This is a genomic window from Thermobacillus sp., assembly GCF_003390775.1.
Classification (GTDB): Bacteria; Bacillota; Bacilli; order Paenibacillales; family Paenibacillaceae; genus Thermobacillus; species Thermobacillus xylanilyticus.
On the sequence record NZ_QEWA01000037.1, the window covers coordinates 1 to 115343 of the forward strand.

Sequence of the window (115343 nt, forward strand, 5' to 3'; positions counted from 1 at the left end):
GATCTTGGCAATTCCAATTATACCAAACAGAGAGGTGTTTTTCATTTCGTCAAGCCTGGAACCAAACGAGCTAAAACCCCATCATCCCAAGGAATTAGCGCCATTTTCTCTCTGCGAAAGTTGAGTTGTTTATTTTTGAACTTTAAGGTGAAATCGATTGTAACAAAGAGATATATATATCTCAATAAATATGTTGCTTTCGACTTCGACATTACACAGAATCTTGTTCTGCTGTAATGATTGTCCTTTTGACCCAAGATACTAGTTAGATTACAGTGATCTAAATCCGGACAAAGCGATAATTCAAAGAGAATGCTTATGTATTGCTGTCCGATACTAGTTCATGTAAGCTGTTTATAGAAGGCTTCATTGAGTGATGCAAAGTTAATCGACTGCTATTTTCATTAACAAATTTTATGCGGGAAGACTTGTTTTGCAAGTGGTGATAAAAGTGTTTTGGATACGATAAATATTATAACTATTAAGTGACAAAATGTCTTGGTCGATTAAGGAAACTTAATAAAATTCACCCAGGATTGGGAGATTGTGAAAATGACTGCATTGGATATTATTATAGTAACTTTTAATTCTGAAAAGTGGATAGAAAATTGTTTGAAAAGCATTGAGAACGTGCGCTTTCCGCTTAAAAACATTTATATTACTTTCATTGACAATAATTCGATTGATAAAACTAGACAAATTATTCAATCATATCCCAATCGCCATTTCTTTGGTGGGTTCCAGACGTTTTTTCTCAAAAGCAATCGGGGATTTGGTTATTCCAACAATTTTGCAGTACAGCGTACAAACCAGCAATATATATTCTTTTTAAATGTGGATACCGAATTAGAGCCCGATTCATTAAGCATACTTATTGAGACGGCAGAACGAAGCAAAGCGGATGGTTTTGCGCTCTGGGAGTGCAGACAATTTCCTTATGAGCATCCCAAAAATTATAATCCTGTAACTTTGGAAGTTTCGTGGGCGAGCGGTGCCGCTTGTATGGTAGATCGTGAAGCCTTTTTAAAAGTTGGGATGTTTGACGAGAGGATTTTCTTGTATGCGGAGGATGTTGATCTGAGTTGGAGATTAAGAGGGCACGGATATAAATTGATGTATGTGCCCAAAAGTATCGTTTATCATTACTCGTACGAGAAAGCCGGAGTAATTAAAAAACATCAGTTTTATAACAGTACTTATAATAACTTAATGCTTCGCTATAAATATGGTACTTTGAGAGACATATTTATCGGATATTTGCTGTTCTGTTGTCTTTTTTTTGTAAAAGTCCCTTTCAAAAAAAACGTATGGATGATTTTCAAAAACCTAATCAGAAGTTTCTACCAAGGTCTGAAATTTAGAAACTTGAACAGAAATTTTGGAAAGCTTGGTTTTAAGCCAACCTTTTATATATGGGATTACGAAATAAATCGTGACGGAGCTTATTACGTTAATGAACTCCCAAGTAAACGTCCCCTTGTATCTATTTTAATACGTACTTGTGGAAGACCTCTTGTTCTATATGAGACATTATTAAGTGTGCGGAACCAAACCTATCCGAATATAGAAGTCGTCATTGTTGAAGACGGGCCAGATGTTTCAAGAAATATGATTGAGAGAGAATTCTCCGATTTAAAAATTTGTTACTATGCTACTGGGGAAAAGAAAGGACGGTGCTTCGCGGGGAATAAGGCAATGGAGTTGGCCAACGGAAAATATTTGAATTTCTTGGACGATGACGACGTGTTGTATGCGGATCATGTAGAGGTTTTGTGTTCTCAATTGGAAAGAAATACAGATAAAAAGGTCGCGTATTCTTATGCATTTGAAACTCCAATTAGAGTACATTCGAGAGATCCGTATAAATATGAATTGTTGTACCATAATGTTCAGCACCGGCAACCGTTCAATCGAGAATTGTTGTTTAACCATAATTATTTGCCCATACAGACTGTCATGTTCTCAAAAGACCTCTTTAATGAACATGGGGGGTTTGATATAAACTTAGAAGTGCTTGAGGATTGGGATCTGTGGCTTCGATATGCACAAAAATACGATTTTCTGCACGTTGAAAAAGTAACTTCAGCTTACAGGATTCCTGCGGATTCGAACGACTTTCATGCTAGACAATTAATGTTTGATAAATACTTAACAGTTGTAAGGGGAAAATATAAGCAGTACAATGCGGTAGAAGCTTCTACGCTAAGAAGTTCCAGCGTGATTATAAATCGATTGCGTGGAATGACGGCAAGAGCCATACTGTTTAAAGTTAAACGGAAATTGGTAAGCCGATTAAGAAAATGGCTCAGCAGCAGGTAATAAACAATTAATATAGGAAAGTGGACTGAAATGAAATTTTTTGTTGAGATATTCCGGTATAGAGAACTGCTACGTGAACTGGTCAAAAGGGACTTGAAGGTTAAATATAGAAGATCTGCTTTGGGGATTCTTTGGAGTGTATTTAACCCATTGCTTTTTATGATGGTAACTACATTTATTTTTTCAGCAATGTTTAAGAATCAAATTGAAAACTTTCCTCTTTATTTTCTTAGCGGTCAAATCATATATGCCTTTTTTGCCGAAGCGACTGGACAGGCTCAGATGGGCCTGATTGAAAACGGAGCATTAATTAAGAAAGTATATATTCCTAAGTATATTTTTCCTATTTCCAAAGCCTGTCTTTCTTTGGTCAATACTCTGTTTTCTTTGGTTGCTGTTGTTCTTATTATCTTATTTATGAGGTTTGAACTTCCACCGACTTCGATTTTATTCTTTATTCCTATTTTGCTTATGTTTATGTTTTCCATTGGTATTGGATTGCTTCTGTCATCACTTACGGTATTTTATCGGGATATTATTCACATTTATAGTGTTGTGTTAAGTGTGCTGACCTTCTTCTCGGCAACGTTTTATCCAATAGAGATTATACCCGAAGAAGTAAGAGGTGTAATAGAATATAATCCTATTTACGTATACATTTCCTATTTTAGAGACTTGGTTTTGAATGGACAAATTCCAGATGCGTACCACAACTTAATTGCAATAAGTTACTGTATGGCGTCTATGGTTATAGGCTACATGGTGTTTAGGAAAAACGAGAATAAAATTCTCCTTTATATTTGAGGTGCAAGGTATGGATGAGCCAATAATACAGTTGAATAATGTCTCCGTTGTTTTTGATTTGCACAAGGAAAGAGTAAGCGGATTGAAGGAGTACTTCATCAAACGGTTAAAACGTGAATTAAAAAGTGAGAAGTTTTATGCACTAAATGGCATTGATTTATCGTTGTCAAAAGGTGATATTTTTGGTATCTTGGGGAACAATGGAGCTGGAAAAAGCACTTTATTGAAGGTAATCGCAGGAATTTTGGCTCCCACTGGGGGAAAGATTGTAACTCGTGGGAATATTGCCCCCTTGATTGAACTGGGAGCGGGTTTTGATATGGAGCTAACTGCTAGGGAGAACATTTATTTGAATGGCGCCATTTTGGGCTATTCACGTAAGTTTATTGACAGCAAATTTGAAGATATTGTTAATTTTGCGGAGATACATGAGTTCCTCGATGTGCCTTTAAAGAATTACTCATCCGGGATGGTTGCGCGTATTGGTTTTAGTATTGCCACCATAACAGAGCCTGATATTCTTATCGTCGACGAGATTTTATCAGTCGGTGACTATAGATTTCAAAAAAAATGCGAAGAAAGAATTAAGTCAATGATGTCAGAAGATACAACAGTAATACTTGTTTCTCATCAAATTGATCAGATTAGAAATATGTGCAATAAAGCCGTACTGCTAGATAAAGGGAAAATTATATATTCAGGTACGGCAGAAGACGTGTGTGATTATTACATTAGCCTCGGCCAAGAAGTGGTTTGAGGCACAATTGTTTATTTTATAGGATGGGAGATGCTTTATGAGAACATGTCTTATTACCGGCGGCGCCGGATTTATTGGTTGTGAAGTGTCGAAATTGCTGGAGAACTCTTTTGATCACATCATCGTTATGGACAATTTGCATCCTCAAGTACATACATCAAACAGTAAGCCTGAGAATCTTTCAAAAAAAGCTAATTTGTACGTTGCTGACGTGACAGATCCGATTGCATGGGATGAAGTGTTAACCAAATGGACCCCTGATACTGTTATCCACTTGGCTGCAGAGACAGGAACAGGTCAGTCACTGACTGAAAGTACTCGCCATTCGAATGTGAATGTGGTAGGTACAACGCAAATGTTGGATGCATTCACAAGACATAAAGTTCTGCCCCGAAAAATACTGTTAACCAGTAGCAGGGCTGTTTATGGTGAAGGCAAGTGGATAAAAAAAGACGGTACGGTATTTTATCCAGGACAAAGAAGCAATGAGCAATTGGCAAAAAGCGAGTGGGACTTTAAAGATGCAACCTTTATTCCAATGAGCAGCGATCAAAATACTCCAAATCCCACCAGTGTTTACGGAGCTACCAAACTTGCTCAGGAACATATTATTTCATGTTGGTGCAAGTCATTTGGTGTTGAGTTCACCATACTACGCTTGCAAAATGTATATGGTCCAGGTCAATCCTTAATTAACCCATATACGGGAATCGTGTCGTTGTTTGTCAGGCTGGCCAAGCAAAAAGAGGCGATTCCTTTGTATGAAGATGGCCTTATGCTTCGAGACTTTGTATTTATATCTGATGTGGCCAATGCGGTTTATGAGGCTACAACAAATGAGAAAACAAATGGAAAAACGCTTGATATTGGCAGTGGCAGAGGGATAACAATTAAAGAGGTTGCAAATATAATTGCTGAACGATACGGGGCGCCGACTCCAACAGTCTGCGGGAAGTATAGAAACGGTGACATAAGGCATGCACAAGCCGACATCACAAAAACTTTGGAAACCATGAATTGGAGACCGCAGGTATCGGTTGAAATGGGGCTGGAGTTGCTGTGTGAGTGGATTGATAAAAAATAAATTGAACATTTGTATGTAAATTTGTAAGTAACTTGAGGGAGAGAACTGGATGCTTTACAGAAAGAGTCTTCAGATTCAATCGGTTCTGTTTAATAATGACCAACAGAGAATCATTAGGTCAATCAACAGCATTGTTAGAGCTGTAGACTTTGCAATCAATAAGGAGCTATTTACTAAAATAACGCTTCGCTATGGGGACGGCTCACCGTCGCCATTATTTTCTGAACAAGAAATTGAAGAGTTAAACAAGTTGCATGGAGAGTATGTCCAAATTCAATATCAATTTTTTGGAAAGAACTTAGGATCAGCCAGAGGACACAACAAGTTGGCAGAGGATTCTGATTCGGATTTTATTATGATTATAAATCCGGATATATTGTTAGCGCCGGATACAATTCTGCAGCTTGCCGAACCCTATATCAAGTCGAATCAGAAAATTGGTATCGTTGAAGCGAGACAATTACCAATAGAACACCCGAAACACTATGATACCAAAACCGGAGAGACAAGTTGGGCATCTACAGCATGCGTGCTTATTCCCAGGCCTGCTTTTGAAAAAGTGGAAGGGTTTGATGCTGACACTTTCTTCTTATATTGCGATGACGTGGACTTTTCTTGGAGACTGCGGTTGGAAGGGTATAAAATTATTTATCAACCGTCAGCTGTGGTTTTTCATGACAAAACGCTGTCAAATGACGCTGCTTGGAAAACTAGCGATGCAGAGAACTATTATTCTGCTGAAGCTGGTTTATTGATGGCGTACAAATGGTCAAGACCCGACATTTTAGAACAAATTATTAATTATTTTGAAAAATCGGACATAAGTTATTATCGAGATGCTTTGAAAGAGTTTAACAGAAGAAAAAAAGAGGGTAGATTGCCCAAACAATTAGATACTGATCATAAGGTAAGCGAATTTACGAACAACAACTACGGGAAAATGAGGTTTTCGCTGTGACAATTCTAAAAGGAAATGAGTACCCATATAAGTTCGAGTATGCGGAAGACAATGTGTATGGCCATGTATTTAGTTTGATTGAAGATTTAGAATTGCCCAAACATGGGGTACATTTGGATATTGGATGTGGTTGGGGAGCTATATCTGATGTCATAGCTGTAAAAAAACAACTGCATTACATCGGAATTGACGCCAATCAAGAAGCGGTTAATCATTTGTTGTCTGAGGGTAAAGAGGCATATTCGTTCCGCCTCACAGATTCCCAAAGCAATCTTGAATTCATCGAGCGAATTTTAAATGGCCGGCCTATCTCTTCCATTTCAATAATCGACACCCTGGAACATGTATTTTATCTGGAAGAAGTCATGGACACAATTTCAAGGCTAAGTTTAAAGTATAATGCCCCAGTAATAATTAGTGTCCCGAACTTTACTCATAATGATGTTGTATTGAAGTTGTTATGCAACAAATTAGATGAAACAGCTACCGGTCTATTGGATAAAACACATGTGAATATTTTTAGTGAAGATAGGCTGGTAGCATTATGCCAAAAATACGGACTTCATCAAATCAAACAAAAGGACGTCAGACGCGAAAAGAGCGACCAGTATTTCCCAAAAGAATTATTGACGTTGGCAGAAAAATCGTCGCTTCGACAGCTATTGTTAAATTTAAGAAAAGAAATGGATGGGAATGGGGAAGTATATCAGTTTGTAAGGATGTTTATTGCCAGCCATCCGGTAAAGCATAAATATCCGGCACCACAAGAACAAAGACCATTTTTGTCAATAATAACTAGGACGGTTGGCGATCGACCAGAGGAATTGAAAGAGGTTCTTCTATGCCTTACGGGGCAGGAGTGTACGGACTTTGAAGTAATTGTTGTAGGGCACAATCTAACAGTAGAGAAACAAATTTCGGTAGAAGGCATAATAAACTCTACTCCCGAGTGGATTCGTTCAAAAATACGTTTAGTTAGAGTGAATGGAGGAAATCGTTCTACTCCATTGAATGTTGGATTTGAACAGGCAAATGGTCAGTACATTACGATTTTGGACGACGATGATATTGTATTCAGCAATTGGGTTAAAGAGTTTAAAGAACTATCGAAAGAACACTACGGAAAAATACTTAGAACCGTCTCGGTAAGGCAAGAATATGATCGGATTAAGACCAAGTATAGCCAAAGTTGTTCTATGGCTGTGTCCGGTTTTAAGCGTGATTATCCGCCGGAATTTGATTATTTTACGATGTTACATCATAATCAAAGTCCTGGACTGTGTCTGGCGTTTCCACGAGCATTATTCCATGATCTAAAACTGAGGTTTGATGAATCGATAAATACTATTGAAGACTGGGACTTCATTCTACGTGGGGCCTTTATTTGTGGAGTGGCCAGCAGTCCAGTTGTTACAAATATCTATAGATGGTGGAGAAAGGGGAGCAACTCACAGACACTTCATAGTGAACAAGAATGGAATGAAAATTATCAATATGTACTAAGAAAAATTGACTCTCGTCATTTGATTCTCCCGCCCGGAAGTGCAAAAAAAATTAACTGGTTGGTAGATGCATATATTAAAAATGCGCATTCCGTTCAATCTCAAAATGTTTCTGGTCAAATCGTAAATGAACAAGGAATACAACCAACGTATGATTCATTGATGCAAAAAAGAGAGGTAGCTCATCAAATACTTGCATCTGATTCGTGGTTTATTTTAAAACCTTTTAAAAAATTGATGCGTATATTTGGTAAGCAAATTAATATTCCTGATGTATTTCGAGCTAATGAGAAAGAGCTCGATGACTTTATAAATAACGTAAAAAGCTCTATTGGATGGAAAATTACTGGGGTTATCAGAAGAATAAGGGAATGAGATGCATGAACTTTAGCAGAGGCTCGATTGCAGAATGCTTTAATGCGAGAGAAAATAACCTCGACCTGTTGCGGCTATTTGCTGCAATCTTGGTTATTTTCTCTCATTCTTTTCCTTTGTCACTTGGATCAAATGCAAGTGAACCTTTTGTTTTATTCACAAAGGGGCAAGAGACTTTTGGTGGATTGGGTGTCAGTATTTTTTTTGTGATCAGCGGCTTTTTAATAACGTATAGTTTTGAAAGAAGTGCTAATGTTTATGCTTATATGAGAAATCGCATTCTGCGGATTTATCCTGCCTTGCTGGTAGTACTTCTTATTTCTGTTTTTGTACTAGGTCCACTGGTGACTTCTCTAAGTGTAAAAGAATATTTAATGCACCCTGCAACGATAAAATACTTGGAATCGTTCATGCTCATTAACATGCAGTATAGTTTGCCTGGTGTATTTGAAAATAATCCTTATCCCAATGCAGTTAACGGTTCTTTGTGGACGCTTTGGTATGAGATGTTTTTTTATATGGTAGTTGCTATACTTGGTTTGACAAGGTTATTAAAGAAGCATATTATTATTCCCTTGTTTCTTGCAGTATTGTTCATTGCAGAAATGATCGATCCCGGCATGGCAATCTATCACTACATTGAATTATTTAAATACTTCAGCGCGGGAATGGTAGTTTATTTATGTAGGGATAAAATAAAGCTGAATCATTTTGCGGCAATTGCAAGTCTTGCTATATTATGTATATTTGCGGGAGCGGGTTTATATAGATTTGCTTTTGCTTTGTTTGGTGCCTACCTTATTTTTCATATTGGCTTTGGAGTGCCGAAACTGTTTAAAACTTTTCAGGAAAAAGGCGATTTTTCGTATGGCATGTATATTTATGCGTTTCCTGTACAACAAACAGTGGCCTATTTGCTTGAGGGAAATATAACACCGATCCAAAACTTTGTATTTGCAACTCCCATAATTTTGGGATTATCAATATTATCGTGGTTTTTAATTGAAAAGAAATGCTTGGCACTTAAAAATAAAGCTGTGTTTAGGTTTGCTGTTGTTTTTTCTTGTTCATTGGGGTTAGGCGGCAAACCGTGCTTGTCGTAGACTGGTTTCGGTCTCAAACGTGCTGGGCGTGCATGCTGCCACAAACATCGATCGGATCAGCGCTTGTCTGGAAAGTTCTTTGTTCTCCTGGAGAAACTTGAACCATGCAAGATAGTTGTCCATGTACTTGCTGGCAACGCCGGCAAACCGGCTAAGCCAACGTTTGTAGAGAGAATGGTAGTTGTTCACATTCTGGATGTGATATACGCCTTTCACTCGTTTGGATTCGGTCGATTTGAAACGATAATGCGCAATGCCTCTCTTCGATGCAAATGTCTTGAATGCTCGCCAAGCGTCAGTACAAAGGATGTTCTGCCTGGTGATCCGAGGTGCAATGTGCTCTTCCAAATGGCGGGTCAAGATCCGACCACGGCACACCGCCTTGCTAAACGTTTGTTTCGTCCGGTCTTGGACGACCAGCACACAGACGAGTTCATCGCTGATGCCGCGTTTGGAAACACCGCCGCGTTTGCGAGGCTTTTCCACTTTACGGGAACCCTTCTCGGAGTAGGCGAAATACGTTTCATCCATCTCCACAATGCCCTCGAAAGGGAGGATGGACTCCATTTTCTTGAGGGCGACCAGCACTTTGTGTCGCCAGTAGAACAACCGCTCATGCCGTACGCCCAGGATCTCGGCGCATTTGCGCAGGGAGTGGCCTTCCAGCATCAGCTCGATGTAGGACACCCACAATTCCTTGTTGCGACTACGGTGCATTGGCGTGCCGGTGAGGTCGTTGAACGTTTTCCCGCATTGCTTGCACAGGTATCGCTGGCGGGTCACCCGTGATCCGCCGTAAGGCGACTGGAAAGTGCCATTCCGGATCGCCTTGTTGTGGCCGCAGTGCGGACAGGTAAAACCGGTTTTGTGCTTCTGTTCGCGGATCTCTTCAATCAAGCGTGAAGCGGCTGACTCTGCCGCATCGAACTCTCTGGAAAGCATCAAATGTACTTTCTTGCGATCGGCCGGGGAAAGGCTCTGCAGAAGACGCGTAATATCTTTGAAGTCCATAGCACACCTCTACGAATAAATGTTCTTATTAACAGTATAGAACATTCGTTCGTATAATGCAATTTTTCAACAATGAACCAAAACACAGCTAAAAATAAAAACCGAATAGTTGTGATGCCTAATAATACTGGACAGTGAAAAGTTCTTGTCGAAAAATCGTCACATAGCAAAATAACCCAATCAAGCGAATCTGTAGTATCCTTAAGGTTCCGACACCAGAAAGGAGATCAGATCGCAAGAGGGGGTTACAAGAGTAGTGTACCCGATTTCGTTACGATCGACCAGTCCATGTTGAAATTGATGAATGAAGTTCTATGTGCATTTCGAGCTTGCTTTTCCCGCGTCGCCGCCTTCGAGTGGTTCGTTGTCATCGTTGTCGGTTTGATGGGACGGATCCGCTGGAGCAGGTGACAAACGAGTCGGCTCGGAAACGGATTCGGTTGACTCTCCGGGCCATCGAAGGCTTCGTCATGTGCAGTGTCATCGCGACAGGCATCGTGCAGCTTCTCGCGCTACGCTTTTCCGGTCGTACGCCTGCGCTGTTCTTCCGCTATCTGCGCACGCCTTCCAGGTCGATCGTGTCGGAGGCGACGGTCGTCGCTTACTTGCGCCAATCGCTTTTTCGCTTGTTTGCTCAAAACCCGCATCTGGCGCTAACCCAAATAATTCGTTCCAAGCAGCAATCGGCCCATCCGGATGCGGATTCGCTTGCTTCTTAAATGTGAAAACTTTTCACTGTCCAGTAATAATACTGTGTGACTAATTAAATTTGGAGGTGTCGATATGAAGGGTATCCTCTTAGCAGGGGGAACCGGTTCACGCTTATATCCTTTGACTAAAGTCACAAACAAACACTTGCTTCCGGTAGGCAAATATCCCATGATCTTTCATGGCATTGCGAAATTGAAAGAAGCGGATATCCACGACATCCTGATCGTTACCGGTAAGGATCACATGGGCGATGTGGTCAATCTCCTGGGCAGCGGTGCAGAATTCGGCCTGTCTTTTACATATAAGGTCCAGGACGAAGCCGGGGGAATTGCGCAGGCGCTCGGATTGGCTGAACACTTTGTAAATGGGGACCAAATGGTCGTTATTCTGGGAGATAACGTATTTGAGGACAGTATTGCCCCATTCGTCAGAAATTTTAGAGAGCAGCGTGTCGGTGCGAAAATTTTGATCCAACAAGTGCATGACCCGCACCGTTACGGTGTGCCCGAATTGTCGGGCGACAAGATTGTGTCCATCGAAGAAAAGCCGAAACATCCGAAGAGCCAATATGCGGTCACCGGCATTTATATGTATGACAGTCGGGTTTTCGATATCATCAAGACGCTGAAACCTTCAGGCCGCGGCGAGCTGGAGATTACGGATGTCAATAATGCATATATCCAATCGAATGAACTCACCTATGATATTCTCCGGGGCTGGTGGACAGACGCGGGTACGCACGCTTCGTTGATGAGAGCGAATGAGCTGGCCAAGGATATCGTATATGGCGAGGAATTCGGAAAGTTGAAATTGTAAATTTGCGGAAGACAGGTGTCAGCATGAAAGTATTTGAAACGATGCTTCCTGGGGCCAAGCTGATCGAACCTGCCGTATTTGGCGATCACCGGGGCTTTTTTATGGAGAGCTACAATGAAGAAGTGTTCCGTCGGCATGGGATTACGCATAAGTTTGTACAAGACAATCATTCCTTGTCGGTTGAGGCCGGGGTATTGCGCGGGCTTCATTATCAGTTGAACCCCAAAGCCCAGACGAAGCTGATTCGGGTGACGGCAGGCGCGATTTACGATGTCATTGTCGATATTCGTCAAGGTTCGCCCACTTACGGGAAGTGGCAGGGATTCATATTGAGCTCGGCGAACAAGCGTCAATTGCTGGTGCCGAAAGGATTTGCCCACGGCTTCTGCACGCTGGTTCCGAACACCGAAGTACAGTACAAGGTGGATGAGTTCTATTCTCCGGAACACGACCGCGGCATTGCATGGAACGATCCGTCGCTCGGCATCGATTGGCCGACTTCCGCGCCGATCTTGTCCGAGAAAGATGGCAAGCATCCCCAGCTTGCAGAGGCTGAGAACAATTTTGTTTATGAAGGGTGAAAACGTCACGTGAAAATACTGGTTACAGGCGGAGCAGGGTTCATTGGCAGCAACTTCATCCTGTACATGGTGCGAAAATACCCTGATTATCAAATCATCAATGTCGATGCGCTGACTTACGCGGGAAATCTGGAAAATTTGCGAAATGTCGAAAACCATCCGAACTACCGGTTTGTCAAGGCGAACATTGCCGACCGCGCCGCCATGGAACCGTTATTCAGGGAAGGCCTCGATGCGGTGCTGAACTTTGCGGCGGAGTCGCACGTGGACCGCAGTATCATGCAGCCGGATTTGTTCGTGCGTACCAATGTGCTCGGCACGCAGACGCTGCTTGATCTGGCCAAGCATTACAATGTCGGCAAGTACGTGCAGATCTCGACAGACGAAGTGTACGGAACGCTTGGCGACACGGGAATGTTTACCGAAGAGACGCCGCTTGCACCGAACAGCCCGTATTCCGCAAGCAAGGCAGGCGCCGATCTGCTCGTCCGGGCGTATCACGAGACGTTCGGTTTGAATGTCAACATTACGCGTTGCTCCAACAACTACGGGCCGTACCAGTTCCCCGAGAAACTCATTCCGCTGATGATCCGCAATGCGCTCGAAGATAAGCCGCTTCCGGTCTACGGGGACGGGCTGAATGTTCGCGATTGGTTGTATGTCGAGGATCATTGCAGCGCTGTGGATTTGGTGCTGCACAAGGGAGTGAGCGGCGAGGTTTATAACGTCGGGGGCAACAACGAACGGACGAACATTGCGGTCGTAAAGACGATTCTGGCTGAACTCGACAAACCGGAATCACTTATCCGGTTTGTGAAAGACCGCCCCGGCCATGACCGGCGCTACGCCATTGATGCAACGAAGATTCGCCGCGAGCTCGGCTGGCAGCCGAAGTATGATTATGAGACCGGCATTCGGGAAACGATCCGCTGGTACCTTGCGAATCAGGATTGGATGAATCAAGTAGTCTCCGGAGCGTACCTCCAATACTACGAGCAGCAGTATCGCGAGCGGAAGGGATAATCATGACCGACACAATGAAAATTCTGGTCACCGGTGCGAACGGCCAATTGGGCCGGGAGCTTGCCTGGTTGCAAGCGCCGCAGAATATGGAAATCATCGGCTTCGGCCGGGGGGAGATGGACATAACCAATCTTGCGCAATGCCGCAGCGTGATTCGGGCGCACAGGCCGGATGCGGTCATTCACTGCGCAGCGTACACGAAGGTCGATCAGGCTGAGTCCGAGCCGGATGAAGCGTATCGTGTCAACGCGTACGGGACGCGGAACACGGCCCTTGCGGCGGAGGAAATCGGCGCAAAGTTCGTCTATGTGAGCACGGACTATGTGTTCGACGGCCGTGCGGACAAACCGTATCGCGAATACGACCGGACGGATCCTCAGACCGTCTATGGACGGTCGAAGCTGGCCGGGGAGCAGCTGGTCCAATCGCTGTCCAGCCGATATTTTATCGTGCGCACGTCCTGGGTGTACGGGAAGTATGGCGCTAATTTCGTTAAGACAATGCTGAAGTTGGCGGAAGATCGGGACAGGCTGAAGGTCGTCCATGACCAGGTCGGTTCGCCAACCTATACACTGGATCTCGCGCGATTCTTGCTGGATCTGGTGAAGACCGACTATTACGGCATCTATCACGCTTCCAATTCCGGCACCTGCTCCTGGTACGAGTTTGCGAAGGCGATTTTCGAGGAAAGGGGATTGAATGTAGAAGTCGAGCCGTGCACGACGGCCGAGTTTCCGCGTCCAGCGCCACGGCCGGCCTATTCGGTGCTGGATCACGGTGCGATTAGGGTTCATGGGCTTGCACCGCTCCGTTCGTGGCGGGAAGCGCTGCGCCACTATCTGCAGAATTGTGAGTGAATCGAGGGGCTTCACACAAGGCTGGCGAGCCGGCCGAGAGAGTATGTATAGTAACATACAGTGCTTGGAACATCGAGGACTGCCTGCACGCCTTGCAAAGGCAGTCCTTTCCGCTTGCTTCCGTCGTAATCGTCGATAATGCGTCAACGGATGACACGCAAGAGGTGTTGTCGCGCTTCGGCAGAAATATTCGGCTCATAGCCAATCAACAGAACAACGGCTTCGCAGGCGGGCAGAACCAGGCGATCGCCGCTTCGGCGCCGTCCGACTATGTGCTCGTGCTGAATCCGGACGTGTCACTTGACCCTGATTATGTTGCCGAAATCGTGGCCGTCATGGAGCGAGACCCGCGTATCGGCAGCGCGACGGGGATGCTCGTCCGGGCCGACCAGCCCGACACGATGGATAGCGCCGGACTGGTGTTGCGCCCGGATCGCAATGCGGCTGATCTGGCGGCCGGAGAACGGGTTGCGGATTGGACAAGCCCGCGCGAGATCTTCGGCGTGTCCGGCGCAGCGGCCATGTATCGCCGGGCCATGATCAAGGACATTTCGGACGGCGGCCAGTTCTTCGACGAAGACTTCTTCGCATACAAAGAAGATGTGGACGTCGCCTGGCGCGCGCGTCATCTCGGTTGGACGGCGGTCTACGTGCCCTCCGCAAGAGCTGTGCATCGAAGGGGCTGGAAGCCGGGCGGACGGCGATCGGTGCCGCTTTTCGTCAGACGTCATTCGTACCAGAACCGCTTTTTTACCTTGATCAAAAATGAACCTTTCGGACCGCATCTCTTCCTTCTTCTTCCGAGGTTGCTGCTCATCGAGGCGGCGAAGCTGGGCTACATCATCCTGTTCGAGCCAGGACTGCTCGCATGCTGGCCGCGCATTATGAAGCTGTTGCCGACCATGCTGGGCAAGCGGCGCCGGCTGTTCCGACGTGCGGTGTCGAAGCGCGGCGATATCTAGTGGAAGATTGTTGGTAGGATTCATTTTTTCTGCTAGAATTGTAGTGAATGATTAAATGGCCTCGGTCATCTGTGGGTGAGTGCGGTGTTAAGGCAGAATCAGCGATTTCTGACGCAAATTTATGTGCTTTTCGATGCGGTCGGCATGATCGTCGCTTTTCTTGCGGCGTACTGGATCAAGTTTGAAAGCGGTTGGCTGCCCGGAACGGAGGCATTGTCATTCAGTTCTTACCTGCTCTGGGGGCTCGTATACGCCATTCTTGCCGTGCTTGTCGGCTATTCCGCCGGACTCTACAAACCGCGGCGGCGGACGAAACTCTCGACGGATGTCTGGAAGCTCGGGCAGGTGCATCTGCTCAGTTTCGTCGGGCTGCTCAGTTTCCTCTATTTCGCGAAAGAGATCCACGTGTCGCGGGAGTTTCTCGGCATCTTCCTGGGACTGAATCTGACAGTACTGTCCGTCTACCGGATCGCAGTCAAGATGACGTTGTTCCGCCTGCGCCGCGCGGGTTACAACAAGAAGTATCTGCTCATTCTCGGCGCGGGATCGGTCGGGCGCAATTTCTACAAGAGCCTGTTGCAATATCCCGAGCTGGGTTATGAAGTTTTCGGCTTTCTCGACGACAATCTGACGGAACATCCCCCGACCGGACTTCCGATGCCGCCGATACACGGCGGACTGGATCGACTGGATGAGTTGCTCCGCAAGCATACCATCGATGAAGTGATCATCGCCCTGCCGCTCGCAGCGCACGAGAAGTTTGCGGAAATCATCGAGACCTGCGACAACGCCGGCGCGAAGACGTTGATTATCCCCGACTACTTCGATCTGCTGCCGGCGCGTCCGTACTTCGACAATTTCGCCGGCATCCCGCTCATCAACGTGCGCGACATTCCGCTGGACGAGCTCGGCAACCGGCTGCTGAAACGTGCTTTCGATATCGTGTTCTCGATCGCGGCCATCATCGTGACGTCGCCGATCATGCTGATTGCCGCCATCGGGATCAAGCTGACGTCGCCGGGTCCCGTCATCTTCAAACAGGAGCGGATGGGGCTGGATCGGCGCACCTTCGTCATGTACAAGTTCCGGACCATGCATGTGTCGGACCAGAATACGGCGGATACGCAATGGACGGTGGAGAACGATCCCCGCCGCACGAAGTTCGGCGCCTTCCTGCGCCGGACGAGCATCGACGAACTGCCGCAGTTTTTCAATGTGCTGAAGGGCGATATGAGCGTTGTCGGCCCGCGTCCCGAGCGGCCGTATTTCGTGGAGCAGTTCAAGGACGAGATCCCGAAATACATGGTGAAGCACCACGTCCGCCCGGGCATCACCGGCTGGGCGCAGACGAACGGGCTGCGCGGCGATACCTCGATCCAGGACCGGATCAACCACGATTTGTATTATCTCGAGAACTGGTCGTTCATGTTTGATCTGAAGATTATCATCTTGACGATCTTGAGGGGATTTGTGAACCGCAATGCCTATTGACACCACGGGTCTGACGGGGAGCAGGCCGGATGTGTCGGTCATCATCCCGACGCTGCAGGCCGGCGAAGAACTGCGCAGGCTGATCGAAAAGCTGCAAAACCAGACGCTTGCGCCGCGCGAGATCCTCGTCATCGACTCGGCTTCGACGGACGGTACGCCTGAGATCGCGTTGGGCTGCGGCGCCAGAGTAATCGGGATCGATCGGAAGGACTTCGACCATGGCGGGACGCGCAATCTGGCCGCGTCATATGCCGTCGGCGAAGTTCTTGTCTTTATGACGCAGGATGCGGTGCCGGCGCATCCGGAGATGCTGGAGCGGCTGGTGGCGCCGCTGGAGGATGAGCGGATCGCTTGCGCCTATGCGCGGCAGGAGCCGCGTCCCGATGCGGGCGTGCTGGAGCGGCTGACACGCGCGCACCTATACCCGGAACAGCCGGACGTGAAATGGAAATCGGATCTTCCGCGGCACGGCATCCGAACGTTTTTCTGTTCGAATGTATGTGCGGCTTATCGGCGGGATGTGTTTGAGCAGCTGGGACGTTTTCCGTCGCCGGTGCTGTTTAATGAAGATTTGTTCTTCGCGGCGCGAAGCATTATGGCGGACTACGGGGTGGCGTATGCGGCCGACGCGCGCGTCGTCCACTCTCACGATTATACGCTCGGTCAACAGTTTCGCCGCTATTTCGACAACGGCGTCTCGATGTGCGGCAACGATTGGGTTTACGCCCACTCGGGCGTAGGCAAATCCGGGAGCGGGATGGTGCTCGCCATCACGCGCGAACTGATCCGAAGTCGGCAGATGCGGTATATCCCGCGGCTGCTCATGGAATCGGCGGCGAAGTTCATCGGTTATCAGCTCGGCAAGCGTCACCGGCTGCTGCCTGGAGCACTTTGCAGAAGGTTCAGCATGCACCGCGGCATTTGGGATCGGTATTACCAGACCCGTTCGGCCGGCGAGACGCTGCAGGGATAGTCTGTCAACCGGAGGTGGGTTGAGGATGCGGAAAGGTCTGATCGCCGCTTTGGTCGTCATCGTGCTGCTGGCGGTCGGCGGTTATGCGGGCGTGCAATACGGCAAAAAATTCATCGCGGAACGCGTCATGAATGAAGTGGTCGAGCAGGTGCTTCAAGACGAGGAAGTGCGCCGGCTGATGGACGATCCGGAAGTGCGCCAGGCGCTGCGCGAAGCCGTGTCTGCGGAAGATCTGGAGCGGCTGCGCAACGAAATCGGGGCAAAGCTTGGAAGCGGCGGTTCTGACAGCGGCTCGGGCAACTCGGCTGGCGATACGGGCGATGGCGCGGGCGGCAAGTCCGGTGCCGGAAGCTCGGCGGCAGGCGGCGGGAATCTGGTCATCACCAGTCTCGAAGAAGCGGAGGCGCTGGTGCTCGAGAAATTTTCGATCGGCGAGATCCGCCGGTTTGCGGCGATGGCCGGTAACGGCCTGACGGCAGAGGAGAAGCAGAAGATTCAAGAGGATGCCATGAGCCGGTTTACGGAGGAAGAGTTGCAGGCGCTCAAGCTGATCGCACTGATGGAAGCGGAGAAGCGGCTTGGGGAGTAGCGTGGGTTGAAGCCTTTTCGGGAACCGGCCGCCGCATCTTTCCCGGCTTGCAACCTGCCCTGCACCCGCCTATACTGTTTCACGAATGCGCGCCGCACGAATCACAGAAAGGTCAGATGCATCATGGCATGGTTTTATGTACTCATCGGCGGGCTGCTGGAGATCGGCTGGGCATACGGCATGAAAGAGTCGGAAGGCTTCACGCGGCCGCTGCCAAGCGCGGTGACCATCTTCCTGCTCATCGTCAGCTTCTATTTCTTCGCGAAATCGATGACGATGCTGGAGACCGGTGTGGCGTACGCCGTCTATACCGGCATCGGGACGGCCGGTACGGCCATCATCGGCATGATGTTCCTGGGCGAGTCGGCCGACCCGATGCGGCTCCTCTTCCTGGCGCTGCTCATCGGCGGTATCATCGGCTTGAAGGTCATCAGCCCGGAAGAACCGCAGAACAAGAAGCAGACGGACGAAGGAGGGGCAGGCTGAAATGGCATGGATCTGGCTGCTGATCTCCGGACTCGGCGAAATCGGCGGCGTTACCTTTATCAAGCTGTCGGACGGCTTCAAACGGTGGAAACCGACCGTCGGCGTGGCCGTTTCAAGCTTCATCAGCTTCTATTTCCTGTCGCTCGCGCTGCGAGAAATTCCGATCGGCACCGCATACGGCATCTGGACAGGCATTGGAGCGGCGGGAAGCGTGCTGCTCGGCATGGTGCTGTTCAAGGAATCGCGGGACATCCGCAAACTGCTGTTCATCGCGATGATCATCGCCGGCGTCGTCGGACTGCGGTTCTTCGGCGCGTAAAGTCCACGCCGGCCTGCATACCCCTGGCACCGCAAAGCCAGGGGTTTATTCATTTTCAGGTGGGATGATTCACCGCTGAACGGATACACTATCTGGAAAAAAGGAAAGGCTGAACCACCATGCGGCGTTCTTTCCTCGCAGCGGCGATACTGGCGGCACTGCTCCTGCCGGCGGTCCCCGCGCCGGCGGAGGACCTTGCGGCCCAGGCGGCCGGGCCCGGCCTGAAGCCGCCCGCACATCCGGCCGAGCCGGAGGCACCGCCCGCTCCCGCGCACACCCCGAGCCGCCCGGATGTGTGCGCCCCCGCTTCGCCGGCGGACCTGAAGCGGCGCGTCCCGTTCACCGTGTTCGCGCCGCGCGCGCTGCCGGCAGGCTGGGTCCCGGCGGTCTGCGCCTACCCGCCGGGCAGCCGGCGCGTGTACGGCCTGCGCATCCAATTCCGCGCGGCCTGGACGGCGCTGCCGCCGGCCGGCATCCTCGGGGACCGGATCGCCGGCATCGCCCAGACGAAGGCGTACCTTGCGCAGCTCACGGACAAGCACGGCGAGCTCGTGCGGCTGCGCGGCCGGACCGCGCGGTTCGAGCCCTGGCCGCCCGGCGCCCGCGACGAAACCGGCCGCGCCTTTCACGGCGGCATCCTGCGCTGGATCGAGCAGGGCACGCTGATCGAAATCGACAGCCGCTTCCTGACGCGGGAGCAGATGATCCGGCTGGCGGAAGAGCTGCGGCCGCTGTCCGGCACATCCGCCGAAAGCGTTCGGCCGCAATTGCCAATTCGCCCCGGCAATTCTATACTGGGGGTGCAGGACAGACACGCCCGGGCCTGACGCGTCTGACCAGGTCCGGGTGCGGCTCGGGGCTCAAGGGAGGCGGACGCGGTTGATACGGATCGGGCTGGCGGGATGGGGCGACCATCCGTCGCTCTATCGGCATGCCCGGCAAGCGGGCGGGAAACTCCAAACCTACAGCGGCTGGTTCGACATCGTCGAAGTCGATGCGTCGTTCTACGCCATCCAGCCGGAGAACGTGACGGCGAAGTGGGCGTCCGAGACGCCGGCCGGCTTCGGCTTCATCGTGAAGGCGTACCAGGGGATGACCGGCCATGCCCGCGGCGGCGTGCTTTACCCGGACACGGCTGCCATGTTCGCCGCATTTCGCGCGTCGCTCGAACCGATGCGCGAAGCGGGCAAGCTGCTCGCCGTCCTGTTCCAGTATCCGCCATGGTTCGACTGCACGCGGGAGCACGTGAACAAGCTGCGCGAAGCCCGGGCGTTGATGGACGGCATCCCGTGCGCGCTCGAGTTCCGCAACCGCACCTGGTTCGAGGCCGGCATGCGGGATAAGACGCTCGCGTTCATGAAGCGGGAAGGCTGGATCCACAGCGTGTGCGACGAACCGCAGGCCGGGGAAGGCTCGATCCCGATCGTTGAAGAAGCAACCGATCCCGGCCTGACCATCGTCCGGTTCCACGGTCGCAACGCGGCCGGCTGGAACGCCGGCGGGCCGGGGTGGCGCGACGTGCGCTACCTGTACCGCTATGCCGAAGCGGAGCTCAAGGAATGGATGCAGCGGTTGAAGCGGCTTGAGGCGCAGTCCGGCACGGTCTGCGTCATCTTCAACAACAACTCCGGCGGCGACGCCGCGGACAACGCGCTGCAGCTCATGCGCTTGCTCGGCCAGCGCCCGCCGCGCGGCAGCTTCGACCGGCCCGAGGAGCCCGAGCAGATGGACTTGTTCGAACTTTAAATTCAAGACAAGGAGTGAGGCTGGCGATGGCCAACGTACGGCATGTGGCCGAAACGACGACGCTGAACAACGGCGTGAAAATGCCGTGGTTCGGGCTGGGCGTCTACAAGACGCAGGAAGGACCGGAAGTGGAACAGGCGGTGGCCGCCGCCCTGGAGGCCGGCTACCGGCTGATCGACACCGCGGCGCTGTACGGGAACGAGAAGGGCGTCGGCAACGCCATCCGGGCCAGCGGCATCCGCCGGGAAGACATTTTCGTCACGACGAAAGTATGGAACAGCGACCAGGGCTACGACGAGACGCTGCGCGCGTTCGAAGCGAGCCTGAGCAGACTCGGCTTCGACTACGTCGACCTGTACCTCGTCCACTGGCCGGTGAAAGGCAAATACAAGGACACCTGGCGCGCCCTCGAGCGGCTGTACAAGGAAGGGTATGCGCGCGCGATCGGCGTCAGCAACTTCCATATCCATCACCTGGAGGATCTGCTGTCCTCGTGCGAAGTGAAGCCGGCCGTGAACCAGGTCGAGTGCCATCCGCTGCTCACGCAGGAGGAGCTGCGCAAATACTGCCGCGATCAGCACATCGCCTTCCAGGCGTGGAGCCCGATCATGAAAGGCCAGCTCGACCTGCCGGTGATCACGGAACTGGCGGCGAAATACGGCAAGACCCCGGCCCAGATCGTGCTGCGCTGGGACCTTCAGAACGACATCCTGACCATTCCGAAATCGGTTCGCCCCGAGCGCATCCGCGAGAACGCGAACATTTTCGATTTCGAGCTGTCTGCCGAAGACATGGCCCGCATTGACGGCCTGAACCGGAACAGCCGGTTCGGCGCGGACCCCGACAATTTCAATTTCTGAGTCGATTTCTGAGCCTCCGGCGCCCTGCGGGAACCGCTGCCTGTTCCGCCGCGCCATGCATCTCCGGCCGCCCGGCGGTGAACACTACGAGCGGACATGAGCGGCTGCCCGTTGACAACCTCGAACTGTAACGAATATAATTACAGTACGAAGCGAGGTGCCCTCATGAACAGCGAGTTCACCATAGCGGTGCACAGTCTCGTCCTGCTGGCGTACCTTCCCGAGCGGATGGCATCCAGCGAGACGATCGCGGAGAACGTCCAGACGAACCCGGCGCGCATCCGCAAAGTGATGAGCGTGCTCAGGAAGAGCGGCTTCGTCGAGACGCGGGAAGGGGTGCGCGGCGGCTACCGGCTGGCGGTCGAACCCGGCGAGGTGACGCTCGGCGACATCTACCGCGCCATGGCGCAAGGGTCGCTCATGCCGGGCTGGTGCTCGGGCGATCCGGAGATGGACTGCATCGTCAGCTCGAACATGCGGACGGTCATGAACGGCATTTTCTGTACGGCGGAGAAGCGGCTGGAGGATTACTTCGACAGCATCACCATCCAGGCCGTGCTCGGTCAGATCCGCGCCTGCCAGGTATGACGGGCTTGTCTCAAGCCCTCGCATACAGCGCGGAGCGCAGCATGCGCTTCGACATCTTGACGAGGAAAGGAGATCAGACGATGGCTATCGAACTGACGAAAGACAACTTCCAGGCGAGCATCGCCGAAGGCGTGACGCTGGTTGATTTCTGGGCGCCCTGGTGCGGCCCTTGCAAAATGCAGCTTCCGATCGTGGAGGAGCTGTCCGCGGAACTCGGCGGCCAGGCGAAGATCGGCAAGATCAACGTCGACAACGAACCGGAGCTCGCATCCCAATTCGGCGTCATGAGCATCCCGACGCTGATCCTGTTCAAGGACGGCCAGCCGGTCGACAAAATGGTCGGCCTGCAGCCGAAGGAAGCGCTGAAGACGAAGATCCTCGCGCACGTGTGATCCCGCGGCGGCCGAACACGAAGCCTGCGCCATCGTCATCTCCAGTGCGGATGACGGTTCGCGCGGGCTTTTTTATCTGGATTTTCGAATGAGAATTTTTTAATAATGGAGGAAAAATAATACTAACCATAGAATTGTTTCCTTCCACAATAATCTGGACGGAGAGATCGTCTCTTTATGGCAACATTTATTCTAAAGTTTCGTCAAAAATCGACCGATTCGATTATTAAAAGTATACAATTCTTTGGCGGAGAAATCGAATACGTATCTCCAGTCCTGCCTATCATTGCATTTCAATCTGACCAACAAACAGTGAGAAGGATTCGGGAACATGTTGCATATGATTATTTATTTAAAGCACCTGACCATGGGTCATTGCTTGAGCACGGATCCTTGACTTCGCATTATACGCCGCTGAATATAGTCCCAAAAGTAGATGCCTCCAGGCTTCGATCAGCCGGACTTACCGGTTGGGGTGTTGTTGTTGCCATATTAGATTCAGGAATCTCTGAAGAGTGGGTCAGAGAGCGTCATGATTTTACCGGATTCGGCAGTCAGCCTGTAATCGATCATGGGAATAAAGTAGCTAATATAATTAAGCGGTTTGCCAGAGGCAGCAGGTTAATCAGCTGCAAAGTTGGGCAAAATTATCATGATCTGAAACTGACGGATGTTCTGAAGGCGATTGACTTTGCAATAAGCCAGCAAGTGCATGTTGTCAACATGTCTTTGGGGTTTGAAATCGAGAACTGCAGAAGGGGACATGGATGCCCCTTATGTGATGTTGTAAATTACTATACGCATCATAATGGGGTACTCTTTGTAGCAGCCGGTGGCAATGATGGAGAAGAAGGCTCCATAAGGTGTCCTGGACGCTCGTTTGAAGTTATTACGGTTGGTTCCATCAAACAACAGTCTTTGGCGGTTGCCGATTATAGCAGCAAGGGACTACCCGGCTTTAACAAGCCGAATATTTTGACTTCAGGATCTATATACTTTGATGGGAAGTACGATGAGGGAACATCGTACTCGGCACCCTTAATAGCAGGTGTATCCGCGGCACTAATGACAGGGGCTCAAATGTCTGTTGCAAAAGTCAAGCAGCTTCTTTATACTAGTGCGGAACGCATTGAGCGTGTACCGGAACATCACCAGGGATTCGGAGTATTTAGTATTGAGAAGCTAATGGAGGTACTTGAAAATGAAAAGAGTATTGCTGCGAGTGAGGGACAAGAACCAAGTTAGTTTATTGTCTGACTATGGTTCTGTCACTTACGTATCCCCGGTGATCAATTTGGTGGGAATGACGATCGAGGACGATAAACTTTACATGCTTCAGTCCGACCAGAATGTATTGCAAGTTGACATTGTGGAGGATGGAAGCTTTTTGGCGCAAGTATGAAGGAAGTTTCCATGCATAGATTACTTTCAACGCTGGTCAGAACCGCCAGCGTGTTTTTATTATTGCTGAAGTGTTGGGGTGTTTTGATGATGAACTGAAATAGCACGTGAGAGATGACCTGACTTTAAATACCTAAAGCCCTCATGTATAATGGCGAGAGATGATAACGGCCAGGGACAAGGAGTTGCAAGAGCATGGGGCTTAAAGCGGGTATCGTCGGTCTTCCCAACGTCGGGAAATCGACGCTGTTCAACGCCATTACGCAAGCGGGCGCGGAGTCCGCGAACTATCCGTTCTGCACGATCGACCCGAACGTCGGCGTCGTCGAAGTGCCGGACGAGCGGCTCGACAAACTGACCGAACTGGTGAAACCGCAGCGGAAAGTGCCGACCGCCTTCGAATTCGTCGACATCGCCGGCCTCGTCGCCGGCGCGAGCAAGGGCGAAGGGCTCGGCAACAAATTTCTGGCGCACATCCGCGAAGTGGATGCGATCGTGCACGTCGTCCGCTGCTTCCAGGATGAAAATATTACCCACGTCTCCGGCAAGGTCGATCCGCTGAGCGACATTGCGACGATCAACCTGGAGCTGATTCTCGCCGACCTCGAGACGGTGGAGCGGCGCCTCGAGCGCGCCCGGAAGAACACGAAGAGCGGGGAGAAAAAATATATCCAGGAAGTCCAGGTGCTGGAGCGGATCCGCGAGGCGCTCTACAATGACCAGCCGGCGCGCAGCGTGGAGCTGGACGACGACGAAAAGCTGCTCGTCCGCGACCTGCACCTCATCACGAGCAAACCGGTGCTGTACGCGGCGAACGTCAGCGAGTCCGAAGCGGCAAACGCGGACGGCAATCCGCTCGTCCAGGCTGTCCGGGCCTACGCCGAATCGGAAGGCGCCGAAGTCGTGCCGATCAGCGCGAAAGTGGAGGCCGAGATCGCCGAGCTCGACGGCGAAGACAAGGCGCTGTTCCTGGAGGAGCTCGGCATCAAGGAATCCGGACTGGACCGGTTGATCAAGGCGGCCTACAAACTGCTCGGCCTGCAGACGTACTTTACGGCCGGCGAGCAGGAAGTCCGCGCCTGGACGATCCGCAAGGGCACGAAGGCGCCGCAGGCGGCCGGCGTCATCCACTCCGACTTCGAACGCGGCTTCATCCGCGCCGAGGTCGTCTCGTACGAGGACTTCGTGGCGGCCGGCTCGATGAACGCGGTGCGCGAGCGCGGCCAGCTGCGCCTCGAAGGCAAGGACTACGTCGTGCAGGACGGCGACATCATGCACTTCCGCTTCAATGTCTAGGGACGCGCGAACCGGTCATGCGACGAAAGGGCCTTGCGCCCTTTTTTCGTTGAAAGATGGTTGATTCTGCCGCCGCTCTTCGGCGCGGGATGCCGGCACGCAGGGGGCGCGTTTGTGGTATAATGAAAAGTACGGAACTTGGAAGCAGGGGTGTTCATCGATGTTGCTGGACCGTTTGCAGGCGCTGGCGGACCGCTACGAGAAGCTGAGCGAGCTGCTGTGCGATCCCGCGGTCGCGGCCGATCCGAAGCGGCTGCGCGAATATTCGAAGGAACAATCGGATCTGGAAGAAGCCTATCAGGCTTATATCGAATACAAGAAAGTCGTCGCGCAGCTGGATGACGCGAAGGCGATGCTCGGCGAAAAGCTGGACGACGAAATGCGGGACATGGTCAAGCAAGAGATCGAGGAACTGACCGCGCGGCGGGAGGAGCTGGAGAAGCGCATCCGCGTCCTGCTGCTGCCGAAAGACCCGAACGACGACAAGAACGTCATCGTCGAGATCCGCGGCGCGGCCGGCGGCGACGAAGCGGCGCTGTTCGCGGCAGACCTGTACCGGATGTACACCCGTTATGCCGAAAGCCAGGGATGGCGGGTCGAACTGCTGGACGCGAACGTGAGCGACCTCGGCGGCTTCAAGGAAGTCATCTTCATGATCTCCGGCAAAGGCGCTTACAGCAAGCTGAAATACGAGAGCGGCGCGCATCGCGTGCAGCGCATCCCGGTGACCGAGTCGGGCGGACGCATCCATACGTCGACGTCGACGGTGGCGGTGCTTCCGGAAGTCGAAGAGGTCGAAGTCGAAATTCTGGACAAAGACATCCGCGTCGACACCTTCTGTTCCAGCGGCGCCGGCGGCCAGTCCGTCAACACGACGAAATCGGCCGTGCGCGTGACGCACATCCCGACCGGCATCGTCGCGACGTGCCAGGACGGCAAGTCGCAGAACGACAACAAACAGAAGGCTTTGCAGGTGCTGCGCGCGCGCATCTACGAGATGCGGCGGCAGGAGGAAGAGGCGAAGCTTGCGGGCGAGCGGCGGAGCAAGGTCGGCACCGGCGACCGGAGCGAGCGGATCCGGACCTACAACTTCCCGCAGAGCCGCGTCACCGATCACCGGATCGGGCTGACGCTGCATAAGCTCGACGCCGTCATGAACGGCGAGATCGACGAGATCATCGACGCGCTGACGCTGGCGGAGCAGGCCGAGCTGCTCGAGCAGGAGAACGCGGCGATCGTCTGATCTTGAGGCGGCATGGCGTCAAAGACGACAAGAACGGAACGAACGGAAAGGAGGCTGCCGGATGGCGGACAAACGGAGGGAAGCCGCCCGTTTCGAGCCGGCCGAGGGCCTCACGATCGGAGAAGCCTGCCTGCAGGCTTCTTCTTTCTTGGCGGAGAGCGGCGTGTCCGAGCCGCGCGAGAACGCCGAGCGGCTGCTCATGCACGCGCTCGGCCTTGACCGCGCCGCGCTGCTGCGCGATTGGCGCGAGCCGATGCCGGCCGGCCGGCTGGCGGAGTGGGCGGCGATGGTGGGCCGCAAAGCCGCGGGCGAGCCGGTGCAGTACATTACCGGCGAGCAGTGGTTTTACGGCTTGCCGTTCGCCGTATCTCCGGCCGTGCTGATTCCCCGGCCGGAGACCGAGCTGCTCGTCGAAGCCGTGCTGGAGACGGCCGACCGGCTGTGGCCGGACGCCGGCGGCGGCGCGCGTCTTCGCGCCGCCGACATCGGCACCGGCAGCGGCGCCATCGCCGTCGCGCTGGCGGTGCAGCGCCCGCACTGGCGACTCTGCGCGACCGATCTGTCGCCGGACGCGCTCGCCGTCGCGAAGGCGAACGCGGACCGGCACGGCGTGTCGGACCGCATCGCCTTCATCCGCGGCGACCTGCTCGAGCCGTTCGCTGCGGAAGGCGGGGACGACCGTGTACTCGATATCGTGGTGTCCAATCCGCCCTACATCCCGTCGTCCGATCTGCCCGGCCTGCAGCGCGAAGTGCGCGACTACGAGCCGCGGCTCGCCCTGGACGGCGGCGCCGACGGGCTCGATCCGTACCGCCGCATGACGGCCCAGCTGCGGACGCTGCCGTCCGCGCCGCGCATCGTCGCCTTCGAAGTCGGCCTCGGACAGGCCCGCGACGTCGCCGGCCTGCTGGATGCAACCGGTCTCTGGCCCGACATCCGCATCGTCCGCGACTACGCGGGCATCGAGCGCCACGTCATCGCCTCGGCGCCATAAGCTCTTTTCCCTGCCTGTGGCCGCCATATGTCTGTTCCGCCCGCTTTTGCGATATCCCCTTCGCTCAGGCGGGCCGTTTTTCTGATACATGTACATGACATCGGACACCGATCCTTTTGCCCCCTTTGCGCGGTATCCCCTTCGCTCAGGAGGGGATTTTCGTTTGGCCGGAACCATCAACAGCAGGGCGGCGGTCCGCCGTTGAACGAAGGTTCCAGCGTCCATTCGGATCTGGGAATTGAGGCTGCACGACCCATCCGGGGATGGGATATTTTTTCTGCCTGAGTGAAGGGGATACCCAAAAAGTGGGCCAAGAGGATACCAGCGTCCGCGTCAACTTGCCGTTGAACGAGAGTACTCCAGGCGTGAACGTGAACGACGCGCCTGGATGGCGCTGCTGTCCGTTCGGAGCCGGCATTTGATGCTGCATGGGCAGACACCAATCCGGCGGCGCCGTTTTTTTTTTTTTTTTTTTTTTGACCTGAGCGAAGGGGATACCGAAAAAGCGGGCCCAAAAGTACCTCTCCACCCTGGCACAAACGCTCAAGCGCAAGCGCACACCCAGCCGAGTCACGACGTTATCCGCCAGCCACCCGCGAACGATATGCCAACCATGCGCGAATCATTCATGAACCATCCATGAACCATTCATGAACCATCCACGAACCATCCGCGGATTGCGGCTGCGGATCAGGCGCTGGATTTGCCCGGCATCCGTTCGGCTGCCAGCTCACGCATTTTGCGGATCATCCTGTGCACATCGCGGTACGAAGTCCAGTCAGGCTGCGGCGGAACAGGCCGCCCGACGATGGCGCGCCGGTCGGGAGCGCCGCCGGAGCCTGTCACCCGCATCAAAGCTGTCAGCACGTTCGTGCCGGAACGAGCCGTATTGTAACGGTAGACGCCTTCCTGCAAATAGTAATGCAGATGCTTGGCGCCGACCGTGTGGTGGAACATGCGAATATCGTCCTCGATCGACCATCCGACTTTCTTGATGGCCAGCCCGCCCGTCCGCCCCCAATCATCGACGGTCAGATCGACCGAAGCGGACTTGTCGACGTGTTGTCCGATGAAGCGAAGCGCGCCTTCGGGAGTGATTTTTCCTGGATAGGTGTCACCGCCCCAGTCGATCGCGATCCGGACACGTTCCGGTTCGCCAGCCCCGTTCATGGACGCGCCGATGATGTAGGGGTGCTCCGTCGGATGCAGACCGTCCGGCGACGGAATCAGGCGGCGGTTGGCTTTGCCGAGATCCAGACGGACGAGGCCGGTCAGCAGGTCGCCTTCGACAGCGCCGGCCATGGCGTTGCGAAGTTTGTGCAGCATGAGCCAGGCTGTCTTGTAGGTTACGCCGATTCTCCGGCTCAGGTAAACAGCGCTGACACAGTTGTACGCAATGAGGGAGGCGGCGGTGAACCACTTGGACAACGGGGTGCGGCTCCGCTCCATCACCGTGCCGGAAATGACGGAACATTGCTTGCGGCAGACGGCGCACTCGTAGAGCGGCAGCCTGCGGGTGCGGATGACGCTGTATGCGGTTGATTGGCAGCGCGGACAACGGTATCCTTCCGGCCAGCGAATGCGGAACAGCATGTCGGCGCATTGCGCTTCCGACAAATGGAGGAAGGATGGAGCGAAGCGGAAATCTGTCAGTACGCGGGTTTGAAAGAATGATAGAGCGGGCATACTTGGGGATACAGTCGTTCCGGAACGCAAGCCTGGGCGCCGACGGGTGCCGTCAGAGGAGCTTGTGTGAACATGGTGATCCGCAATTATCCGTCCGTATTTCCTTATCGTCCGGTTTATGGCTATGTCGTGCTACTGGTGATGCTGCTGGCGATGTCCTGGGAGAATGCGCAGAACAACGCTGCGATTGTGGAAGGCGCCATTCCGGAGGAATCCATCCGGATCCGGATTCTGGCGAACTCGGATTCCGCTGCGGATCAGGCGGTCAAGCGCCATGTCCGGAACGCCATAGCAGACGAATTGAGCATGTTAACGGCCGGGGCGGATTCAATCGGGGAAGCGCGGGAAGCGATCGCCGGCGCCCTGCCCGAACTGGAGACGCTGGTGAAGCGGGAGCTGGAAATGCGGGGATTCGGCTATCCGGCCACCGTGAAGCTGGGCCCCGTTCCGTTCCCGGCGAAGATTTACGGCAACCGGGTGTACCCCGCGGGGCAATACGAAGCGCTGCTCATCACCCTCGGGGAAGGGAAAGGCGAGAACTGGTGGTGCGTGCTGTTCCCTCCGCTTTGTTTTGCCGATGCGGTGGGCGCCGGCAAGGCGGACAAAGGCGAAGCCGTCAAGAAAGACGCGGCCGAAAGCGGCGGGACGGAAGTGTCGGCGCATGCGGCGCATGATACGCAAGACGGCCCCGCCAAGGCCAAGGCTTCACAGGATGTGGAAGTGAAGTTTGCCGTATGGGAACTGCTGCAGCGGATCCTGGACTTCTTCAAGCGGCTGTTCGGCTGAACGGTTGCCGAGCCTCGGGCGTCTGGTGGTATAATGATTGGCAATGACGAACCGGGCTTGAGGGCCGGACAAGAAAGAGGAAGCAACAGGTGAACAAGGAGACGAAGGTATGGCCCGCTGACGAGCCCGCGATCGCGGAAGCGGCACGGACGCTGCGCGAGGGCGGGATCGTGGCGTTTCCGACGGAGACGGTGTACGGTCTGGGCGCGGATGCGCGCAATCCGCAGGCGGTGCGGCGGGTGTTCGAGGCGAAAGGGCGGCCGTCGGACAACCCGCTCATCGTTCATATCGCCGATCGGGGGCAGCTGGAGGAGCTTGTGCTGCCGTACGGCGAGATTCCGGCCCGGCTGATGGAGGCGTTCTGGCCGGGGCCGCTCACGATCGTGCTGCCGGTCAGGCCGGGCGCGGCGGCGCCGCAGGTGACCGCGGGGCTCGATACGGTCGCGGTGCGGATGCCGGCGCATCCGGTCGCGCTCCGGCTGATCGCCGCCGCCGGCTGTCCGGTCGCGGCGCCGAGCGCCAACCGTTCGGGCAGGCCGAGCCCGACGCTGGCGGCCCACGTCCTGGAAGATCTGGCCGGCCGGATCGACGGGGTCGTCGACGGAGGGCAGGCCGAGGTCGGCCTGGAATCGACGGTCGTCATGGTCGAGGACGATCGCATCCGCGTGCTGCGGCCGGGCGGCGTGACGCGCGAAGCACTCGCGGAAGCGGCGGGCTGCGACGTTGTCGCCGAGGGAGCTGCGAGCGGCGAAGGCGAAGAGTGCGGCGATCAGCCCGGAGGAGAGAGCAACCGGGATGCGGCGCCGCGTTCGCCCGGCATGAAGTACGCGCACTACGCGCCCCGCGGCGAGATGACGCTCGTCATCGGCGACGGCGAAGCGGTGCGCGCCTGGATCGGCCGCGAAGCGGCCGCGGCCCGCGCGGCCGGCTGCCGCACCGGCGTGCTCACGTTCGAGGAGCACGCCGGCTACTACGACGCCGACGCGGTCGTCGTCTGCGGCAGCCTGGCGCGGCCCGAGCAGGCGGCACAGCGCCTGTATGCCGCGCTGCGCGAGTTCGATGCGCGCGGCATCGGCCGGATCTGGGCCGAGGGATGCCCGCCGGAAGGGATCGGGCTCGCGCTGATGAACCGGCTCGCCAAGGCGGCCGGCGGGCGGATCGTCCGGGTGTAACGCCGGACGGACATGAATCCGGACTTGTCCGCATAGGTATACGGGGAGACCCTGTGCGGAAGGAGTCGGATTCATGTCGGTGGACGCTGCGCAGACCGGTCAGCTGCTCACGCTGCTGACCATCGCGTTCGCGCTCGGGCTGGATGCCTTCTCGCTTGGCATCGGCATCGGGCTCAAAGGCATCCGGAAGCTGGATATTCTGAAACTGGGCGCCGTCGTGGCGGCGTTCCACATGCTGATGCCGCTCCTCGGCCTGGCGGCGGGGCAGGCGGTCAGCGGGCTGCTCGGCAGCGTGGCGACGAAGGCCGGCGGGCTGCTGCTTCTCTTGCTCGGCGGCCACATGGTGTACAGCTCGCTGCGCCGCGAGCATACGGTGCAGTTCGATCACCGCTCGCCGCTCGGCATGCTGCTGCTGGCGCTCGGGGTCAGCATCGATTCGTTCTCGGTCGGCGTATCGCTCGGCATGTTCGCGGCGGATCTCGTCATGACGGTGCTGCTGTTCGGTTTTTTCGGCGGCGCGATGTCGATCACGGGGCTGCTTCTCGGACGGAAGGTCGGAATCGGGCTCGGCGAATACGGCGAGACGTGCGGCGGAGCGATTTTGTTCGCGTTCGGGGTCATGTTTTTACTATAATAAACTACCGGGGGCGGTTAGTCGTACAATGAAGGAGGGATGCGGCGTGGTCCATGTCCTGTTCGTCTGCACCGGCAATACGTGCCGCAGCCCGATGGCCGAAGCACTATTCAAGGCCAAGGCGAAGGAACGCGGCGTGCCGGTTGAAGTCCGTTCGGCCGGCGTGGCGGCGGCAGACGGCATCCCGATGTCCGCGCATGCATCGGAAGTGCTTCGCGAGCGGCAGGTGCCGCATGAAGGCAAATCCTGCGCCGTCTCGGCCGAGGCGGTCAAATGGGCGGATCTCATCCTGACGATGACGACCGGCCACAAACGGATGCTGTTGGAACGGTACCCGGAGGCGCTCGAGAAGACGCATACGCTGAAGGAATATGTGGAGGACCGGCCGGAGGTGCTGGCGGAGATCAAGGAGCTTGAGCGGCTGTACATGGAATGGCATCTCCGTCAGGCCATCGGCGAGAAGCTGAGCGACGAGGAACGGGCGCGGCTGCTGGAGCTGGAAGGCAAGGTTCCGGATTTCGATATCGCCGATCCGTTCGGCGGGCCGATCGAGCTGTACCGCCAGGTCGCGGACGAGCTGGACGCCGCGTTGGACAAGCTGGTCAAGAAGCTCGCGGAAGCCGATTGATTTTTCACGAAACTTCCGCTATGATGGACTTGACAAAATCACGGGTCCGATGTGACTGGCGACGTTAAGTGGGGAACCACGGTGGAGCATCGGACGATATCGGCCGGTCGCCTGGGCAAAGAGCATTCGCGCTGAATGGCGCGTCATGCTCTTTTTTGTCTTTTTCACAGAAGCTGAAGGCATAATAAGTTCATCCATGCTAGGGGAGGCGGACTGCAATGAAGATTGCAATTGGCGCGGATCATGCGGGCTTCAGGCTGAAGGACGAGATCGTGCCGCTGCTCAAGGAGCTCGGCCACGAAGTCGAAGATTTCGGCTGCGACTGCAGCCAGTCGGTCGACTATCCGGACTACGCGATTCCGGTCTGCGAGCGGGTCGTGAAGGGCGAAGCCGACCGCGGCATCCTGATCTGCGGGACGGGCATCGGCATGTCGATCGCCGCGAACAAGGTGCCCGGCATCCGCTGCGCGCTCGTGCACGATCTGTTCTCGGCGAAGGCGACGCGGGAGCACAACGACTCGAATGTGCTGGCGATGGGCGAGCGGGTGATCGGTCCCGGTCTCGCGCAGGAGATCGTGCGCGTCTGGCTCGAGACGCCGTTCTCGCAGGGCGAGCGGCACGTGAACCGCGTGAACAAAGTGATGGCGATCGAGCGCCGGCAGGCGTGAGGCGGGAGGTCGGACGCCATGGATGAAGCGCGTCTTCAATCGATTGCGGAGGACACGGAGCGCTGCATCCGCGAACTGGCGGCCGCCGGCGGGCTGAAAGCCGGCCAGCTGCTCGTCATCGGGACGAGCACGAGCGAAGTGATCGGCCGCCGGATCGGTTCGTCCGGCTCGGGCGAAGTGGCGCGGGCGATATTCGCAGGCGTCGAGGCGGTGCGGCGCGACATCGGATTCCATCCGCTGTTTCAGTGCTGCGAGCATTTGAACCGGGCGCTGGTGACGACCCGCGAAGCGGCGGAGCGGTACGGCCTCACGGAAGTGTCGGCCGTGCCGATTCCGGGCGCGGGCGGAGCGATGGCGGCCTTCGCCTACCGGAACCTGCCGGACGCCTGCCTGGTCGAGTCCGTGCAGGCGCACGCCGGCATCGACATCGGCGACACGCTGATCGGGATGCATCTTCGTCCGGTGGCGGTGCCGGTCCGGCCGTCCGTGCGGACGATCGGCGAGGCGCATGTGACGATGGCTTATACGCGGCCGAAGCTGATCGGCGGCGCGCGGGCGGTTTATGTCCTCGAACCGGACGATCAGGCGGAACGGTAAGCGGGAACGCAACGTATCGGGGAAGTCTTTTTATTGAAAATATAGCCGGGAGGCGGACACGAATGGAATATTTGCGCAAGCAGGATCCGGAGCTCGTCAAGGCGCTCGGGCTGGAGCTGCAGCGGCAGCGGGACAACCTTGAGCTGATCGCTTCGGAGAACATCGTCAGCCGCGCGGTGCTCGAAGCGATGGGCACGGTGCTGACGAACAAATACGCGGAAGGCTACCCGGGCAAGCGGTATTACGGCGGCTGCGAATACGTCGATATCGCGGAAGAGATTGCCCGCAATCGCGCGAAGGAGCTGTTCGGCGCGGAACACGCCAACGTGCAGCCGCACTCCGGCGCGCAGGCGAACATGGCCGTCTACCTGGCGGTGCTCAAGCCGGGCGACACGGTGCTCGGCATGAATCTGGCGCACGGCGGCCATCTGACGCACGGCAGCCCGGTGAACGCGTCCGGCCTGCTGTACAACTTCGTCGCTTACGGCGTCAGCGAAGACACGCACACGATCGACTATGAAGAAGTGCGCAAGGCGGCGTTCAAGCATCGCCCGCGGCTGATCGTGGCGGGCGCCAGCGCCTATCCGCGCATCATCGATTTCGAGAAGCTCGGCGAAATCGCGCGCGAAGTCGGCGCGCTGCTCATGGTCGACATGGCGCACATCGCCGGCCTCGTCGCGGCGGGCCTGCATCCGAGCCCGGTGCCGCACGCGCATTTCGTGACGACGACGACGCACAAGACGCTGCGCGGCCCGCGCGGCGGCATGATCCTGTGCCGCAAATCTTGGGCGCAGGCGATCGACAAGGCCGTTTTCCCCGGCACCCAGGGCGGCCCGCTCATGCACATCATCGCGGCGAAGGCGGTCGCGCTCGGCGAAGCGCTGCAGCCGTCGTTCAAGACGTACGCGGAGAACGTCGTGAAGAACGCGAAGACGCTCGCGGAGGCGCTGCAGGCGGAAGGGCTGAGCCTCGTGTCCGGCGGCACGGACAACCATCTGATGCTCGTCGATACGCGCAACCTGAACATCACCGGCAAAGACGCGGAGCATGTGCTCGATTCCGTGAAAATCACGGTGAACAAGAACGCGATCCCGTTCGATCCGACGAGCCCGTTCATCACGAGCGGCATCCGGATCGGCACGCCTGCGGTGACGTCCCGCGGCATGGGCGAGGAAGCGATGAAGACGATCGCGGGCGTGATCGCGATGACGCTGAAGAACCCGAAGGACGAGGCGGTGCTGGACAAGGCGCGCGGCATCGTGAAGGAGCTCACGGAACAGTATCCGCTGTACCCGGATCTCGAATATTGAGCGCTTGGATCGGAAGCGAAGGACGACCGGTCGGGAAAGTTTCCCGGCCGGTTTTTTTTATGCTCGCAAGGCGCGGGCGGTTTGGCAGAGCGCATCTGATACAATAGTCCCAAAAACCGCCCAGACCGCGATGAAAATGGTTGACGAAATTGCATGGAAGTGGTAAATTAGTTTCTTGAAATAGGTTAATAGATCTAGTATATAGATTCATAGATGGGACTAATGGCAGGGGTGGTGATCGGGTCTGCGGGTGCGGTTGGGCGAATTGCTGATTCAGGCCGGACTGATCACCGAGGAACAGCTGCAGGAGGCCCTTCGCGAAGGCAAGGAGCGCAACATGCGGCTCGGCGACGTGCTGATCGCCATGGGCTACATCACCGAGCAGCAGCGGATCGAGGTTCTGGAATTCCAGCTCGGCATTCCGCACGTCCAGCTCTACCGGGAGAACATCGACCCGCGCGCGATCCAGATGGTTCCCCGGATGCTCGCGGAGACGCACAAGGTGCTCCCCTACCGGATCGAAGGCAACAAGCTGATCGTCGCGATGTCCGACCCGCTGGACTATTACGCGATCGAAGAACTGCGCATGGCGACGGGGATGTGGATCGAGCCCGCCATCGTCTCCAGCGAAGAGCTGGATCACGCGATCCGGCGGTACTACGGCCTCCAGGAATCGGTCGACCAGGTGATGCAGGATCTGGCGGTGCGGGAGGCCGGGACCCGGGACGAGGAACCGGAGGAGGAAGAGGATTCCCCGGTCGCGCGGACCGTCAACCAGATCATCCAGCAGGCCGTGCTGATCGGCGCGAGCGACATCCACTTCGACCCGCAGGCGGACGCGCTGCTCATCCGGTACCGGGTGGACGGCGTGATGCGCACGGAGCGGACGCTGCCGCCGAACATGCAGGGCGTCATCGCGGCCCGCATCAAGGTCATGTCCGGGCTGAACGTGGCGGAGCGCCGCCTGCCGCAGGACGGCCGGGTGGAAATGAACATCGCGGGCCGCAAGATCGACATCCGCATTTCCACGCTGCCCACCATCCACGGCGAGAAAATCGTCATGCGGATCCTCGACCTGTCGCAGTCTCTGATGGAACTGGAGCAGCTCGGATTTTCGCCGCACAACCTCGAACTGTTCCGGAAAGGCATCGCCAGCTCTTACGGCATCGTGTTCATCACGGGACCGACGGGCAGCGGCAAGACGACGACGCTCTACTCGGCGCTCGCCCGGCTGAACCGGGAAGACGTCAACATCATGACGATCGAGGACCCCGTCGAATACCGGATGCGGGGGATCAACCAGATCCAGGTCAATCCGCGGACCGAGCTCACGTTCGCCCGCGGGCTGCGGGCGATCCTGCGCCAGGACCCGAACATCGTCATGGTCGGCGAAATCCGCGACGTCGAGACGGCCGAGATCGCGGTGCGCGCGGCGATGACCGGGCATCTCGTGCTCAGCACGCTGCACAGCAACAGCTCGGTGAACGCGATCACCCGCCTGATCGACATGGGCGTGGAGCCGTTCCTCGTCGCTTCCGCGCTCCGGTGCGTCGTCGCCCAGCGGCTCGTGCGCAAGGTGTGCCGCTACTGCGCGGCGGAGCGGGCGCCGTCCGGGCGGGAGGCGGAATTGCTCGCGGCGGCGGGCATCCGGGCCGACAAGCTGCTCATCGGCGCCGGCTGCGCGGAGTGCCTGCGCACCGGCTACCGGGGCAGGCTCGCGATCCACGAAGTGCTGTTCTGCGACGACGGCCTGCGCAATCTGATCCTGCGGAAGCGGGCGGACAACGAATACCGGGACCATGCGTCCCGGCACGGCGGCCTCATCCCGATTCTGCATGACGGCCTGGCGAAAGCGGCGGCCGGACTGACGACGGTAAGCGAAGTGCTGCGGGTCGTCGACGAAGGATAGCGCGGGCCCGCGGGAGGGAGCTCCGGACATGGCGAAATATCGATACCTTGCCGTCGACGCGTCCGGACGTTCGAAGCGCGGTTCCGTCGAGGCGCCGGACAAGCGGTCGGCGGCGGAGAAACTGCGCGGCGACGGGCTCTGGATCATCCGGCTGTCCGAACCGGCGCCCGGCTTCCTTAACCGTTCGATCCCGCTGACGGGCGGGCCGAAGGTGAAGCTGGAGGAGTTCGTCGTCTGCTGCCATCAGCTCGCCACGCTGTACCGCGCCGGCATCAGCCTCGTCGACGCGCTGCAGATCATGGTCTGGCAGACGTCGGGCAAAGATTTCCGCAACGTGCTGCGGCAGATGGTCCGCGACATGCAGATGGGGCTGCAGCTGTCGGAGGCCGCGGCGAAGCATCCGGCCGTCTTTTCGGATGTCTATGTCAGCATGGTGCGGGCGGGCGAGGCGAGCGGCAAGCTGGACGAGATTCTGGTGCGGCTCGCCGCCCAGTACGAGAAGGACCACAACACGCGGACGAAAATGCGCTCGGCGATGATGTACCCGGCGTTCCTGGCCGTCCTGACGGCCGTCGTGTCGGTGGCGCTGGTCACGTTCATCCTGCCCCGATTCGTCGCCTCGTTCCGGGACTCGGGCGCCGAGCTCCCGGGGTTGACCCGGATGCTGCTCGGGCTGAGCGACGCGCTGAAGCACACCTGGTTCCTGCTGCCGCTGCCGGCGATATTGGCGGCGCTGCTGTACAAGCTGGTCCGCGGCCGGCCGAAGGGGCGCTACGCGATCGATTACGCCCTGCTGCGCATCCCGGTGCTGGGGCCGCTCCGGATCAACCAGATCCTTGCCCGCTTCAGCCGCACGTTCGGCACGCTGCACATCGCCGCGGTTCCGATCTTGAACATTCTGTCGATCACCGCGAGCGTGGTCGGCAACGAGGCGATCAGGCGGATCGTGCTGGACGCGCACGAACGGGTGCGGAAGGGCGAGCCGATCGCCGACGCGTTCCGCGAGTCGCCCCTGATCCCGCCGATGGTCGCGCACATGATCGCGATCGGGGAGAAGTCCGGCGCGCTCGACACCGTGCTGGACCGGATCGCCGAGTATTGCGAATCGGTCACCGACCGGACGAGCGACCGTCTGAAATCCCTGTTGGAGCCGCTCATGATTCTGGGGATGGCCGGCATCGTCGGCATCATTGTCATGGCGATGTTCCTTCCGGTCTTCCGGATGATGGACATCACCCGGAACATGGGCTGAGCCCATAGATTATTCCATCTCTATGAATGGAGGAAGTTGGAATGGAAGTGTTGAGCAGGAAACTTCTGCGGTTGCCGCGGAACCAAAAGGGTCTGACGCTTATCGAACTGCTCGCGGTGCTCATCATCCTCGGCATCATTCTGGCGATCGCCGTGCCTTCTGTAACGGGTGTCATCAATCGTTCGAAATTGCAGGCGGATATCGGCAGCCTGAACCTGATCAAGGATGCCGGGCTTCGCTACGCACTTGCCAATGACTTGACCGCGTCAAGCACAACGGTAACCGTGCAACAATTGGTTGCGGACGGTTTTCTCAACGCGGTTCCGCAATCACAGTCGAAAAAGGTCGCGCAATTCGGGTCTGTGGTCATCACGCTCAGCGGCAACACCTACACCGTAAAGGTTTATGTTGAAGATACCGGTACGCCTAACACTGAGATTACGGAGGCTACCTTTAGCTCAACATGACCATCGAACTTTCACTTACCGTATTAACGGCGGCGTTCCTGGGGCTGCTCATCGGCAGCTTCCTGAACGTCGCCGCCATTCGCATTCCGGGGGGCGAGTCGATCGTCGCGCCGCCCTCGCACTGCATGCATTGCGGACACCGGCTGGGCCCGCTCGATCTCGTCCCGGTCGCCAGCTACCTCCTGCTTCGCGGGAGGTGCCGCTATTGCAAGGGCCGTATCTCGCCGGCCTATGCGATCGGGGAGCTGACCGCGGCGGCGGCGTTCGCCGTCACCGCGTGGCGGGTTGGACCGGACGCGGAGCTCGCCGCCGGGCTTCTGCTCGCGTCGGTCCTGATCGCGTCCGCGCACAGCGATCTGCGGACGATGCTGATCCCGGACAAGATCGTCTTCTTCGGCCTCGCGGCCGGGCTTGTTGCGCGGATCTTCTCGCATCCGCTTCCCTGGTGGGACTATCTGCTGGGCGCCTTGCTGGGCGGCGGGCTGATGCTGGCGCTCGCATTCGTCAGCAAGGGCGGCATGGGCGGCGGCGACATCAAGCTCTGGACGTTCGCCGGCCTGATGCTCGGCGTCAAGCTGACGCTGCCGGCCGTGTTCGCGGCCAGCCTGCTCGGCAGCCTGTACGGCGTCTGGCTGATGATGGCCGGCAAATTCCGCCGCAGGATGGAGGTGCCGTTCGGGCCCTTCATCGCCGCCGGCGCGCTCCTGGCCTACTGGTTCGGCGAACAATGGATCGACGGATATCTGAAGCTGTTCACATCCTAGGAATCACGGGCAGGTGCGGCAGATGTGGAACAAGCGCTTCGCCCTGGGGCTGGAGATCACCGATTTTGCCGCGAAGGCGGCGGAAATCACGGTGCGCTCGAAGTCCCGGGCGGCGATCAACCGGCACGCGGCAGAGCGGCTGCCGGACGACAGCATCCGGGAAGGCCGGATCCTGCAGAAGGAAGCGGTGGCCGAAACGCTGCGCAGCCTCATGCGGCGGCTTCAGCCCCGCACGCGCAAGGTGCACATCGCCCTGCCCGGCTCTTCGGTCATGATCCGCTTCCTGAAGCTGCCCGACCTGCCGGATAAGAAATTGCGCAAGGTGATCGAGTTCGAGCTGGAGCACCGCATTCCGCTTCCGTTCGACTCGCCGCAATTTGATTTCGTGAAGCTGGGCTCCCCCGCTCCGGCGGGCGGGGATGCGCTGCGCGACGTCATGCTGGTCGCCGCGCCGCTGGAGACGATCCGCGAGTACGCGGAGGTCGTTGCCCTGGCCGGACTCGCCGTGAAGAGCATCGAGATCCGGCCCCTGTCGCTGCTGCGGCTCATCGAGCGGACGGGACAGGCGGAACCCGGCAAAACGGTGTTGCTCGCGGATGTGGGCGACCGGATGTCCGATCTCGGGATGATCCACAACGGCGAGCTCCGGGTGGCGCGCAGCATCCCGATCGCGTTTCCCGATCCGGAGAGCGGCGATTCCGCCGCCCTGCGGCGCGCCTGCGGCGAGCTGGTCCAGGAGATCGAGCGGCTCCTGATCTTCTTCCGCTACAATCTCCGGTTCCGGGACCGCAGCATCGACCGGATTCTGCTGTCGGGAGAAGTTCCGTATCTCGAGCGGATCATGCTGGAGCTTGCCGGTTCCACGAATCTCAATGCCGAGATCAGCCTGGTCAGCGGCGAGGCGTTCCGGATGCGCACGATCGAGGCGGAGCAGGCGTTCCTGTCGCTGGCCGTGCCGATCGGGCTCGCGCTCAGGGGGATCGGGCCATGAGACCGATCAACCTCCTGCCGCGCGTGCCGCTGTCCCGCCGGCTGCTGAAGCCGGTGATCGCCGCGATCATCATGGTGACGGCGGTTGTCGCCGTCGGCATTTTCCTGTTGTATGACCAGTACCGGGACACCAACCGGATGTACGAGGCGGAGATCGCCCGCCTGGAAACGCAAATGCTGGAGCTGCTCGCATCGGAGCGGCCGCCGCGCTACGCGGACGTGACGGCGTACCGCGAGCTGGTGGAGCGGTTGGAGCGCTCCGGCCGCGATTGGGGGCCGATGTTCGAGCTGGCCGGCGGCCTGCTGCCCCGCGGCTCGTCCATCGCGTCCGTCGCGGCCGACGAGAATGGCAAGGTGACGCTGTCGGTAAGGATGTCGGACTTGGCCGGGATCGCGGCCTATTCCGCGGCGCTGCGGGAGGCCGAGCCGGTCGCGGACGCGGCGGTCGTCAGCATCCGGCTTGAATCGTCCCTGACGGCGGACGGCGCCGCCGTGCGGGCGGTCCCGGTGTATTCGGCCCTCATCGAGCTCCAACTGGCCAATCCGACCGGAACGGAGGGGGCGGGGTCATGACGGGGCGCGACCGCGACAATGGGTTGTCCGTCAAGGCCGCCGTCCGGCACGCGCACATGCCGAAACCCGTGACCGTCATGCTGCTCGCGGCGGCGGCGGCGCTGGTGCTGCTCGGCATGCTGGCCGGCTTCCTCCTGTACCCGGCCTTGAAGGAGCAGCGGGAGCTCGAGCGGCGCTACGCGGAGAAATCTTCGGCGTTGACGGCCGAAATGCAGCGGAAGGCCGCCGAGGTTGTCGATATGGACGAGCTGGCGGCGCTGCTCCGCCGGGTGCCGACACGCCCCGAGCGGGAGGCGTTCATCCTCGCCCTGCGGGAGATCGGCCGGGAGAGCGGCGTGGAGATCATCAGCCTCTCCACCGGCTCCGGAGCCGAAGTCCCGAGTGCCGAGCTTCCGGGCATCATCGGCGAACTGGCGGAGGGCATCGGCGTGACGCAGCAACCGCAGTCGTCCTCTTCCGGGCGTCAAGGCGGCAACGGGGCCTATGAGGAAATCCGCTACGAGCTGGAGATTGCGGGCACGTGGAAACAGGCGGCGGATTTCGTACGCAGGATTGGCGAGCTGGAGCGGCTGGTGACGATTCCGGCGTGGCGCGTCGCGGCGCAGTCGGCCGACGCGTCGTGGGACTCACGGCCGATGGCGGTGACGATCACGCTGGCGCTGTACGCGGGAACCGGTTACGAAGGCAAGTTTTCCGGCGCGGAGGCCGGAATTCAAGGCGGTGATGGCGAGTGAAGGATCAGAGAGGCGCTTCGCTGGTGGAAGTGTTGGGGGCGTCCGTGATTCTGGGGATCGTCGTCGCCGCCTTTCTGGCGTTGTCGCAGCACATGGCGCTGGCCGACCGGACGGCGGATCTGGAGACGCGGGCGCTCCGGCTGGCGGAGGAGAAGCTCAGCTACGCCAGCGATCAACTTCGGAACAACAACGGCTTGCCCGCGAACCAACAGGAGGCGGACGGCTTCTCGGTCGTCTACCAGATCGCGGCGCTGGGAAGCGGGACCGATCCGGTCGCCTACAACGATCAGTCGTTCGGGCCGAAGCATCTGTCGCTGCAGACGATCGTGACGGTATCGGAGAACGGCAAGCCGACGCCCGCGCTGCTGACGGTCACCGTGTCCTGGGGGGATGCGCCGTGACGCGCGATGAACGGGGCACGACCTTGACGGAGCTGCTGGCGGCCATGACGATCACGATGATCGTGCTGGCCGTGGCGTTCTCGGTTTACTACGCGATCCACAACGCGACGACGGGCGGCATGGAGCGCTACATGGACAAGTCCGCGATGAACGGGGCGATGAACCGGCTGGCCGCCGAGCTGGCGGACGCGACGACGGTCTACGTGTCCGCGGCCGGCGACGAGATTCGCATGACCAACGGCAGCGGCGCCCGCGCGATCGTGTTCGACGCGGAGGGCGGGACGCTGACGCTGTACGCGTTCAGCGAGGGCGAATCGCCCGCGGGCAAGCTGGCGAACGTGACCGACGCCGCGATCAGACTGGCGACTCGCCCGGAACTGTACGCGAGACCGCGCGAGCTGCCGGCCGTCGTGGAGGACATCCGGCTGTACAACGCGCAGGGAGTGCCCGTCGCGGGCGCGTCCGTCGGCGGCGGGGCGGTGGTCCGGCTGGCGGTGACCTTCGTGACGAGCGACGGACCCCGCGCGGTCGAGACGGCGGTGAAGCTGTTCCATGCCTCGGCGTGACGCGGGCGGCGGATGTTTTTTCAGCGGAAGGGAAAGGAGGCGGACCGATGACGGGGGGATGGATCTCGCGGGTGAAAAATGAACGGGGCGCTGCGGCTTTCACCTACGTGTTCATGCTCGTGCTCCTGCTGGCCGTCGTCGTGCCGCTCATCCTGACACTGCTTGCGAACTCGGCGCTGGACGTTCTGACCTCCCGCAACGAGAGACTGGCGGAACGTCTCGCGCTGGGCGGGATGGAATCGGTGTTCGCGTATCTCAGGGATTATGCCGAAGACAGCGGCGTCGACCGGGGCGCGTATCTGGAAGACTATCCCGGATTCGTCGAATGGTCGTATGAGACGCCGGAGAACGTGCCGGTCCGCTACAAGGCGGAGATCTCGCCGGAAGCGCAGGGCCGGTACATCGTCACCGTGGAAGTCGAGGCGGGGGCGGGCGCGGCGAAGCGCAAGAAGACGGTCGAGTATCTGTTCGCGCCGACGATGGGGACGGCGGACCCCCATGTGGTGACGGACGATTCCCAGCGGATGGTCGTGCCGGCCGGCAACGGGACGATGTACGTGGGCGGCAGCTACGACGAGCCCAGCATCCTCAACGTCGATCCGACCAATCTGGAACAACTGTCCGAAGCGATCGGCGCCGCCATCGCGTACTATCAGGACAACGCGTATGACGACTACGGCGGCTGGATCGATGCGTATCTTCCGATCGCCGCGCAGGCGGCCTGCACCGGCAACTGCGTGTCGGATCCGGTCTGGGAGAATTGGGCCGCGAACATGCCCGATCCGCCGGTGCTCCGGATTCCGTCCGACAATTATTGGGACGCGGTCGACGTCACGTTCGGCAGCCCGTCGAATCCGGTCGTGCTGATTCTGGAGAACAAGCCGACGTTCAACAACCTGACGATGACGGTGTACGGCACCGTGCTGTTCCCGCAGGGGGTGACCTCGAACGGCTTCAATCTGACCGTCTACGGCAACATCGCCTTCGGCGCGAGCATCTCGCCCACGACCGTGTTCAACGTGACGACGCACAAGCTGAACGGCGAGGGCGGGAATTTCTACGTGCTCGGGGAGTTCACGCCGACCAACGCCCCGAACCTGAACATCGCGGGAGACTTCTACGCGGACTACGTGCGGCTGTCCAACGCGTCCCGGATCAACATCGGCGGCAAAATGATCGTCGAAAGCGAGTTGCGGTTCCAGAACACCATGGTCGAATTCAACATTGGGCAGGACCTGCTCATCGGCTCCCTGTACACCTGCTGCACGAACCGGATTGACACGGGCGGCGACCTGCTGATCGAGGGTAGCATCACCCGGCAGAACCCGCTCGAGTTCCATTCGGGCGGCTACATCGGGGTCGGCGGCAACATCGCGGCGGCGCCCTGGCATCCGATCTACGTGGAGTCGGGAGGCGGCACCACGTCGCTCATCGTGCCGCAAGATCCGGAAGATGAAGACGAAGGCGGCGGAGGAGGCGGCAGTCCGGGAAGCTGGAATCCGGTGCGGGTCGGGTGAACGTTTTTTGGCCGCGGACGGAAGACGATGCCGTTTGCCCGGGAACATGATATAATGGACGGGATCAGCACCCGGACGGTCCAGCATGCGAGCCGCCGGGACGCCGGGAGGAGGCAGCCAATGGGCAAGGTAGTCGTGTGCGATCATCCATTGATCCAGCACAAGCTTACGATTATCCGGGACAAAAACACCATTACGAAAGATTTCCGCGATCTCGTCGGCGAGGTCGCGACACTGATGGCGTACGAGATTACGCGCGACTTGCCGCTGGCAAAGACGACGATTGAGACGCCGGTCGCGAAGATGGAATCCAGCGTGCTGTCCGGCCGGATGATCGGCCTCGTGCCGATCCTGCGCGCCGGGCTCGGCATGGTCGACGGCATTCTGAAACTGATCCCGTCCGCGAAGGTCGGCCATATCGGGCTGCAGCGGGACGAGGAGACGCTGCAGCCGGTGGAATACTATCTCAACCTGCCGACCGACGCGCAGGAGCGGCTGCTCATCGTCATCGACCCGATGCTCGCCACCGGCGGTTCGGCGATCGCGGCGCTGTCCGCGCTGAAGGCGCGGGGGTGCCGGCATCTGAAGCTGATGTGCCTGATCGCGGCGCCCGAAGGGGTGGAGGCGCTTCAGGCGGCGCATCCGGATGTTGACCTGTACGTCGCCGCCGTCGACGAGCGGCTCAATGAGCGCGGCTACATCGTGCCGGGGCTCGGCGACGCCGGCGACCGTCTGTTCGGCACGAAGTGATGGGAGCGTGAATGACAGCTTGGCACGACTGAAAGTGATGACAGTGTTCGGCACGCGGCCGGAAGCCGTGAAGATGGCGCCGCTCGTGCTCGAACTGCAGAAACATGAGGATGAGATCGAGACGATCGTGTGCGTCACCGCGCAGCATCGCGAGATGCTCGACCAGGTGCTTGATTTCTTCGAGATCAAGCCGGATTATGATCTGAATGTGATGAAGGACCGGCAGTCGCTGGCCGAGATCGCGGTGAACGTGATCAACGGGCTCGACCCGGTGCTGAAGGAAGCGCGGCCCGATCTTGTGCTCGTGCACGGCGACACGTCGACGACGTTCCTCGCCAGCTATGCGGCGTTCCTCAACCAGATTCAGGTCGGCCACGTCGAGGCGGGCTTGCGCACCTGGAACAAGATGTCGCCGTACCCCGAAGAGATGAACCGGCAGCTCGCCGGCGTGCTCGCGGACCTGCACTTTGCCCCGACGGAATGGTCGGCCGGCAATCTCCGGCGGGAGAACAAGCCGGAGTCGTCCATCTACATAACGGGCAACACGGTGACGGATGTGTTCCAGTACACGGTCGACCCGACCTTCAGCCACCCGGTGCTCGACTGGGCGAAGGGCCGTCGCCTGATCCTGATGACGGCGCACCGGCGCGAGGCGCTCGGCGAGCCGCACCGGAACATTTTCCGCGCGGTGAAGCGGATCGCGGACGAGTTCCCCGACGTGGCGATCGTCTACGCGGTGCACCTGAACCCGGCAGTGCGCGAGCCCGCGAACGAAATCCTCGGCGGCCACGAGCGCATCCGGCTCATCGACCCGCTCGACGTGTTCGAGTTCCACAACTTCTATCCGCACGCCTACATGATCCTGACCGATTCCGGCGGGCTGCAGGAAGAAGCGCCCTCGTTCGGCGTGCCGGTGCTGGTCCTGCGCGACACGACGGAGCGGCCGGAGGGCATCGAGGCGGGCGTGCTTGAGCTCGTCGGCACGAATGAGGAGCAGGTGTACGCCGCCGCGCGCAAGCTGCTCACCGACAGGGCGGCGTACGAGCGGATGGCGGGCGCGGTGAATCCGTATGGCGACGGCCGCGCGTCCGAACGGATCGCGCAGGCGATCCTGCATCATTTCGGCCGGCGGGACAGCCGCCCGGAACCGTTCGTTCCCGAGCGGACGCCGGAGCGGGCGCGGACCGGCCCGGCGGATTGATCCGGGAGGCGGCGCAGGCAGCGGCGCGGATGCCGCTGCGATCCGGCCGCCCGCAGGATCCGCCTGAGTCTGCTCACCGGACAGGGGGGTTCGACTGGATGATCCTCCACCTGCCGGGCAGGCCTGAAAACCGAACAGAACAACTGTAAGCTGTACGATTGCCAATGCTGGGGATGCTTGAGAAATCAATGATTTCCGTCACACGTTCACGAAATGTTCGATTCTGTCCGAATTGACAAAGCTTCTCGCTCGCGGCTAAAATATATTGGGATTAGCGGGGTACGGAGCATGAACAAGAAGAGCAAGGGCGACAATCCCTGGCGTGCTGCCGCACTTGTGGGCGCAATGGGCGTCAATGTCGCCGTGTGCATGACGGCCGGGTATTGGCTCGGCGCGCGGCTCGGCGGAACGCCCGGCTGGGTCGTTGCCGGCTTGTTGGGCGGACTTCTGGTCGGAATCCTTTCCTGTGTGGCGATGGTGAAGTTCGTACTGGGGGATTCAGATGGATGATATTTTAAAAAGAGCCGTCCGACTGTCGCTGTTCACCATGTCGGCCCTGCTGATGGCCTGGGCTTTGTACCCGGAAGGTCGAACCGTTGCCGCCGGACTGTTGCTTGGCATTTGCGGCAGTCTTGTGAATGCGTTTTTATTACGCAGACGGGTGGAAATGATCGCCCGTTCCGCTCTCGAGGGCGGAAAGCGGACAAGCCTCGGGCTGGCGGGCAGGCTGGCGGTGATTCTGCTGGCGGTCATGGCAAGCTACCGGTTCCCCGAATATTTCTCGCTTCCTGCAACATTGGCGGGTTGTTTTTACGTCCAGATCGCGGTATTTTTCTTTGCGGCTGTACAAAACAGGGATGTCAGGAATGGAAAGGGGTGAGAATTCGACATGCACGTATTTCCTGTCGTACAGGTCGGCGGCTTCAATCTTGACCTGTCGTCCATCCTGGCTATCGTTGTTTCCGGCGTGATCGTCTTCGTTCTGGCAAAACTGGCGACGCGAAATCTGTCGATCCGCAACCCCTCCAAGCTGCAGAACTTCCTGGAATGGGTCGTGGACTTCGTTCACAACACGATTGCCAGCACCATGCCGCTTTCGAAGGTGAAGCAGTTCATCGGACTCGGGATGACGCTCATCATGTTCATCTTCGTCTCCAACCTTCTCGGTCTTCCCTTCGGCATTGTCACGGAACACCACGAGGAATTCAAACTCTTCGGTTCCACGGTTGTCTCGCAGGAGTATATCGATGAGCACGGCGGCCATGCGCAGGTCGCCTGGTGGAAATCGCCGACGGCCGACATCATGGTCAACCTGGGCCTCGCGACCGTTGTGTTCTTCCTGATCCACTACCTGGGATTGAAGATGAACCGGAAACACTATCTGGCGCATTACTTCAAGCCGTTTCCGATTTTCTTCCCGCTCAACCTGATTGAGCAGGTGGCGCGGCCGGTAACGCTGGCTGTTCGTCTATATGCGAACATTTACGCGGGCGAACTGCTCATCGCGACGATTCTGTTGCTCGGAATACCCGGTATTCCGCTCCTCGCCGTATGGCAGGGCTTCAGTATATTTGTAGGCGCCGTGCAGGCGTTCCTGTTCACCATCCTGACGATGGTCTACATCTCTCAGGCCATTGTCCACGAGGAACATTGACCCCCTTTTCAAGTCCGGGGCCGGATCCGGGATTCAACCCGCCGGCCGGGCGGATGCACATAAGAATGCGAAAACAAAGTTCAGAGGAGGAAACTCTACAATGGAATTTCTGGCAGCAGCAATTGCAGTTGGTCTGGGCGCAATCGGCGCAGGTTTCGGTAACGGTATGATCGTCAGCAGAACGGTTGAAGGCATTTCCCGTCAACCGGAAGCTCGCGGCGCTCTCCAGACGACGATGTTCATCGGTGTCGGTATCGTCGAGGTCGTTCCGCTCATCGGCGTCGTTCTCGGATTCCTGATGTTCTTCCAAGCTTAAACTTCAAACCGTATATTTCACGCGGGGCGGGGACGGCGTATGCCTCCACGCCTTCTGTTTGTGTGATGCCGCGGGGGATCTGACCATCCAGGGAAAGGAGCGTTGCAGATGTCGTTCCATTGGGAATCGACAGTCATTGCGATCATCGCATTCGCTTTGCTGTACTGGCTGCTCAACAAATATGCATTCGGGCCGCTGTTCGGCGTAATGGAAAAAAGACGTCAGCTCGTCAACGAAGAGATTGAAGCAGCGGAAGCGAGCCGCCGGGAAGCGGAGCGGCAGCTCGCCGAACAGAAACGGGCGCTCGAGGAAGCGCGGAAGGAAGCGCAGGAAATTATCGAGTCCGCCCGCAGAACCAGCCAGAAACAAGCTGATGAGATTATTCAGGCCGCGCGTGAAGAAGCGAACCGCCTGAAGAATGAAGCGATCCGGGAAATCCAGAACGAGAAGAACAACGCAATTGCCGCATTGCGCCGGCAAGTCAGCGGATTGTCCGTGCAAATTGCATCGAAAATCCTCGAGAAGCAGGTTGACGGGAAGGCTCACGAGCAACTCGTTGATCAATATCTGAGAGAAGTAGGGAAAACGTCATGAGTGCGGATTCGGTCGCAGCGAAGCGCTACGCGAAGGCACTCTATGAAGCCGCGGCGCAGCAGGATCTGGTGTGGGATGTCGAGCAGCAGCTGAAGGCGCTCGTCGACGCGCTGGAACAGACGCCGGAATTCAAGGCGTTCCTGGGCTCTCCGAATATTGAAACTTCGCGCAAGATCTCGGTGCTGGAAGAGGCGCTGGCGGGCAAAACGTCCGACCTGCTCACGAGATTCATTCGTCTTCTGATCGAACGGGGCCGTCAGGCGGATCTCCCCGGCGTTTACCGCGCCTATGCCAGGATTGCCGGCGACGCATCCGGACAAGCCAGGGCGATCGTCTACACGGCGAAACCGCTTGGCGAAGCCGAACTGGCCGCGATCGCGGAGCAATTCGGCAAGGTGACCGGCAAGACGATCCGCGCGGAGCAGGAAGTCGATCCTTCGCTGATCGGAGGCGTCATGGTGCGGATCGGCGACCGTCTGTACGACGGCAGCTTGTCGGGCAAGCTCGCGCGGCTTGAAAAAGCATTGATTTCCTAAGTCTTATGGGACAGGGGTGAACCTTTTGAGTATCAGACCTGACGAGATCAGCACGCTGATCAAGCAGCAGATCGAACAATACAAATCCGATATGGAAGTCGTCGACGTCGGGACGGTTATTCAAGTCGGCGACGGGATTGCGCGCGTGCACGGCCTGGAAAAGGCGATGGCGGGCGAGCTGCTCGAGTTCGCGAACGGCGTCGTGGGCATGGCGCTGAACCTCGAAGAAAACAACGTCGGTGTCGTCATTCTCGGCCCGTACACGGATATTCGCGAAGGCGACCAGGTGAAGCGGACCGGCCGAATCATGGAAGTGCCGGTCGGCGAAGAACTGCTCGGCCGCGTCGTCAACCCGCTCGGCCAGCCGGTCGACGGCAAGGGCCCGATCGAAGCGAAACATTTCCGCCCGGTCGAATCGCCCGCACCGGGGGTCATCCACCGGAAATCGGTCCATGAGCCGATGCAGACGGGCATCAAGGCGATCGACTCGATGATCCCGATCGGCCGCGGCCAGCGGGAGCTCATCATCGGCGACCGCCAGACGGGCAAGACGACGATCGCGATCGACGCCATCATCAACCAGAAGGATACCGGTGTCAAATGTATCTACGTCGCGATCGGCCAGAAGCAGTCGACGGTCGCAAGCGTCGTGGAGACGCTGCGCCGCCACGGCGCGCTGGACTACACCATCGTCGTGACCGCATCGGCTTCCGAGCCGGCGCCGCTGCTCTATCTGGCGCCGTATGCCGGTTGCGCGATGGGCGAGTACTTCATGTACAAGGGCGAGCACGTCCTCGTCATCTACGACGACCTGTCGAAGCAGGCGGCCGCGTACCGCGAGCTGTCGCTGCTGCTCCGCCGCCCGCCGGGCCGCGAGGCTTACCCGGGCGACGTCTTCTACCTGCACTCCCGCCTGCTGGAGCGCGCCGCGAAGCTGAGTGACGAACTCGGCGGCGGTTCGCTGACGGCGCTGCCGTTCATTGAAACGCAGGCTTCGGACGTGTCGGCGTACATTCCGACGAACGTCATCTCGATTACGGACGGTCAGATCTTCCTGGAGTCCGACCTGTTCTTCGCCGGTCAGCGTCCGGCCATCAACGTCGGGATTTCCGTCTCCCGGGTCGGCGGCAACGCGCAGATCAAGGCGATGAAGAAAGTCGCCGGCACGCTGCGTCTCGACCTGGCGGCCTACCGTTCGCTGGCAGCGTTCGCGCAGTTCGGTTCCGACCTCGACAAGGCGACGCAAGCGCAACTGACGCGCGGCGCGCGGACGATGGAAATCCTGAAGCAGGGCGTCAACCAGCCGATGCCGGTCGAGAAGCAGGTCATCTCGATCTTCGCGGCCATCAAGGGCCATCTCGACGATCTGCCGCTCGAAGCGGTCGGCCGTTTCGAACGCGAGCTGCATCTGTACCTCGAATCGAACGCGCCGGAGATCGCCCAGTCGATCCGCGACACGAAGGATCTGACGCCGGAGACGGAGAACGCGCTGAACGAAGCGATCCTCAAGTTCAAGAAAAGCTTTGCCGTCTGACAGACGGATCGGATAATGAATCGGGCTAACGTGCCGGCACGAGTACCCGCTTGAGGGCCGCGGAGCATTCCGGCGGCCTTCCGGACGGGAAAGCGGCGGCGCGTTTAGCGAGCAAAGGCGGGTGAACCAGATGGCCAAGGGCATGCGCGAGCTCAAAGCGAAGATCAAGAGCACGCAGAACACGATGCAGATCACGAAAGCGATGGAGATGGTGGCGGCTTCCCGTCTCCGCCGCGCGCAGGAGGCGGCGGTCGCGGCGCGTCCGTATGCGGACAAGCTGAAGGAGGTCGTCGCCAGCATCGCTGCCGGATCGAGGGATGTCAAGCATCCGATGCTGCAGTCCCGCCCGATCAGGCGGACGGGGTATCTCGTCATCACCTCCGACCGCGGGCTGGCGGGCGGCTACAACGCGAACCTGCTGCGCAACGTGCTGAACACGATCCGCGGTAGGCACAGCTCGCCGGACGAGTACGTGCTGTTCGTCATCGGCCGCAAGGGCCGCGACTTCTTCCGCCGCCGGGGCATGGCGATCGCGAAGGAAGTGACGGGTCTGCCGGATTCGCCGACCTTCGCCGACATCAAGGCGATCGCGCAGGAAGCGGTCAAAGGATTCGAAGAAGAGCTCTATGATGAGCTTTATCTCTGGTACAACCAGTTCATCAACCCCATCACCCAGCGGCCGATCGAGCGCCAGCTGCTGCCGCTCGTGAGCGAGGACGTGAACACGGCAGGGCCTGCCACGGCTTACCAGTACGAGCCGTCGGCCGAAGAAGTGCTGAACACGCTGCTGCCGAAGTATGCGGAAACGCTCATCTACAGCGCCTTGCTGGACGCGAAGGCGAGTGAGTTCGGCGCGCGGATGACCGCCATGGGCAACGCGACGAAGAATGCGCAGAAGATGATCCAGGTTTTGACGCTGAACTACAACCGGGCGCGTCAGGCCGCCATCACGCAGGAAATCTCCGAAATCGTCGGCGGCGCGAACGCGCTGAGCTGAACCAATCCGCGTCTTACGCCGGCTTCATGATGCCGGGTCAGGCGCTTCAGGAGGGAACAATATGAAAAAAGGACGCGTGGTGTCCGTCACCGGTCCGGTCGTCGACATCGAGTTCGAACGCGGACAGCTGCCGGACGTCCTGAACGCGATCAAAATCGAAGCCAAGGGCGAAGGCGGCGGCCCGGACATCAACCTGACGCTGGAAGTCGCCCTTCACCTCGGCGACAACCTGGTCCGCACGATCGCCATGAGCTCGACGGACGGCCTCGTGCGCGGGATGGAAGCCGTCGACCTCGGCGGCCCGATCACGGTTCCGGTCGGCGCGCCGACGCTCGGCCGCGTCTTCAACGTGCTCGGCGAGCCGATTGACGAGGCCGGCGATGTCGTTGCCGACGTCAAACTGCCGATCCACCGTCCGGCGCCGGCGTTCGAACAACTGTCTACGCAGGCGGAAATTCTCGAAACGGGCATCAAGGTCATCGACCTGCTCGCGCCGTACGCCAAGGGCGGCAAGATCGGTCTGTTCGGCGGCGCGGGCGTCGGCAAGACGGTCACGATCCAGGAACTGATCCACAATATCGCACAGGAGCACGGCGGGATTTCCGTCTTTGCGGGCGTCGGCGAACGGACCCGCGAAGGGAACGACCTGTATCATGAAATGAAAGATTCCGGCGTCATCAGCAAGACGGCGATGGTGTTCGGCCAGATGAACGAGCCGCCGGGAGCGCGTCTCCGCGTCGCGCTGACGGGTCTGACGATGGCCGAATATTTCCGCGATGAAGAAGGCCGCGACGTGCTGCTCTTCATCGACAACATCTTCCGCTTCACGCAGGCCGGTTCCGAGGTGTCCGCGCTGCTCGGCCGGATGCCGTCGGCCGTCGGTTACCAGCCGACGCTGGCAACCGAAATGGGTCAGCTGCAAGAGCGGATCACCTCAACGAAGAAAGGTTCGGTTACGTCGATCCAGGCGATCTACGTCCCGGCGGACGACTACACCGACCCGGCTCCGGCGACGACGTTCGCCCACCTCGACGCGACGACGAACCTCGAGCGCCGCATCGCCGAGATGGGCATCTTCCCGGCCGTCGACCCGCTGGCTTCCAGCTCGCGGATTCTGACGCCGGAAGTCGTCGGTCAGGAACACTACGACGTCGCGCAAGGCGTCAAGCGGATTCTGCAGCGCTACAAGGAACTGCAGGACATCATCGCGATCCTCGGCATGGACGAGCTGTCCGAGGAAGACAAGCTGATCGTATCCCGCGCGCGCAAGATCCAGAACTTCCTGTCCCAGCCGTTCCACGTGGCGGAGCCGTTCACGGGCGTGAAGGGGATCTACGTGCCGGTCAAGGAAACGGTCCGCAGCTTCAAGGAGATTCTCGAAGGCAAGCACGACGATCTGCCGGAAGCGGCATTCCGCTACGTCGGCACGATCGAGCAGGCCGTGGAGAGAGCCAAATCGCTTTAATGCGATTGGCGGGAGGGAATCTCGATGAGCACGATGCTGCTTGAAATTGTCACGCCGGAACGCATCGTCTACTCCGAGCAGGTCGACATGGTCGTCGTGCGCGGCGTGGAAGGCGAGCTCGGCATTCTGCCCAACCATATTCCGCTGGTCACGCCGCTCAAGATTGCGCCGGCGAAGATCAAGCAGGGCGGCCGGGAAAAACTGGTCGCGGTCAACGGCGGATTCGTCGAGGTCCGCAAGGACAAGGTCGTCATCCTCGCCGAGAGCGCGGAACTGCCGGAAGACATCGACGTCGAGCGGGCGCTCGCCGCGAAGGCGCGGGCGGAACAGCGGCTTCAGGCCGCGCGGCAGGAAGAGATCGACTTCCGCCGCGCCCAGCTGGCCTTGATGCGCGCCACGAACCGGCTCGAAGTCAAGAATCATCACAATTCATAGACCGCAGTCCTGCCTGCCCGGCAGGCATGGGAAACCTGTCGGCCAGCCTGTCGGCTTCGCCGGCAGGTTTCTTGCTATTCGAAGATTTTGACAAACTCCGGCGAAGGAGGTGCCGTGCGGGCATGCTGCGCCGCTTCATGGCTTACTACCGGCCGCACAAACGGCTGTTTCTGCTTGATTTCAGCTGCGCCGTCATCGCCGCCCTGCTGGAGCTCGCATTCCCGATGGCCGTGCAATGGGTAAGCGACGAACTGCTGCCGACGAAGGACTGGAACGCGATCGCCGTCGCTTGCACCGCGCTGCTGTTCGTCTACCTGTTCGCGATGTTCATGCATTTCATCGTCGGTTACTGGGGCCATATGCTCGGCATCAACATCGAGACGGACATGCGGCAGCAGGCGTTCAACCATCTGCAGCGGCTGTCGTTCCGCTATTTCGACAACACGAAAACGGGCCATCTGATGTCGCGCATCACGAACGATCTGTTCGACATCGGTGAAATGGCGCACCACGGTCCCGAGGACATGTTCATCGCGCTCATGACGTTCGCTGGCGCGTTCGGCATCATGTGGACCGTCGACTGGCAGCTCGCCCTGATCACCTTCGCGGTCGTGCCGATTCTGGTCGTGCTGATCGCCTGGTTCAACGTGAAATTGAACCAGGCGGCCAAGCAGATGTTCGAGAACATCGCCGACGTCAACGCGCGGGTCGAAGACAGCGTATCCGGCATCCGCGTCGTGAAGTCGTTCGGCAACGAGACCTACGAGATCGAGCGGTTCCGGCGCAACAACGCCGGGCTGCGCAGGGCGAAACTGCGCGCGTACCTCGCGATCTCGCTCAGTTCGTCCGGCATGTACATGCTGAACCGGATGATCATGCTGATCGTGCTCGTCGCCGGCGCCTGGTTCGCCTATCAGGGCCGCATCACCTATGGCGAGCTCGTCGCGTTTCTGCTTTACGTGCAGGTGTTCCTGAAGCCCATTGACAAGATCAACGCGCTGATGGAAATGTATCCGAAGGGCATGGCCGGCTTCCGACGGTTCTGCGACTTGATCGACACGGAGCCGGACGTGAAGGACGCGCCTGACGCGATCGACGTGCCGTCGCTGCGCGGCGACATCGAATTCCGGAATGTGACGTTCGGTTATGAACCGCACACGAAGGTGCTGCGGAACGTTTCCTTGAAGATCCGCGCGGGCGAAACCGTCGCGCTGGTCGGCCCTTCCGGAGCCGGGAAATCGACGATCTGCAGCCTCATCCCGCGCTTCTACGATGTGGACGAGGGTGAAATCACGATCGACGGCATTCCGATAAAAAAGATGACGCAGCATTCGCTGCGTTCGAAGATCGGCGTGGTGCAGCAGGATGTCTTCCTGTTCAACGGCACGATCCGCGAGAACATCGCCTACGGCAAATTGGACGCGTCCGAAGCGGAGATCATGGAGGCCGCCCGCCGGGCGCATCTCGGGGACATGATCCGCGAACTGCCGGACGGGCTCGACACCGTCATCGGGGAGCGCGGACTGAAGCTGTCCGGCGGTCAGCGGCAGCGGCTCGCGATCGCGCGGATGTTTCTGAAGAATCCGCCCATACTGATATTGGATGAAGCGACATCGGCGCTCGATACCGAGACGGAACGGATCATTCAGCAGGCATTGGAAGAGCTGGCAGCCAATCGGACGACGATCGTCATCGCCCACCGCCTGGCGACGATCCGCGGAGCGGACCGCATCTTCGTCGTAAACGGCGACGGCATCGCGGAGGAAGGACGGCACGAAGAACTGCTGGCGCAAGGCGGCATTTACGCGCGGCTGCACCGGGCGCAGTTCGGCGAGACGCTCGTCACCTGAACCGCCGCGCGGCCGTGCCCCGTCAACTCGGTCATAGACGGGGCACCCCCCTTTTGCTATAATTGGTAAGGTAAATTCGCGGCCGGGCCATCCGCCAGCCGCCCCATACCGATCCTGCGCACGGAGGCGAACGTATGGAGAAATACGTCAACAGCTACGTGATCGTGGTCATTTTTGTGATACTGGGCATCCTGCTTCCGATCGTTGCGCTCGGGCTGGGCCGCCTGCTCCGCCCGCACAAGCCGACACAGGAGAAGCAGACGACGTATGAAAGCGGGAACGAGCCGGTCGGCGAAGGACAGGCGCGCTACAACATCCGGTATTACCTGTACGCCTTGATGTTCGTCATATTCGATGTCGAAACCGTTTTCTTGTATCCCTGGGCCGTTGCTTATAATCAGCTCGGCCTGTTCGTGTTGATTGAAATGCTGATCTTCACGGCTCTGCTTCTGGTGGGGCTGTTCTATGCCTGGAAGAAGAGGGTGCTGAAATGGGATTCGATCTGGAACAGGTGAGGCCTGAAGAGCACGAAGAGCTGAAGCGCAACGTGCTGGTGACATCGCTGGAACAACTGAAAGGCTGGGCGCGCAGCCACTCGATGTGGCCGCTGACGTTCGGTCTGGCCTGCTGCGCCATCGAGATGATGGGCACGGGCGGGGCGCACTACGACCTTGACCGGTTCGGCGTCTTTTTCCGTCCGTCGCCGCGTCAGGCCGACGTCATGATTGTCGCGGGGACCGTAACGAAGAAAATGGCTCCGCTTCTGCGCCGTCTGTACGAGCAGATGCCGGAACCGAAGTGGGTCATCGCAATGGGATCGTGCGCTACCGCGGGAGGTCCCTATGTCCGTTCGTACTCCGTCGTCAAGGGCGTCGACCAGATCGTACCCGTCGACGTCTACATTCCGGGCTGCCCGCCGAATCCGGCGGCGCTGATCTACGGGATCAACAAGCTTCAGGAGAAAATTCGTTACGAGGCGAAGACCGGGAAGCAGGTGACGAATCGGTGAGCGAAGAGAACAAGCGCGGGGCAGGCCGGCAGGAAGAAACGGCGGCTGCGGAGCAGCAATCGCCGCCCGCTGCGGAGCAGACGGAGCCGGCGGCCGCGGAACAGCGGGAGCCCGCGAATACGCAGGAAGTCTCCGGCACCGAGCCCGCCGGCGCGGGTGCGGAGCATCCGAACCAGCCGCAGCCGGATACGATGCCGGAGAATCCGGATGCATCCGCATCCGGTAAGCCGGCTGAGCCGGCTGCGCCCGCTGATGCGCCGTCCGCCCCTGCGGGCGAAGCCGCGGGAGCCGGGGCGGTGGATCCCGAGCGCGCGGCGAAGATCAAGGCCGCGCAGGAAGCGCGCGCCAAACGCCTGGCGGCGAAAGCCGCTGCCGGCGGTGAAGCGGCGCCCGGAGACGCAGAGCCTGCGGAGCCGAAGCCGCCGTCGCCGAAGCAGCCTTGGCTCGACGAAGCGGTCGAGCTGCTGAAATCCGAAGTGCATCCGGAAGCGGTGGAAGAAGCGGTGATCAACGAGCTGGCGGGCGACATGCCGACGATCACCGTGAAGGCCGAACACTGGCGCGCCGCTGCCGAGCTGCTGAAGAGCCATGGGAAGCTGGGCTGCAACTATCTGCGCAATGTGACCGGCGTCGATTACGAGACGCATATGGAAGTGGTCTACTTCGTCATCAATCTGGAGACGAAGCGCGAATATGCCATCAAGATCCGCACGGATCGCGAGCAGCCGTCCGTTCCGTCGGCGGTGCCGGTATGGCCGTCGGCGGATTGGCCCGAGCGTGAGATCTACGACCTGCTCGGCGTTGATTTTCCCGGCCACCCGGACCTGCGACGCATCATGATGCCGGACGACTGGGTCGGCCATCCGCTGCGCAAAGACTACGTTCCGCTCGATCCGGAGGTGTGACGCGTGATCCGTACCGAAGAACTGCTGCTGAACGTCGGCCCGCAGCACCCGAGCACGCACGGCGTTTTGCGCATCGTCGTGAAGCTGGACGGCGAAGTGATTACGGAAGCAACGCCTGTCATCGGATATCTGCACCGGGGCACGGAGAAACTGGCGGAAAGCCTGAACTACACCCAGATCATCCCGTACACGGACCGGATGGATTACGTGTCCGCCATGACGAACAACTACGTGCTCGTGCACGCCGTCGAGAAAATGATGGGCATCGAGGTGCCGGAACGCGCCGAGTTCCTGCGCCTTATTGTGATGGAATTGCAGCGCGTTGCGAGCCATCTCGTCTGGTGGGGCACCTACCTGCTGGACCTGGGCGCGCTCAGCCCGTTCCTGTTCGCGTTCAAGGAACGCGAGATGATCATCGACCTGTTCAACGAATTGTGCGGCGCGCGGCTGACCTACAACTATATGCGGGTCGGCGGCGTGAAGTGGGACGCGCCTCCCGGCTGGATCGACAAGGTGCGCGACTTCGTGCCGTACATGGAGAAGCAGCTCAAGGAATACGAGCGGCTCGTCAGCGGCAACGAAATTTTCCTCGCACGGGTCAAGGGGATCGGCAAGTACGACGCCGAAACGGCGATCGCCTACGGCCTCTCCGGCGCGAATCTCCGCTGCACCGGCGTGAAATGGGATCTGCGCAAGAACGAGCCCTACTCGTTGTACGACCGGTTTGAGTTCGACGTGCCGGTAGGCACGAACGGCGATTGCTATGACCGGTACATGATCCGGTTCGAGGAGATGCGCCAGTCGCTGCGCATCCTGAAGCAGGCCGTCGAGCAGTTCCCGTCTTCCGGCGAGACGATGGGCAAGGTGCCCCGCGCCATTCGGCCCCCGGCGGGCGAGACGTACGTCCGGATTGAATCGCCGCGCGGCGAGATCGGCTGCCACATCGTCTCGAAGGGCAAGGCCGAGCCGTACCGCCTGAAGTTCCGCCGGCCTTCGTTCATGAATCTGCAGATTCTGCCGAAGCTGCTCGTCGGCGAGACGATGACGAACCTTATCGCGATTCTGGGCGGTGTGGACATCGTCCTCGGGGAGGTCGACTGCTGATGAGCGATTGGGTGGAACAACCGCTTTCCTGGGGGAACGTCCTGATCTACGCCGTGCTGGCGGTCGTCTTCCTCCTGCTCATTCTCGGCTATGTCACCTACGCGATCCTGTTCGAGCGGAAAGTGCTCGGCTGGATGCAGTTCCGGCACGGGCCGAACCGGCTCGGGCCGTGGGGGCTGCTGCAGACGGTGGCGGACGTCCTCAAGCTGCTGGTCAAGGAGGACACGATTCCGCGCAAGGCGGACCGCGCCCTGTTCATTCTCGCGCCGGCGCTCTGTTACGCGCCGTCGTTCGCGGTGCTGGCGGTCATCCCGTACACCCGCGAGCTCTATTTCGCCGATCTGAACGTCGCCATCGTCTACTACGCGGCGCTGTCCGCCATCTCGACGATCGCGATCGTGCTCGGCGGCTGGGCATCGAACAACAAATATTCGCTGCTCGGCGGCATGCGCTCGGCGGCGCAGATGATCAGCTACGAAGTGCCGCTCATCCTCTCGATCGTCGGCACGGTCATGATGACCGGCAGCATGAGCCTGCGGCAGATCGGCGAGGCGCAGGGCGACTGGTTCTGGGAGTGGAATTTTCTTCCCCAGATTATCGGCTTCGGCGTCTTCATCGTCGCCGCGGTATCGGAGCTGAACCGCTCGCCGTTCGACCTGCCGGAGGCGGAATCCGAGCTGGTCGCCGGCTACCACACCGAGTACAGCGGCTTCCGCTTCGCGTTCTTCATGCTGGCGGAATACGTGTACATGTTCGCGATCGCCGGGCTGGCGTCGGTGCTGTTCCTCGGCGGCTGGCATCCGCCGGCGCCGTTCCTTGATTTCGTACCGGGCGTCATCTGGATGATCCTGAAGATGGCCTTCGTCATCTTCTTCCTGTTCTGGCTTCGGGCGACGATGCCGCGCGTGCGCGTCGACCAGCTGATGGGATTTGCCTGGAAGGTGCTGGTGCCGCTGGCGATCCTGAACGTGTTCGTGACGGCGGTCTGTCTCGAGCTTTTCATCAAAGGGTAACGGGGGGTTAGGGCCATGAAAGGTTTGATCCAGGGTCTGGGCGTTACGCTCAAGGCGATGACGACGAAGAAGGTCACCTATGCCTACCCGGACGTGCCGCTCAAGATGCCGGACCGGTTCCGCGGCGTCCAGCATTTCGAGCCGGACAAATGCATCGTCTGCAACCAGTGCGCGCGCATCTGCCCGACAGAGTGCATCACGCTGGTCGGCAAGCCGAATCCGGATCCCGAGAAGAAAGGCAAAGTGATCGATACCTACGACATCAACTTCGAACTGTGCATCCTGTGCGATCTGTGCACCGAAGTGTGTCCGACGGAAGCGATTGTCATGACGAACAATTTCGAACTGGCGGCATACAGCCGCGACGAACTGTTCAAGGATCGCGAGTGGCTGGAAAACAACAACACGAACGTCCGGCAGGACAACAACAACATCGGCGCGCCGCAGAGAGGGGGCGCGAAGTAACCGATGGGCGGGTTCTACATCAACTGGTCCGGCGAACTGGTTGCGTTCTTCGCGTTCGCCGTCATCATGATCGTCGGTGCGGTGCTGATGCTGACGCTGACGAAGGTCGTCCATATGGTGGTGTCGCTGGCGGCGGTCTTCCTCGGGCTCGGCGGCATGTTCGTCGTGCTGGAAGCGGAATTCGTCGCCTTCGTGCAGGTGCTCATCTACGCGGGCGCCGTCACGATTCTCATGATCTTCGGCATCATGATGACGCACCACCAGGCCGTGCAGCATGAGCCGGCAAGGCCGGTGCACGAGATCGTGTCGGCCGTCGCGTCGATCCTGCTGTTCGGCATTCTGTTCTACGCGATCCGTACCACGGAATTCGAGCCTTCGGCTCCGCCGCTGCAGGCCGGGGTCGACAACGCGATGGAGATCGGCAAGCAGCTCTATACGCAGCACGTCATCCCGTTCGAACTGGTGTCGGTTCTCCTGACGGTCGCGTTCATCGGCGCGATCGTGATCGCGAAGAAGGAGGCGGAGTAGACGTGCTGTCATCGTACCTGACCATGGCCGCCATTCTGTTCTGCATCGGACTTTACGGCGCGCTGTCGAAACGCAACGCCGTCATCGTGCTCATGTCGGTGGAGCTGATGCTCAACGCGGTGAACCTGAATCTGGTCGCCTTCTCGAAATACGGCGTCGTGCCGTCGCTCACGGGCCAGATTTTCTCCCTGTTCACCATCTCGGTGGCGGCCGCCGAAGTGGCGGTCGGCGTCGCGATCCTGATCGCCCTGTTCCGCGCGCGCGGCGTGGTGAACGTCGATGAATTCAACGAGATGAGGAGGTAGCGGCTATGGCAACCGTGTACTCGCAATACGCCTGGCTCGTTCCGGTGTTCCCGCTCGCGGCTTTCCTCATCCTGACGGCGTTCGGCCGCGGCATGAAGCAGACCGGCGCCATCGTCGCCGTGCTCGGATCGTTCGGGGCGCTCGCCCTGTCGGCGCTCGTGCTGATCGAGCATCTCGGCGGCGCCGACGAATACAACGACAGTTTCCACTGGATCAAGATCGGCGGCTATGCCCTGACCGCCGGTTTCGACGTGACGAATCTGACGGCGCTCATGCTGGTCGTCGTCTCGCTCGTCGCGTTCCTGGTCAATATTTACTCGATCGGCTACATGAAGGACGATGAGCGCATGACCGTGTTTTTCGGCTACGTGGCGCTGTTCACGTTCTCGATGCTCGGTCTCGTGCTCGCCGACAATCTGCTCACGCTCTACATTTTCTGGGAGCTGGTCGGGGTCTGCTCGTTCCTGCTCATCGGCTTCTGGTACCAGAAGCCGGAAGCGAAGGCCGCGGCGAAGAAAGCGTTCATCGTCACGCGGATCGGCGATGTCGGTCTGCTGATCGCGCTACTGCTCCTGTTCTGGTACATGCCGGATCATAACTTGTCGTTCGCCGCGATTGAGAACGTGTTCGGCCAGACCGGCCTGATCACGGAAGGCATCACGACGCTGATCGCGATTCTGATCTTCGTCGGGGCGGTCGGCAAGTCCGGCCAGTTCCCGCTGCACGTCTGGCTTCCGGACGCGATGGAGGGCCCGACGCCGATCAGCGCCCTGATCCACGCCGCGACGATGGTCGCTGCCGGCGTGTTCCTGGTCGCCCGCACGTTCCCGATCTTCGAAGCGTCGCAGGCGGCGCTGGATACGGTCGCCTGGGTCGGCGCCTTCACCGCGATCTTCGCGGCGTCGATCGCCATCGCCCAGAACGACATCAAGCGGATTCTGGCTTACTCCACCGTCAGCCAGCTCGGCTACATGATGATGGCGATCGGGCTCGGTTCGGTGACGGCCGGCATGTTCCATCTGTTCACGCATGCGTTTTTCAAGGCGCTCCTGTTCCTCGGGGCGGGCAGCGTCATTCATGCAGTTCATACGCAGGATATTCACGAGATGGGCGGCCTCGGCAAGACGATGAAGACGACCGCCTGGACGTTTGCGATCGGCGCGCTGGCGCTCGCCGGCATCCCGCCGCTCTCCGGCTTCTGGTCGAAGGACGCCATTCTGGCGGAAGCGCTCCACGCGAATCCGGCGCTGTTCGTCGTCGGCATCGCGGCCGCGTTTCTGACGGCGCTCTACATGTCCCGCCTGTTCTTCCTCGTCTTCGCGGGCAATCCGAAGGCGGGCGGCGAAGCGCATGAATCGCCGGCTACCATGACGGTGCCGCTGATCGTGCTGGCGGTGCTGGCGGTCATCGCGGGCTTCATCGAAATGCCGTTCAGCGGCACGGGCTGGTTCGGCGAATGGCTGACCGGGCATGCGGCGGAGCATGAAGGTGCGGCGCTCGTCATGCTCGTCTCCACGGCGATCGGCCTTCTGGGCATCTATCTCGGCTGGCTGATCTATGTGAAGGGGGCCATTTCGCGCGATGTCGTCACATCCCGCGCGCCCTGGCTGACCCGTCTGCTCGAGCGGAAATACTACATCGACGAAATTTATCATGCGGTCTTCACGGTCTCGCTGCGCGCGATCGGACGGGCGTGCGACGCCTTCGACCGCCATGTCGTCGGCGGCGCCGTCCGGCTGGCGGGAGGCGCAGCCTTCTGGACAGGCCGCGCGGCAACCCGGATGCAAAGCGGCCAACTGCAGTCCTACGGCTTGTACGTCGTCATCGGGCTGGTCATTCTCGTTGCAGCGATTGCCGGAAGGAGGTTTTGGTAATGGAAAGCTCTTTCCCCTGGCTGACGCTGCTGACGTTCTCGCCGATCATCGGGCTGCTGGTGCTGCTCTTCATACCCGGTACGAACAGCCGCGCGCTCCGCACGGCTGCGATCGTGACGACGCTCGTCCCGCTCGGCCTGTCGCTCTGGCTGTTCGCGTCCTATGACGCGGCGAATCCGAACGCCTTCAGGGAGCAGGTCGACTGGATCACGATCGCGCTCAACCATGAGGCGGTCAATATCGGCTCCAGCGCTTACGTCTTCCAGTACCATCTGGCGGTCGACGGCCTGTCGCTGCCGCTCGTGGCGCTCGCGGCGCTCGTCGCGGTAATGGCCGCGCTGGCGTCGGTCCATATCAAGAAGCGCTGGAAAGCGTTCTATGTCTGGTTCCTGCTGCTCGAGACGGGGATGCTCGGCGTCTTCCTGGCGCGCGACCTGATCCTGTTCTTCCTGTTCTTCGAGCTGACGCTGATCGCGCTGTTCTTCCTGATCGGCATCTGGGGCTCCCTGAACCGGGAAAAAGCGGCGAACACGTTCCTCATCTACAACGGGCTTGGTTCGGCTCTCATGCTGATTGCGTTCGTGCTGCTCATTTCCACCGCGGGCGCATCGCTGAATGCGACGGAGCAGGGAGGCGATCTGGTATACAGCGGCGATTACGCGACGATTGCGGCGAATCTGACATCCGGTGAATCGCTCACGAACCTGCCCGGCGGGTATGACAATCCGTTCGCGCTGAGCGACGGAATGCGGTGGACGATCTTCATCCTGCTGCTTGCGGCCTTCGGCATCAAGCTGCCGGTGCTGCCGCTGCATACGTGGATGCTCCGCGTCCACGCGGAAGCGCCGCCTTCCGTCGTCATGATTCACTCCGGCGTCCTGCTCAAGATGGGCGGATACGGTCTGATCCGATTCGGCATCGGGCTGTTCCCCGAGCTGGCGGAAGATGCGTCGTTCGTGCTGGCGCTGCTCGGCGCCGTGAGCGTGCTGTACGGCGCCGTGCTGGCGTTCGTCCAGCGGGAGTTCCGGCTGGTGCTGGCCTATTCGTCGGTCAGCCACATGGGCATCGTGCTGCTCGGCATCGCGTCGCTGAACGAGATCGGACTGCAGGGCGCGGTGTTCCAGCTCGTCTCGCACGGCCTCATCTCGGCGCTCCTGTTCCTGATCGTGGGCAGCCTGTACGAACGGACCGGCACGACGGAACTGGAAGAGCTCGGCGGCCTCGCCCGCCCGATGCCGTTCATGAGCGGCGTGCTGCTGGCCGCGGGGATGGCGTCGCTCGGACTGCCGGGGCTGTCCGGCTTCATCGGCGAGTTCCTTGCCTTCCTCGGCTTGTTCGAGACGATGAAGTGGGTGACCGCAATCGCCGCGATCGGCGTCATTCTGGCGGCTGTGTACATCCTGCGCAGCGTGCTGAAGATTACGTTCGGCCCGCAGCAGGAGCGCTACGCGGTGCTGAAGGACGCACGGCTCATCGAAGCCGTGCCGATGATCGCGCTGTTCGCCTTCATCGTGCTGCTCGGCGTCTATCCTTCGGTGCTGACGGATACGATGCAGGGAAGTTTCGACAACATCATCGCGCATTTGAACACGAGGATGGGGGGGTAGTCGCATGGTGACAACGGCAACGCAAGCTTTGACCGGACCGGATGTGGCTTACCTCGTCCCCGAGATCATTCTGGTCGGCGCGGCGATTCTGCTGACGCTCCTTGATCTGCTGCTGCCGAATACGGTCCGCCGCGGGTTTCTGAGCTGGCTGACGCTGGCCGCAATGGCCGGCTCCGCCGCCGTCGTTGTCGGGCAGCTGCTGTCGTTCGATCCGTTCGGCGAAGGTGGCGCGGAAGTGATTTCGCTTCTGCGGGACAGCTACCGGATCGACGGGTTCGCGCTCGCGATGAAGCTGATCATCCTGGCCGCTTCCATGCTCATCCTGCTGATGGGCATCCGGACGATCGAGCGGGACGATGCCATTCCGGACAAAGGCGAAACGTTCACGATGATGCTGCCCGCCGTCGCCGGTGCGCTCGTCCTCTGTTCGACGGCGGATCTGATCACGATGTTCGTCGGACTGGAACTGCTCGGCATTTCGACATATGTGCTGATCGGTTTCCGCAAAAAATCGAAGCTGGCGGCTGAGGCGGCGTTCAAATATGTCGTCATCGGCGCTGTCTCGTCGGCGTTCATCCTGTTCGGCATGTCGTACCTGTACGGGGTGACGGGATCGACCAACCTTGGCTGGATTGCCCGGATGCTGGAGCAGGCGGTCACCGATTTCGAAGCGCTCGTCTACGTCGGCCTGTTCTTCCTGGTCGCGGGGTTCGCGGTGAAGATCGCGGCCGCGCCGTTCCACGCCTGGGCGCCCGACGTCTACCAGGGAGCGGCGACGCCGGTCACGGCGTTTCTGGCCGTCGTCTCGAAAGCCGCGGCGTTCATTGCGCTGGTGCGGGTGATCTTCAATACGGCGGTCATCCAGACGCCGTTCATCCTCGGGCCGGCCGTCAGCCCGGTCGGGGAAGACGTGCTGCTCGCGCTGAAAGTGCTGGCGGCCGCCGCCATGATTGTCGGCACGACGGCCGCGCTGCGCCAGAAGAACGTGAAGCGGCTGCTGGCCCTGTCCGGCGTTGCCAACGCGGGCTACCTGCTCGTGCCGCTGGCGATCGGCCTCGGCACGACGTCAACCAACAACCTGGGCGATTTCTCGTTCTACCTGGTCGCCTACATGTTCATGACGATCGGCGCCTTCGCGGTCATGGCGGTTGTCAGCCAGGCGGCCGGGCATGACGAGCTGAAGGGCTACGCCGGCCTGTACTACCGCGCGCCATGGACGGCGGCGGGGATGATCGTGCTGCTCATCTCGCTGGCCGGGCTGCCGGTGACGGGCGGCTTCTTCGGCAAGCTGTTCATTCTGCTGAGCGCGGCGCAGATGAAAGATTACTGGCTGGCTGCGATCATGATCGTGACCAGCGTCATCTCGTATTACTTCTACTTCAGCATCATCCGCCAGATGTTCATGCGGACCGCGGAGACGGAGGCAAAGCTGAGCGTCCCCGTACCGACGGGAATTGCCCTTTGGATCTGCGTCGCGGCGACGCTGGCGCTCGGCTTCATGCCGAACGCGTTCATGGAGATGCTGGAACAAGTCGTGACGCTGTCCCGCGACGTCTGGGTGGCGATGCCGAGATAACCGCTCGCGGGCGGTGCTTTGCAGACGGCCGGTTTGGGAGCGGCTGTCTGAAGAGAAAGTGGTTTGACAGGCTTCGGGTGAGGTCAAAGTCCGGCTGCGTCTTGTCCGGAATGGATGGGACGCGGCCGGATTGTTTTTTGGGTACATTGAAAGCTTTCCGGCAAGTGAGAGTTTTTTAAACGCAATGAAATAGATTATCGATTATAATAGGTTCATAGCGTCGGAACGGAAACGGAACGGATAAGGACAGATCGCAATGCGAATCATGAAAGGGAACGGCTGGAGGACCGGCAACCATAAGGAAGCGGGGGCGCGCACCGACCGGCGTCAGCAGCGGCGCAGCATTGCCGTGCCTGCTGCCATGTTGGCGTGCGTACTGGCCGCGGGATCTCTGCTTGGTGAAATGGGCGGACCGCTTGCAACGATCGGAGCAAGCGCCCCTTCGAACATGCAGTTTTCGGCGGATGCGGCAGATGTATGGACAACCGGGAGCTGGCTCCTGAAATGGCGGGAAGGCGCGGAGACGGATCCCGCCCGGCTGCTGGGCACCGTCGTGCTCTCGCGGCAGCCGGAGACGGGTGTGGACCTCGTCGTGCCGGCAGACGGTGAAGACCGGCAGCGCTGGCTGGACAGGCTGACCGCGCACCCGGATGTGGAATATGTGCATCCGGTCGGCAAGGTCAAGCTGCTCGCCTTCAGCGCGGATAACGGCGGAGAACAGGCAGACATGACGTCCACGGCGTCCACGCCGGCTGTTGCGGCAACAGAGGCGGAAGCGGCGTTGCAATCCTCAGCAAACACCCAGTCTCCTGCGGCGCCGGCAGCCGCGGATCTTCCGGGCAAGCCTGACGATCCGCATCTGGACAGGCAGTCTTATCTGAAACTGATCGGAGCGGACCGCGCCTGGGCGCTGGCGCCGGGCATGGCGACCGATCTGACGATCGCGGTGGTGGACACCGGCGTCGATCTCGATCATCCGGATCTGAAAGACAATCTCGTGCAGGGCATCAATCTGATTGCGCCCGGCAAGCCTCCCGAGGACGACAACGGGCACGGCACCCGGGTCGCCGGTGTGCTGGCGGCCATAGGCAACAACGGCATCGGGACGGCCGGCGTGCTGTGGAAGGCGAAGATCATGCCGGTCAAGGCGCTGGACGAAACCGGATTCGGCGATGAGAAGATGCTCGGCGAAGCGATTGTGAAAGCGGTGGATGCCGGCGCGAAGATCGTCGTCCTGTCGGTCGGGCTTTACCGGTATTCCCCCTACATGCAGGACATCGCCTTGTATGCCGAGAAAAACGACGTTCTGCTCGTCGCGGCCAGCGGCAATGACGGGCTCCAGCACGGCCGCAAGGCTGTTGTCAAATATCCGGCGGCCTACCCGACCGTGATGGCCGTCTCCGGCGCGGCGGCGGACGGCAGCCCGGAACGCCGGGCCAATGCCGGTCCCGAGAACGATATCGCGGCAGCTTGGGAAGTGTACACGACGGCGCTCGGCGGAGGATACCGCAAGGAAGAAGGCACGTCGATGGCTGCGCCGCAGGTTGCGGCTGCCGCGGCGCTCGTCTGGACGAAGGAGCCGCATCTGAAAGCCTGGCAGGTGCGGGAGCGGCTGATGCAGACGGCGCAGGATATCGGGGCACCCGGCCGCGATGATCAGACCGGAGCGGGGCTGCTTCGGGTCGATCTTGCGCTGAAGGCGGCGGCGAACCCGCGGGAGCCGAACAACACACGGCAGGAAGCCGCTGCGCTGCCGGTCGTCAATCAGATCGCGGGGGCTTTGAGCGGCGGATCCGACGTTGACTGGTTCAAGATCGATGCGCCGCATGACGGGTGGATGACGTTTGCTTTTGAAGGCCATCCCGGTGAGAAAAAAGCATATCCCGCCGTATCCGCCGTGCTGCATCGGAAAGACGGAACGTCGGCTTCCGCGGAGTGGCGCGTGGACGCCGGCCAGGTCGAATGGCCGGTGAAGCGCGGCGTTCAATGGCTGGAACTGAAGTTCAAGAACAGCGAGGAGACCGCGGTCTTGCCCTACACGCTGACGACCGGATTCCGGATGGCCGAAGATGAATATGAGCCGAATGACGCGCAGGCATTTGCCCATCAGTTGAAGAACCTGACGGACGGGCAGCTGAAGGTGACCGGAACGTTCCATCAGCAAGGCGACCAGGACTGGTATGCCGTGACGATCGGCCAGACGGGCGATTTGAAGCTGTCGCTGGCGGTCGATACGATGCGCATCGATCCGTCCCTTCTCATCAAGCCTGAGCGCGGTACGGAACAGCGCGTGGACGACTACGGCGAAGGGGCGACGGAGCGGGCGAATATTCCGGTGACCCCTGGCCGATATCTGATCCGGGTGCGCGACGCTTCGTCGGCTTCCGCGCATTCCGCGGCCGGCACTTACACGCTGACGCTGGAACTTGAGCGGAGGCATGAAGATCCGAACGAGCCGAACGACCGGATCTATGCGGCGACACCGCTGGCGCCGGACACGGAGTACCGGGGTGTCTTCGCCGTCCAGGGCGATGAAGACTGGTTCAGGCTGAAGCTGGACAGCCGATCGATCGTGACGGTCACGCTGGACGGGGTGCCGGCGGACCGCCGCGTGCGGATGGAAGTGTACGACAAGCGCCAGCAATTGCTGGAAACCGTTGAAACGGCGCCTGAGACGGCAAGCATTCGCATCGAGCGTGAATATGATGAGGGTAGCCATTACATCAGGCTCACATCCGACCGTCCGTTCGACCGGAGCTTGTACCGGCTGCGGGTCAATGTGGAGCCGCTCGTGGGCGGTTTCCGGGATATTGCCGGGCACTGGGCCGAAGACTCGATCGTCAAGCTGAACGCGCTCGGTCTCGTATCGGGCACGGGCGACCGCCGGTTTGAGCCGGATCGCGGCATCTCCCGCGCGGAAGCGACTGCGCTGCTCGTGCGGGCGCTCGGCGGTTCCGGAACGCCGGCCGCCACGATCGCTTACCGCGATCTGGACGAGAGCCACTGGGCCTATAAAGCGATCCAGCAGGCGACGGCGGCCGGCATCGTAAACGGTTTGCCGGGCGGCAGGTTCGGCCCATCAAATCCGGTATCCCGGGCCGAAGCCGCCGTCATGATCGGCCGCGCGCTCGGACTGGCGCCGCTGAACAGGGCATCGGCGCCGTTCAACGATCTGAGCCCGAACCACTGGGCGGCATCGATGATCAATCGGCTCAAGGAAGAAGGGCTGTTGAGCGGCTACCCCGGCGGATTCGTCAGACCGGATGAACGGATCAGCCGGGCGGAATTCAGCGTCTTTCTGCTGCGCGCGGTGGAGAAGAGGAGATTGAACTGAGATGGAGGATGTCTATTTTTCAATGGGCATAAGAGGGCTGCTGTCCGTGGCCGTCATGCTGTTCAGCGTCTATCTCGCCTGGGTCGTGCTTCAGGAACTCAAGCTCGACGTGTTCCTGAAGCAGCCCAAGGGCAGGCGCGCCGTCATGCTGCGTCTGATGATGGCGGTCGCGATCGGCTATCTGTTCTCCCGGTTCATCCTGGATTACTGGGAATGGTCGACGTCGCTGCGCCTGCTTGTCGAATAAGGAGAACGGATTCCGTCAACAATGGTATTGATTCTACGGTCCGAATTCGGCATTCGGCTGCGAATGATGTAGAATGTCGGGAATTTTCGCCAATTCCTGTATAGATTCGAAATTTTGTGCTTGTCGATCTGTGTAAGGAAATGCTAAGATATTCACGGAATGTTGGACGGATGAAAAAAGTACTAGTTCGGATCGTGATTGGTAGGATCATGTGCGCGGAGGGACCCATATGAGCAAAATCATCGTCCGCGGCGGTCGGCGGCTCTCCGGAACGGTTCGCATCAGCGGCGCCAAAAATGCGGTGCTGCCCATTCTGGCCGCGTCGCTGCTCGCCGAAAAGGGCGTCAGTGTCATTCGAGACGTCCCCCTGCTTGATGATGTCTTGACCATCCGGCAGGTGTTGTCTTCGCTCGGCGCCGGCCTCCGCCAGGACGGCGATACCGTCTTCGTTGATGCTTCATCACTGCAAAGCTTCGAACCACCATATGAACTGGTCCGTAAAATGCGGGCTTCCTTCCTCGTGATGGGACCTCTGCTGACGCGATTCGGACAGGCGCGCATCTCGCTGCCTGGCGGATGCGCCATCGGCACGCGCCCGATTGACCAGCACCTGAAAGGCTTCGAAGCGATGGGCGCTGACATCGCCCTGGGGCAAGGTTACATAGAAGCGCGCACGCACGGACGGCTGAAAGGCGCGAAGATCTACCTCGATGTGCCGAGCGTCGGCGCTACGCAGAACATCATGATGGCCGCCTCCCTTGCGGAAGGGACGACCATCATCGAGAATGCGGCGAGGGAACCGGAAATCGTCGATCTGGCGAATTTCATGAACAGCATGGGCGCCGTCGTGCGAGGCGCGGGTACGAGCATGATCCGCATCGAAGGGGTCGACATGCTGCACGGTGCGGAACATACGGTAATCCCCGATCGGGTGGAAGCCGGCACTTATATGGTTGCCGCCGCCATAACCGGCGGAGATGTAATGATTGAAGGCGCAATTGCCGACCATTTGACCCCGGTGATTTCGAAGCTGGAAGAAATGGGCGTCGATTTCGGGGAATGCGAGAACGGCATCCGCGTGACGGTAAGCCGTCCGCTGCGCGCCGTCGATGTGAAGACCCTCCCGCACCCGGGATTTCCCACCGATATGCAGTCGCAGATCATGGCGCTGCTCATGGTGGCGGAAGGCACGAGCGTCGTGACGGAGACGGTGTTCGAGAACCGGTTCATGCATGTGGAGGAATTCCGCAAGCTTCAGGGACAGATCCGTGTGGAAGGGCGGTCCGCGATCGTAACGGGCGGTGCGAAACTCGTCGGCGCCAAGGTGTGCGCCACCGATCTGCGCGCCGGAGCCGCGCTGATCTGTGCCGCGCTGCGCGCCGAAGGCGAGACCGAGATCACGGGCGTTCATCATATTGACCGCGGATACTTGGGGATTACGGAGAAGCTGGCGGCTCTCGGCGCGGACATTCGCCGGATTGAGGCGGAAGCCGCGCTTGCCCGGGCGGCGGAAGAAGCGCAGGCCCTCCGCCTCGAGGAAGCGGAAGGGGAAGTGCCGGCCGAGGCGGTCTTCGCCCGCGAGGAGCGCGCCCGCATTCAGGTCAGGCCTTCCTGGGCGTGAAGCAAGCAGAACGATCATCAGAACGCGTTGTGAAAGACGCGTTCTTTTTTATTTCCGGAACGATTCATTTCTTCCATTCGGGATACAAATGCGCTTTCATCAAAATAGAAGCGGCCGGAAATCCGCAAGCTGCCGGCATTTTCGCTTGACCGAGGTTTTGTGGTTCTGCCCTACCAAACGGCTTCATAGGATGTACCAAGGCCGGCGGATGAGAGATTCAAGCAGACGTACCAGCGTCGATTGGAGGGCAGACACAATGAGACGGAGAACGGCATGGAGGCGCATCCTGCAGGGCGGTGTTGGAACTTCGGGCTGGATGGCGGCGTTTCTGCTCGGCATGGCGGCGGCCATGTTCCTGAAGTTGATGTCCGCGGGCGGCGGGGTGTCGGAATCCGGCGCTTCGCATACAAAATCCGACGGGATTCCGGAGGTCATGGCGGCGGAAGCTTCGGAAGCCGGCAGCAGCGAATTGGCAGGAAGACCGCGGATGCCGGAATCCGGAAGCGGCAATCTGAAACATGAGGATGGAGTACAGACCGATGGAGCGGTCGGACAGGCCGGCGATTCCGCAGATGGTGAAGGCGGCGCCGCCGGGAAGGACGAAGCGCCGGACGAGCCGTTGGTGCGCGTCTACCTGGCGGAAGAGGGGCGCGTGGAGACGGTGCCGCTGGAGACGTATGTTCTCGGCGTCGTAGCGGGAGAGATGCCGGCTGATTTCGAGCTTGAAGCGCTGAAAGCGCAGGCGATTGCGGCCAGAACCTATATCATCCGCAAACTGTTCACCGCAGCGCAAGATACCGGCGATGTAAAACGGGAATATGATGTGACGGACGGCGAGGCCGACCAGGTGTATGTGCCGCTGAAGAAAATCCGGGAAATGCGGCTTGAACGGGAGGAAGAGCTGGCGCGGATCGGACGAGCGGTCGCCGAGACGCAGGGGCTCGTGCTGACCTACGAGGGCGAGCCGATTCAGGCGGCCTATTTCTCGACAAGCGGCGGTTATACGGAGAATGCCGAAGATTACTGGTCCGTGGAGGTTCCGTATCTGAGAAGCGTGCCCAGCCCCTGGGACGCGCAGCTGTCGCCGCGTTTCGAACAGAAGGTCGAAATGGAGCTGGACGAATTCTATGACCGCCTGGGCATCCGCAAGCGGGACCGAAAGGGCGGCATCGAGGTGCTGAGCCGGACGGCGGGCCGAAGTGTGAAAGAGATCCGGATCGGGAAGAAGGTGCTCACCGGACGGGAGGTGCGGGAGGCGCTGGATCTGCCGTCCGCCAACTTCAGCTGGCGGATCGAAGACGGACGGATCACGCTGGTGTGCTACGGCTACGGACATGGCGTAGGCATGAGCCAATGGGGGGCGCAGGCGCTGGCCAAGGCGGGCAATGACGCGGAGCAGATTCTGGCCTACTATTACCGGGGAACAAGGCTTGTCCGATCTGCGAGTCTTGCGGCATCGTTCGAAAGTTTCAAAACTTGAAAATTATCATTTCAGCGACGTATAAAAGATTCCTCACTGGCAACAATGGCTGGTGAGGTGATCAAAAAATGAATGAACAAGACAAGCAGAAACCGCTTGAGGAAGCTTCCGGGCTGTCCCGAAGCGGAGCCGCCAAATCGTCCGGTTGGAAGAGATTGCTGTCGAAGAAATGGGTTTCTCCGGCATTGTTCATGGCCGCGGCGGCAATCATCGTAACGATCATGTGGCTCTATCAGGGGACCGACAAGTCGGAAGTCAAGCCTGCAGATGACGAGTCCGCTGAAGTGAGCGACGTGACGAATACCGATGAAGCCGTGGCCGATGAGCGTACGCTGGAGGTCATTGCGGACGGCGAAACGCTGCAATGGCCGGTCGTCGACCGCTCGGAGCTGGAGATCGTTCTCCCGCACTATGACGCGGATGCGCCGAGTGAAGAACGGCAGCAGGCGCTTCTGGTGTCCGGCACGACGTTCATGCCGCACATGGGCATCGATCTGGCGCGGCCTGACAATGCGGCCTTCGATGTCGCTGCCGCGATGAGCGGCAAGGTGACGGTAGCCGAGCAGCATCCGACGAACGGTTATATTGTCGAAATCGCGCATCCGGACGGGCTTGTCACCGTGTACCAGAGCCTGAGCGAAATCAACGTCAAGGTCGGCGACGAAGTGAAGCAAGGCACGCTGATCGCGAAGGCGGGACGCAGCGAGCTGGAGAAAGATCTCGGCGTACATCTTCACTTCGAAGTCCGCGAGAACGGCACGCCGGTCAATCCGTTGGCACTGCTTGACGAAGAAGAATGATGCGAACAGACCATGCAGGCCATTGGTCGCACAGGCGGGCCGGACGGACCGGCGGCGCAGAAGTGCACGAAGGCTAAGCCGGGAAAGCAGGGGAACCCCTGCTTTCCTTTTTTTGCAAACGGCTTTTCCATCCCGTCGCTCCGGACGCGCCCGTACGGTGCAGGATGGTGTTCCCGGGGCGGCGTTTATTTCCCGGAAAATAATTTGTACAGTCAGGCTTGTCACGCTTGACCACGGCGAATATAAACCTCCCCGACTCATATAATGTACCAAACTATTCCGAGTTGGGAGGCGGGAACGTGCACGATTACATCAAAGAACGGACGATCAAAATCGGCAGATGCATCGTCGAGACGAGAAATACCGTTCGAACGATCGCGAAGGAGTTCGGCGTTTCGAAAAGCACGGTACACAAGGATCTGACCGAGCGGCTGCCGGAGATCAATCCCGACCTTGCGGACCAGGTGAAGCACATTCTCGAGTACCACAAATCGATTCGGCATCTGCGGGGCGGCGAAGCGACGAAGATCAAATACAAGAAATCGGCAGGGAAGAAACGCGAAGCGATAACGGCCGGAAAAAACGGCTAATTCTTCTACAAAAATAGAGGATTTCGGACAACAATAGCGAATTGATATCGATTATGGGCCGATTTGGAATCGAGCGACATTTCATGACATACCGTGTGCCTTTGTCCCGGCGGGACGGTACGGCGCGCGGTATTCGTCGAGTCCGGACAGGCCTTTTTTCAGGCGGCTTGCAAATGGACAAGCCTTGGGTGCCGGTTGAAACGCCCTGATAATTTTCGGGTTGGGGGACATGCAGAAATGTTGGGCAAAGATATCGGAATCGATCTCGGAACAGCCAATGTATCCATTCATGTCAAAGGCAGGGGCGTCGTGCTGGACGAACCTTCCGTCGTCGCCATTGAAAGCGAGTCGAAGCGGGTGCTGGCCGTCGGCGAAGAAGCGAGACGGATGGTCGGCCGGACGCCGGGCAACATCGTGGCGATCCGTCCGCTGAAGGACGGCGTGATCGCCGATTTTGAGATTACGGAACTGATGCTGAAGTCATTCATCAACCGGGTCGGGGGTCGGAAATGGTACAGCCGTCCGCGCATCCTGATCTGCGCGCCGACGAACATCACGTCGGTCGAACAGAAAGCGATCCGGGAAGCGGCTGAACGAAGCGGGGCCAAGGAAGTATTTCTCGAGGAGGAGCCGAAGGCGGCGGCGATCGGAGCCGGCATGGACATCTTCCAGCCAAGCGGCAACATGGTCGTCGACATCGGCGGCGGCACGACGGATGTCGCGGTGCTGTCCATGGGCGACATCGTCACGGCCTCGTCCATCAAAGTGGCGGGCGACAAATTCGACTCCGAGATCATGAAATATATCAAAAACAAATACAAGCTGCTGATCGGCGAGCGGACAAGCGAGGACATCAAAATCCGCATCGGCTCGGTCCATCCGGACGGGCGAAAGGAATCGATGGACATCCGCGGACGCGACATGGTGACCGGGCTGCCCCAGACGGTGACGATCCGCTCGGAGGAAGTGCGGGAAGCGCTCTGGGATTCGGTCATGTCGATCGTCCAGGCCGCCAAGGCGGTGCTGGAACGGACGCCGCCGGAGTTGTCGGCGGATATCATCGACCGCGGCGTCATTCTGACGGGGGGCGGCGCGCTGCTTGACGGATTGGACGCGCTGCTGGCCGACGAGCTGAAAGTGCCGGTGCTGATTGCGGAAGATCCGATGCACTGCGTCGTGAAAGGCACGGGCATCATGCTGGAGAACCTGGACAAGGTCAGCTCGAAGAAGCTCTGAGACATCCGATTCACAATTCGGGACCGGAATGCCGATAAAATAGCCGTGAGTGTTTTTTGCGGCATGGCCGGAAGCCGGCCTGGACGAGGGGAAAGGAGGAACATCATGCTTCGCGGGTTGTATACGGCCGCAGCGGGGATGGTTGCCCAGCAGCGGCGGCATGATACGGTTACGAACAATATATCGAATCTGAATACGCCGGGTTACAAGCAAGTAACGTCGGTGGGCCGATCGTTCCCGGAAATGCTGCTGCATCTGACCGGCATCGAAGGGGACAAGCCTGCAAGAATCGGCGCGGTGAACACCGGCGTGTTCGCGGAAGAGAGCCTGTCGATCCATATCCAGGGCGACGCGTACGCGACCGGCAGAATGTCGGATTTCGCCATTCAGGCTAATCTGCAGGTCCCGGGACTTCAGTTCGACAGTTCCGGCAAGGCGATTGACGATGACGGCAACGTCGTGTTCCAGCCGCAGGCGTTCTTCACGGTGCAGGATCGGGACGGCGGCATTCGCTATACCAGGAACGGATCGTTCCTGGTAAATGACGAAGGCTACCTGGTCACGAACGACGGTTCATTCGTCCTCGGAACGGACAACAACCCGATCCAGTTCCCGCCGGGCGTGAGTCTCGACCGGCTGTCGCTGACCGGCGACCTGCGGTTCGTTGACGCGGACGGCGCGGATGCCGGCGTTCAGTTGCTGATCACGGTCATCGAGAATCCGAACCGTCTCGTCCAGGAAGGGTACGGCAAGTTCCGGCTGAACGACGAGGAAGCGGATCTGGCGCGCGCGGCTGAAGCCGGGGACCGCATCGAGGTGCGGCAAGGCTATCTGGAGCGTTCCAATGTGGACGCGGCGCAGGCGATGGTCGACCTGATGAGCGCGCTTCGTGCGTACGAATCGAACCAGAAGGTCATCCAGTTCTATGACCAAAGCCTGGGCAAGGCGGTCAACGAGGTCGGCAAGGTCTAGCTTTCGCGCCGAATTTCGGTTATGATGCAGGATGAAAGCGGGAAAGGGGCGGTTCGATGAACAGCTCGATGATCAACGCGATGATGTCGATGAACGCGATGCAGCGCAAGCTCGATCTGATCGCCGACAACATCGCGAACCTGAATACCGCGGGCTACAAGCGCAAGAGCGCCTCATTCGAGGATCTGCTTACGACCGCGAAGCAGCAGGATGAACGGTTCGCGCAAGCGGGCCGGCTGACGCCGCTCGGCTTCACGATCGGCTGGGGCGCGCGGATGACGCAAGTGCAGCAGGATTTGTCGCAAGGGTCGATTCAAATCACCGACAATCCGTATGATCTCGCGATTCACGGCAATGCGTTGTTCGAAGTGATTACGGACGATGCGGGAACGCGGGCTTATACGCGCAGCGGCGCCTTCCGGGCGACGCTGAACGCAGCCGGCGACATTGTCGTGACGACCGCGGACGGCTATCCGGTCGTCGTCCGGGATGAGGGCGGCGCGGAAGGTCCGCTTCTCCTGCCTGCCGGATACGAGCTGCAAGTTGACGCGCAGGGCAGGGTAAGCGCCGTCTCCGTTGACGGAAGTGATCGTCTGGCGCTCGGGCAGCTGAAGCTGGTCGAGCCGGTGAGACCGGATGCGCTGCTGGCTGTGGCGGACAATCTGTACACTACGGCAGACGGCGTCGATGCCGCGGATGTGGTCCGCGACGTGCAGCCGGGCGAAGAGAGCGATGTCCGGATTACGCAGGGCGCCCTCGAGCAATCCAATGTCCAACTGGAGACGGAAATGTCGGAGCTGCTGATGGTGCAGCGAGCCTATCAACTCAGCGCACGCGCGCTGTCATCCGCCGACACGATGATGAGTCTGGCCAACGGACTGCGTGCATGAGCGAAACGGGATGAGACATGAATAACGGACAAGACCGGCCGAAGGCGCCGGCAAGGGAGACGGAACCGGTTCGCACCGAAACGGCGGCCCGTCCGGTGCGGCCGGCCGGCGAGTCGGGGACGGGCGCGAAGCGGCCGTCCGAAGGCGGTTCGGGCAAACCCGGCAAGCCAAGGCGCCATCCGGCTGTAAGGGCGCTGCTGCGGACGCTGCGCGCGGCCATCGTGCCGCTGCTCCTCATCGCGGCGCTGATTGCAGGTTTGTATATCGGTTATACGAAACTCGGCGGCGGATCGCCCGATGACGTCTGGAATTGGGAGACGTGGAAGCATATGTTCGATCTGATTTTCGCCGAATCCTGATATTGAAACGGAAACGCGGATCAACCGTGAAAACGGGCGCCCCACACCGTCATTCCGACGGACGGGGCGCCCTTCTTATGCCTGGAATCCGGTTTTATTTCACCTTCACCCGGATGGATACGGTCTTGCCCCCGTACGATGCCTTGATCGTCGCCGTGCCGTGCGCCAGGGCTTTGATCTGGCCGTCCGACACGACGGCGACGCGTTCGTTCGAGGACGTCCACGCGGCAAGCGCCGTGACGTCAACCTCTTCGCTCTTGTCGAATACGGCGGTCAGCCGCACCTGGCCGGTTGCGCCGGGCGCCAGTTCCAGCGATTTCGCCGACGTGTTCAGTTTGGTCAGCTTCGGCACGACCGATACCTGTACGATGAGCGGAATGCCCTGGTATTCGGTGATCACGGATGCTTGACCAACGGCGGAAGCCTTCACTTTGCTGCCGCTCACGGAGACGACGGACGGATTGCTCGACGTCCAGACGACTTTGCTGCTCAGCGTGACCGATTTGCCGTTCTTGTAGTAACCCGTTACTTTGATCGACATCGACTTGCCCGGGTTCAGCTCGATTGAAACGGGGCTCGCTTCAAGCCGGACGATCTCCTGCTCGACGATGACGCGGAACGTGAGCTTCTTGCCGAGGTAAGAAGCGGTCAGCGTGTAGCGGCCCGCCAGCAATCCTTTGAGCTCATTGCCGGCCACCAGAATGTTCGGCGACGACGTGGTCCATTCCAGCTTGGATTCAATGTCTTCGACCGTGTTTCCGTTCTTCAGAATGAGCCTCACGTCCGGCAGCGGAATCGACTTGCCGGCCACGACCGTCAGATCTTCGGCGTCGGACAGCAGCGCCAGCGGCTCTTCATGAACGGTGATCTTCACCTGCGCCGTGCGCGTGCCGACGCGCGCCGTCAGCACCGTCTCGCCGAGGCCGCGGGCGAACCACTTGCCGTCTTCAACGGTGACAATCGAGGTGTTCGCCGAGGTCCATTCGGCCAGGCCGGAGACCTCGATCGACCCGCCGGCGAGCGTCTCGCCGGTCACCTTGGGCAGCGCGCCTTCGCCGTCTGCGAACGCGTCGATCGATTCATTATCGATCGCAATCGACCGGATGTGCGGATAGACGGTCACATCAATGCCGACCGTGCGGCCCTTGTACGATGCCGTGATCCGGGCCTTGCCTTCTTCCTTGGCCGTCACGATGCCGTTCGCGACGGTCACCGCATACACATTGGACGATTTCCACTCGGCGAGCGCCGTGACGTCGTCTTCCGGTTCATCCGGATGGTTCGCCGCGAAGGCTTGCAGCGGCACCGGATCGCTCCCCAGAAGCAGGTGCAGCGGCTTGTCCGCCGACAGGCGCAGGGCGGCGTAGGCGGGCCGCACGACGACCGTCACCTGCTCATGCACGCCGAGGTATTCGGCGCGAACCGTCGTCGTGCCGACGCCGGCCGGCTTCACGAGGCCGTTCTTCACGGTGGCCACCGACGGGTCGGCGGACACCCAGCTTGCCTTCGCCGTCACGTCTTCGCTGCCGCCGTTCTTCAATGCGGCCGTTGCCGTGAGCTGCACGCCCGCATCGCCGTAGCGGAACTCGATCAGCTCTTCCGGAGCCAGCGCCAGCGATTCGTAGGGCGAGGTCACATTCAGTTTGACGCTGTCGGTGCGGCCTTTGTACCGGGCCGAAATCGTCACCGAACCCGGAGCGGACAGTTCGACTTTGCCGCCTTCCACCCGGGCGATGGCTTCATTCGAGGTGCTCCATTCCGCGTCATCGGTCACGTCCGAAGAGGAGCCGTTCTTGTACGCGAGGAGCTTCAGCTCGAGATCGTCGCCGAGCTCGAGTTCGAGCGTCGAGTTGATCGGGCTGCCGCCGGACGATGCGATTTCGACCTTGTCATATTCGTGGGTGACGGTGACGCGCATCGTTTTCGATGCCGAAGCATACTTCACCGTGATGTCGGCGTAGCCGGAAGCTTTCGCCGTCAGCAGCCCCTTGTCCACCTGGACGACGCTGCTGTTGGACGTGCTCCAGACGGCTTCGAACGTCACATCCTTATAGCTGCCGCCGGACAATTCCGCGACAGAGGATACCTGCTGCTTCTCATCGACGTACATCGACAGGGTGTTGTCGATGCCGGCGAACTCGATCGATTTCACCGTTTCGTCTGCTGCAGCCGCCCATGCGGCGGGCAGCGCCAGCAGGATCAGCGCGGTGATTGCGGCGATCAGGCGAATGCCGATTGTGCCATGTCTTTGTTTCGTTTGCATCAATGTCATCCTCCTTGCGCTCTTGCGGCCGTCAGGCAGTCTACTATTATATTAACGGCCGGAAGACGCGCATTCTGAAGGATTGGACGGAAAAATGTTCCTGCATGTCGGAAAGAATGCTGCGGGGGTGAGGCGGTTTTATTTTTGACGGTCAAGCGGTATAATGGTTGGGGAACTTGGAAGGCGGCTCCAAACGCGGAGACAGACAGAGGGGGAGGGGAGACGTTGAATCTGCCGAATATGCTCACGGCTTTGCGGTTTTTGCTGATTCCCGTCTATTTGATCGTATTCGCGAACGGGCATATGATCTCGGCGTTCATCGTTTTCACCGCTGCGGGGCTGACCGATGTTCTGGACGGATACATTGCCCGGTCCAGAGGCCTGGAGACGACGGCGGGCGCGCTGCTTGATCCGCTTGCCGACAAGCTGATGCTGATCGCCGTCATCGTGTCGCTGCTTATGGCGGGCATTATTCCGTGGGCGGCGGCGGTGCTGCTGTTCATCCGTGACATCGGGATGATCGCGGGGTCGGCGTTTTTCCATTTCCGGTGCAAAAAAACGGTCAAGGCAAACTGGATGGGCAAGTTGACGACGGTGCTGTTCTATGTGGCGCTGATGTTCATTTTCCTGGAACTGCCGTATGGCGTTGCGCTGCTCTGGTGCGTCATCGCGTTCTCGTTCGTCACATCGGTCATGTATATCGTGAAGTTCAGGGCGCTCAACAGCCGTCAGACGGGCTGACGGACCGGCGGCCAGGCTGAAAAGGAGCTTGCCCCGCGGGATGCTTCGATCCCTGCTGGACAAGCTCCCTTATCTGAACCTCCGCGATCTGCAGGTTCGCGAAGGGTGTTATTATTCTTGGTGGTTCCGCGAAATTTTATGCAGCCGTACCTGAGGGAGGATGATGATGTCGTGATGGATGTCAGACAGATTCAGGCGATCATACCGCATCGCCCGCCGTTTCTGCTGATCGACCGGATTCTGGAAGTGGAACCGGGCGTGCGGGCCGTCGGGCTGAAAAACGTGACGATGAACGAACCTTTTTTTGCGGGGCATTTTCCGGACTTCCCGGTCATGCCCGGCGTGCTGATCGTCGAGGCGCTCGCGCAGGTCGGCGCCGTCGCCATCCTGATGGTCGAAGCGAATCGCGGAAAGATTGCGATGTTCGCCGGAATCGACAATCTCCGCTTCCGCGGGCAGGTGACTCCGGGTGATACGCTGACGCTGTCGGTCGAGATCATCCGCCTCAAGGGGCCGATCGGCAAGGGCAAGGCGGTCGCGTCGGTGGATGGCAAGACGGTCGTCGAGGGCGAGATCATGTTCGCCCTGACGGACGGGGACGGCAACACCGGCGGCGCCTGAGCTTCAAGGCGGTGTCCGGGGAAGCCGAAGCAACGAACGGATCATTCTGACAAATCAAGGAGTGGGAACGATGACGGAGTTGAACGAAGCCTTTGTGCGATATCGGGCGTGGCTCGCGGATCCGTCGATCGATGAAGAGACGAAGCGCGAGCTGCGGGCGCTTGAAGGACAGGAGCAGGAGATCGCGGACCGTTTCTACCGGGAGCTCGAGTTCGGAACGGGCGGCCTGCGCGGCGTGATGGGCGCCGGTTCGAACCGGATGAACGCCTGGACGGTCGGCAAGGCGACGCAGGGGCTGGCGAACTGGCTGCTCGGCCGCAAGGCGCAGCCCGCCGTGGTGATCGCGCACGATTCGCGCCGCAATTCGGATGCGTTCGCCCTGACGGCCGCGGAAGTGCTGGCGGCCAACGGCATCAAGACGTATCTGTGGCCGGGGCTCCGCCCGACGCCGCAGCTGTCGTTCACGGTGCGCCATCTCGGCGCGGATGCCGGCATTGTGATTACGGCGAGCCACAATCCGCCGGAATATAACGGATACAAAGTTTACGGACCCGACGGATGCCAGATTGTCCCGGATCTCGCGGAGGAAGTGATCGGCCATATCCGGAAGGTGAAGAGCTTCGCGGAAGTGAAGCGGATGGCCCGCGGGGAGGCCGAGAAAGCCGGGCTGATCGTCTGGCTGGGCGAGCGCGAAGACCGGGCGTACCACGAGACGGTCGCGGCCCAGAGCCTGCGGCCCGGGCTGCTGAAAGCCGGCGCGGGAAATGAGCTTTCCATTATTTATACGCCGCTGCACGGCGCGGGCAACGTGCCGGTGCGGGAAGTGCTGAAGCTGGCCGGCTTCGGCAACGTGCGGGTCGTCGCCGAGCAGGAGAAGCCGGACGGCGGATTCCCGACGGTGAAGTCGCCGAACCCGGAAGAGCGGGAAGCGTTCGCGATGGCGATCGAGCAGGCGAAGCGGGAAGGCGCCGACCTCATCATCGGCACAGACCCGGACTGCGACCGGATGGGCGCCGTCGTGAAGAACGAGCGCGGCGAGTATGTCGTGCTGACCGGCAACCAGTCCGGCGCCATTCTGGTGCACTATCTGCTCACGGCGCTGCGCGAAGCGGGACGGCTGCCGGACAACGGCGCCGTCGTGAAGACGATCGTCACGAGCGAGATGGGCGCCGACATCGCCCGCAGCTTCGGCGTCCGCGTCGACAACACGCTCACCGGGTTCAAGTACATCGGGGAGCGAATGACGCGCTACGAGCAGACGGGCGAAGCGACGTTCCTGTTCGGCTATGAGGAAAGCTACGGCTATCTCGCGGGGCAATATGCGCGGGACAAGGACGCGGTCGTCGCCTCGCTGCTGATCGCCGAGGCGGCCGCCTGGTACAAGCGGCAGGGCAAGACGCTGTACGATGTGCTGCTCGAACTGTATGAGACCTACGGGTATTATTTCGAAAGTCTGGAATCGCGCACGTTGAAAGGGCTGGACGGCGTCCGGAAGATTCAGGGCATCATGGAGGACTGGCGGACGGCGCCGCCCGCGGAAGTCGCCGGGGTCAAGGTGGAGCGGGTGCTCGACTATCTTCCGGGACTGGACGGCCTGCCGCCGGAGAACGTGCTGAAGTTCATGCTGGCGGACGGTTCCTGGTTCTGCCTGCGTCCGTCGGGCACGGAGCCGAAGATCAAAGTCTATTTCGCCGTGCGCAGAAGCAAGCGGGAAGAAGCAGAGGCGGCGCTCGCCCGCCTGACCGCCGAAGTGATGGCGCGGGTGGACAATCGAAGTTAAGGAGTGGACATTTTGCCACAAGCCTATCGATTCTGGAACCGGGCGGCGCGCCGGCTGCTCCTGGTGCTGACGGCGCTGGGCGTGCTTGCGGCGCTGCCGCTCGGTTTCGTTCGTCATCAGATGGAGCAGAAGTCGAAAACGGTCGAGTTCGTCTTCGATTACCGCGATCTTCTGCTGGTCGCTTCCTATCAGGCGCATCCGCAGCAGTTCATGGAAGAAAAGCTGGAGCAGCTCAAGGAGGCCGGCGTGACGACGCTGGCCGTGTTCGAAGGGTCGCTGGACGATTTCGCCCGGGCGGGACGGATCACCGTCTACAACTCCATGCAGGCCGCTTTGCTGCAGGGAGAGCCCGCTCCGGCGGATGAGAACTACACGTATGTGCTGTTCACGGACGAGAAGGCTGCCGAGGCGCTCGAACCGCTGTTCCGGCGGGCGTTCGAGGCTAGCGGAAACGCGGTCCGGACCTGGTCTTTCGGCGGCAAGCCCGGCCTTGTGCTGGAGACGTCGGTCGAGGATGCGCAGCTTCGGCCGATGGAGCCGGACCCGCTGACGCTGGAAGAGCTCGCGGCTGCCGGTTTCCGCCTGCTGCCGCGTCTTACGGACCGGATTCGTCCTTACGATCCGGACCTGATGGACGAAATGCTCGGCCGGTTCGCCGAGCTCGGCGTGGAGCGTCTGTTGTTCGAGGGCACCGAGGCGACGGGTTTCGGCGACCAGGCGCAGATGCAGAGCCTGGATCATTTCGCGTCGCTGCTGAACAAGTACGGTTTCGGGCTTGCGGCGATCGAGAACATGCGCACGCCGCAGGCAGGCTTCGCGACGCTGGCTTTCAAGACGGATTACGATGTCGTGCGGCTGTACTCGCTGTCCGAGAACGATGCATTCACGATGAGCCCCGCCGCCATCGCCGACCGCTTCCTGCTGGCGGCGAAGGACCGGAATATCCGGATGTTCTATCTGAATACCGCGCCGATGCGCAGCGCGTCGAAACCGACGATTACCGATTCGCTGGACAACCTGGTCGCGGCGCTGGACGGCCGGGACGGCGAGGAAGGGGCCGTCGCGAAGCTGGAACGGTTCGGCTTCAAGGCGGGCTTCGCCGAGCCGTTCGATTACCGGTATGAAGGGTGGCAGAAGGTTCTGCGCGCGGTCGTCGCGCTGGGAGCGATCGCGATCATCGCGCTGCTCCTCGATGCGTTCCTGCGCGGCTTCGGGCCGATCGCATTCGTCATCGGCCTTGCCGGCAGCGCCGGTCTGTTCGTGCTCAGCCCTTCGCTGCTGGAGCAGGCGCTGGCGCTCGGCGCGGCGGTGGCGGCGCCGACGCTGGCCGTCATCTGGGCGCTCGGACGCGTGCGCGCGCATACCGAAGGCGACCGGCGGCCGGTCGGCGGGTTCGGCGATGCCGACCCGGCTGGCGCGGACGATGAGCGGCTGTTCGGCGGCCGGTGGCTGTTCGACGGCCACCCGGCGGGCAGGAGGCTTGTTTCGGCCGTTTTCCTGTTCGCGGTGACATCGCTGCTGTCGCTCTGCGGCACGGCGTTCGTCTTCGGCCTGCTGACGAATGTGACGTACAGCCTGGTGCTGCAGCAGTTCCGCGGCGTCAGCGTGCTGCACATGGCGCCTATCGCGCTTGTCGCGCTCTATGTGTTCCTGTACACCGGGCGGTCCGTATCCGGACAGCTGCGCAAGCTGCTGCGGCTTAAGGTGACGGTGCTCGGCGTCGTGGTCGCGGTCGTGCTGGCGGGCGTCGGCTACTATTATATGACGCGCACGGGCAACTCCGGACAGGTGACGTCCATCGAGATCGCGTTCCGGAATTTCCTCGAGTCGACATTCGGCGTCCGGCCGCGCACGAAGGAGTTTCTGCTGGCGCATCCTCTTTTCGTCCTTGGCCTGTTCCTGTCGTTCCGCTATCGGGCGGCGTGGGTGCTGATGATCGCCGGAGTGCTCGGGCAGCTGTCGATGGTGGACACGTTCGCGCATATCCATTCGCCGATCCTGCTGTCGCTGATCCGCTGCCTGCTCGGTCTGGGACTCGGCCTCATCATCGGGCTCATCCTGATCGCCCTGTGGCAGCTCGGGGAAGGAGCGTGGCGGCGATGGGCGCTCTCCGCGAAGGGCGATCGGCGTTCCGCGTAGCGATCTCGGGCTATTACGGGTTTCGCAACAGCGGCGATGAAGCGGTGCTCCGTTCGATCGTGACGGCGCTTCGGGAGGAAGGCCGGGCTTCCGGCGTGGAGGTTGAACCGGTCGTCCTGTCCGGCGACCCGGCCTGGACGGAGTCGGCGCACGGCGTCGAGGCTGCGCACCGGATGCGGCCCGCCGAGGTGCTGCGGACGCTGCGCGGCTGCGACGCGCTGATCAGCGGCGGCGGCAGCCTGCTGCAGGACGCGACGAGCGCGAAGACGATCCCCTATTACACGGGGATCGTCGGGCTGGCCCGGCTCCTGGGCAAGCCGGTGTTCGTCTACGCCCAGGGGATCGGGCCGGTCAAGCGGGCGTGGCTGCGCCCGCTTGTACGCGCGGCGATGAACGCATCCCGCATCGTGACGGTGCGGGATGAGGAGAGCGCCGCGCTGCTCGCGCGCCTCGGAGTGGCGCGCGGGCGGATCGAGGTGGTGCCCGATCCGGTGATGGGGATGCCGCTGCCGGCGGAAGCGGAGGCGCGCGCCGGGGATGGCATGGGCGGCCAAGGCCCGGGCGATGACGGCGCCGCGCCGGTGGTCGGCGTGTCGGTGCGCCGCTGGCGGCCCGACGGCGCCGACCTTGCGCGGGTCGCGGAGGCGCTGGCCGCCCTTGTTCGCCGGCGCGCCGTGCGGCTGCGCTTCCTGCCGCTGCATACGCAGGACGACGCGGAGGCGTCGCGGGCGGTGATGGATCGGCTGGCCGCGCTGGGCGCGGGGGACGCCGCCGAGCTCGCCGAGCCCGGCGACGATCCGCAGCGGATGCTGCTCGAGGTCGGGCGCTGCAGCCTGATCTTCGGCATGCGGCTGCACGCGCTCATCTACGCCGCGAACCGCGGCGTGCCGATGCTCGGTCTGTCCTACGATCCGAAGATCGATCATTTTCTCGCCCGGCTCGGTCTTGCGCCGATCGGGACGACGGAAGCGCTCGATGCGGAGGCGTTCGCTTCCGCGGCTGACGGCCTGCTGACGCCGGAAGGCGCGGAGGCCTGGCGGGAGCGGCACGGTTCCGCGCTCGAGGCGCTGCGCCGGGAAGCGCGCCGGCCGGCGCAGCTAGTCGTCCGCGCGCTGCGCGGCATGGCATAATGCGCGGCATGGCATAAGGGGTGACGACATGAGCCAGAAGCCCGATTATCCGGCGGTGCCGATTTTCGGCCTGCCGTTCTCGAAGATGAATATGGCGGAGACGGTGGAATATCTCGCGCGGGCGGTCGAAGCGCGGCGTCCGACGCAGGTGATCACCGGGAACCCGATCATGGTGATGGCGGCGCTTGAGCGGCCCGATTATTACCGCGTCATGGAGCAGGCGGAACTGATCGTGCCGGACGGCGCCGGCATCGTCTGGGCGTCCCGCATCGCCGGCAATCCGGTGCCGGAGCGCGTCGCCGGGTTCGACCTGCTGCACGAACTGATGCGGGAGGGCGAGCGGCGGCGCTGGTCGGCGTATCTGCTCGGCGCGCGCCAGGAAGTCGTCGAGGAAGTCGCGCGGCGTCTGCAGGAGCGCTACCCGCTGGTCCGGATCGCCGGCTGGCGGAACGGCTATTTCGGGCCGGAGGATGACGCCGGCGTTGTCGCCGCGATCCGGGAAGCCGCGCCGGATCTCCTGTTCGTCGCGCGCGACGCGCTGACGACGCAGGAACCGTGGATCGCGCGCTACAAGCATGAGCTCGGCGTGCCCGTCATGATGGGGGTCGGGGGCAGTTTCGACGTGATCGCGGGACGGACGAAGCGGGCGCCGGTGTTTTTTCAGAAGCTCGGGCTTGAATGGCTGTACCGGCTGCTTCGCCAGCCTTCGCGCGCGGGCCGGATGGCCGCGCTGCCGCGTTTTGTGTTGAAAGTGCTGCGCGCGGGCCGGAAACTCGGGGAGCGGCCGGCCTCGGTGCGCGAGACGGAAATGAAGAAAATTTAAGCTGCATGATCAAATCGGCCCGACTTTCGCTTGATTCGGTGGGTGCAGCCGTTTTGCCTGTGAAAATCGGCTGAAAACGAGGATGGATTTTCATTCCCAAGAGGCGTATAATGCATTCGTTATGGTTTTGCCGCAACCCGTGCGCGCGGGCAAGCGGCAAATCCGGTTGCAACGCAGCAATGCTTGTACGGGAGAGTGTGATGATGCCCACGGGCGTTTACCTCGTTATCGGATTTATCATCGCTGCAACGATGTCGCTGCTTCTGACGCCGGCGGTCAAGGCGCTTGCGTTCAAGATCGGCGCCGTCGACAAGCCGAATGCACGCAAGGTACATACGCGCATTATGCCGCGGCTTGGAGGACTGGCGATCTACGCCGCGTTCGCCATAGGGCTTTTCGCCCTTCTGCCGTTCCTGCCGGATGCGATGCTGAGCGGATATGACAAGCGATTCATCGCGGCGCTCCTCTCGGGCGGCACGATCATCGTGCTGATCGGCGCGCTCGACGACCGGTTCGAACTGTCGGCAAAGGTGAAGCTGCTGGGGCAGATCGCGGCCGCCTGCGTCGTCGTGTTCGGCTTCGGGATCCGCATCAATCTGCTCAACATCCCGTTCGGCGAGACGATTGAGCCGGTGGCGGAATGGCTGGCGATTCCGCTGACGATTCTGTGGATCGTCGGGTGCACGAACGCGATCAATCTGATCGACGGGCTGGACGGCCTTGCAGCCGGCGTCTCCGGCATCGCGATCGCGACGATTCTCGTCATGGCCGTCATCATGGGCTCCGAGCCGGTCATGCTGCTCAGCGCGCCGCTGCTCGGCGGCATCATCGGATTCTTGAGGTACAATTTCCATCCTGCAAAGATTTTCATGGGAGACTCGGGCTCGCTGTTCCTCGGCTTCAGCCTGGCGACGCTGTCGATGCTCGGGTTCAAGCAGGTGACGATCGTTTCGTTCGTGACGCCGCTGCTCATCATCGGCGTGCCGCTGTCGGACACGTTCTTCGCCATCGTCCGGCGGGTGGTGAACAAGCGGTCGATCTTCGAGCCGGACAAAGGCCACCTGCACCATTGTCTGCGCGAGCTCGGCTTCAGCCACCGCGGCACGGTGCTGATCATTTACGGAATCGCCGCATTCTTCGGCGCGACCGCGATTTTCATGTCGACCGTCGTGCCGTCGTCGTCGGCGAACTGGGTGACGTTCGTCGTCATCGCGGTGCTCGTGTTCATTCTGCAGATCGGCGCGGAACTGATCGGGATCGTGGACAAATCGCGCCGTCCGGTGCTCAACCTGCTGGCCCGTCTGCGGATGAAGGCGGGAATTTCGACGCGGTCGAAGTGAACAGGATTGCCATACGTTGGAACCGGTCGCTTGCGCGGCCGGTTTTTTTTGCGTTCGTTCGGCGGCGTTCGACTAAATTTTCGTATCCTGAGAGCCGATAACTAAGGTACGAAACTTTTGGAGACTCTGAGCGTCCCTACATGCAAAGCCTGTTTTTCAGTACTTCAGGAGAAAGCGAGCAGAAGGAGGGCAGTTGACGAAATCGGGTACGCGTGTCGTCCACGTGCAATGCAGGCTGGACGGCGGGGACGGAAAATGTTGATCAGACCAACGAAGTTGCGCAAGGAGGAGGAACTTTCGTGAAGCGACTTACCGCTGTACTGCTGGCCATCTGTCTGGCGCTGGTGTCGGTTCCGACGGCAATCGCGCCTGTGTCGGCGGCAGACGGGGATTATTTCATATTTCCGGGAGAGCAATCTCAGTATGAACAGGCCCGTGTCGTGCTGACCAGCAGGGTCGACTTGACGGGTACAATCAATCAGGTGATCGGTTCCACCATTACTTATACGGTCGAGCGGGTCGTCAAGACAGACGGAGTGGAACAGGTCGTCCAGTCGAATCCGAACCAGACGGCCAACATTATCCTGAACGGCAACTCGATCCGGATCCTCAGCATTCAGCTGTTCCCGGGCGTGAACAAAATTACGTTCAAAGGCCTGAACGGGTTCACGGAAGTATCAAGCAGCATCTACATCGAGTACCGGAACAGTCCGTCGCTCTATGATCTGAAGGCGATTATCGACGGACAGCAATTTGACATTCTGGAAGACCGGACGACGGTCATTCATTCGGCATTGTCGCGGTATAAGCCGAACTATGACATCATCATCACCGGCAAGGCGCCGAATGCCGACCGCGTGACGGTCATTGTGAACGGCCGCAGTTATACCTATACGGTCAATTCGGTCAACGACTGGACGTTCGCGGCGTCGCCGGTCAACGTCTCCAAAGGGAAAAACACGGTGACGATCCGGGTGTTCAACGGGACGCAGTCCGTGGAAACCACGCGTGAAATCGCGTTCTACAACGGCGAAGTGACGTTCTACGATCTGACGCTGACGAACGACGTCGATTCGTCGACCGCTTCGCTCGAGTCGGCGCCGAACTATTCCGTCAAATCGGGGGCAACGGTCTTCGTCACGGGCAAAGTCATATTGCCGGTCAAGGTGACGCAGCAGGATTTGGATGATCCGGGCAAGACGGTCTATACGCCGGATGTCAATAAATTCACGGATGACGAGGAGGATGACCAGTATAAATATTTGCTGGGCGGCGGAACCTGGAGTGCGCTCACGTTGACCAATCCGGACCCCGATCCCACGACAATCACGCCGGCTGTGACGTTCGTAACGGTAGAGTTCACCCAGCGAATCGGTACGGTGGGAGCGGGGCTCCAGTTCGATACGCTTCACACGCTGGAGTTCAGCGGCGAGAATGCGATGAAGAATGCGCCGGCGAATATCGACACCACCGGCAGGTTCGCGTTCTACCTCCGCGATGCGGACAAACCGTATATTCATGAAGTGAATTATCTTCCGGGGTATTCGGATGCGACTGATACGACGCAGCTACCCGGCATGAGCGGTTCGCCGCTGAATGGCGCCACGATACCGGCGCTGCCGCTCGGCGTGGAACTGCTGATCGGCAACCCGGATACGGCGAATGAAGAAGAAGTCAAGCTGACGGGGGTCAAGAATTCGCAAGGCACACCGGCGCAGCCTTCCGAATATTCGGCCGATCAGATCGAAATGACGTCGCCGGTGTTCGTGACCCGGACGATTGACGGCGTCGACCGTCAGTTCCAGCGCGTATTTCTGAGGATTGACAAGCTGCCGGCTTCCGGAACGCTGACGCTCAAGTTCGAAGTTACAAACGGCACGAGCACGGAGGTCAAGATCCAGCTGCTGTACGGTCCGTATGTCAAATATGACCGGCTGTATGACGGCATGGAAATTCCCTTCGACACGACGAGCGCCGATGGACAGGACTATCTGCTGAACCAGGTGTTCAACTACTTCAAGGGCGAACTCAAGAACGTCAGCAATACCGCCGACATTCGCTACACCAACGAAGTCGACAACGTAAGCAACACCGTCAAGCTGCAGACCGTCTTCATGTACATCAACAATATCGAAGTGCAGCTGGAGCAAGACGGAAATTCAAGAGCGCGGTTCACGTTGGATAACGCCACGGGACCGAATCCCGACGATCCGAACGACGGGAACTTCGTGCCGAACCATAAAAAAGCTTACGACGCCATCTTCAAAGGCGGCGAGAACGTCGTCAAGTTCGTCTACATGACGCCGAACAACAGCTATGTCAACGAGACGAAGTTCGTCATCATCCCGACGAACCTGCCCGAGATTCCGGCGAAGAACACGGACGGCGTCTTCCCGTACAGCGTGAACCGCACGGAGCCGATGAAGAATGACCCGAACTTCGAGCTTCGCGGCACCGTGTTCACGACGCGCGAGGCGCGGATGAACGTCTACGGCACGTTCGATTTCGTCGACCTGGGCAACACGCAGGCCCTGATGGAAGCGAAACTCCAGCAGCTCGGGGCAAGCGCGGCCAACTATATCCTGCATATCCAGACAGGCGACGAAGAGTTCGAATGGAATCTCGGCCATGAGTTCCAGGCGAAGGGCAATTCGCAGACGACCGTCACCATGAACGAAGGTATGGGCAACGGCCGAATCCGCGTGGCGTACGATTACGACAAGCAATCCTTCGAGTTCATCCTGACGAACGAGACGCTGCCGCCGGACGGAAGCTCGAAGGTGTATACGATCACGGTATTCAACACCGGCAAGAACGGCCCGCGGGCAACGTACCGTCTGGAGATCGACCCGACGACGATACCGTACACGATTCTCGCTCCGGTATCCGAGAAACGGACGATCAATCAAAGCTTCGTCGAAGTGCTGATCTACTCCGAAGGCGCTGAATCGGTGCAGATTGACGGCAAAGAGGCGAAGAAGGTCCGTTACATCGACTATTCGAAGTCGCCGGAAGAAGAACTGGACGCTTTCTATGGGCTCGTCACGGGGCTGAAAGCGAACAAGCCGACGAACATCAAGTTTGTCATTACGAGCGGCTCCGAGAAAATTCAAGACACCCTCACCGTGACCTACACGCCGGAGAACATTCCCGGTGCGCAGGTTATGGAGACGATGAAGAACAAGCATACGCCGTTCGGCAATGCGCTGACGTTGTCGTTCGAGCGGGGCACCAACCTGATTCGGCGGGATTATAACGTGCCGCAAGAATACAAGACTCAGGTATACAACGGCAACAACATCCTGTTTGCGATTGCCAACCCGACGGACGGCGTCGTGAACCGGCACGAGTTCGAGAGCGTGCCGGCCGGATATGACCTGAACGTGGAACTGGGCTCGGTATATTTCTCCGCGAGCTTCCCGAGACGATTCGTGAAGGTCAGCCCGGTGTTCTGGATCGACGCGGGTCAGGCCGACGATATCGCGACTTCGCATTACGATCCGATTACGTCCGGCTACGATCCGCTGCCGTTCTCGAAAATCAAGGATGAAAGCCGCGAGTACTATTTCCAACGCAATCCCGACAGGGAGCTGATCCCGTCGAAACGGGGCACGCTGACGCTGGCGTACGACCCGTCGGCGCGCCAGAGCGCGGGCGTGACGATCACCGTACTCCGGTTCGATCCGTTCACCCGGCAATGGGAGAACATCGGCGGCACGGTCGACGAGAAGAAGAACACGATTACGGTGCCGTTCGACCGGTTCGGCTACTACGTCGTTGGCAAGCTGTCCGCCGGCTACAACGATATTATCGACCATCCGTACGCGCGCAATGCGGTTGAAGCCGTGTTCGCCAAAGGCGTCATGAACGCGATCGATCCGAGCGGCGCGTTCGGCACGGATCAATATGTAACGCGCGGCGAGTTCACCCGGATGATCGTCCGCGCGCTCGAGCTGCCGCTCAATTACGACGGCCCGAAACACTTCATGGACATCGGTGATACGGGCGGAGTCGTCAGCCCGGATGCGCTCTGGGATTACCGCTATATCGAAACGGCGGCCAGGGCGGGCATCGTCAAGGGAACCCGTCCGGAGACGTTCGAGCCGACCAATTACATTTCGCGCCAGGACGCTGCCGTCATGCTCGCGAATGCGTTGAACCTGAAGCAGGATACGAATTACGACAACATTCGCAAGCAGCTGCAGAAAGCGTTCAAAGACGAGGCGAGCATCAGCGTCTACGCGAAACCGGCCATCGCGGCAATCCAGAAGAAAGGATTCATTACCGGTGCGCCGGTTGACGCGAACGATTTGTCGAAAGGCTATGTTTTCGAACCGACGGCGCGTCTGCTGCGGTCCGACGCCGCCATCATCATCGCGCGCGTAATGGCCGATCAGAAGAAGCTGCCGAAGATTTTCGCGCCGCAGCAGTAAGCCCGATGATGCACGGAAAACCGGATCATCATGATCCGGTTTTCCGCATGCAAAAATCGCGCTTCTTGGAAGATAGTTAATATCGACTGGCGAGACCTCCTCAAGCTATACTCATAAGCGTAAGTCAGCCGATTCAACAAGCAGAAATGCAAAAAATAATTTCTTCGGATCCAAGCAAAACATCGCAACTTTTTTGAACCGCCTGCGTCTAAATACATGACTTTCGGGAATCGCGGAATTTGCGGAACGTCGCAGAATGCCGGTTCCGAACTGCCTCTTTACGGTTGTTGTCTAAGCATTGTATAATGTTATAGTGCCGCATATCAGTCTACCAAGATTTTCTTCCAACGGTTACGAGTTTCTGCGACATGATCTTACATTTTCGTATGAGACTTGACGCAGACATCATTTAATACGAATTCGCGCTCAACTCTGGGAAGGGGGTGAATCGGCAGATGAGGAAGAGCCATCCACAACACTCTCAACATCCGAAGCAGTTCAGAGGAGGAGAAAAAAAGGTTATGAAGAAAAGTTTGTCCCTGCTTGTGGCCATCGCTATGGTCTTCTCGATGTTCGCGACCGTAGCAGCCGCAGCAACCGACACTCAATCCAAGTACAATGAGCTCAAGGAAGCGGGCGTCTTCAGAGGTACGGGTGACGGTTCCGCCGCACTCGAGAATGAAATGACCCGCGCCGAGTTCGCCGGCATCATCGCTCGTCTGACTGGCGTAACGTCCAGCGGCACGGCGAAGTTCAATGACGTTCCGAGCTCCCACTGGGCGTCGAAGGACATCGCCGCTGTTGCGGAAGCCGGTTACATGGAAGGCACCGGCAACAACAACTTTGCACCGTCGAAGAATGTGACGCTGCAAGAGCTGATCAAAGTTGCCGTGACGATCGTCGGTCTTGAAATCGACGAAGATGCTACGGTTGAAGGCAAAGCCGGCGCTTGGGCGCAACCGTACATCGCAGCCGCAATTGCAGCCGGCCTCATTCAACCGCTCGGCGACTACACGGCCAACGCAACGCGCGGTGACCTGGTAAACGTTACGTATGAAGTTTACCAAGTTCTCCAAAACATCGCGAAAGTTAAGGGCTATGAAGTCGTCAGCGCGACGAAAGTTGTCGTATCGTTCTCGGACGGCGGCAAAGTTGAAGTTGAGCTCGACAAGCCGCTGAAGCTGGGCAAGAACACGATTACGGTTACGTACAAAGATCGCGAGTATAAAGTTGAAGTTGAATTCGAAGCTACGGCCGCTACGGCCAAGCAAGTCGGCGCGAAGACGATCGAAGTTACGTTCAACAAAGCAATTGACGATTCGAAAGTCAAATTTGCTGTGAAGAACGGCATCATTTCGCGCGACGTTGCGAAAGTTACGGTATCCGACGACAAGAAGAAAGCCATTGTTGAACTGACGACGCGCCTGCAAAACGGCGATTCGGTTGTCACGATCAGCGGCATCGAATCCGAAGATATCGTTGCAGAATTCAAAGCCGAAGACGAGAAAGTATCGCAAGTGAAGTTCAAAAGCAACAAGCTTGCGCTTACTTCGATGACCAACTTCAATGAAGTCAAGGTCGGTTACCAAATCCTGAACCAGTTCGGCGAAGAAGCAACCAGCAGCAACACGCCGCAGTTCATGGTAGGTAAAGTGACGAGCAGTGTTACGGCTTCCAACGGCGTTCTGACGATTCAAACGCCGACTACGGCTCCGTTCTACATTAACGAAACCGTCATGATCAGCGGTCATCTGAACATGGGCACGTATGTCGTCACGTTCAATGAGACGCTGACGGTCGGCGAGCCGGCAACGATCGACAGCATCGAGTTCAAGGGTATCTATCATCCCGATAACAAAGAACTGAATACGGCATCGACGTTCACGGACTACGTTGTTCTGATCGATGCGAAAGACCAATACGGAAATAAGCTTGATGCTGCGAAACTGAATGCCAATGCTATCTTCACGGTTTCGAATCCGAGCATCTTCCAACTCGGAACCGCATATGACAACCAAGGTCCGAACAAGGATCAAGTTGGCATTCAACTTGCGGCTCCGGCTTACTCGCCGGGCTTCGATGGCACGAATACGATCCGGATTATGTCGTACTCCGGCAAGCAGTTCTCGTATGACGTCCAAGTGACGAAAGCTTCGACGCTTCAGAAGATTACGCTGAGCGCTCCGTCGCAAGTCGTTGCCGCTGGCGACGGTACGGTGAAGATTCCGTTCGTTGCAGAAGACCAATACGGTAACCAACTGAAGAAGTACAGCGATCTGGCCGGCAAGCTCACGCTGTGGGCGCAAGGCACGACGCTGACTCTGAAGCAAGACTACGCGACGAAGGAAGCTTATCTGGAACTGGCAGTTCCGGGCCCGAATCCGTCGCAAACGACTGCTATCCCGCTCATGCTGATGGCTACGGTTAACGGTACGGGTCAATCGTCGCAAATCACGATTAACATCGAGAAGCAGGCATATCCGGAATCGATCTCGGGTCTGACCTCCGATGTGGCGGCTTCGCTGGCACAAGGCGCGACGACGACGATCAAGCCGGACTATATCAAAGTGAAAGACAACTACGGCCGTGACAAAAAGCTGGGAGATCTGCTCTCCGCCGGCACGCACAAAGTTATCGTCAGTGTTGCCGACAACACGCAAGACGTCGTTTCGCTCTCGGCTAGTGAACTGGCAGCTTCGAGCGATGCCATCACGGTAACCGCTCTTTCCAAAGGCAACGAACGCATCAAAGTTCAACTTGTTGACCGTAAAGATGTTACCAATCCGAATGACGATGTAGTTGTCTACACGTTCGAAAGCTTTGTCTTCAACGTCGTCGACAACAGCGGCATTGTGGAATATGCGGTTGAAGACGTACCGAAGCTGAGCAACAAGCCGAACCGTCAAGTCGACCTGAAAGTCGTCGGCAAACGTTCGAACGGCGCGACGGTAGTGCTGCCGACGAGCGCATACTCGGTAACGACGACGAACGGTCTGATCTACACTGGCGGCAAGCTGGACGCATCCGCGATCACGAGCGGCTTTGACAGCAACGGCGAACTGAAAGCTGGCGTCATCGTCTCCGTCTTCGCAAGCGGTCAAACGATCAACAAAGAAGTTGTCGTTTCGAACGCGGCGCTGCGGCCGACGACGATCGAGCAAAAGGATGCCAACAACCTGAAAGCCGAAAACGGCGTCGTCAAAGGTACGGTTGCAAACCTGACGGCAGGCGGCGACGTGATCGACAACATCTTCGCAACGCTGAAGATCAAAGACCAGTTCGGATTCGAAATGAATCCGGCAAATGGGGATGAAGCTTCTGCAGCTGCATCGCAATTCACGGCTACGGTCGCTAATATCGACGATGTCAACAAGAACTCGCTTACGCTGACGGTAAACCAAAACGGCGGTTCTGCCGACATGGTTAGCGTCACGGGTGTCGAACAAGGCGACTCCTTCACGGTGATCTTCACGTCCAAAGTATCGGGCGCAAGCATCACGCTGAAGGTTGTAGCGGAATAATCGGGATTGCTCCCAGCGGGACCTCGATTCTTCGGAATCGAGGTTTCTTTTTTGTTATGCGAATCATTTTTCTGTCAGAAACTTTTTGGCGACAGATTCGTCTAAATAAATAACGACGACTCATAAAGGAGAAAGTGGGACATGAAAAAATTCGCGAAAACGACGGGGGCGGCGTTCCTTGCCGGCAGCATGCTGCTTCTTCCGCTGCCGCAAGCCGCGTGGGCGGCGGCTGCCGATTCGAAGGCCGCTTCCGTGACGCAGGCGCAGGCGTTGAAGCCGTTTGCCGGCACGAAACTGAAAACGTTTATGATTTCGGCGAAAAGTTACATTCAGGTGAAAGACATTTTCTTTCAGTATGACAACAACAGCAAAAAAGTATTCTTCACACTCTTGGTATACAATGGCGACAAAAACGCAATTGACTTTACGTATTATTACCCCGAAGTTTTTGCTTCTTCCGGTGGAAAGTTCACGGTTCAGGAACATCCGGACAACAAGAAATCCGGCATCGTGGAACCCAGCACGACGGAGGAATTTAAATATTACGCCAATATCAACTCAAGCCTGAACTACACGGATCTGGTGTTCAAGGTTCAAAAAATTGATTTCAATGCGCCCAATTATACGCGATTGATCGGGCAGGCTGCCATTACAACAGCCTATCAAAACTCTGTGCCTTCCAAACATTACTACATTATTCGCAAAGGCAACGACAAGTTAAAGACCTATCTGCAGCCGGGCAGCAAATTGGCTGTCAGCGGAGACCATCAGGTTCGGCTTCGTTTTGAGATGGAAAACGTCGGTTGGATGACCTATACGGTACCGAATCTGCAGTTCTACATCTTGACGAAGGCCGGCCATATGGTGAAACTGACATCCGACCTTGCCAACCCACTGAACCTTCAGCCTGGTGAGAAAGTCGTTGTCACGTTGTCCGGAGCAATCAAATCCAGCATTGATCTGAATGGAACGAAGCTGATTGTTCAGGCGGTTTCAGGCGGCGAACAGGCCATCGAGACGCCCATCGCCATGTACAACCTAGTATGGGATACCGCTTCGAGTTTTATAACCGGTGAAAATCAGAAGGCACAGCTGAAAGTGTCGGACAATGCCATGGAAGCCGGCATTGAAACCCTCTATGTCGACAGAACGGAAACCCAGAATGAATGGACGGTTACGCTCAAGTGGACGAATAAAGGAGACACCGCCGTCACACTTCCGAAATACAAGTATGAACTGATGGACAGCCGCGGGGTCCGCTATCCTGTAGAGGTTCCGGATGCTGAAGTCCAGGTTGTGCCGGGGATCGACAAGGAAATCATCGGTTCTGCCGTCACCCCGCCTACTGTTGACGGACCGTTCACGCTGCTGGTTCGGTATCCGAAGGACGAGACGAATCCGACGGAGTATATCGCGGCGGCTTTCAAACTGAATGCTGAACAGGCGACGGGGCCGGTCGAAGGCAAGAAGTACCGCAACGAATACGGACTGTATCAGATCAGCGTTTCGCGGGTGGAGCGCCTCCCCTGGGGAGATCAGGATCTCATCAACGCTTATGTCGAGGTCGAGAACCTCGGTTCGACTTCGCAAGTCATTCCGCAGATCACCGCTGCGCTGAAACTGAATGGCATCAATGTGAACGAGCAAGACGTCAAGATCATGAAAATTGAAGACAAGATCATGCTCGGCGCCAAAGAAAAGACAAGCTATGTCGTGACGACCAAGGTTCCGTATACCTACACATTTAATGAATTGACGCTGAACCTGTCGGAGCAGACCTCCGGTGAAGCCAAAGCGACCATTGGTCTCTTCAGAGCAGACAAGATTTCTCCGGCTACGTCCGTGTCGATTGGCAGCAAGCACAAAATCGATTCCGTTGGAAGACGCGCTTCGCTTGAGTTCCTGAACACCTATGTCTTCGAAGGCAAGGACGACGATTTGCTGTACGCCGAGTTTAAGTACTCAAACGACGAGACGCGTTCGAAGACGCTCCCGGCGCTGAAAGCTTACTTCAAAACAAGTGACGGCACGTACTTTGAAGCCGATGTCGTAAATGTCAAGTCGCAATTGAAATCGAATGGCACTACGCTTCTTGCAGCGAAAGCCGTCGTGCCGAAAACTTTCGTCAGCGACGGCAACGTAGAATTGGTCATCGGCGAAGCGATAGAGAACGGACAATATGCAAAGCCGGACGGAACGCCGGACGGTTATATCAGTGCTGTATCGTTCAAACTGCCGAAAAATCAAAATGTCGCCAAAGAAGAGCTTGTCGATCTTTCCTTCAGACCGTATAAGCTGAGGATCCATAATGCATTCGCGGTATTGTCCGATGCTTCGAATGTACGCCTGGATATCCGATATACCCTGGATAAAACAGCCGAATTCGACGTATTGGAAACGGCTCGGAAGTTGTATGTGGAATTGGAAGGAAACCATCTGAAGTATGGCAAGACCGTAGAAGTTGAACCGAAGCAGGACGACGGCAGCGGGCTCAAGGTCGGAATCGAGCAGGAAATCTGGGTTGAAATTCAGGGTCAAAATATCGCCAATCTGATTTACAACGGATACAAGGTTAACATTTATGAAGAAATTGACGGCTACAAACGTTTGCTCGGTTCCAAGACCAACAACAGCTTCCAGGTTCCGGTTCCGTGACGCGAAAGGTGGTAAGCTTCATTGAAGAAATTAGGGCTGACGGCATTATTGATTTTACTGACAACTACTGCAGTCATGATCTACACCCATTCGGATTCCAGGGCCGACAGCGCCAAACCGGGTTCAATCGATGATCCGCTCGTCACGAAGAGCTATGTCGACAAGCTGCTGGCAGGCGGCTCGACAGGGGGCGGACAGGGAACGACGCAAGGGATTGAGACCACCGTTGTCTCGGTCAATCCGGGCGAAGTATTGCTGGCCAAAGCCGGTGCGCAGTTCGTGCTGCGTGCCGGCAAAGGCGTCGCATATAGTTCGGATGCGAACGGCATATCCGATGTAACGGATGGGAAGGATATCAAAAGCGGACAGCCGGTGGCGAACAATCATCTGCTGATTTTCCCGCGCGACGGACGCGGTGTCATGCCGGACCCGCAAGCCAAATCCGCCCTCACCGTACTCGTCATCGGCAGATATGAAATTGCAGCGGCGCCCAGTTCCAGCGGATCCTGACCTGCATGTCAACATCTTATACGCTTCGGCGCGGCTTTCTCGTCTCATACTAAGGGCACCAACCGACGGGAGGTGCTCACAATGGCGAGAAGACGTTCAAACATCAAGGTCGTGCCGGAGTGTCAAGCCGCGATTGATCGCATGAAATATGAGATTGCGGCCGAGCTTGGCCTGACATCGCCTTCTGCCGATTTTCTGGCCGAGTCGTCAGGGGAACTCGGATCACAGCCGGAAGCGGTCTACGGCAGCGTGCAATGGCATTCCATTGCGACGCGCGATGCGGGGGCAGTCGGCGGTATGATTACGCGAAGGCTGGTTCAACAGGCCGAGCAAATCCTCGGCAGAATTTGATCTTCCGCGAACTTCAAATTGACAGGACCCGACAAATCGGATATCATTGATTATTAGAAAAGTTGTCTAACAACCTTTTCCAATTGGAAAAGGTTGATTTTTTGAAAGATAAGAATTTGTAAGTTTCAAGCTTATAACGGCTTATCTTTCTCCGCAAACGGATGCGCCTGCCTGCAAGGGACGGCGCAAGCCGATTTGCTTGCCCGTCGGGCAAAGTTCCCATGCAGCAGGAGGTCGATTCGCCATGACGACGAAAGGCCGTCATTTGTTCACATCGGAATCCGTTACGGAAGGGCATCCGGACAAAATCTGCGACCAGATTTCCGACGCCGTCCTCGACGCGTTCCTGGAAGTCGATCCGTACGCGAGGGTCGCGTGCGAGACGGCAGTGGCCACCGGTCTGGTACTTGTAATCGGTGAAATCAGCACCCGCGCGGACTATGTCGATATTCCGTCCATCGTTCGCCGCACGATCCGCGAAATCGGCTATACCCGCGCGAAGTATGGCTTTGACGCCGATACCTGCGCCGTTCTCACGTCGCTGAACGAGCAATCGGCGGACATTGCGCAAGGTGTCAATGCCGCGTTGGAATACCGTGAAGGCAAAGAAATCAACCAAGAGAACGAAGCTTTGGGAGCCGGTGACCAGGGGCTGATGTTCGGGTTCGCGACGAATGAGACGCCCGAGCTCATGCCGCTCCCGATCGCGCTTGCCCATCGAATTTCGCGGCGCCTTGCGGAAGTGCGCAAGAACGGCACGTTGAATTATCTGCGTCCGGACGGCAAGACGCAGGTAACGATCGAATACGAAGGCGGACGGCCGGTGCGCGTCGACACGATAGTCGTTTCGACCCAGCACGGAGAAGATGTGACGCAGGAGCAAATCCGGCAAGACATCCTGGAGCAAGTGGTTCGCCCGGTCGTACCGGGTGAATGGCTCGATAAGGAAACGAAATATTTCATCAACCCGACAGGCCGATTTGTCATTGGCGGACCGCAAGGCGATGCCGGACTTACCGGACGAAAGATCATCGTCGACACCTACGGCGGCTACGCGCGTCACGGCGGCGGCGCATTCTCCGGAAAGGACCCGACGAAGGTCGACCGCTCGGCAGCTTATGCGGCACGTTACGTAGCCAAAAATATCGTTGCGGCGGGTCTCGCGGACAAATGTGAAATCCAGCTCGCTTATGCGATCGGCGTTGCCAATCCGGTATCGATCAGCGTCGATACGTACGGCACGGGCAAGGTCAGCGATGAGAAGCTGGTGGAAATCATCCGCGGCAACTTCGATCTTCGACCGGCAGGGATTATCAAGATGCTCGATCTTCGCCGTCCGATCTATGCGAAGACGGCAGCCTACGGCCATTTCGGACGCACCGATATCGATCTGCCGTGGGAACGCGTCGACCGTGCGGAACAACTGCGAGCAGACGCCTTGAAATGACCGGAATAACAAAGCGTGTCTCGGGAGCGAGGCACGCTTTATTTTTTTGTTTTCCGGTCTTTTTGTTCACTCACCGGCTAAACATCTGCGGCGAATCGGCCGAAAAATTAAGTACGAGTGTCTTTTATTGGGAGTGATCATCGTTGAAACGGGTTCGGACAATTATAGCTTTGATCGCAATCCTTCATCTCATCGGATATATGCTCTTGCCGCCCGGCACTCCCGGCATGTTCTCCACGGCCGAAGCAGCCGGGACGTCAGGCCCGAAACTGTTGGCGATATCGCCGTCGAACAATGCGACAGGTGTGAGCACGAATACGAATCTGACGCTGACGTTCGATGAGCCTGTAAGGATCGGGACCGGGCTGGCGGCTGTCACGATCCGCCGCGTATCCGACAACAGCGTGGTTGAATCGTTCGTGACGTCAACCAGCAATCGCATTTCGATTTCATCGAACGTCGTGACGATTGATCCTTCCGTTACATTGGAGGCCAACACCTCTTACTATGTCATCGTCGATACGGGCGCATTTCGCAATGAAGCCGGTATCGACTATGCAGGCTTGTCCAGTGCGCGGGACTGGACGTTTACGACGGGCAGCGCGGATACGACGCCGCCGCAGCTTGTGCAGCATTCGACAACGGTTCAGGTGGGCGAACCGATCGTCCTAGTGTTCAATGAGCCGGTCTATGCCGCCAGCGGCGCCATTACGCTCACGAACCAGAACGATGCCGCAGACATCAGATCGATCCCGGTAACGGACGGTCAAGTCCGGGGAAGCGGTACGACGACTATATCCATCCTGCCGTCAAATCCGCTCAAAGGCAGCACCGTTTACCAGGTCAGTGTGCCGAATACGGCGTTTGAGGATGCTGCAAAAAACCGGTATGCCGGCACATCGATTTATGTTACGGTTTCCGGATCCTCCGTTGCTTTGACCGGCCTTGTGCCGGCTGATGATGCGACGGGCGTAGCCGCCGGCACGAACTCGCTTACGATGGTCTTTAACAAAAATGTGGCAAAAGGCCCGGCAGGCAAAGGGATCACGGTCAAAAATCTGAACACGAATGCCGTCGTTTACACCATTCAGGTGAACTCGAGCTCGGTCGTTGTAAATCAGCAGACCGTCACGATCAATCTTCCCGGCGGATTGGCCGCCAACACGTCGTATTACGTATTGGTCGAACCGGGCGCATTTGTCGATGCAGCCGACAGCAGCGTAATCTTCCCGGGAATTACCGATGCTTCCGCGTGGAATTTCACGACAATGCCGGGAAATGATACGACGCCGCCGACGATTCGCGAATTGACGCCGGCGGACAATTCCGTTAATTCGAGCCTGTCGCCGACGCTCAAAATCAAATTCAGCGAGCCGGTCTATCCCGGCACAGGCGATATCACCATTCGCCACTCGAATTCGGATGCCGTATTCGCATCGATTCCGGTGACATCCAGCAGCGTAACCGGGTTCGGTTCCGATACGATCAGCATACAGGTCGGCCGATCGTTTGCCTCCAATCAGTCGTATTATGTCATGATCGGCAAACAGGCGTTCCGTGATGCTGCAGGAAACTATTTCGCCGGCATCTCGGACAAGACAACATGGAATTTCTCGGTCTCCCAGGATAACACGGCGCCGACAATTGCCGCGATGGAGCCGGCACCCGGAACGAAGAGTGTCGATCCCAATGCAGTGTTCAAGTTGACGTTCAGCGAAGCGGTCCGCTTCGCGAACGGTTCGAATTCGACGTCCGATATCCGATTCCGGAGAACCGGTTCGGGCAGCACCAGCGTTTCCTCGACCGCTGTCATCGACAATGACGGCAAGACGCTTGTGATTACCCCTGCAGGGTTGCAAAGCGCGACAAACTATTATGTTGAAATTCCGCCCGGCATTATCGAAGACATGGCCGGCAATCCGTTCGGCGGCATCCTGAACGAGTATATCTGGCCGTTCAGCACGGTCGGCACCGACAAGACGCCGCCTGCCATCCAGAGTGCCGTCATGTCGGGAAGCAACCGCATCGTGTTGACCTATAACGAACCGCTTGACGAGCAGTCGGTTCCGCCTTCGGGAAGTTTCTATGTCACGGCCAACGATATCCGTATTAACGTGACAGCCGTGTCCGTCAGCGGCCAAACGGTCATTCTGACGCTTCAGTCCGGTGTGGTGTACGGTCAAACTGTGAAGCTGTATTATACGCGCAACTCGCCGGCCTATCCGGCAATCCAGGACCCGTCCGGCAATTTGGCGGCGAACCTGACGAATTATGCCGTCAAGAATGAAGCGGGATCCACGCTGCCGGCACCGCTCAGCGGCTCGGTAAGCGGAGCCGTCTTGACCTTGACATTCAACAGCTCGCTGCAGTCGGTGCATGAACTTGCCTACCAGCAATTCAGCGTCTATGCGGGCGGTGCATATATTGCACCGATCAGCATCAAGAGCAGCGGCAATACGATTATGCTCACGCTGTCGTCAGCCGTTACGACCGACGTGAATGTCTATGTCAACTATTCACCGGGATCCTATCCGCTCAAGGATGTCATTGGAAATTCAGTGGCAGGGTTCAGCAATTTTGCTGTTCGGAACGCACTGGACAAGACGGCACCGGCGCTCTATTCGTTGCATGCGTCCGGCAATATCGTGACGCTGGTGTACAATGAAGCGCTGGATTCCGGCTCGGTTCCGAGAACCAATCAGTTTGTCGTGATGGAATCGGGCGTTACCCGGACGATCTCGTCCGTCTCGGTATCCGGGGCGACGGTCATCCTGACGCTGTCGGCCAACTTGACAAGCGGACAGGCGGTCACGGTCAGCTACCTTGGCGGCAGTCCCGCCCTGAAGGATCTGGCCGGCAACAACGCGCCGGCGTTCAGCAATCAGCCGGTAACGAACAATACGATCGCCGTGAACCTGACAAGCGCTTCGGTATCCGGCAACACGGTGCTGCTGAATTTCGACCAAGCGCTCAAGACGAGTAATCTGCCTGCTGCAGCGCAGTTTACCGTGAAAGAGAACGGTTCGGTTCGGACGGTCAACGCTGTGTCGGTCAACGGTTCGATCGTCAGGCTGGATCTGGCCGTTTCGATTGGCAGCGGCTCAACGGTGACGGTCAGCTACACGCCGACCTCGACGGCCATGCTGCAATCGGCATCCGGCATCCCTGTGCCGGCGTTCACCGATTACGTGATCACGGGCAGCGGAAGTAACAGCGGAGGAAGCGTCGATCTGGGCGGAAACTATGAATCGGCGCCGGGCGGAGGCGTCAACATCAAGACCCAGGCAGGGTCGGTGTCGACGCGGACATCCGCAGGCGGCAGGACGGCCAACCGCTACACGCTGTCGTCCTCCACGGTGGCAGACGCCTACAACCTCAGCCTGTCGAAATTCAACCAGTACCGCGTGACGTTTACGGTGCCCGCATCGCAGTCGGCTGCCATGGTGGAAGTACCGGTTGATGCGCTGCTGAAGGCCAAAGGGATGTCCAACCAGGCTTCCTTCGCCGTAATTTACGGCGACATCGTCTACGAGCTGCCGCTTCGCGCGATCGATGAAACCGCGCTGGCCGAGCTGGTCCGAAATCACGGCCAAGGCAACCTGTTGATCGAGATTGACAAAGGCAACGTGAACCAGACCAGCAAACTGCGGGCGGCATTGATTCAAAAACAAATGACGATGATCTCGGACACGTATGTGTTCAATCTGTACTTCACGAGCGGTTCCAAAACCGAAACGCTCTCGGCATTGAAGGACTATTCCACGCGGGAGCTTAAGATCTCCGGCTCGCTGGACGCACAGCAGCATACGGTGGTCTGGCTCGATCCGAAGACGGGCAAAATCGCCTACATTCCGACGGCCATCCGGAATCAGGGCAGCTCGTCGATCGTGACGTTCAAGCACAAGCAGAACGCGGCCTACGTGGTGATCCGGCATAACGCGACTTACTCGGATATTCCGGCGAACCACTGGGCGCGCAAAGACCTGCAGATCATGCTGAACAAGCTGATCATCGAAGGGCGCACGCCGCAGAAGTTCGAGCCGAACCAGCCGATTACAAGGGCTGAATTCGCCGAATATATCGTACGCGGCCTCGGCTTGGAAGGCGATCCGCAGGCAGCGGGCGTATTCCGGGATATCAGAACCTCTTCGGATATGGCCGCATATATCGGAGCGGCATACAAGGCCAACATCGTCGCAGGGGTATCGGCGGACCGGTTTGAGCCGAACAGCCTGATTACCCGTGAGCAGATGGCGTCGATGATGGTTCGCGCCGCGCGGGCGGCGGGCGCAGATATCCTGCTGTCGCGCACGCAGTCCGATTACCTTGTTCCTTACAGGGATTACAATTCGCTGTCGACCTGGGCGCGGGGAGACATGGCCCGGGCGATTGAAGCCAAGATCATCAGCGGAACGTCCGTCAACCAGCTCGGCCCGAAAAACAATGCGACACGGGCAGAAGCGGCTGTCATGATCAAGCGGCTGCTCGAATATGTGAAACTGATGTAACATCGAGAACCGCCCGATAAGGGCGGTTTTCTTGCGCTTCCAACAAACTTTCCACAATTCTTGTCGAATCACCGGAACTTTTCCTTTCGAATGGTAGTCTATTTTAGAAGGATAAGCGTTTATAAGTTGTCCGTTTTACCCGATAGACCATAAGATGGGAGAGAGAGAAGCGATGCAACGCATCAAGTTCGGATGGAGTCGAAGCGCCAAGCGGCCGGCAATGCGGAGAATGGCGCGTACATTCATGGCCGGAGCAATCGGAGCCGCGATGCTGTTGCAGCCAGTCGCGGGCAACTTGACATGGACGGCATCGGCAGCGAGCAAGACATCGTCGGCGAGTGCGACAGCATCGCCCCAGCTGCTCCTGTTGGGAGAATCTCCCGTCACTTCCGGCGCCGTTCGGCGCACGTATGACTTCATCCCGGCGCAGGGCGAAGCGAACGGGAAGACGAGGGTGCATGTCATTGCGATCGATATGACCAACCCCTATGTGTCGCTGAATGCGATGACGGGGGGAAGCACGCTGCCCGGCAAAACGGCTGTCGGCACGATGGTGAAGGAGAGCGGCGCTGTCGCCGGGGTGAACGCGGATTATTTTGACATGTCGAGCAGTCAGGCGGTGCCGTTCGGTTTCCAGATTACGAGCGGGGAACTGCTCAAGACGGCGCGCAAACTCGACGGCATGTACATGTTCGGCATTACGTCCAGCCGTCTGCCGGTCATCGACCGATTTACCATGCAGGGCAGCGTGGTCGCGGCGAACGGAGCCAAATTCGAGCTCAGCGGCGTGAACGAGGCGGCGTACTGGAATCAGGACGGCAGCGCCAGCCACGCAAATGCCTTGTACATGTACACCAGCAGCTGGACGGCCGCGGAGCGGCCGAGCGCCAGCGGCACGACGCCGACGGAAGCGCTCGTGCAGGACGGGATTGTCGTGCAGGTTTCCGACAAGGCGGCCCTGCCCGTTCAGCCGCCGGAGAACGGATATATTCTGCGCGGACACGGCCAGGCGGCGCAGTTCATCCTGGACAATCTGCTGCCGGGAACGCCGGTGACGGCCACATCCTTCATCAAATCGGAAACGTCGGGCATGACCTATTCCGCCAATGACTGGAGCATGATGATCGGCGGCCATACGATTCTGGTGGACGGCGGTGTTCCGGCTGCCTTCTCGCGGAGCGTCTCGAGCCTGAGCCCGAACGCCGACCGCGCCCGCACGGCCGTCGGCTATTCGCAGGACAAGAAAACCGTCTATCTCGTGACGGTCGAGAAGAGCGGCTCCAGCGCCGGTGCGACCCTGTCGGAACTGCAGCAAATCCTGGTCATGCTCGGCGTATGGCGGGGCATCAATCTGGACGGCGGCGGCTCGACGACGATGATCGCCCGGCCGCTCGGGGAGTTCGAAACGCAGCTGGCGCACGCGACGGAAGACGGCGGATCCGGCACCTGGCAGCGGCCGGTCGTGAACGGCATCGGTGTATACACGAGCGCGCCGCAGGGCAAGCTGCTCGGCATCTCGATATCCGGCAAACAGGTGCTGTTCATCGGCGAGCAGGCGGAGTACGCCTTGAAAGCTTATGACGAATACTACAATCCGCTTGATCCGGCGGGAATGTCCGCGGCATGGAGCCTGGACAAGCCGGAGCTCGGCAAGCTGACGGGCAACGTCCTTCAGCCGGCCCGGGCGGGCACCGGCACGCTGACCGTCAAATCGGGCAGCATATCGGACAAGCTGGCGCTGGAAGTGATCGGCGAAAAGCAGATCGTCCGCATGACGATCGCCGCCTCGCAGACGGAGCTTGCGCCGGGCGCCTCGATCCGCGTACCGGTATCCGTGGAGCTCGCGGACGGCCGCAAGCTGTCCGTTCCCGCGGCAAGCGTGAAATGGGAATTCCGCGGCTTCGAGGGGACGGCGAAGGACGGAGTCATCAACATCCATGCGGTGAAAGAGGGCGTCAAAACCGGCTACGCCATCGCCCGTTATGACGGCTACTCGGCGCTGCTGACGCTGACCGCGGGCAGTTCGCAGCAGCTGTTCGAAGATTTCGAGAACGTCAAGGTTGCGATCACGCCGTCTTCGGTGCCGTCGGAAGTGACGGCCGGAACCGGCTTCGTGTCCGGCTTGCCGGGACGTGAAACATCTACGGCGCTGCGGCTGCAGTACGATTTCTCGACGAGCGCGGAAGACCGGACGAAAGCGGCTTACGCGATGTTCAATGGCCAAGGCGTCGCGCTGCCGGGGCAGCCGACCCGTCTATCGGTGGAAGTGTACGGCGACGCCAGCGGCCACATGGTCCGCGCGATGATTACGGACGCGGCCGGCAAGGACCACCTTGTCGACCTGGCGAAATCGCTCAACTGGCACGGATGGAAAACGTTGACCGCGGATCTGACCGCCTATCCGCTCGTCTATCCGGTCAAGCTCAAGAGTCTGTATGTCGCTTCTCCCAAGGAGGGGCAGGCGGATCGGCCGGCGTACGGCGAGGTCTATTTTGACGATATTGTGTTGCATTATCCCGCCGCATCCGGAGAACAGAAGAGCAGCACTGTCGTGCTTGCGATCGGCTCCCGGCAGGCGAAGGTCGGCGGACAGCCGGTAACCCTGGATGTCGCGCCGTTCGCGAAAGACGGCGTCACCTACCTGCCGCTCCGCTTCGTGGCGGACCAGCTCGGCGGTTCGACGGATTGGGATGCGCAGACGAAGAAAGTGACGGTGCTGCGCGGAGACCGGTTGCTGGAGCTGCGGTTCGGTCAGGAGACGATCATCGTGAACGGTGAGCGGAAGAGCGCCCCCGCGCAGCCGTATGCCGAAAAGGGCAGGACGCTCGTCCCGATCCGGCTCGTGTCGGAACAGCTCGGACTTCGGGTGGACTGGAACAAGGAGAACAACACCGTGACGATCCAATGACGAACCGCGAATCATTTTATGGTATATTTAGATGGTAGGAACCCAATCGCGAGAGGGTGCGGAAGTCATTGTGGACGTCCGGATAAACGACATCGACAGCATTATCAAAAATGCGATCTCGGTGATGGAACAGAGCAAATACCAGATTTTCGAGATCGCCGAATCGGCCCGCCAGGAGCTCCTGTCGCTCCGGCAGGAGCTTGAGCGGGTCAAGAAAGAAACGAGTGAGACGATCGACAAGGTAGACGAGTTGGAACGCGAATTCCGGCGCGCGCGCATGCGGCTGGTCGAGGTAAGCAAGGATTTCATCCGCTACAAGGAAGCCGACATCAAGAGCGCCTATGAGAAAGCGACCCGGATCCAGCTCGATCTCCTCATGTACCGGGAGAAAGAGTACTACCTGAAAGCGCGCCGGGACGAACTGCAGCAGCGGATCAAAAGCGTCGAGGTGTCCGTGGAACGGGCGGAGACGATCAGCTCGCAGATCAACGTCGTGCTGGAGTATTTGTCCGGCGATCTCAACCAGGTGACGCGTATCCTGGAGTCGGCGAAGAACCGCCAGCTGATCGGACTCAAGATCATTTTGGCTCAGGAAGAAGAGCGAAAGCGGATGGCGCGCGAGATTCACGACGGCCCTGCCCAATCCCTGGCCAACTTAGTGCTTAGGACCGAAATTGCGGAAAGAATGCTGGTGAAGCAGGAATTTCAGCTGGTGCAGGAAGAATTAATGGAGTTGAAAAGTCAGGTTCGCTCAGGATTGGAAGAAATCCGCAAGATCATTTTCAACCTGAGACCGATGGCTCTGGACGATTTGGGGCTGGTGCCGACGCTCCGGAAGTTTGTGCAGGATTTCGAAGAGAAAACGAAAATCCGCGCGGTGTTTGAAACATCAGGCCGCGAACTCCGGATGCCGTCCGCCATGGAAGCCGCCGTTTATCGTCTTGTCCAGGAAGCGTTCTCCAACGCGCTCAAGCATGCCTCTCCGACATACGTCAGTCTGGAGATGACGTTCTTTCCGAAGCGGATTTTGATCGTCATCCAGGACAACGGCGTCGGGTTCGATGTCGAACAGACCATGGCCCGGTCGAAAACGAGTTCACACTACGGACTGATCGGTATGCACGAACGGGTGGAATTGCTCAATGGCAAGATAGATATCGAATCCGCCAGAGGACAAGGGACGAAAATCACGATTTCCATACCTGTGAGTACGGATTTGTGAAAGGAGCCGTGATCATCATGGACCTCAAGGCTACGGGCAGCCGCAAGATCAAAGTGCTGCTTGCGGACGATCATCAGCTGTTCCGCGAAGGCCTGAAACGCATTCTCAACATGGAAGAGGATCTGGAAGTAATCGGCGAGTGCAGCGACGGCATTCAGGTGCTGGAGTTCTGCAACCATACGAAGCCGGATATCGTGCTGATGGATATCAATATGCCCGTCGAGAACGGCGTCGTGGCCACCGAACGGCTGCGCGACCTGTTCCCGGATGTGAAAGTCATCATTCTGTCCATTCATGATGATGAAAGCTATGTCTTCGAGACGCTCCGCAAAGGCGCGTCCGGCTATCTGCTCAAAGACATGGAAGCCGAATCGCTGGTGAATGCGATCCGTTCCGTCACGGAAGGCCATGCGTACATCCATCCGAAGGTGACAGGCAAGCTGATCAACCAGCTGCGTCGGATGACGTATCTGGACGAGATGGGCGTCGTGTCCGGAGCGGCCGCCAGCAAGGAGTCGGGCGTCAAGTTCGTTGCGGGCGAGAACAGTCCGCTCACGCGGCGCGAAGCGGAAGTGCTGCGGCTGATGGCCGAAGGCATGAGCAACAAAGCGATCGGCGAGCATCTGTTCATCAGCGAGAAGACGGTCAAGAACCACGTCAGCAGCATTCTGCAGAAGATGGAAGTCGACGACCGGACGCAGGCGGTCATCAATTCCATCAAATATGGTTGGGTGACGCTGTAAACCGCGCGCAAGCGTACAAGCCCCCGGTTGCCGGAACGGGAAGCGGATCGATGAATCGCCATGATCCGTCCCGGTTCGGCGCGGGGGCTTTTGTCATGCCTGCCATCACGAATGGGCATCCGCGTGCATATGCTGATGGCACGAAGGAGGCGGATGCTCATGTGGTGGATGCTGCTTGCGATCATCGGCTGCTACGCCTTCGCTGCGCTGGCGGTGCGGATGGCCGCCCGGCATTTGCCGGGATGGCGCGCCGGCATGCATGTGGTGCTGTTCGCGGGCAATCAGGGGGAGCGGGTCGAGTGGTACTTGCGCAGGCTTCGCCGGTGGTCGCTCCGCACCGGCCGGGATGTCCGCGTCACCCTCGTCGATTGCCGGTCAACCGACGACACCGCGGCCATTGCGGAACGGTTCGATCGCCGGGCGGGCGCGGTTGGTGCGGTAACCGTTGTCCGTCCGGATGAGATTTTCGGCATAGAGGGCGGCAATCCCGGGGATCCGGCCGTGCTGAAGGAGAAGTGGCTGCGCCGGCGACCGGCAATGTCTTCGCTTGCTTTCGCCGATCCCGAAAGCGGCATGGACAGCACACTGCTGATCAATCTGAGCGATCCGGAGGATGTGGCGATGCTGCCGTAAATGTGATAGATATCTTGCTTTTTCAGGCATGGTTATCATATAATGTAAGAAAAATTTTGACTACGGACAGGAAGCACCTGTCTCGCGGGTTTGGCGCGGGACAGGTGTTTTTTTCTTGAAATTTTGTGGGATCAATGTTCCAGAATTTGTGATAATCGTCTAATATTGAACTTGTCGACAAAAGTTGAATGGAAGCGGGTTGATAACCAAAGAGTGTATGCTTGGTGCTATGGGCGTGGGACTGCGGCTGCAGATGCATGAGTCTGCGAATGCGCTTTGTGTATGAATTTTAAACAGTAAGATGACGCAAAGGAGTGCTATTATCAGATGTTCAGGAAACTGCTGATTATCGGGGTTGTTGCCGTATTGTCTTTTACTTCAATTGGTGTCGTGGCGGCCGATCAGACGACGCCCCGTCAGTTCAATCTGCCGATCAAGGTGCTGTATAATGCGCGGCAAATTGCCAGCGACGTGCAGCCGGAGTTGAAGAATGACGTCGTGTTCGTGCCGTTCCGCGCCGTGGCGAATGCGCTTGGCGCACAGCTGGATGTAACACCGGACTGGAAGACGATTACGTTCTTGCGCGATGAGCGGAAAGTGACGATTACCATTGGCTCAAAGACGGCATATGTCAACGGGCAGAAGAAGGAGTTACTGGCAGCTCCGTATGTGAAGAACGGCCGGACAATGGTGCCGACCCGATTTGTCTCTGAACAGTTGGGCGAGACAGTAGAATGGGACTCTCTCAGCCGCTATGTGTGGATCGGCCACAAGGATGTGCCAACCCTGGAGGAAGTTACGGAGAAAGTCGATATCAAGCCGTATCTGCATTACTTTACTGGCAAGTATGCGGAAAATACTCTTAAAATCTATGATTATCGCAGTCCGGATTTTGGCAAGCATCACACAACTGTTCGCATTATCAAAGAAACAGACTGGCCTCTGGTAATTGCTGGCACCCCAATTGCACGGGTTGACCGGGTAGTAATTGACGGGAAAGAATACTTCCGCACGGTTTCTACTCAAAAAGGATTGCTTGGCCTCCCGTTCTATCTGTTGCAAACCGGACAGCCGTTAAAGCCACGCGGAGAAAACACTTCTATGCGCGAGTATGTAAGTGAATGGCGGGCGTTTTACAATCCGGTTATTGATTCGTTCGACGAAATTGACTTTGGTATCAAGGATTACAAAAACATAAAACTGAAAGATGCGGAGTATATCGGAGTTCGATCCAGATCGGATTCCGTCATTCTAATGGAGAATTACTTCAAGTGAGGGATCATCATTGAAGCGGCATAAGAAGTGGCTAGCGGTTGTGCTCGTTATATCTCTCATGCTGCCGCTTGTTGATCCGTACCTGACTCTGATTCCCAAGAAGGCGGCGGCTGAGGAGCTGAATTTCGGCAACGCGCACATTACGCCGTATCAGAATAAGGATGAGAATGGCAAGGTAGAAGGCCCGCCGACATGGCGGTATGCCATCGCAATGATGACGCTCGATCTGTGGCGCAATACCGCAGGGGTATGGGCGCCGGTTGCGCCTGGGCAATCGTTTGGTTACGGCATATTGGATTGGAAATATAGCTTTTCATTCAATGATCGGGTTGTCCGAAATGTGGAAGTGTTCAAGTTTGATCCGAGTAATCTTGAACATATCGAATTTTTTGAGCAATCTCGTGCTGGAGCTGATTATGGATTTTATGCTGATTATATCTCTCAAATTGACAGCTTTCGTATGACTCCTACCCCACCGAACGGCACAGGAACAAATGCTGTTTCCTTTACTCTAGATCTAGCAGGCAAAACTAATGGAAAGGGCTCCCCTATTGATTGTCCGGGTTGTGTTGGACAAGCCAGGGGCGATCGCTTCTACTTTGCGATCGGCTTAAAGTTTGAACTGGACGGTCAGAAACGTGTACGGTTTTTCGATGCTGAAGCCAAAAAACGGATCCCGTATCAGGGAACAACGGCAGACTTGATCTACAACATGCAAAAGGGCACGACCGTTACGACGGAAGTGCCGACCATTCCGGGATATCGGTATGTGGGCTATAAAAAGAAGACCTACATGACGTACTGGCCGGGCGGAAATTGCGAAGAGGCGGATGGTGCGGGCGGAAGTTGTGGAGAGCCGGATGGTGAGATCATCCCAGGGACGCCGCCGTCATTTGTGTACGATGGCAACTTTGACACGTACATCGTACAGCTCTATTATGAACCGGATACCGCACCGGACAAGCCCGACCTGGTGGCGGTGGACATTACAGCGAACGGTCCCATTGAGGTCGGCAAACCGGCCAGCTTCACAGCAAGATGGCGCGTCGATAATAAAGAGACCGGGAAACCGTACAACGTGAAGGTCATGGTCGATGGTTCCGAGGTAAAGTTACAAAGTCAGCCAGCCAGCGGACCGGGCGATTATTCGATGAACTTCACCTACACGTTCACGTCCGCAGAGCAGAAGACGTTCCTGCTTGTGGTGGACAGCGCCAACGCGATCGCGGAGAGCAACGAGAACAACAACCAGGTGTCCAGGCCGTTTACGGCCGTGGATCCAAACAAATCTTTCACCGGCGATTTCGACGTGTTGCCGCCGGTGATTGATTATCGAGAGCCTTTTGCTTTGAAGCCGAAGAATTTTGTGTTCAACGGCTGTACCTATGACGGCCATCGTTACAAAATCGAACGGGATGGCCGGACCAATTATACGTCAAGGGCCAATGGACAAAACACGATCCATTCATACACGTACAGCACGTATCCGTCGGTTATTGAAGTCGGGACGCATACGATTACCTTGGAGATTCGGACAAAGGACTGTGGTACGAAGGAGACGGCCACCCATACACTTGTCGTGAACGGGCCGAGTAAAAACAGTCCGCCCTCATTCCAAGTTGCGTGGGTTTACCCCGGCACAAATGTTCCGGTAAAGCAAGTGTTCGAGGGCGAAGTATTGGATCTGATCTTTATTGAAGATCCGTCCGTACCTACACCGTATGATCCGGACGGTGATCCGCTCATCTGGAAAGGTTTCGACTTCAGCGACAGCTCCGATTGGGCGAAAACGATCCCGGAAAACGCCTTTGAGCTTTACAACGGCTGGGGCAATATCAAGATGACCGCCGCAGGCATGCAGATTGCCAAAGGCACAATGTGCGACCCTTGGGGAGCCTGCGATACGCAAACCGCTGTGGTTCAGGTCGTAACCGAAGATCCGGTTCCGGTCATCACCGGGCCGAGAGAGGTTGTGGAGGACCGGCCGGTTACGCCGCCGATACACGGGGATTTCAGCTACAGTCCGGTTCCGGGACGCACGATCGACCACAGCCGCGACATCTGGACGAACCGCAAGACCGTGTATTCGGAGCCGGGAACGGAGATCATCACGCTCGAAGTGTTCGACAACACCGGCCGCAAATCACGTGAGCCAGCGAGGCATTACTTGACGGTCAAACCCGACTTGCCGCCTGTGCCTATGCTGGATTACATCACACCATCCATCCGAAATGTCGAGCTGACGCTTACGGATGAAAGCTACTCGCCGGACGGCGATAAAATTGTTGAGCGGCGGCTGACGTATCAATACGATTCGAACAATGACGGCAACTTCACGGGGGAAACCGTTGTCACCTTGCCGCTGAACGCTCAGAACAAGGCCAAGTTTAAACCGCAGCGTGTCGGGAAGTACCGTTTTACCCTGTATGTGCGGGAAGATTGGGGGCGCGAGGCGTCGAAGACGTACGATCTGGAGATTGTGAACGATTCCCCGACCTTCGGGTTCAACGTCTCGTATGAGGAAACGGAGCCGCATGTTTCGCCGCTTGTCCCGCTGCCGGCAAGCAACCTGGTGAACAACAGCAACTGGCGGAACATGGACTTTACGACGAACAACAAGCCGAAGGCATGGGGGATAAATCCTTATACCGGCGCGCTGGCGCACACCCCTGAGAACCTTGGTGTAATGAGTTACAGTGTTTTCACAACAGAGTATTACTCAAGTGAGCTTTATACAAATAACATTCTCCCAAGCAGCGGCGGTTTTGAAGTTAAACCGATAGCAGGCCGTTACTTTGCAGGAGTCGATGACATAAAAGAGATCTTCTATATCACAAATGGTGAAAAGAGCTGCTTGGCTCTCAATCGCTACACTGGTGATAAATACCTGATTACGGTATGCGGCTTTGGCAACGATCAGAAACATATCGAGCGTGAATGGATAACACGGGTTGACTATAAAAACAAGTTCGTCTACACGATGACGATATCTGGCAGCTACAATCCTAACCCTGAGTTTAGACGCTATACGGTAGATGATTTCTTGCGAAAGGATGGAACCTACAACGCCGTTGTAGACGCAAAAACAGCAGGCTATGCACAGAAGAGGTACCAAACCGGATCCGTTACTGTAAAGTTTGATCAAGTAAACAGCATGA

General features: G+C 58.4%; 101 protein-coding genes and 1 riboswitch (1 of these 102 running past the window's edge). Of the genes, 98 read left to right on the forward strand and 3 right to left on the reverse strand.

Annotated features, from left to right (window positions below):
- The first annotated feature begins 552 nt into the window (after positions 1-552).
- From C6W55_RS09210 to C6W55_RS09240, 7 genes are read left to right on the forward strand one after another with little or no spacing between them, the layout of a single operon-like run.
- Positions 553-2319: a glycosyltransferase family 2 protein gene (locus tag C6W55_RS09210; protein WP_286892428.1), complete on the forward strand. Its 1767-nt coding sequence runs from the start codon at positions 553-555 to the stop codon at positions 2317-2319.
- 30 nt (positions 2320-2349) lie between these two features.
- Positions 2350-3123, forward strand: a complete 774-nt coding sequence (locus C6W55_RS09215) for an ABC transporter permease (RefSeq protein ID WP_286892429.1) — start codon at positions 2350-2352, stop codon at positions 3121-3123.
- Positions 3124-3133: 10 nt separating this feature from the next.
- Complete coding sequence (locus C6W55_RS09220) at positions 3134-3880, forward strand: ABC transporter ATP-binding protein (RefSeq protein WP_286892430.1); 747 nt, start codon at positions 3134-3136, stop codon at positions 3878-3880.
- Between the two features lie 37 nt (positions 3881-3917).
- On the forward strand, positions 3918-4964 hold the full coding sequence (locus C6W55_RS09225; RefSeq protein WP_286892431.1) for an NAD-dependent epimerase/dehydratase family protein: 1047 nt from the start codon (positions 3918-3920) through the stop codon (positions 4962-4964).
- Positions 4965-5013: 49 nt separating this feature from the next.
- Positions 5014-5922 (forward strand): glycosyltransferase family protein, encoded by a 909-nt coding sequence (locus tag C6W55_RS09230; RefSeq protein WP_286892432.1) that lies wholly within the window; start codon positions 5014-5016, stop codon positions 5920-5922.
- Entirely contained in the window at positions 5919-7799 is a 1881-nt protein-coding gene (locus tag C6W55_RS09235; protein WP_286892433.1) for a methyltransferase domain-containing protein, read from the forward strand. Before C6W55_RS09230 ends, C6W55_RS09235 begins: the two co-directional genes overlap by 4 nt.
- A 5-nt stretch (positions 7800-7804) precedes the next feature.
- The gene (locus C6W55_RS09240) at positions 7805-8902 is read left to right on the forward strand and encodes an acyltransferase family protein (RefSeq protein ID WP_286892434.1); all 1098 of its coding nucleotides are present in this window, start codon (positions 7805-7807) and stop codon (positions 8900-8902) included.
- Here the strand turns inward: C6W55_RS09240 and C6W55_RS09245 are convergent.
- Entirely contained in the window at positions 8876-9913 is a 1038-nt protein-coding gene (locus C6W55_RS09245) for an IS1595 family transposase (protein WP_286892435.1), read from the reverse strand. The two genes, C6W55_RS09240 and C6W55_RS09245, sit on opposite strands and share 27 nt — an antisense overlap.
- 470 nt (positions 9914-10383) lie before the next feature.
- Between C6W55_RS09245 and C6W55_RS09250 the strand changes: the two genes are divergently transcribed.
- The 20 genes from C6W55_RS09250 (at position 10384) to prmC (ending at position 27241) form a co-directional block, all read left to right on the forward strand.
- The gene (locus tag C6W55_RS09250; RefSeq protein ID WP_286892436.1) at positions 10384-10632 is read left to right on the forward strand and encodes a hypothetical protein; all 249 of its coding nucleotides are present in this window, start codon (positions 10384-10386) and stop codon (positions 10630-10632) included.
- A 64-nt stretch (positions 10633-10696) separates the two neighbouring features.
- Positions 10697-11440: a sugar phosphate nucleotidyltransferase gene (locus C6W55_RS09255; RefSeq protein WP_286892437.1), complete on the forward strand. Its 744-nt coding sequence runs from the start codon at positions 10697-10699 to the stop codon at positions 11438-11440.
- Positions 11441-11463: 23 nt separating this feature from the next.
- On the forward strand, positions 11464-12021 hold the full coding sequence (gene rfbC / locus C6W55_RS09260; RefSeq protein ID WP_286892438.1) for a dTDP-4-dehydrorhamnose 3,5-epimerase: 558 nt from the start codon (positions 11464-11466) through the stop codon (positions 12019-12021).
- Between the two features lie 9 nt (positions 12022-12030).
- Complete coding sequence (rfbB, locus tag C6W55_RS09265) at positions 12031-13044, forward strand: dTDP-glucose 4,6-dehydratase (RefSeq protein ID WP_286892439.1); 1014 nt, start codon at positions 12031-12033, stop codon at positions 13042-13044.
- Between the two features lie 14 nt (positions 13045-13058).
- Entirely contained in the window at positions 13059-13901 is an 843-nt protein-coding gene (gene rfbD, locus C6W55_RS09270; protein ID WP_286892512.1) for a dTDP-4-dehydrorhamnose reductase, read from the forward strand.
- Positions 13898-14863, forward strand: coding sequence for a glycosyltransferase family 2 protein (locus C6W55_RS09275; protein WP_286892440.1), 966 nt, complete (start codon positions 13898-13900; stop codon positions 14861-14863). Before rfbD ends, C6W55_RS09275 begins: the two co-directional genes overlap by 4 nt.
- Positions 14864-14947: 84 nt before the next feature.
- The gene (locus C6W55_RS09280; protein ID WP_286892441.1) at positions 14948-16354 is read left to right on the forward strand and encodes an undecaprenyl-phosphate glucose phosphotransferase; all 1407 of its coding nucleotides are present in this window, start codon (positions 14948-14950) and stop codon (positions 16352-16354) included.
- Positions 16344-17327, forward strand: coding sequence for a glycosyltransferase family 2 protein (locus tag C6W55_RS09285; protein WP_286892442.1), 984 nt, complete (start codon positions 16344-16346; stop codon positions 17325-17327). The genes C6W55_RS09280 and C6W55_RS09285 overlap by 11 nt, the downstream gene beginning before the upstream one ends.
- Before the next feature lie 25 nt (positions 17328-17352).
- The gene (locus tag C6W55_RS09290; RefSeq protein WP_286892443.1) at positions 17353-17916 is read left to right on the forward strand and encodes a hypothetical protein; all 564 of its coding nucleotides are present in this window, start codon (positions 17353-17355) and stop codon (positions 17914-17916) included.
- Positions 17917-18039: 123 nt separating this feature from the next.
- On the forward strand, positions 18040-18402 hold the full coding sequence (locus tag C6W55_RS09295) for a DMT family transporter (protein WP_286892444.1): 363 nt from the start codon (positions 18040-18042) through the stop codon (positions 18400-18402).
- A gap of 1 nt (position 18403) precedes the next feature.
- Positions 18404-18721: a DMT family transporter gene (locus tag C6W55_RS09300; protein ID WP_213486226.1), complete on the forward strand. Its 318-nt coding sequence runs from the start codon at positions 18404-18406 to the stop codon at positions 18719-18721.
- 119 nt (positions 18722-18840) lie between these two features.
- Positions 18841-19548 carry a hypothetical protein gene (locus C6W55_RS09305; RefSeq protein ID WP_286892445.1) on the forward strand — a complete coding sequence of 236 codons (708 nt, stop codon included), beginning with the start codon at positions 18841-18843 and terminating at the stop codon, positions 19546-19548.
- 52 nt (positions 19549-19600) lie between these two features.
- The gene (locus C6W55_RS09310) at positions 19601-20467 is read left to right on the forward strand and encodes a DUF72 domain-containing protein (protein WP_286892446.1); all 867 of its coding nucleotides are present in this window, start codon (positions 19601-19603) and stop codon (positions 20465-20467) included.
- 26 nt (positions 20468-20493) lie between these two features.
- The gene (locus tag C6W55_RS09315) at positions 20494-21327 is read left to right on the forward strand and encodes an aldo/keto reductase (protein ID WP_213486220.1); all 834 of its coding nucleotides are present in this window, start codon (positions 20494-20496) and stop codon (positions 21325-21327) included.
- A 165-nt stretch (positions 21328-21492) separates the two neighbouring features.
- Positions 21493-21915 (forward strand): RrF2 family transcriptional regulator, encoded by a 423-nt coding sequence (locus C6W55_RS09320; protein ID WP_286892447.1) that lies wholly within the window; start codon positions 21493-21495, stop codon positions 21913-21915.
- Between the two features lie 80 nt (positions 21916-21995).
- A complete protein-coding gene (trxA, locus tag C6W55_RS09325) occupies positions 21996-22307 on the forward strand; it encodes a thioredoxin (RefSeq protein ID WP_213486218.1) in 312 nt (103 codons plus the stop codon).
- Positions 22308-22484: 177 nt separating this feature from the next.
- Positions 22485-23552 carry a S8 family peptidase gene (locus tag C6W55_RS09330; protein WP_213486213.1) on the forward strand — a complete coding sequence of 356 codons (1068 nt, stop codon included), beginning with the start codon at positions 22485-22487 and terminating at the stop codon, positions 23550-23552.
- Between the two features lie 351 nt (positions 23553-23903).
- Positions 23904-25004 (forward strand): redox-regulated ATPase YchF, encoded by a 1101-nt coding sequence (gene ychF / locus C6W55_RS09335; protein ID WP_015256616.1) that lies wholly within the window; start codon positions 23904-23906, stop codon positions 25002-25004.
- 163 nt (positions 25005-25167) lie between these two features.
- Positions 25168-26247, forward strand: a complete 1080-nt coding sequence (prfA, locus tag C6W55_RS09340) for a peptide chain release factor 1 (protein ID WP_041854679.1) — start codon at positions 25168-25170, stop codon at positions 26245-26247.
- 61 nt (positions 26248-26308) lie between these two features.
- Positions 26309-27241: a peptide chain release factor N(5)-glutamine methyltransferase gene (prmC, locus tag C6W55_RS09345; protein ID WP_286892448.1), complete on the forward strand. Its 933-nt coding sequence runs from the start codon at positions 26309-26311 to the stop codon at positions 27239-27241.
- A gap of 690 nt (positions 27242-27931) precedes the next feature.
- Here prmC and C6W55_RS09350 read toward each other — a convergent pair.
- Positions 27932-28927 (reverse strand): transposase, encoded by a 996-nt coding sequence (locus C6W55_RS09350; RefSeq protein WP_286892449.1) that lies wholly within the window; start codon positions 28925-28927, stop codon positions 27932-27934.
- Between the two features lie 72 nt (positions 28928-28999).
- On the opposite strand from C6W55_RS09350, the gene spoIIR reads away from it, so the two are divergent.
- The 51 genes from spoIIR (at position 29000) to C6W55_RS09605 (ending at position 77142) form a co-directional block, all read left to right on the forward strand.
- Positions 29000-29713 carry a stage II sporulation protein R gene (gene spoIIR, locus C6W55_RS09355; protein WP_286892450.1) on the forward strand — a complete coding sequence of 238 codons (714 nt, stop codon included), beginning with the start codon at positions 29000-29002 and terminating at the stop codon, positions 29711-29713.
- An 89-nt stretch (positions 29714-29802) separates the two neighbouring features.
- Positions 29803-30885: an L-threonylcarbamoyladenylate synthase gene (locus C6W55_RS09360; protein ID WP_286892451.1), complete on the forward strand. Its 1083-nt coding sequence runs from the start codon at positions 29803-29805 to the stop codon at positions 30883-30885.
- Between the two features lie 73 nt (positions 30886-30958).
- Positions 30959-31519: a manganese efflux pump MntP gene (locus C6W55_RS09365; protein ID WP_286892452.1), complete on the forward strand. Its 561-nt coding sequence runs from the start codon at positions 30959-30961 to the stop codon at positions 31517-31519.
- 46 nt (positions 31520-31565) lie between these two features.
- Positions 31566-32147 (forward strand): low molecular weight protein arginine phosphatase, encoded by a 582-nt coding sequence (locus C6W55_RS09370; RefSeq protein WP_286892453.1) that lies wholly within the window; start codon positions 31566-31568, stop codon positions 32145-32147.
- A gap of 41 nt (positions 32148-32188) precedes the next feature.
- A riboswitch (ZMP/ZTP riboswitch) is annotated at positions 32189-32271 on the forward strand.
- Between the two features lie 94 nt (positions 32272-32365).
- Positions 32366-32815: a ribose 5-phosphate isomerase B gene (gene rpiB / locus C6W55_RS09375; protein ID WP_213485562.1), complete on the forward strand. Its 450-nt coding sequence runs from the start codon at positions 32366-32368 to the stop codon at positions 32813-32815.
- 18 nt (positions 32816-32833) lie between these two features.
- Positions 32834-33412: a TIGR01440 family protein gene (locus C6W55_RS09380; protein ID WP_286892454.1), complete on the forward strand. Its 579-nt coding sequence runs from the start codon at positions 32834-32836 to the stop codon at positions 33410-33412.
- Between the two features lie 62 nt (positions 33413-33474).
- A complete protein-coding gene (locus tag C6W55_RS09385; RefSeq protein WP_286892455.1) occupies positions 33475-34722 on the forward strand; it encodes a serine hydroxymethyltransferase in 1248 nt (415 codons plus the stop codon).
- Positions 34723-34972: 250 nt separating this feature from the next.
- The gene (locus C6W55_RS09390; protein WP_015256605.1) at positions 34973-36631 is read left to right on the forward strand and encodes a GspE/PulE family protein; all 1659 of its coding nucleotides are present in this window, start codon (positions 34973-34975) and stop codon (positions 36629-36631) included.
- 28 nt (positions 36632-36659) lie between these two features.
- A complete protein-coding gene (locus C6W55_RS09395) occupies positions 36660-37883 on the forward strand; it encodes a type II secretion system F family protein (protein WP_015256604.1) in 1224 nt (407 codons plus the stop codon).
- A 41-nt stretch (positions 37884-37924) separates the two neighbouring features.
- Positions 37925-38350 (forward strand): prepilin-type N-terminal cleavage/methylation domain-containing protein, encoded by a 426-nt coding sequence (locus C6W55_RS09400; RefSeq protein ID WP_015256603.1) that lies wholly within the window; start codon positions 37925-37927, stop codon positions 38348-38350.
- Positions 38347-39114: a prepilin peptidase gene (locus C6W55_RS09405; RefSeq protein WP_015256602.1), complete on the forward strand. Its 768-nt coding sequence runs from the start codon at positions 38347-38349 to the stop codon at positions 39112-39114. The genes C6W55_RS09400 and C6W55_RS09405 overlap by 4 nt, the downstream gene beginning before the upstream one ends.
- 22 nt (positions 39115-39136) lie before the next feature.
- Entirely contained in the window at positions 39137-40105 is a 969-nt protein-coding gene (pilM, locus tag C6W55_RS09410) for a type IV pilus biogenesis protein PilM (protein WP_015256601.1), read from the forward strand.
- The gene (locus tag C6W55_RS09415) at positions 40102-40677 is read left to right on the forward strand and encodes a PilN domain-containing protein (protein ID WP_015256600.1); all 576 of its coding nucleotides are present in this window, start codon (positions 40102-40104) and stop codon (positions 40675-40677) included. The genes pilM and C6W55_RS09415 overlap by 4 nt, the downstream gene beginning before the upstream one ends.
- Positions 40674-41411, forward strand: coding sequence for a type 4a pilus biogenesis protein PilO (pilO, locus tag C6W55_RS09420; protein WP_015256599.1), 738 nt, complete (start codon positions 40674-40676; stop codon positions 41409-41411). The genes C6W55_RS09415 and pilO overlap by 4 nt, the downstream gene beginning before the upstream one ends.
- A complete protein-coding gene (locus tag C6W55_RS09425; protein WP_015256598.1) occupies positions 41408-41812 on the forward strand; it encodes a type IV pilus modification PilV family protein in 405 nt (134 codons plus the stop codon). Before pilO ends, C6W55_RS09425 begins: the two co-directional genes overlap by 4 nt.
- A complete protein-coding gene (locus C6W55_RS09430) occupies positions 41809-42378 on the forward strand; it encodes a PulJ/GspJ family protein (protein ID WP_015256597.1) in 570 nt (189 codons plus the stop codon). Before C6W55_RS09425 ends, C6W55_RS09430 begins: the two co-directional genes overlap by 4 nt.
- A gap of 47 nt (positions 42379-42425) precedes the next feature.
- Positions 42426-43895, forward strand: coding sequence for a hypothetical protein (locus tag C6W55_RS09435; protein WP_286892456.1), 1470 nt, complete (start codon positions 42426-42428; stop codon positions 43893-43895).
- 120 nt (positions 43896-44015) lie between these two features.
- Positions 44016-44645 (forward strand): uracil phosphoribosyltransferase, encoded by a 630-nt coding sequence (gene upp / locus C6W55_RS09440; RefSeq protein ID WP_015256595.1) that lies wholly within the window; start codon positions 44016-44018, stop codon positions 44643-44645.
- Positions 44646-44664: 19 nt separating this feature from the next.
- Complete coding sequence (gene wecB / locus C6W55_RS09445) at positions 44665-45846, forward strand: non-hydrolyzing UDP-N-acetylglucosamine 2-epimerase (protein WP_286892457.1); 1182 nt, start codon at positions 44665-44667, stop codon at positions 45844-45846.
- A gap of 288 nt (positions 45847-46134) precedes the next feature.
- Positions 46135-46356, forward strand: a complete 222-nt coding sequence (locus C6W55_RS09450; RefSeq protein WP_015256593.1) for a DUF997 family protein — start codon at positions 46135-46137, stop codon at positions 46354-46356.
- Positions 46349-46726: an ATP synthase subunit I gene (locus C6W55_RS09455; protein WP_015256592.1), complete on the forward strand. Its 378-nt coding sequence runs from the start codon at positions 46349-46351 to the stop codon at positions 46724-46726. Before C6W55_RS09450 ends, C6W55_RS09455 begins: the two co-directional genes overlap by 8 nt.
- A gap of 9 nt (positions 46727-46735) precedes the next feature.
- Positions 46736-47500, forward strand: coding sequence for a F0F1 ATP synthase subunit A (gene atpB, locus C6W55_RS09460; RefSeq protein WP_286892458.1), 765 nt, complete (start codon positions 46736-46738; stop codon positions 47498-47500).
- A 100-nt stretch (positions 47501-47600) separates the two neighbouring features.
- Positions 47601-47816, forward strand: coding sequence for a F0F1 ATP synthase subunit C (gene atpE, locus C6W55_RS09465; protein ID WP_015256590.1), 216 nt, complete (start codon positions 47601-47603; stop codon positions 47814-47816).
- 108 nt (positions 47817-47924) lie between these two features.
- Entirely contained in the window at positions 47925-48410 is a 486-nt protein-coding gene (atpF, locus tag C6W55_RS09470; protein ID WP_286892459.1) for a F0F1 ATP synthase subunit B, read from the forward strand.
- On the forward strand, positions 48407-48946 hold the full coding sequence (locus C6W55_RS09475) for a F0F1 ATP synthase subunit delta (protein ID WP_015256588.1): 540 nt from the start codon (positions 48407-48409) through the stop codon (positions 48944-48946). Before atpF ends, C6W55_RS09475 begins: the two co-directional genes overlap by 4 nt.
- Before the next feature lie 25 nt (positions 48947-48971).
- The gene (atpA, locus tag C6W55_RS09480) at positions 48972-50480 is read left to right on the forward strand and encodes a F0F1 ATP synthase subunit alpha (RefSeq protein ID WP_041853992.1); all 1509 of its coding nucleotides are present in this window, start codon (positions 48972-48974) and stop codon (positions 50478-50480) included.
- A 130-nt stretch (positions 50481-50610) separates the two neighbouring features.
- Positions 50611-51477, forward strand: a complete 867-nt coding sequence (gene atpG / locus C6W55_RS09485; RefSeq protein ID WP_286892460.1) for an ATP synthase F1 subunit gamma — start codon at positions 50611-50613, stop codon at positions 51475-51477.
- Between the two features lie 61 nt (positions 51478-51538).
- Complete coding sequence (gene atpD / locus C6W55_RS09490; RefSeq protein ID WP_286892461.1) at positions 51539-52942, forward strand: F0F1 ATP synthase subunit beta; 1404 nt, start codon at positions 51539-51541, stop codon at positions 52940-52942.
- Positions 52943-52966: 24 nt separating this feature from the next.
- On the forward strand, positions 52967-53377 hold the full coding sequence (locus C6W55_RS09495; protein ID WP_286892462.1) for a F0F1 ATP synthase subunit epsilon: 411 nt from the start codon (positions 52967-52969) through the stop codon (positions 53375-53377).
- 122 nt (positions 53378-53499) lie between these two features.
- Positions 53500-55227 (forward strand): ABC transporter ATP-binding protein, encoded by a 1728-nt coding sequence (locus C6W55_RS09500; protein ID WP_286892463.1) that lies wholly within the window; start codon positions 53500-53502, stop codon positions 55225-55227.
- Positions 55228-55361: 134 nt separating this feature from the next.
- A complete protein-coding gene (locus C6W55_RS09505) occupies positions 55362-55742 on the forward strand; it encodes an NADH-quinone oxidoreductase subunit A (RefSeq protein WP_015256582.1) in 381 nt (126 codons plus the stop codon).
- Positions 55718-56236: a NuoB/complex I 20 kDa subunit family protein gene (locus C6W55_RS09510; RefSeq protein WP_015256581.1), complete on the forward strand. Its 519-nt coding sequence runs from the start codon at positions 55718-55720 to the stop codon at positions 56234-56236. Before C6W55_RS09505 ends, C6W55_RS09510 begins: the two co-directional genes overlap by 25 nt.
- Entirely contained in the window at positions 56233-57141 is a 909-nt protein-coding gene (locus C6W55_RS09515) for an NADH-quinone oxidoreductase subunit C (RefSeq protein ID WP_286892464.1), read from the forward strand. The genes C6W55_RS09510 and C6W55_RS09515 overlap by 4 nt, the downstream gene beginning before the upstream one ends.
- A 3-nt stretch (positions 57142-57144) precedes the next feature.
- On the forward strand, positions 57145-58245 hold the full coding sequence (locus C6W55_RS09520; RefSeq protein ID WP_015256579.1) for an NADH-quinone oxidoreductase subunit D: 1101 nt from the start codon (positions 57145-57147) through the stop codon (positions 58243-58245).
- Positions 58245-59258 (forward strand): NADH-quinone oxidoreductase subunit NuoH, encoded by a 1014-nt coding sequence (gene nuoH / locus C6W55_RS09525; RefSeq protein ID WP_286892465.1) that lies wholly within the window; start codon positions 58245-58247, stop codon positions 59256-59258. The genes C6W55_RS09520 and nuoH overlap by 1 nt, the downstream gene beginning before the upstream one ends.
- 15 nt (positions 59259-59273) lie before the next feature.
- Positions 59274-59723 (forward strand): NADH-quinone oxidoreductase subunit NuoI, encoded by a 450-nt coding sequence (gene nuoI, locus C6W55_RS09530; protein ID WP_015256577.1) that lies wholly within the window; start codon positions 59274-59276, stop codon positions 59721-59723.
- A 3-nt stretch (positions 59724-59726) separates the two neighbouring features.
- Positions 59727-60251 (forward strand): NADH-quinone oxidoreductase subunit J, encoded by a 525-nt coding sequence (locus C6W55_RS09535; protein WP_286892466.1) that lies wholly within the window; start codon positions 59727-59729, stop codon positions 60249-60251.
- A 2-nt stretch (positions 60252-60253) separates the two neighbouring features.
- Positions 60254-60556 (forward strand): NADH-quinone oxidoreductase subunit NuoK, encoded by a 303-nt coding sequence (gene nuoK, locus C6W55_RS09540; protein ID WP_286892467.1) that lies wholly within the window; start codon positions 60254-60256, stop codon positions 60554-60556.
- A 5-nt stretch (positions 60557-60561) separates the two neighbouring features.
- Positions 60562-62430 carry an NADH-quinone oxidoreductase subunit L gene (gene nuoL / locus C6W55_RS09545; RefSeq protein ID WP_286892468.1) on the forward strand — a complete coding sequence of 623 codons (1869 nt, stop codon included), beginning with the start codon at positions 60562-60564 and terminating at the stop codon, positions 62428-62430.
- The gene (locus tag C6W55_RS09550) at positions 62430-64037 is read left to right on the forward strand and encodes a complex I subunit 4 family protein (protein ID WP_213485593.1); all 1608 of its coding nucleotides are present in this window, start codon (positions 62430-62432) and stop codon (positions 64035-64037) included. The genes nuoL and C6W55_RS09550 overlap by 1 nt, the downstream gene beginning before the upstream one ends.
- 4 nt (positions 64038-64041) lie before the next feature.
- The gene (locus C6W55_RS09555) at positions 64042-65613 is read left to right on the forward strand and encodes an NADH-quinone oxidoreductase subunit N (RefSeq protein ID WP_286892469.1); all 1572 of its coding nucleotides are present in this window, start codon (positions 64042-64044) and stop codon (positions 65611-65613) included.
- A gap of 256 nt (positions 65614-65869) precedes the next feature.
- On the forward strand, positions 65870-68947 hold the full coding sequence (locus tag C6W55_RS09560) for a S8 family peptidase (protein WP_286892470.1): 3078 nt from the start codon (positions 65870-65872) through the stop codon (positions 68945-68947).
- Between the two features lie 22 nt (positions 68948-68969).
- Positions 68970-69194, forward strand: a complete 225-nt coding sequence (locus C6W55_RS09565) for a DUF1146 domain-containing protein (RefSeq protein ID WP_286892471.1) — start codon at positions 68970-68972, stop codon at positions 69192-69194.
- A 229-nt stretch (positions 69195-69423) separates the two neighbouring features.
- Positions 69424-70815 carry a UDP-N-acetylglucosamine 1-carboxyvinyltransferase gene (gene murA, locus C6W55_RS09570; protein ID WP_286892472.1) on the forward strand — a complete coding sequence of 464 codons (1392 nt, stop codon included), beginning with the start codon at positions 69424-69426 and terminating at the stop codon, positions 70813-70815.
- Positions 70816-71071: 256 nt separating this feature from the next.
- Positions 71072-72295, forward strand: coding sequence for a stage II sporulation protein D (spoIID, locus tag C6W55_RS09575; RefSeq protein WP_286892473.1), 1224 nt, complete (start codon positions 71072-71074; stop codon positions 72293-72295).
- A gap of 68 nt (positions 72296-72363) precedes the next feature.
- A complete protein-coding gene (locus C6W55_RS09580) occupies positions 72364-73095 on the forward strand; it encodes a M23 family metallopeptidase (protein ID WP_213485601.1) in 732 nt (243 codons plus the stop codon).
- A gap of 299 nt (positions 73096-73394) precedes the next feature.
- Positions 73395-73685: a sporulation transcriptional regulator SpoIIID gene (gene spoIIID, locus C6W55_RS09585; protein WP_015256566.1), complete on the forward strand. Its 291-nt coding sequence runs from the start codon at positions 73395-73397 to the stop codon at positions 73683-73685.
- 237 nt (positions 73686-73922) lie between these two features.
- Positions 73923-74921: a rod shape-determining protein MreB gene (mreB, locus tag C6W55_RS09590; protein WP_015256565.1), complete on the forward strand. Its 999-nt coding sequence runs from the start codon at positions 73923-73925 to the stop codon at positions 74919-74921.
- Positions 74922-75026: 105 nt separating this feature from the next.
- Entirely contained in the window at positions 75027-75893 is an 867-nt protein-coding gene (locus tag C6W55_RS09595; RefSeq protein ID WP_286892474.1) for a flagellar hook-basal body protein, read from the forward strand.
- A gap of 56 nt (positions 75894-75949) precedes the next feature.
- Entirely contained in the window at positions 75950-76783 is an 834-nt protein-coding gene (locus tag C6W55_RS09600; RefSeq protein WP_286892475.1) for a flagellar hook-basal body protein, read from the forward strand.
- Positions 76784-76800: 17 nt separating this feature from the next.
- Positions 76801-77142, forward strand: coding sequence for a DNA-directed RNA polymerase subunit beta (locus C6W55_RS09605; RefSeq protein ID WP_286892476.1), 342 nt, complete (start codon positions 76801-76803; stop codon positions 77140-77142).
- 94 nt (positions 77143-77236) lie between these two features.
- On the opposite strand, the gene C6W55_RS09610 is transcribed toward C6W55_RS09605, so the two are convergent.
- Entirely contained in the window at positions 77237-79405 is a 2169-nt protein-coding gene (locus tag C6W55_RS09610) for an Ig-like domain-containing protein (RefSeq protein WP_286892477.1), read from the reverse strand.
- 225 nt (positions 79406-79630) lie between these two features.
- Here C6W55_RS09610 and C6W55_RS09615 point away from each other — a divergent pair, with 225 nt between their 5' ends.
- From C6W55_RS09615 to C6W55_RS09710, 20 genes are all read left to right on the forward strand, one after another.
- Positions 79631-80146, forward strand: a complete 516-nt coding sequence (locus C6W55_RS09615) for a CDP-alcohol phosphatidyltransferase family protein (protein WP_286892478.1) — start codon at positions 79631-79633, stop codon at positions 80144-80146.
- Positions 80147-80320: 174 nt separating this feature from the next.
- Positions 80321-80767, forward strand: coding sequence for a 3-hydroxyacyl-ACP dehydratase FabZ (fabZ, locus tag C6W55_RS09620; RefSeq protein ID WP_483316360.1), 447 nt, complete (start codon positions 80321-80323; stop codon positions 80765-80767).
- 70 nt (positions 80768-80837) lie between these two features.
- Positions 80838-82547 (forward strand): phospho-sugar mutase, encoded by a 1710-nt coding sequence (locus C6W55_RS09625; protein WP_286892480.1) that lies wholly within the window; start codon positions 80838-80840, stop codon positions 82545-82547.
- A 12-nt stretch (positions 82548-82559) separates the two neighbouring features.
- Positions 82560-84686 (forward strand): DUF5693 family protein, encoded by a 2127-nt coding sequence (locus tag C6W55_RS09630; protein ID WP_286892481.1) that lies wholly within the window; start codon positions 82560-82562, stop codon positions 84684-84686.
- The gene (gene csaB / locus C6W55_RS09635) at positions 84647-85816 is read left to right on the forward strand and encodes a polysaccharide pyruvyl transferase CsaB (RefSeq protein ID WP_286892482.1); all 1170 of its coding nucleotides are present in this window, start codon (positions 84647-84649) and stop codon (positions 85814-85816) included. Before C6W55_RS09630 ends, csaB begins: the two co-directional genes overlap by 40 nt.
- 28 nt (positions 85817-85844) lie before the next feature.
- On the forward strand, positions 85845-86639 hold the full coding sequence (locus tag C6W55_RS09640; protein WP_286892483.1) for a WecB/TagA/CpsF family glycosyltransferase: 795 nt from the start codon (positions 85845-85847) through the stop codon (positions 86637-86639).
- 203 nt (positions 86640-86842) lie between these two features.
- Entirely contained in the window at positions 86843-87979 is a 1137-nt protein-coding gene (locus C6W55_RS09645; RefSeq protein WP_286892484.1) for an MraY family glycosyltransferase, read from the forward strand.
- A 299-nt stretch (positions 87980-88278) separates the two neighbouring features.
- Positions 88279-92412, forward strand: coding sequence for an S-layer homology domain-containing protein (locus C6W55_RS09650; protein WP_286892485.1), 4134 nt, complete (start codon positions 88279-88281; stop codon positions 92410-92412).
- 521 nt (positions 92413-92933) lie between these two features.
- Entirely contained in the window at positions 92934-95933 is a 3000-nt protein-coding gene (locus C6W55_RS09655; RefSeq protein ID WP_286892486.1) for an S-layer homology domain-containing protein, read from the forward strand.
- A 141-nt stretch (positions 95934-96074) separates the two neighbouring features.
- Positions 96075-98588 (forward strand): hypothetical protein, encoded by a 2514-nt coding sequence (locus C6W55_RS09660; RefSeq protein WP_286892487.1) that lies wholly within the window; start codon positions 96075-96077, stop codon positions 98586-98588.
- A gap of 21 nt (positions 98589-98609) precedes the next feature.
- A complete protein-coding gene (locus tag C6W55_RS09665; protein WP_286892488.1) occupies positions 98610-99098 on the forward strand; it encodes a hypothetical protein in 489 nt (162 codons plus the stop codon).
- A gap of 81 nt (positions 99099-99179) precedes the next feature.
- Positions 99180-99449: an alpha/beta-type small acid-soluble spore protein gene (locus tag C6W55_RS09670; RefSeq protein ID WP_286892489.1), complete on the forward strand. Its 270-nt coding sequence runs from the start codon at positions 99180-99182 to the stop codon at positions 99447-99449.
- 244 nt (positions 99450-99693) lie between these two features.
- The gene (gene metK / locus C6W55_RS09675; RefSeq protein WP_286892490.1) at positions 99694-100896 is read left to right on the forward strand and encodes a methionine adenosyltransferase; all 1203 of its coding nucleotides are present in this window, start codon (positions 99694-99696) and stop codon (positions 100894-100896) included.
- Between the two features lie 227 nt (positions 100897-101123).
- Positions 101124-105404 (forward strand): Ig-like domain-containing protein, encoded by a 4281-nt coding sequence (locus C6W55_RS09680; protein ID WP_286892513.1) that lies wholly within the window; start codon positions 101124-101126, stop codon positions 105402-105404.
- Positions 105405-105672: 268 nt separating this feature from the next.
- Entirely contained in the window at positions 105673-108312 is a 2640-nt protein-coding gene (locus tag C6W55_RS09685; RefSeq protein WP_286892491.1) for a stalk domain-containing protein, read from the forward strand.
- Between the two features lie 31 nt (positions 108313-108343).
- Positions 108344-109534 (forward strand): sensor histidine kinase, encoded by a 1191-nt coding sequence (locus C6W55_RS09690; RefSeq protein WP_483316359.1) that lies wholly within the window; start codon positions 108344-108346, stop codon positions 109532-109534.
- 17 nt (positions 109535-109551) lie between these two features.
- On the forward strand, positions 109552-110277 hold the full coding sequence (locus C6W55_RS09695; protein ID WP_015256544.1) for a response regulator: 726 nt from the start codon (positions 109552-109554) through the stop codon (positions 110275-110277).
- A gap of 159 nt (positions 110278-110436) precedes the next feature.
- Positions 110437-110910: a hypothetical protein gene (locus tag C6W55_RS09700; protein ID WP_015256543.1), complete on the forward strand. Its 474-nt coding sequence runs from the start codon at positions 110437-110439 to the stop codon at positions 110908-110910.
- A 327-nt stretch (positions 110911-111237) separates the two neighbouring features.
- Positions 111238-112185 (forward strand): copper amine oxidase N-terminal domain-containing protein, encoded by a 948-nt coding sequence (locus C6W55_RS09705; RefSeq protein ID WP_286892493.1) that lies wholly within the window; start codon positions 111238-111240, stop codon positions 112183-112185.
- 10 nt (positions 112186-112195) lie between these two features.
- A protein-coding gene (locus tag C6W55_RS09710; RefSeq protein ID WP_286892494.1) for a glycoside hydrolase family 78 protein crosses the window boundary here: on the forward strand, positions 112196-115343 show its 5' portion. It continues 3059 nt past the right edge of the window; only the first 3148 of its 6207 coding nucleotides appear in the window; the start codon lies at positions 112196-112198; the stop codon falls past the right edge of the window.

Excerpts from the sequence above, each read along its gene's own strand:
- atpF (WP_286892459.1), top strand. The coding sequence starts at position 47,925 with ATGTCGTTCCATTGGGAATCGACAGTCATTGCGATCATCGCATTCGCT.
- C6W55_RS09215 (WP_286892429.1), top strand. The coding sequence starts at position 2,350 with ATGAAATTTTTTGTTGAGATATTCCGGTATAGAGAACTGCTACGTGAA.
- C6W55_RS09330 (WP_213486213.1), top strand. The coding sequence starts at position 22,485 with ATGGCAACATTTATTCTAAAGTTTCGTCAAAAATCGACCGATTCGATT.
- pilO (WP_015256599.1), top strand. The coding sequence starts at position 40,674 with ATGACGGGGCGCGACCGCGACAATGGGTTGTCCGTCAAGGCCGCCGTC.
- C6W55_RS09240 (WP_286892434.1), top strand. The coding sequence starts at position 7,805 with ATGAACTTTAGCAGAGGCTCGATTGCAGAATGCTTTAATGCGAGAGAA.
- fabZ (WP_483316360.1), top strand. The coding sequence starts at position 80,321 with ATGGATGTCAGACAGATTCAGGCGATCATACCGCATCGCCCGCCGTTT.
- C6W55_RS09255 (WP_286892437.1), top strand. The coding sequence starts at position 10,697 with ATGAAGGGTATCCTCTTAGCAGGGGGAACCGGTTCACGCTTATATCCT.
- C6W55_RS09225 (WP_286892431.1), top strand. The coding sequence starts at position 3,918 with ATGAGAACATGTCTTATTACCGGCGGCGCCGGATTTATTGGTTGTGAA.
- C6W55_RS09560 (WP_286892470.1), top strand. The coding sequence starts at position 65,870 with ATGCGAATCATGAAAGGGAACGGCTGGAGGACCGGCAACCATAAGGAA.
- spoIIR (WP_286892450.1), top strand. The coding sequence starts at position 29,000 with ATGGTGATCCGCAATTATCCGTCCGTATTTCCTTATCGTCCGGTTTAT.
- C6W55_RS09305 (WP_286892445.1), top strand. The coding sequence starts at position 18,841 with ATGCGGCGTTCTTTCCTCGCAGCGGCGATACTGGCGGCACTGCTCCTG.
- C6W55_RS09695 (WP_015256544.1), top strand. The coding sequence starts at position 109,552 with ATGGACCTCAAGGCTACGGGCAGCCGCAAGATCAAAGTGCTGCTTGCG.
- C6W55_RS09220 (WP_286892430.1), top strand. The coding sequence starts at position 3,134 with ATGGATGAGCCAATAATACAGTTGAATAATGTCTCCGTTGTTTTTGAT.
- C6W55_RS09210 (WP_286892428.1), top strand. The coding sequence starts at position 553 with ATGACTGCATTGGATATTATTATAGTAACTTTTAATTCTGAAAAGTGG.
- nuoI (WP_015256577.1), top strand. The coding sequence starts at position 59,274 with ATGAAAGGTTTGATCCAGGGTCTGGGCGTTACGCTCAAGGCGATGACG.
- C6W55_RS09300 (WP_213486226.1), top strand. The coding sequence starts at position 18,404 with ATGGCATGGATCTGGCTGCTGATCTCCGGACTCGGCGAAATCGGCGGC.
- C6W55_RS09535 (WP_286892466.1), top strand. The coding sequence starts at position 59,727 with ATGGGCGGGTTCTACATCAACTGGTCCGGCGAACTGGTTGCGTTCTTC.
- C6W55_RS09555 (WP_286892469.1), top strand. The coding sequence starts at position 64,042 with ATGGTGACAACGGCAACGCAAGCTTTGACCGGACCGGATGTGGCTTAC.
- ychF (WP_015256616.1), top strand. The coding sequence starts at position 23,904 with ATGGGGCTTAAAGCGGGTATCGTCGGTCTTCCCAACGTCGGGAAATCG.
- C6W55_RS09645 (WP_286892484.1), top strand. The coding sequence starts at position 86,843 with ATGCCCACGGGCGTTTACCTCGTTATCGGATTTATCATCGCTGCAACG.
- C6W55_RS09690 (WP_483316359.1), top strand. The coding sequence starts at position 108,344 with ATGGTAGGAACCCAATCGCGAGAGGGTGCGGAAGTCATTGTGGACGTC.
- upp (WP_015256595.1), top strand. The coding sequence starts at position 44,016 with ATGGGCAAGGTAGTCGTGTGCGATCATCCATTGATCCAGCACAAGCTT.
- C6W55_RS09500 (WP_286892463.1), top strand. The coding sequence starts at position 53,500 with ATGCTGCGCCGCTTCATGGCTTACTACCGGCCGCACAAACGGCTGTTT.
- C6W55_RS09395 (WP_015256604.1), top strand. The coding sequence starts at position 36,660 with ATGGCGAAATATCGATACCTTGCCGTCGACGCGTCCGGACGTTCGAAG.
- C6W55_RS09350 (WP_286892449.1), bottom strand. The coding sequence starts at position 28,927 with ATGCCCGCTCTATCATTCTTTCAAACCCGCGTACTGACAGATTTCCGC.
- C6W55_RS09405 (WP_015256602.1), top strand. The coding sequence starts at position 38,347 with ATGACCATCGAACTTTCACTTACCGTATTAACGGCGGCGTTCCTGGGG.
- C6W55_RS09455 (WP_015256592.1), top strand. The coding sequence starts at position 46,349 with ATGGATGATATTTTAAAAAGAGCCGTCCGACTGTCGCTGTTCACCATG.
- nuoH (WP_286892465.1), top strand. The coding sequence starts at position 58,245 with ATGAGCGATTGGGTGGAACAACCGCTTTCCTGGGGGAACGTCCTGATC.
- C6W55_RS09505 (WP_015256582.1), top strand. The coding sequence starts at position 55,362 with ATGGAGAAATACGTCAACAGCTACGTGATCGTGGTCATTTTTGTGATA.
- nuoL (WP_286892468.1), top strand. The coding sequence starts at position 60,562 with ATGGCAACCGTGTACTCGCAATACGCCTGGCTCGTTCCGGTGTTCCCG.
- atpE (WP_015256590.1), top strand. The coding sequence starts at position 47,601 with ATGGAATTTCTGGCAGCAGCAATTGCAGTTGGTCTGGGCGCAATCGGC.
- C6W55_RS09415 (WP_015256600.1), top strand. The coding sequence starts at position 40,102 with ATGAGACCGATCAACCTCCTGCCGCGCGTGCCGCTGTCCCGCCGGCTG.
- C6W55_RS09365 (WP_286892452.1), top strand. The coding sequence starts at position 30,959 with ATGTCGGTGGACGCTGCGCAGACCGGTCAGCTGCTCACGCTGCTGACC.
- csaB (WP_286892482.1), top strand. The coding sequence starts at position 84,647 with ATGGGCGCTCTCCGCGAAGGGCGATCGGCGTTCCGCGTAGCGATCTCG.
- rpiB (WP_213485562.1), top strand. The coding sequence starts at position 32,366 with ATGAAGATTGCAATTGGCGCGGATCATGCGGGCTTCAGGCTGAAGGAC.
- C6W55_RS09670 (WP_286892489.1), top strand. The coding sequence starts at position 99,180 with ATGGCGAGAAGACGTTCAAACATCAAGGTCGTGCCGGAGTGTCAAGCC.
- C6W55_RS09600 (WP_286892475.1), top strand. The coding sequence starts at position 75,950 with ATGAACAGCTCGATGATCAACGCGATGATGTCGATGAACGCGATGCAG.
- metK (WP_286892490.1), top strand. The coding sequence starts at position 99,694 with ATGACGACGAAAGGCCGTCATTTGTTCACATCGGAATCCGTTACGGAA.
- C6W55_RS09245 (WP_286892435.1), bottom strand. The coding sequence starts at position 9,913 with ATGGACTTCAAAGATATTACGCGTCTTCTGCAGAGCCTTTCCCCGGCC.
- C6W55_RS09250 (WP_286892436.1), top strand. The coding sequence starts at position 10,384 with ATGTGCAGTGTCATCGCGACAGGCATCGTGCAGCTTCTCGCGCTACGC.
- C6W55_RS09685 (WP_286892491.1), top strand. The coding sequence starts at position 105,673 with ATGCTGTTGCAGCCAGTCGCGGGCAACTTGACATGGACGGCATCGGCA.
- C6W55_RS09640 (WP_286892483.1), top strand. The coding sequence starts at position 85,845 with ATGAGCCAGAAGCCCGATTATCCGGCGGTGCCGATTTTCGGCCTGCCG.
- C6W55_RS09595 (WP_286892474.1), top strand. The coding sequence starts at position 75,027 with ATGCTTCGCGGGTTGTATACGGCCGCAGCGGGGATGGTTGCCCAGCAG.
- C6W55_RS09580 (WP_213485601.1), top strand. The coding sequence starts at position 72,364 with ATGAATGAACAAGACAAGCAGAAACCGCTTGAGGAAGCTTCCGGGCTG.
- pilM (WP_015256601.1), top strand. The coding sequence starts at position 39,137 with ATGTGGAACAAGCGCTTCGCCCTGGGGCTGGAGATCACCGATTTTGCC.
- C6W55_RS09385 (WP_286892455.1), top strand. The coding sequence starts at position 33,475 with ATGGAATATTTGCGCAAGCAGGATCCGGAGCTCGTCAAGGCGCTCGGG.
- C6W55_RS09285 (WP_286892442.1), top strand. The coding sequence starts at position 16,344 with ATGCCTATTGACACCACGGGTCTGACGGGGAGCAGGCCGGATGTGTCG.
- rfbD (WP_286892512.1), top strand. The coding sequence starts at position 13,059 with ATGAAAATTCTGGTCACCGGTGCGAACGGCCAATTGGGCCGGGAGCTT.
- C6W55_RS09475 (WP_015256588.1), top strand. The coding sequence starts at position 48,407 with ATGAGTGCGGATTCGGTCGCAGCGAAGCGCTACGCGAAGGCACTCTAT.
- mreB (WP_015256565.1), top strand. The coding sequence starts at position 73,923 with ATGTTGGGCAAAGATATCGGAATCGATCTCGGAACAGCCAATGTATCC.
- C6W55_RS09610 (WP_286892477.1), bottom strand. The coding sequence starts at position 79,405 with ATGCAAACGAAACAAAGACATGGCACAATCGGCATTCGCCTGATCGCC.
- atpD (WP_286892461.1), top strand. The coding sequence starts at position 51,539 with ATGAAAAAAGGACGCGTGGTGTCCGTCACCGGTCCGGTCGTCGACATC.
- C6W55_RS09550 (WP_213485593.1), top strand. The coding sequence starts at position 62,430 with ATGGAAAGCTCTTTCCCCTGGCTGACGCTGCTGACGTTCTCGCCGATC.
- rfbC (WP_286892438.1), top strand. The coding sequence starts at position 11,464 with ATGAAAGTATTTGAAACGATGCTTCCTGGGGCCAAGCTGATCGAACCT.
- C6W55_RS09680 (WP_286892513.1), top strand. The coding sequence starts at position 101,124 with ATGTTCTCCACGGCCGAAGCAGCCGGGACGTCAGGCCCGAAACTGTTG.
- C6W55_RS09660 (WP_286892487.1), top strand. The coding sequence starts at position 96,075 with ATGAAAAAATTCGCGAAAACGACGGGGGCGGCGTTCCTTGCCGGCAGC.
- C6W55_RS09495 (WP_286892462.1), top strand. The coding sequence starts at position 52,967 with ATGAGCACGATGCTGCTTGAAATTGTCACGCCGGAACGCATCGTCTAC.
- C6W55_RS09705 (WP_286892493.1), top strand. The coding sequence starts at position 111,238 with ATGTTCAGGAAACTGCTGATTATCGGGGTTGTTGCCGTATTGTCTTTT.
- C6W55_RS09320 (WP_286892447.1), top strand. The coding sequence starts at position 21,493 with ATGAACAGCGAGTTCACCATAGCGGTGCACAGTCTCGTCCTGCTGGCG.
- C6W55_RS09450 (WP_015256593.1), top strand. The coding sequence starts at position 46,135 with ATGAACAAGAAGAGCAAGGGCGACAATCCCTGGCGTGCTGCCGCACTT.
- C6W55_RS09435 (WP_286892456.1), top strand. The coding sequence starts at position 42,426 with ATGACGGGGGGATGGATCTCGCGGGTGAAAAATGAACGGGGCGCTGCG.
- murA (WP_286892472.1), top strand. The coding sequence starts at position 69,424 with ATGAGCAAAATCATCGTCCGCGGCGGTCGGCGGCTCTCCGGAACGGTT.
- spoIID (WP_286892473.1), top strand. The coding sequence starts at position 71,072 with ATGAGACGGAGAACGGCATGGAGGCGCATCCTGCAGGGCGGTGTTGGA.
- C6W55_RS09700 (WP_015256543.1), top strand. The coding sequence starts at position 110,437 with ATGTGGTGGATGCTGCTTGCGATCATCGGCTGCTACGCCTTCGCTGCG.
- C6W55_RS09230 (WP_286892432.1), top strand. The coding sequence starts at position 5,014 with ATGCTTTACAGAAAGAGTCTTCAGATTCAATCGGTTCTGTTTAATAAT.
- C6W55_RS09290 (WP_286892443.1), top strand. The coding sequence starts at position 17,353 with ATGCGGAAAGGTCTGATCGCCGCTTTGGTCGTCATCGTGCTGCTGGCG.
- atpB (WP_286892458.1), top strand. The coding sequence starts at position 46,736 with ATGCACGTATTTCCTGTCGTACAGGTCGGCGGCTTCAATCTTGACCTG.
- C6W55_RS09400 (WP_015256603.1), top strand. The coding sequence starts at position 37,925 with ATGGAAGTGTTGAGCAGGAAACTTCTGCGGTTGCCGCGGAACCAAAAG.
- C6W55_RS09510 (WP_015256581.1), top strand. The coding sequence starts at position 55,718 with ATGGGATTCGATCTGGAACAGGTGAGGCCTGAAGAGCACGAAGAGCTG.
- C6W55_RS09605 (WP_286892476.1), top strand. The coding sequence starts at position 76,801 with ATGAATAACGGACAAGACCGGCCGAAGGCGCCGGCAAGGGAGACGGAA.
- atpG (WP_286892460.1), top strand. The coding sequence starts at position 50,611 with ATGGCCAAGGGCATGCGCGAGCTCAAAGCGAAGATCAAGAGCACGCAG.
- C6W55_RS09655 (WP_286892486.1), top strand. The coding sequence starts at position 92,934 with ATGAAGAAAAGTTTGTCCCTGCTTGTGGCCATCGCTATGGTCTTCTCG.
- C6W55_RS09315 (WP_213486220.1), top strand. The coding sequence starts at position 20,494 with ATGGCCAACGTACGGCATGTGGCCGAAACGACGACGCTGAACAACGGC.
- C6W55_RS09565 (WP_286892471.1), top strand. The coding sequence starts at position 68,970 with ATGGGCATAAGAGGGCTGCTGTCCGTGGCCGTCATGCTGTTCAGCGTC.
- C6W55_RS09380 (WP_286892454.1), top strand. The coding sequence starts at position 32,834 with ATGGATGAAGCGCGTCTTCAATCGATTGCGGAGGACACGGAGCGCTGC.
- prmC (WP_286892448.1), top strand. The coding sequence starts at position 26,309 with ATGGCGGACAAACGGAGGGAAGCCGCCCGTTTCGAGCCGGCCGAGGGC.
- C6W55_RS09625 (WP_286892480.1), top strand. The coding sequence starts at position 80,838 with ATGACGGAGTTGAACGAAGCCTTTGTGCGATATCGGGCGTGGCTCGCG.
- trxA (WP_213486218.1), top strand. The coding sequence starts at position 21,996 with ATGGCTATCGAACTGACGAAAGACAACTTCCAGGCGAGCATCGCCGAA.
- C6W55_RS09295 (WP_286892444.1), top strand. The coding sequence starts at position 18,040 with ATGGCATGGTTTTATGTACTCATCGGCGGGCTGCTGGAGATCGGCTGG.